This is a genomic window from Paraburkholderia edwinii (genome assembly GCF_019428685.1).
Taxonomy (GTDB): domain Bacteria; phylum Pseudomonadota; class Gammaproteobacteria; order Burkholderiales; family Burkholderiaceae; genus Paraburkholderia; species Paraburkholderia edwinii.
Map to the genome: position 1 here is coordinate 3620792 of NZ_CP080095.1, position 115343 is coordinate 3736134.

98 protein-coding genes and 1 pseudogene (1 of these 99 cut by a window edge) are annotated in these 115343 nt (G+C 59.7%); 39 read left to right on the top strand and 60 right to left on the bottom strand.

The annotated features are described in order from the left end of the window. Window positions 1-1429, top strand: the 3' portion of a protein-coding gene (locus KZJ38_RS15990; RefSeq protein WP_219797094.1) for an FdhF/YdeP family oxidoreductase. It extends 890 nt beyond the left edge of the window; 1429 of the gene's 2319 nt are visible here — the last part of the coding sequence; its start codon lies off the left edge, out of view; the stop codon is at window positions 1427-1429. A gap of 66 nt (window positions 1430-1495) precedes the next feature. On the opposite strand, the gene KZJ38_RS15995 is transcribed toward KZJ38_RS15990, so the two are convergent. From KZJ38_RS15995 to KZJ38_RS16010, 4 genes are all read right to left on the bottom strand, one after another. Then, the gene (locus KZJ38_RS15995; protein WP_219797096.1) at window positions 1496-2401 is read right to left on the bottom strand and encodes an AEC family transporter; all 906 of its coding nucleotides are present in this window, start codon (window positions 2399-2401) and stop codon (window positions 1496-1498) included. Beyond that, on the bottom strand, window positions 2398-3183 hold the full coding sequence (locus KZJ38_RS16000; RefSeq protein ID WP_219797098.1) for an HAD family hydrolase: 786 nt from the start codon (window positions 3181-3183) through the stop codon (window positions 2398-2400). The genes KZJ38_RS15995 and KZJ38_RS16000 overlap by 4 nt, the downstream gene beginning before the upstream one ends. Beyond that, the gene (locus KZJ38_RS16005) at window positions 3176-4309 is read right to left on the bottom strand and encodes an FAD-dependent oxidoreductase (RefSeq protein WP_219797100.1); all 1134 of its coding nucleotides are present in this window, start codon (window positions 4307-4309) and stop codon (window positions 3176-3178) included. The genes KZJ38_RS16000 and KZJ38_RS16005 overlap by 8 nt, the downstream gene beginning before the upstream one ends. 338 nt (window positions 4310-4647) lie before the next feature. Next, entirely contained in the window at window positions 4648-5079 is a 432-nt protein-coding gene (locus tag KZJ38_RS16010; protein ID WP_219797102.1) for an HPF/RaiA family ribosome-associated protein, read from the bottom strand. A gap of 337 nt (window positions 5080-5416) precedes the next feature. On the opposite strand from KZJ38_RS16010, the gene KZJ38_RS16015 reads away from it, so the two are divergent. From KZJ38_RS16015 to KZJ38_RS16035, 5 genes are all read left to right on the top strand, one after another. Further along, a complete protein-coding gene (locus KZJ38_RS16015) occupies window positions 5417-5563 on the top strand; it encodes a DUF3563 family protein (RefSeq protein WP_219797104.1) in 147 nt (48 codons plus the stop codon). 79 nt (window positions 5564-5642) lie between these two features. Further along, entirely contained in the window at window positions 5643-5942 is a 300-nt protein-coding gene (locus KZJ38_RS16020) for a hypothetical protein (RefSeq protein ID WP_219797105.1), read from the top strand. Between the two features lie 20 nt (window positions 5943-5962). After that, on the top strand, window positions 5963-6280 hold the full coding sequence (locus KZJ38_RS16025) for a LysR family transcriptional regulator (RefSeq protein ID WP_219797107.1): 318 nt from the start codon (window positions 5963-5965) through the stop codon (window positions 6278-6280). Window positions 6281-6727: 447 nt separating this feature from the next. Then, window positions 6728-8623: a PAS domain S-box protein gene (locus KZJ38_RS16030; protein WP_219797109.1), complete on the top strand. Its 1896-nt coding sequence runs from the start codon at window positions 6728-6730 to the stop codon at window positions 8621-8623. Between the two features lie 173 nt (window positions 8624-8796). After that, entirely contained in the window at window positions 8797-9474 is a 678-nt protein-coding gene (locus tag KZJ38_RS16035) for a response regulator transcription factor (protein WP_219797111.1), read from the top strand. Between the two features lie 83 nt (window positions 9475-9557). Here the strand turns inward: KZJ38_RS16035 and KZJ38_RS16040 are convergent, their stop codons facing one another. The 3 genes from KZJ38_RS16040 to KZJ38_RS16050 all read right to left on the bottom strand — a co-directional run bounded on the left by KZJ38_RS16040 (window position 9558) and on the right by KZJ38_RS16050 (window position 11242). Next, the gene (locus KZJ38_RS16040) at window positions 9558-9953 is read right to left on the bottom strand and encodes a response regulator transcription factor (protein ID WP_246641496.1); all 396 of its coding nucleotides are present in this window, start codon (window positions 9951-9953) and stop codon (window positions 9558-9560) included. Between the two features lie 442 nt (window positions 9954-10395). Next, window positions 10396-10749 carry a BON domain-containing protein gene (locus KZJ38_RS16045; protein ID WP_219797112.1) on the bottom strand — a complete coding sequence of 118 codons (354 nt, stop codon included), beginning with the start codon at window positions 10747-10749 and terminating at the stop codon, window positions 10396-10398. Window positions 10750-10858: 109 nt separating this feature from the next. Then, window positions 10859-11242, bottom strand: a complete 384-nt coding sequence (locus KZJ38_RS16050; protein ID WP_246641497.1) for a DUF3331 domain-containing protein — start codon at window positions 11240-11242, stop codon at window positions 10859-10861. A 1617-nt stretch (window positions 11243-12859) separates the two neighbouring features. Here KZJ38_RS16050 and KZJ38_RS16055 point away from each other — a divergent pair. The 3 genes from KZJ38_RS16055 (at window position 12860) to KZJ38_RS16065 (ending at window position 14826) form a co-directional block, all read left to right on the top strand. Further along, window positions 12860-13936 (top strand): integrase domain-containing protein, encoded by a 1077-nt coding sequence (locus KZJ38_RS16055; protein ID WP_246641498.1) that lies wholly within the window; start codon window positions 12860-12862, stop codon window positions 13934-13936. Between the two features lie 21 nt (window positions 13937-13957). After that, window positions 13958-14329 carry a hypothetical protein gene (locus tag KZJ38_RS16060; protein ID WP_219797116.1) on the top strand — a complete coding sequence of 124 codons (372 nt, stop codon included), beginning with the start codon at window positions 13958-13960 and terminating at the stop codon, window positions 14327-14329. A 194-nt stretch (window positions 14330-14523) separates the two neighbouring features. Then, window positions 14524-14826 carry a hypothetical protein gene (locus tag KZJ38_RS16065; protein ID WP_219797117.1) on the top strand — a complete coding sequence of 101 codons (303 nt, stop codon included), beginning with the start codon at window positions 14524-14526 and terminating at the stop codon, window positions 14824-14826. 663 nt (window positions 14827-15489) lie between these two features. On the opposite strand, the gene KZJ38_RS16070 is transcribed toward KZJ38_RS16065, so the two are convergent. Further along, window positions 15490-16098, bottom strand: a complete 609-nt coding sequence (locus KZJ38_RS16070) for a hypothetical protein (protein WP_246641499.1) — start codon at window positions 16096-16098, stop codon at window positions 15490-15492. Window positions 16099-16222: 124 nt separating this feature from the next. Between KZJ38_RS16070 and KZJ38_RS16075 the strand changes: the two genes are divergently transcribed. Next, a complete protein-coding gene (locus tag KZJ38_RS16075; RefSeq protein WP_246641500.1) occupies window positions 16223-16444 on the top strand; it encodes a hypothetical protein in 222 nt (73 codons plus the stop codon). Between the two features lie 209 nt (window positions 16445-16653). On the opposite strand, the gene KZJ38_RS16080 is transcribed toward KZJ38_RS16075, so the two are convergent. Further along, window positions 16654-17130, bottom strand: a complete 477-nt coding sequence (locus KZJ38_RS16080) for a hypothetical protein (protein ID WP_219797119.1) — start codon at window positions 17128-17130, stop codon at window positions 16654-16656. Window positions 17131-18992: 1862 nt separating this feature from the next. On the opposite strand from KZJ38_RS16080, the gene KZJ38_RS16085 reads away from it, so the two are divergent. Next, complete coding sequence (locus KZJ38_RS16085) at window positions 18993-19568, top strand: hypothetical protein (protein ID WP_219797120.1); 576 nt, start codon at window positions 18993-18995, stop codon at window positions 19566-19568. Window positions 19569-20085: 517 nt separating this feature from the next. Here the strand turns inward: KZJ38_RS16085 and KZJ38_RS16090 are convergent. Next, window positions 20086-21510 carry an O-antigen ligase family protein gene (locus tag KZJ38_RS16090; protein WP_219797122.1) on the bottom strand — a complete coding sequence of 475 codons (1425 nt, stop codon included), beginning with the start codon at window positions 21508-21510 and terminating at the stop codon, window positions 20086-20088. A gap of 236 nt (window positions 21511-21746) precedes the next feature. Here KZJ38_RS16090 and KZJ38_RS16095 point away from each other — a divergent pair, with 236 nt between their 5' ends. Genes KZJ38_RS16095 through KZJ38_RS16110 form a run of 4 tightly spaced genes read left to right on the top strand, consistent with a single transcriptional unit; the run spans window position 21747 to window position 26935 of the window. After that, complete coding sequence (locus KZJ38_RS16095) at window positions 21747-22715, top strand: glycosyltransferase family 2 protein (RefSeq protein ID WP_219797124.1); 969 nt, start codon at window positions 21747-21749, stop codon at window positions 22713-22715. Then, window positions 22708-23097, top strand: a complete 390-nt coding sequence (locus KZJ38_RS16100; RefSeq protein ID WP_219797126.1) for a GtrA family protein — start codon at window positions 22708-22710, stop codon at window positions 23095-23097. The genes KZJ38_RS16095 and KZJ38_RS16100 overlap by 8 nt, the downstream gene beginning before the upstream one ends. 3 nt (window positions 23098-23100) lie before the next feature. Continuing rightward, a complete protein-coding gene (locus tag KZJ38_RS16105; RefSeq protein WP_219797128.1) occupies window positions 23101-24993 on the top strand; it encodes a hypothetical protein in 1893 nt (630 codons plus the stop codon). A gap of 49 nt (window positions 24994-25042) precedes the next feature. After that, window positions 25043-26935: a hypothetical protein gene (locus KZJ38_RS16110; RefSeq protein ID WP_219797129.1), complete on the top strand. Its 1893-nt coding sequence runs from the start codon at window positions 25043-25045 to the stop codon at window positions 26933-26935. 67 nt (window positions 26936-27002) lie between these two features. Here KZJ38_RS16110 and KZJ38_RS16115 read toward each other — a convergent pair whose 3' ends face one another. The 3 genes from KZJ38_RS16115 to KZJ38_RS16125 all read right to left on the bottom strand — a co-directional run bounded on the left by KZJ38_RS16115 (window position 27003) and on the right by KZJ38_RS16125 (window position 30070). Further along, window positions 27003-28241, bottom strand: coding sequence for an O-antigen ligase family protein (locus tag KZJ38_RS16115; RefSeq protein WP_219797131.1), 1239 nt, complete (start codon window positions 28239-28241; stop codon window positions 27003-27005). 85 nt (window positions 28242-28326) lie between these two features. After that, complete coding sequence (locus KZJ38_RS16120) at window positions 28327-29223, bottom strand: glycosyltransferase family 2 protein (RefSeq protein ID WP_219797133.1); 897 nt, start codon at window positions 29221-29223, stop codon at window positions 28327-28329. 64 nt (window positions 29224-29287) lie between these two features. Then, window positions 29288-30070, bottom strand: a complete 783-nt coding sequence (locus KZJ38_RS16125) for a glycosyltransferase family 2 protein (RefSeq protein ID WP_219800385.1) — start codon at window positions 30068-30070, stop codon at window positions 29288-29290. A gap of 237 nt (window positions 30071-30307) precedes the next feature. Here KZJ38_RS16125 and waaC point away from each other — a divergent pair, with 237 nt between their 5' ends. Beyond that, on the top strand, window positions 30308-31333 hold the full coding sequence (waaC, locus tag KZJ38_RS16130; protein WP_219797135.1) for a lipopolysaccharide heptosyltransferase I: 1026 nt from the start codon (window positions 30308-30310) through the stop codon (window positions 31331-31333). Window positions 31334-31426: 93 nt separating this feature from the next. Here waaC and KZJ38_RS16135 read toward each other — a convergent pair whose 3' ends face one another. Beyond that, window positions 31427-33064, bottom strand: coding sequence for a methyl-accepting chemotaxis protein (locus KZJ38_RS16135; RefSeq protein WP_219797136.1), 1638 nt, complete (start codon window positions 33062-33064; stop codon window positions 31427-31429). Between the two features lie 203 nt (window positions 33065-33267). Here KZJ38_RS16135 and KZJ38_RS16140 point away from each other — a divergent pair, with 203 nt between their 5' ends. Then, complete coding sequence (locus KZJ38_RS16140; RefSeq protein ID WP_219797138.1) at window positions 33268-34380, top strand: MraY family glycosyltransferase; 1113 nt, start codon at window positions 33268-33270, stop codon at window positions 34378-34380. 58 nt (window positions 34381-34438) lie between these two features. On the opposite strand, the gene KZJ38_RS16145 is transcribed toward KZJ38_RS16140, so the two are convergent. Genes KZJ38_RS16145 through KZJ38_RS16175 form a run of 7 tightly spaced genes read right to left on the bottom strand, consistent with a single transcriptional unit; the run spans window position 34439 to window position 42637 of the window. Continuing rightward, window positions 34439-36325, bottom strand: coding sequence for a polysaccharide biosynthesis protein (locus KZJ38_RS16145; RefSeq protein ID WP_219797140.1), 1887 nt, complete (start codon window positions 36323-36325; stop codon window positions 34439-34441). Continuing rightward, window positions 36322-37356, bottom strand: a complete 1035-nt coding sequence (locus KZJ38_RS16150; protein ID WP_219800386.1) for an MraY family glycosyltransferase — start codon at window positions 37354-37356, stop codon at window positions 36322-36324. Before KZJ38_RS16150 ends, KZJ38_RS16145 begins: the two co-directional genes overlap by 4 nt. Then, window positions 37349-38326 carry a UDP-glucose 4-epimerase family protein gene (locus tag KZJ38_RS16155; protein WP_219797142.1) on the bottom strand — a complete coding sequence of 326 codons (978 nt, stop codon included), beginning with the start codon at window positions 38324-38326 and terminating at the stop codon, window positions 37349-37351. The genes KZJ38_RS16150 and KZJ38_RS16155 overlap by 8 nt, the downstream gene beginning before the upstream one ends. Before the next feature lie 38 nt (window positions 38327-38364). Continuing rightward, complete coding sequence (gene fcl, locus KZJ38_RS16160; RefSeq protein WP_219797143.1) at window positions 38365-39294, bottom strand: GDP-L-fucose synthase; 930 nt, start codon at window positions 39292-39294, stop codon at window positions 38365-38367. Between the two features lie 8 nt (window positions 39295-39302). Next, the gene (gene gmd / locus KZJ38_RS16165) at window positions 39303-40418 is read right to left on the bottom strand and encodes a GDP-mannose 4,6-dehydratase (protein WP_219797145.1); all 1116 of its coding nucleotides are present in this window, start codon (window positions 40416-40418) and stop codon (window positions 39303-39305) included. Between the two features lie 42 nt (window positions 40419-40460). Further along, a complete protein-coding gene (locus KZJ38_RS16170; RefSeq protein WP_219797147.1) occupies window positions 40461-41483 on the bottom strand; it encodes a GDP-mannose 4,6-dehydratase in 1023 nt (340 codons plus the stop codon). Beyond that, window positions 41480-42637: a glycosyltransferase family 4 protein gene (locus KZJ38_RS16175; protein WP_219797149.1), complete on the bottom strand. Its 1158-nt coding sequence runs from the start codon at window positions 42635-42637 to the stop codon at window positions 41480-41482. The genes KZJ38_RS16170 and KZJ38_RS16175 overlap by 4 nt, the downstream gene beginning before the upstream one ends. Window positions 42638-43415: 778 nt before the next feature. On the opposite strand from KZJ38_RS16175, the gene KZJ38_RS16180 reads away from it, so the two are divergent. The 8 genes from KZJ38_RS16180 (at window position 43416) to KZJ38_RS16215 (ending at window position 53889) form a co-directional block, all read left to right on the top strand. Next, window positions 43416-44831 (top strand): mannose-1-phosphate guanylyltransferase/mannose-6-phosphate isomerase, encoded by a 1416-nt coding sequence (locus KZJ38_RS16180; protein WP_219797151.1) that lies wholly within the window; start codon window positions 43416-43418, stop codon window positions 44829-44831. An 83-nt stretch (window positions 44832-44914) separates the two neighbouring features. Continuing rightward, complete coding sequence (locus KZJ38_RS16185; RefSeq protein WP_219797153.1) at window positions 44915-45739, top strand: ABC transporter permease; 825 nt, start codon at window positions 44915-44917, stop codon at window positions 45737-45739. Continuing rightward, on the top strand, window positions 45729-47210 hold the full coding sequence (locus KZJ38_RS16190) for an ABC transporter ATP-binding protein (protein WP_219797154.1): 1482 nt from the start codon (window positions 45729-45731) through the stop codon (window positions 47208-47210). Before KZJ38_RS16185 ends, KZJ38_RS16190 begins: the two co-directional genes overlap by 11 nt. Window positions 47211-47369: 159 nt before the next feature. Continuing rightward, the gene (locus KZJ38_RS16195; protein ID WP_219797156.1) at window positions 47370-48203 is read left to right on the top strand and encodes a class I SAM-dependent methyltransferase; all 834 of its coding nucleotides are present in this window, start codon (window positions 47370-47372) and stop codon (window positions 48201-48203) included. Window positions 48204-48325: 122 nt separating this feature from the next. After that, on the top strand, window positions 48326-49504 hold the full coding sequence (locus KZJ38_RS16200; RefSeq protein WP_219797158.1) for a class I SAM-dependent methyltransferase: 1179 nt from the start codon (window positions 48326-48328) through the stop codon (window positions 49502-49504). After that, window positions 49501-51147 carry a glycosyltransferase family 4 protein gene (locus KZJ38_RS16205; RefSeq protein ID WP_246641501.1) on the top strand — a complete coding sequence of 549 codons (1647 nt, stop codon included), beginning with the start codon at window positions 49501-49503 and terminating at the stop codon, window positions 51145-51147. Before KZJ38_RS16200 ends, KZJ38_RS16205 begins: the two co-directional genes overlap by 4 nt. After that, a complete protein-coding gene (locus KZJ38_RS16210; RefSeq protein WP_219797159.1) occupies window positions 51144-52001 on the top strand; it encodes a glycosyltransferase family 2 protein in 858 nt (285 codons plus the stop codon). The genes KZJ38_RS16205 and KZJ38_RS16210 overlap by 4 nt, the downstream gene beginning before the upstream one ends. 43 nt (window positions 52002-52044) lie before the next feature. Next, on the top strand, window positions 52045-53889 hold the full coding sequence (locus KZJ38_RS16215; protein WP_219797161.1) for a hypothetical protein: 1845 nt from the start codon (window positions 52045-52047) through the stop codon (window positions 53887-53889). Window positions 53890-53905: 16 nt separating this feature from the next. Here the strand turns inward: KZJ38_RS16215 and KZJ38_RS16220 are convergent, their stop codons facing one another. Continuing rightward, window positions 53906-55354: a hypothetical protein gene (locus tag KZJ38_RS16220; protein WP_219797162.1), complete on the bottom strand. Its 1449-nt coding sequence runs from the start codon at window positions 55352-55354 to the stop codon at window positions 53906-53908. Window positions 55355-55533: 179 nt separating this feature from the next. Here KZJ38_RS16220 and KZJ38_RS16225 point away from each other — a divergent pair, with 179 nt between their 5' ends. Further along, a complete protein-coding gene (locus tag KZJ38_RS16225; RefSeq protein WP_219797164.1) occupies window positions 55534-56283 on the top strand; it encodes a class I SAM-dependent methyltransferase in 750 nt (249 codons plus the stop codon). Window positions 56284-56503: 220 nt separating this feature from the next. Here KZJ38_RS16225 and KZJ38_RS16230 read toward each other — a convergent pair whose 3' ends face one another. The 7 genes from KZJ38_RS16230 to rfbG all read right to left on the bottom strand — a co-directional run bounded on the left by KZJ38_RS16230 (window position 56504) and on the right by rfbG (window position 64243). Beyond that, window positions 56504-57784 carry a hypothetical protein gene (locus tag KZJ38_RS16230; protein WP_219797166.1) on the bottom strand — a complete coding sequence of 427 codons (1281 nt, stop codon included), beginning with the start codon at window positions 57782-57784 and terminating at the stop codon, window positions 56504-56506. A gap of 174 nt (window positions 57785-57958) precedes the next feature. Next, on the bottom strand, window positions 57959-59296 hold the full coding sequence (locus KZJ38_RS16235) for an NAD(P)/FAD-dependent oxidoreductase (RefSeq protein ID WP_219797168.1): 1338 nt from the start codon (window positions 59294-59296) through the stop codon (window positions 57959-57961). Between the two features lie 27 nt (window positions 59297-59323). Beyond that, window positions 59324-60367 carry a lysylphosphatidylglycerol synthase transmembrane domain-containing protein gene (locus tag KZJ38_RS16240; RefSeq protein ID WP_219797170.1) on the bottom strand — a complete coding sequence of 348 codons (1044 nt, stop codon included), beginning with the start codon at window positions 60365-60367 and terminating at the stop codon, window positions 59324-59326. After that, window positions 60367-61143: a glucose-1-phosphate cytidylyltransferase gene (gene rfbF, locus KZJ38_RS16245; protein ID WP_219797172.1), complete on the bottom strand. Its 777-nt coding sequence runs from the start codon at window positions 61141-61143 to the stop codon at window positions 60367-60369. The genes KZJ38_RS16240 and rfbF overlap by 1 nt, the downstream gene beginning before the upstream one ends. Before the next feature lie 16 nt (window positions 61144-61159). Then, window positions 61160-62146, bottom strand: coding sequence for a glycosyltransferase family 2 protein (locus tag KZJ38_RS16250; RefSeq protein ID WP_246641502.1), 987 nt, complete (start codon window positions 62144-62146; stop codon window positions 61160-61162). Between the two features lie 4 nt (window positions 62147-62150). After that, window positions 62151-63062 carry an NAD-dependent epimerase/dehydratase family protein gene (locus tag KZJ38_RS16255; protein WP_219797174.1) on the bottom strand — a complete coding sequence of 304 codons (912 nt, stop codon included), beginning with the start codon at window positions 63060-63062 and terminating at the stop codon, window positions 62151-62153. Next, window positions 63059-64243, bottom strand: a complete 1185-nt coding sequence (gene rfbG / locus KZJ38_RS16260) for a CDP-glucose 4,6-dehydratase (protein WP_219797175.1) — start codon at window positions 64241-64243, stop codon at window positions 63059-63061. Before rfbG ends, KZJ38_RS16255 begins: the two co-directional genes overlap by 4 nt. Before the next feature lie 330 nt (window positions 64244-64573). Here rfbG and fcl (KZJ38_RS16265) point away from each other — a divergent pair, with 330 nt between their 5' ends. From fcl (KZJ38_RS16265) to KZJ38_RS16275, 3 genes are read left to right on the top strand one after another with little or no spacing between them, the layout of a single operon-like run. Beyond that, a complete protein-coding gene (fcl, locus tag KZJ38_RS16265) occupies window positions 64574-65557 on the top strand; it encodes a GDP-L-fucose synthase (protein WP_219797177.1) in 984 nt (327 codons plus the stop codon). A 5-nt stretch (window positions 65558-65562) separates the two neighbouring features. Continuing rightward, window positions 65563-66312: a glycosyltransferase family 2 protein gene (locus KZJ38_RS16270; RefSeq protein ID WP_219797179.1), complete on the top strand. Its 750-nt coding sequence runs from the start codon at window positions 65563-65565 to the stop codon at window positions 66310-66312. Between the two features lies 1 nt (window position 66313). Beyond that, entirely contained in the window at window positions 66314-67426 is a 1113-nt protein-coding gene (locus KZJ38_RS16275; protein ID WP_219797180.1) for a glycosyltransferase family 4 protein, read from the top strand. A 22-nt stretch (window positions 67427-67448) separates the two neighbouring features. Here the strand turns inward: KZJ38_RS16275 and rfbD are convergent, their stop codons facing one another. The 4 genes from rfbD to rfbB are packed head-to-tail and all read right to left on the bottom strand — an operon-like array spanning window position 67449 to window position 70863. Next, window positions 67449-68348, bottom strand: coding sequence for a dTDP-4-dehydrorhamnose reductase (gene rfbD, locus KZJ38_RS16280; RefSeq protein ID WP_219797182.1), 900 nt, complete (start codon window positions 68346-68348; stop codon window positions 67449-67451). 8 nt (window positions 68349-68356) lie between these two features. Beyond that, a complete protein-coding gene (gene rfbC / locus KZJ38_RS16285) occupies window positions 68357-68908 on the bottom strand; it encodes a dTDP-4-dehydrorhamnose 3,5-epimerase (protein ID WP_219797184.1) in 552 nt (183 codons plus the stop codon). Next, window positions 68893-69786 carry a glucose-1-phosphate thymidylyltransferase RfbA gene (gene rfbA / locus KZJ38_RS16290; protein WP_219797186.1) on the bottom strand — a complete coding sequence of 298 codons (894 nt, stop codon included), beginning with the start codon at window positions 69784-69786 and terminating at the stop codon, window positions 68893-68895. Before rfbA ends, rfbC begins: the two co-directional genes overlap by 16 nt. A 12-nt stretch (window positions 69787-69798) precedes the next feature. After that, entirely contained in the window at window positions 69799-70863 is a 1065-nt protein-coding gene (gene rfbB, locus KZJ38_RS16295; protein ID WP_219797187.1) for a dTDP-glucose 4,6-dehydratase, read from the bottom strand. Window positions 70864-71142: 279 nt separating this feature from the next. On the opposite strand from rfbB, the gene KZJ38_RS16300 reads away from it, so the two are divergent. After that, window positions 71143-71997, top strand: coding sequence for a symmetrical bis(5'-nucleosyl)-tetraphosphatase (locus tag KZJ38_RS16300; protein WP_219797189.1), 855 nt, complete (start codon window positions 71143-71145; stop codon window positions 71995-71997). 67 nt (window positions 71998-72064) lie between these two features. Here KZJ38_RS16300 and KZJ38_RS16305 read toward each other — a convergent pair whose 3' ends face one another. From KZJ38_RS16305 to KZJ38_RS16345, 9 genes are all read right to left on the bottom strand, one after another. Further along, complete coding sequence (locus KZJ38_RS16305; protein ID WP_219797191.1) at window positions 72065-72691, bottom strand: phosphatase PAP2 family protein; 627 nt, start codon at window positions 72689-72691, stop codon at window positions 72065-72067. A gap of 137 nt (window positions 72692-72828) precedes the next feature. Beyond that, the gene (locus tag KZJ38_RS16310; RefSeq protein ID WP_219797193.1) at window positions 72829-73677 is read right to left on the bottom strand and encodes a lysophospholipid acyltransferase family protein; all 849 of its coding nucleotides are present in this window, start codon (window positions 73675-73677) and stop codon (window positions 72829-72831) included. A gap of 33 nt (window positions 73678-73710) precedes the next feature. Beyond that, window positions 73711-74988, bottom strand: a complete 1278-nt coding sequence (locus tag KZJ38_RS16315; RefSeq protein WP_219797194.1) for a dihydroorotase — start codon at window positions 74986-74988, stop codon at window positions 73711-73713. Window positions 74989-75127: 139 nt separating this feature from the next. Continuing rightward, window positions 75128-76171, bottom strand: coding sequence for an aspartate carbamoyltransferase catalytic subunit (locus tag KZJ38_RS16320; RefSeq protein WP_219797196.1), 1044 nt, complete (start codon window positions 76169-76171; stop codon window positions 75128-75130). A 59-nt stretch (window positions 76172-76230) separates the two neighbouring features. Then, entirely contained in the window at window positions 76231-76776 is a 546-nt protein-coding gene (gene pyrR, locus KZJ38_RS16325) for a bifunctional pyr operon transcriptional regulator/uracil phosphoribosyltransferase PyrR (RefSeq protein WP_219797197.1), read from the bottom strand. Next, the gene (gene ruvX / locus KZJ38_RS16330) at window positions 76769-77251 is read right to left on the bottom strand and encodes a Holliday junction resolvase RuvX (protein ID WP_219797199.1); all 483 of its coding nucleotides are present in this window, start codon (window positions 77249-77251) and stop codon (window positions 76769-76771) included. The genes pyrR and ruvX overlap by 8 nt, the downstream gene beginning before the upstream one ends. Continuing rightward, the gene (locus tag KZJ38_RS16335) at window positions 77248-77826 is read right to left on the bottom strand and encodes a YqgE/AlgH family protein (protein WP_219797201.1); all 579 of its coding nucleotides are present in this window, start codon (window positions 77824-77826) and stop codon (window positions 77248-77250) included. The genes ruvX and KZJ38_RS16335 overlap by 4 nt, the downstream gene beginning before the upstream one ends. 276 nt (window positions 77827-78102) lie before the next feature. Further along, complete coding sequence (locus tag KZJ38_RS16340; RefSeq protein WP_219797202.1) at window positions 78103-79662, bottom strand: FimL-related protein; 1560 nt, start codon at window positions 79660-79662, stop codon at window positions 78103-78105. Window positions 79663-80086: 424 nt separating this feature from the next. Then, window positions 80087-80257, bottom strand: a complete 171-nt coding sequence (locus KZJ38_RS16345; RefSeq protein ID WP_075156409.1) for a rubredoxin — start codon at window positions 80255-80257, stop codon at window positions 80087-80089. A 253-nt stretch (window positions 80258-80510) separates the two neighbouring features. Between KZJ38_RS16345 and KZJ38_RS16350 the strand changes: the two genes are divergently transcribed. Beyond that, window positions 80511-81371 (top strand): hydroxymethylpyrimidine/phosphomethylpyrimidine kinase, encoded by an 861-nt coding sequence (locus KZJ38_RS16350; RefSeq protein ID WP_219797204.1) that lies wholly within the window; start codon window positions 80511-80513, stop codon window positions 81369-81371. Window positions 81372-81577: 206 nt separating this feature from the next. Here the strand turns inward: KZJ38_RS16350 and groL are convergent, their stop codons facing one another. The 5 genes from groL to KZJ38_RS16375 form a co-directional block, all read right to left on the bottom strand. Continuing rightward, window positions 81578-83218 carry a chaperonin GroEL gene (groL, locus tag KZJ38_RS16355; RefSeq protein WP_219797205.1) on the bottom strand — a complete coding sequence of 547 codons (1641 nt, stop codon included), beginning with the start codon at window positions 83216-83218 and terminating at the stop codon, window positions 81578-81580. A gap of 45 nt (window positions 83219-83263) precedes the next feature. After that, window positions 83264-83554 (bottom strand): co-chaperone GroES, encoded by a 291-nt coding sequence (groES, locus tag KZJ38_RS16360; protein WP_219797207.1) that lies wholly within the window; start codon window positions 83552-83554, stop codon window positions 83264-83266. Between the two features lie 659 nt (window positions 83555-84213). Continuing rightward, the gene (locus KZJ38_RS16365; RefSeq protein WP_219797209.1) at window positions 84214-84945 is read right to left on the bottom strand and encodes a sulfotransferase domain-containing protein; all 732 of its coding nucleotides are present in this window, start codon (window positions 84943-84945) and stop codon (window positions 84214-84216) included. 711 nt (window positions 84946-85656) lie between these two features. Then, entirely contained in the window at window positions 85657-85908 is a 252-nt protein-coding gene (locus KZJ38_RS16370) for a DUF1488 family protein (protein ID WP_219800390.1), read from the bottom strand. A 362-nt stretch (window positions 85909-86270) separates the two neighbouring features. Further along, on the bottom strand, window positions 86271-86588 hold the full coding sequence (locus tag KZJ38_RS16375) for a hypothetical protein (RefSeq protein WP_219797211.1): 318 nt from the start codon (window positions 86586-86588) through the stop codon (window positions 86271-86273). Window positions 86589-87388: 800 nt separating this feature from the next. On the opposite strand from KZJ38_RS16375, the gene KZJ38_RS16380 reads away from it, so the two are divergent. The 3 genes from KZJ38_RS16380 (at window position 87389) to KZJ38_RS16390 (ending at window position 90583) form a co-directional block, all read left to right on the top strand. Then, the gene (locus KZJ38_RS16380; RefSeq protein ID WP_219797213.1) at window positions 87389-87694 is read left to right on the top strand and encodes a hypothetical protein; all 306 of its coding nucleotides are present in this window, start codon (window positions 87389-87391) and stop codon (window positions 87692-87694) included. 473 nt (window positions 87695-88167) lie between these two features. Next, window positions 88168-89295: an AI-2E family transporter gene (locus tag KZJ38_RS16385; RefSeq protein WP_219797214.1), complete on the top strand. Its 1128-nt coding sequence runs from the start codon at window positions 88168-88170 to the stop codon at window positions 89293-89295. A gap of 289 nt (window positions 89296-89584) precedes the next feature. Beyond that, entirely contained in the window at window positions 89585-90583 is a 999-nt protein-coding gene (locus tag KZJ38_RS16390) for a S1 family peptidase (protein ID WP_219797216.1), read from the top strand. A gap of 739 nt (window positions 90584-91322) precedes the next feature. Here KZJ38_RS16390 and KZJ38_RS16395 read toward each other — a convergent pair. From KZJ38_RS16395 to KZJ38_RS16415, 5 genes and pseudogenes are all read right to left on the bottom strand, one after another. Beyond that, window positions 91323-91583 (bottom strand): hypothetical protein, encoded by a 261-nt coding sequence (locus KZJ38_RS16395; RefSeq protein ID WP_219797218.1) that lies wholly within the window; start codon window positions 91581-91583, stop codon window positions 91323-91325. A 434-nt stretch (window positions 91584-92017) separates the two neighbouring features. Beyond that, the gene (locus KZJ38_RS16400; protein WP_219797220.1) at window positions 92018-92305 is read right to left on the bottom strand and encodes a PRC-barrel domain-containing protein; all 288 of its coding nucleotides are present in this window, start codon (window positions 92303-92305) and stop codon (window positions 92018-92020) included. Window positions 92306-92316: 11 nt separating this feature from the next. Further along, window positions 92317-92989 (bottom strand): annotated as a pseudogene (locus KZJ38_RS16405) (SPFH domain-containing protein). A gap of 540 nt (window positions 92990-93529) precedes the next feature. Continuing rightward, complete coding sequence (locus tag KZJ38_RS16410; RefSeq protein WP_219797221.1) at window positions 93530-93790, bottom strand: hypothetical protein; 261 nt, start codon at window positions 93788-93790, stop codon at window positions 93530-93532. Between the two features lie 999 nt (window positions 93791-94789). Continuing rightward, window positions 94790-94993 (bottom strand): cold-shock protein, encoded by a 204-nt coding sequence (locus KZJ38_RS16415; RefSeq protein ID WP_219797223.1) that lies wholly within the window; start codon window positions 94991-94993, stop codon window positions 94790-94792. A gap of 871 nt (window positions 94994-95864) precedes the next feature. Between KZJ38_RS16415 and KZJ38_RS16420 the strand changes: the two genes are divergently transcribed. After that, a complete protein-coding gene (locus tag KZJ38_RS16420; RefSeq protein ID WP_219797225.1) occupies window positions 95865-104468 on the top strand; it encodes a glycoside hydrolase family 94 protein in 8604 nt (2867 codons plus the stop codon). Between the two features lie 138 nt (window positions 104469-104606). Here the strand turns inward: KZJ38_RS16420 and KZJ38_RS16425 are convergent, their stop codons facing one another. The 7 genes from KZJ38_RS16425 to KZJ38_RS16450 all read right to left on the bottom strand — a co-directional run bounded on the left by KZJ38_RS16425 (window position 104607) and on the right by KZJ38_RS16450 (window position 109261). Further along, the gene (locus KZJ38_RS16425; protein WP_219797227.1) at window positions 104607-104786 is read right to left on the bottom strand and encodes a cold-shock protein; all 180 of its coding nucleotides are present in this window, start codon (window positions 104784-104786) and stop codon (window positions 104607-104609) included. 323 nt (window positions 104787-105109) lie between these two features. Then, window positions 105110-105829, bottom strand: a complete 720-nt coding sequence (locus tag KZJ38_RS16430) for a YrzE family protein (protein WP_219797228.1) — start codon at window positions 105827-105829, stop codon at window positions 105110-105112. A gap of 102 nt (window positions 105830-105931) precedes the next feature. Then, window positions 105932-106162, bottom strand: a complete 231-nt coding sequence (locus KZJ38_RS36565) for a divalent metal cation transporter (RefSeq protein WP_246641504.1) — start codon at window positions 106160-106162, stop codon at window positions 105932-105934. Window positions 106163-106167: 5 nt separating this feature from the next. Next, entirely contained in the window at window positions 106168-107226 is a 1059-nt protein-coding gene (locus KZJ38_RS16435; RefSeq protein ID WP_246641505.1) for an Nramp family divalent metal transporter, read from the bottom strand. A gap of 46 nt (window positions 107227-107272) precedes the next feature. Further along, a complete protein-coding gene (locus tag KZJ38_RS16440; protein ID WP_219797230.1) occupies window positions 107273-107524 on the bottom strand; it encodes a hypothetical protein in 252 nt (83 codons plus the stop codon). Window positions 107525-107768: 244 nt separating this feature from the next. Further along, window positions 107769-108263 carry a YciE/YciF ferroxidase family protein gene (locus tag KZJ38_RS16445; RefSeq protein ID WP_219797232.1) on the bottom strand — a complete coding sequence of 165 codons (495 nt, stop codon included), beginning with the start codon at window positions 108261-108263 and terminating at the stop codon, window positions 107769-107771. A 113-nt stretch (window positions 108264-108376) separates the two neighbouring features. Continuing rightward, the gene (locus tag KZJ38_RS16450; RefSeq protein WP_219797234.1) at window positions 108377-109261 is read right to left on the bottom strand and encodes a manganese catalase family protein; all 885 of its coding nucleotides are present in this window, start codon (window positions 109259-109261) and stop codon (window positions 108377-108379) included. An 848-nt stretch (window positions 109262-110109) separates the two neighbouring features. On the opposite strand from KZJ38_RS16450, the gene KZJ38_RS16455 reads away from it, so the two are divergent. Further along, entirely contained in the window at window positions 110110-110343 is a 234-nt protein-coding gene (locus KZJ38_RS16455; RefSeq protein WP_246641506.1) for a transposase, read from the top strand. 171 nt (window positions 110344-110514) lie between these two features. Here KZJ38_RS16455 and KZJ38_RS16460 read toward each other — a convergent pair whose 3' ends face one another. After that, on the bottom strand, window positions 110515-110994 hold the full coding sequence (locus tag KZJ38_RS16460) for a type II toxin-antitoxin system HicB family antitoxin (RefSeq protein WP_219797236.1): 480 nt from the start codon (window positions 110992-110994) through the stop codon (window positions 110515-110517). 295 nt (window positions 110995-111289) lie between these two features. Here KZJ38_RS16460 and KZJ38_RS16465 point away from each other — a divergent pair, with 295 nt between their 5' ends. The 3 genes from KZJ38_RS16465 (at window position 111290) to KZJ38_RS16475 (ending at window position 113368) form a co-directional block, all read left to right on the top strand. Continuing rightward, the gene (locus tag KZJ38_RS16465) at window positions 111290-111610 is read left to right on the top strand and encodes a hypothetical protein (RefSeq protein ID WP_219797238.1); all 321 of its coding nucleotides are present in this window, start codon (window positions 111290-111292) and stop codon (window positions 111608-111610) included. Between the two features lie 1355 nt (window positions 111611-112965). Continuing rightward, the gene (locus KZJ38_RS16470; RefSeq protein ID WP_219797240.1) at window positions 112966-113172 is read left to right on the top strand and encodes a hypothetical protein; all 207 of its coding nucleotides are present in this window, start codon (window positions 112966-112968) and stop codon (window positions 113170-113172) included. 28 nt (window positions 113173-113200) lie between these two features. After that, window positions 113201-113368, top strand: a complete 168-nt coding sequence (locus KZJ38_RS16475; RefSeq protein ID WP_219797241.1) for a CBS domain-containing protein — start codon at window positions 113201-113203, stop codon at window positions 113366-113368. The last annotated feature ends 1975 nt before the right edge of the window (window positions 113369-115343 follow it).

Consider the following 115343-nt stretch of genomic DNA (forward strand, 5'->3'; position numbering starts at 1 on the left):
CGAAGCCGACGATGAAGCGCTTGCGCACGACCAGCCGCGCAAGATCGACGTCGACTTTATTCGTGGCCATACGGCGGGTTTCGAACAGCTTGTCGACGACTTGCGCGCCACGAGCTGGGAAGCCATCGAGCATGCATCCGGCCTGCGGCGCTCGGACCTGACCGCCGTCGCGAACGTCTATATGGAAGCGGAGAACGTGATCCTCGTCTACGGCATGGGGCTCACGCAGCATCATCGCGGCACCGAAAACGTGCAGCAGATGGCGAACCTCGCGCTGATGCGCGGCAATATCGGCCGGCCCGGAGCGGGCCTGTGCCCCGTGCGCGGCCATTCGAATGTGCAGGGCAACCGCACGGTCGGCATCACCGAAAAGCCGGCCAAAGAATGGCTCGATCGCATCGAGCAGGCGTTCGGCTTCAAGCCCTCGCCGCAGCATGGACGCGACACCGTCGCGACGCTCGAAGCCATGCTTTCCGGCGACTGCAAGGTGTTCGTCGCGCTCGGCGGCAATTTCGCGGCGGCGATTCCCGACTGGCCGCGCCTGCAGGAGGCGATGCGCAAGCTCGATCTCACCGTCCATATTTCGACAAAGCTTAACCGCAGCCACCTCGTGCATGCGAAGGAGGCGCTGATTCTGCCGTGTCTCGGGCGCACCGAAGTCGACATTCAGGAGACCGGACCGCAATCGATCACCGTCGAAGATTCGATGTCGATGGTGCATGCGTCGGCCGGCATCAACGAGCCGGCGTCCGACCACTTGAAAAGCGAACCGGCGATCGTGGCGGGCATCGCACGCGCGACACTAGGCGACCAGTCGAAAGTGCCGTGGGAAGAACTGGTCGCCGACTACGACCGTATTCGCGATGTGATCGAAGAAGTGTTCCCCGCATTCGAGGCCTATAACGCACGCATTCGCGTGCCGGGCGGCTTTCATCTGGGGTCGACCGCACGCGAGCGGATCTGGGCGACGGCAAGCGGCAAGGCGAATTTCGCCGTATTCGAAGGCCTCGACGAAGATCCGTGGCATGGCGACGACGAAGGCTTGTGGCTCACCACGATGCGCAGCCACGATCAGTACAACACGACGCTCTATTCGTTGTCGGACCGCTATCGCGGCGTGTTCGGCCAGCGTGCCGTCGTGTTCGTCAACTCGCAGGAAATCAGAAAGCGCAATCTGCATCCTGGCGACCTGGTGGATCTCGTTGCGCTGTCGAACGACGGCATCGAGCGCGTCGTGCGCAATATGAAGGTGGTCGAGTATCAGCTGCCCGACGGTTGCTGCGGCGCGTACTATCCGGAGGCCAATCCGCTGGTGCCGCTTTATGCCTACGACAAGCGCAGCCGCACGCCGTCGTACAAGTCGGTGCCGGTGAAGATGGTGAAATCGGCGCGCAATATCGTGTCGGGGGCGTGGGCGCCGCAGTCCTGAACCTGTTGTGGGAATAACGCACGCGCATCGCGATGCCTCTCAGGGCCGCAATGCGCGTGTGTGCGGTTATAACAACCCCGGAAACAGATGGAACGTCGCATACAGCACCGTAAAGCTGACCAATGCCGAAACAGGCAGAAACGTCGCGAGAAAATCCGCATCGAGCTTGCGTTGCTGCGCGAAGATCAGCGTGAGGAAACTCGGCGGCAAACAGCTCGAAAGCAGAATCACCGCACGCGACGCCGCCGACGGCTCGAACAGCAGCACGAACGCAAGCGCGATCAGATATCCGAGCACGATCTTCGCGAAGGTCAGCGCAAGCGACATCGCGAGATACTCCTTGCGGAACGTAAAGCGCAAGCCGAGTATGCCGAGCACCGCGGGCAGGATCAGATAGCCGGCCGCATTGAGCACGGAGCCGATCGCCGCGTTCAGATGCACGCCGGACACGTTCAGCGCGAGGCCCGCGATCACCGCCATCGGAATCGGCCCGAGCAGAAAGTCGCGAATCAGCTTGCCCGACAGCTTCCCTTCCCCGCCGTACAGACACGCCACGAGATAGGTGACCGTGAACAGCAGCAACGCGTGCACGATGTCGAACACGAAGAACTGCGGCAACAGCTTCGTGCCGAACAGCGACAGCACGAGCGCAAGCCCGATGCTGCCGCCCTCGAGCGTGCCGAACGCGATCACCGCCGCGCCCGCCGTTTGCCGCTTGACGCCGAAAAAGCGTGCGGCAATCGCCGCGATGGCGAGCAGAGCGCCGACCACGAACAGGTTTGCCGCCGGCAACAGCATCACGTCTTTCGACAGATGCAGCTGACTCATCGCCGCGATGATGACCGCCGGCAGCAACACCCACGAGATCAGCGACGACAACGCCGACACCGCTTTCTCGCCCGCGACTTGCAGCCTCTGGCTGCCGAAGCCGGCCGCGAAGCACATCAACGAAACAACAAATTGGGCAGTCATGGGTTCCTCGCGCGCAGTTCGTAGCGGATGCCACCGATGCACAAGCCCGGCAGCGCATTGCCGTAGACGCGCGCGGCAAGCCACTCGGCGCGCAATTGCGCGAGTACGCTGCATACGCCGTATCCGGCCGGTTCGTCGGCGATATGGCCGCCCTTTTCAGCGACGCATTGCTTGACCGCCTGCTTGCCGTTCGCCACGGTATGCGGCACGACGCCGGGCGAGCGCATCATGCCGAGGTCGTTTTCACCGTCGCCGAAGAAGTGGACCACGGCGTCGTCGGGCAACAGCGGCAGCAGGTTCGACTTGTCGATGCCGTCGGGCACGACGTCGAGTCCGCCGTCACCGTCCGGATAGGCGAACACATTGAGCCGCAGGTGATGGCGCGCGACAAACTCGTCGATCACACGTTTTGCGGCCAGCGATTCGCTGCCGAACTTCTTCGACCAGATCGAGCGCTTCGGTTCATCGCAATACGGCGGCAAGGCGAGCTCGCCGACGTGTTCGATAAAGAACTGCAGGTCGGTGCCTTCGGAGAACACATATTCGCGGCCCGTGTGCGGAATCACGATATGCCCGCCGTTCTCGCAGCAATACATCCACGGCTCGAGACCGAGGCCCGCGCAGACGTCCGTCAGGACGTCGTAGCTCTTGCCGGATGCGATAAACACCTTGGCGCCATCCTGCTGCATGCGGCGCAGCTGTTCGACGAGCCGCGCGGGCGCCGGCAATCCGGGCATATCGATCGTGCCATCGCGATCGAGGCCGATAAAGAGTTTAGACATGGCTCACCTCGCTCATAAAGCGCATTTCAGCGGCGGCGTGAAGCAGATGCGTACGCACGCCGACCAGCGGTTCCGCATGCATCGGCACGTGCTCGGGTTCGATCAGCGCGAGCGCGCTTTCCGATGCGTTGATCGCCAGCGACAGCTTGGTCGGCAACACGCAGACCACGCCATCGGCGATGCGCTCGACGAACGCGCCGTTCGGCCGCTTGCCGACGCCAAGCTCCGCGCTTTCGGTCTTTTGCGCGAGATACAGCGTGCGCTCGCACGCTGTCGCATGAAGACCCGGCAGCACCGACTTCAGTGCATTCAGTTGCGCGTGCAACCGGTTTGCATTGACGGTGGACGGCTTGCCGTTTTCGAGCACCGGGTCCGTGCCGTGTGTGTACAGCAGCACGGGCGAGCCGTTCGCTTCGTACTGCGGCGCGATAAACATCTGCGCATCGGGTACGACAATGCTCGAATCGGGCACGGGGCCGCGCATCGCGAGCACCTGGCAGGCGCGCGTCTGCACGGGCACGTCCTTGCGCACGTACGGCAGCATGCCGACCAGCTCCGGGGTGCCGGCGCCCGCGCACATCACGATATGGTTCGTGTCGATCGTGCTGTCGTCCACGCGCATCCGGTAGCCGCTGCCCCATTCGTCGATCGAATCGATCGAGCCGAACTTGAGGCTGTTGCGATTGCGCTGCACGAGCTTCGCGAGCATTTCGCGGCCGTCGAACATCATGTGCGGGAAGCGGTAGATATGCGCGAGGCGGTTCCCTTCGAGAATCGGCGGGCAGGTCGTGACCGATGCATACGGCAGTTCGCACAGCGTCCACATCTTGATCCACGCGCTCGGATCGCCGACGAAGCCGACATACGAGTCGGTCGAACGCACATTGATGCGCAGGCGCCGCACGAGTTCGCGCCACTTCGGATACGCCTCGTGCAACTGGTCGATCAGGTCGCGCTCGGTATAGAAATGGCCTCGATGGATATAGAACTGCGAGCGCAGCGTCTGGCCGTCGCCGACACGCGGCTGGCGGTCGATGCAGCATGCGTTCAGTCCGTGTCCAAGCGCCTGATCGAGAAGAACGAGGCCTTGAATTCCTGCTCCGATAATCACGCAATCGTATTTCACAGTAGTTCCCCTTTCGATGGGGCCAAGGGCCTTGGGTATACGCCGCGGTGAACGACAGTGGGTGCGTGTCCGCCGCGAATACGCCGACGTAAGGCCCCGGCAGTGACAATGCTGTTGCCGGTTTCACCCGAAGCCGGCATTGACGACGTCGACGAACGCATCGTAGAGGCCGACAATGATTTGAAAATGAGGACTGCGTGGCCGGGGGTAACGACTGCTGCTCGAAGAAAACAAAAAGGGCGATGCAGCGTTCGCTGCATCGCCCTCAAACGGCGTGTTTCAGGTCTGTCTAAGCTATCTGCCTGAGCTATGCCTAAGCTTCGCTTCAACCTCGCATGTCAGGTGAAGCTCATGCAGATCGGTACGGCAGGCACGCTCGGCTCCTTCGGCGCCGGTTCTTTGTCGCCAGGTCCGTTATCCGGAGGTCCGTTCTTTTTTCTGAGCGAAGCGATATCGATGCGCCGTTTCAGGCGCTTTAGCGTATTGCCCGCTGCGCACGCGGATACGCGGTTCACGAGCGCGAACAGATTGCGGTCGCGCCCTTGCGCAAGCGCCGCGGTCGATCCGCCGATGCCGACCTTCACGAGGCAATGCATTGCATGTCCGCCGCCGCGCGGTCCGTCGACATCTTCGAGATGCACGCTCACGTGCGAGATGCGCCGTGCGATACGCGCGAAGGTTTCCCTGATCCGCTTGTGCACATGCTCGCGAAGCGCGTCCGATTCGCGACGCGACAATTGAAGGCCTGAGGTCTGAATGCTGATTTCCATGGTGTCGTCTCCTTCGAGATCACATTAGCTGGCAGTCACCAATCTACGGTGACGCGTGTGCGGCGAACAGTCGAATTTTTCTGATGGACGGTTCGGTTGATTCGAAGTGACACGCCATCAGCCACAGGAAACACTTCATACACGCGCGCCTGCTCACATCGATCGCGACGCTCACTTTCGCCTCATTCTCGATCTCTACGATGCATGCCATCGACGGGCCACGCCTCATCCAGCCTTAACGGACAGGGCAAATCCATCGGTTCATGAGCACGTCGACCGGATCGCGGCTGCAGTTCCACCAGGCCGCGAGCGTTTCACGAGTGATTGGAGAGACATCATGTTTGCGTATTTCCTCGAAAAGCTGGGCCAATGGATCGAACGCGCTGAAGAGCAGCGCCGTCACGACTATCTCGCTCAGGCAAGCGACCTCGCCGACGTCGAGCAGCGCATGCGCCGCATCGAACGTAACGGCTATTCGTTCTGAACCACGCGCGGGCTTTCCCATCGACACATGGCCCGCGCCATGCGACCCATCAGACCCTCCGGGTTACCAGGAGATCGCCATGAAATTCGAACCGCTTTCACACTGCCCCGAGCAAGCCGACGCGGCGGTACTGCGCGTCAACTTCGGCCTGCGTCCGCGTGTCTCGACAATCGATAAACGGGCCGATATCACGCGTTCGGCGGCTACCGCAGCGCCGGGCTTCCTTGCGCGCATGCGTGCCGCTCTCGCGCGTCTTCTCAAACGCGCTCGGGACACTGATGCGCACGGCCATGATTGCCGTTGCGACGTCGAAGCGCGTTTGCTCGAACTCGAGACGAGCAAACTAAACGCGCAGATCCTCGGCAATCTGCGCGACTAGTACCGTTGCGGAGTCAAGCGATGAACTTCAAACACCTGTACTACTTCTGGATGGCCGCCCGCACCGGCGGCATGATCCGCGCGGGACAGCGGATTCATATCACGCCGCAAACGCTAAGCGGGCAGATCAAGGTGCTCGAAGCGCGCCTCGGTTGCCAGCTGTTCGAGCGTGCCGGGCGCAATGTGCAGCTCACCGAAGCAGGCCACGTCGCAGCGGGCTATGCAGAAGAAATCTTTCTACTCGGCGAAGAACTTGAAGGCGCACTGAAAAACTACGCGAAAGCGAGCAGAAACGACGACATGCGTGCACGCAGCGTTGCAACGGCGCGAGCCGATTGATCGCGATACTCATAGCAGCCCGTCCTTTTCTCCATACCCATACGCTTCCTGCCCTATCTCCCGCAATACTCCCGTGCTCAACGCTTGCGCACGCGCTAAACTGAACGCCACTGCGCCCGCTCCGCGACGTTCATCGACACGTGCCGTCAAAACCGCCGCAGTCCATTCCGACCCCCGCGCTTTCCACAGACGATTTCCTTACAGAATCGCACGGTTTTTCGTTTTCGACGGAATAGCTTTCCGCTTCGATATATGCGAAGCGCGTGCGCGGGTAAGATCAGATTGACCGCCTGTCTTGAACCGGCACGTCGCCCGACGAGACACGGCGGCCTCGCGACCACGCGCGCTGACCATGCGCCGCAGTCGCCCCGGGTCGCCTTAGATCAGTAACGACCCGCTCCTGCATGCATCGACGATCGAGTGACTTTGTGACCTTGTCCGGAAGCCATGACCTCGCTCTTTGAAGCGACACCACGCAACAGCCGTTGGCGGGATGCATGGGTGCGCTGGATGCGCGCCGATCTCGCCCATCCGTCCGATGCGCTGCGCCGGCTCGTGTTCGGCTGGGGCGGCGGATTCGTTGCACTCGGCGTGCTCGGTTGGGTGTGCTACAAATTTGGACTCAATCCGATTGCCGCCGAATCGATCTTTCTGATTGCGGTGGTGCTGATTTCACTGGTGGGCAGCTACGTGATGTCGATCGGGCTCTCCGTCATGGCGGTGCTCTGTATCGACTACTTTTTTATCCCGCCGGTCCTCACCTTCGAAATTCAATACAAACAGGACGTACCCGCTTTAGTGACGTTTCTGATCGCGGCATTCGCGACCACCGGCCTCGTGCGGCACGCGCGCTCGCTCGGCGCGACGCAGCTCGAGCAGGCACGCCTGCTCGATCTCACGCACGACACGATTATCGTGCGCGACATGGATGGGGCAATCCTGTTCTGGAATTACGGCGCCGAGGAGATGTACGGCTGGAAGAAGCGTGACGCCATCGGCGAGTGCATTCATCTGCTGCTCAAGACGCGCTTTCCGACATCGCTCGAGGAAGTGACCGCGACCGTCCTGCGCACGGGGCGCTGGGATGGCGAACTGATTCACACGCGGCGCGACGGCACCGTTCTGGTGATTGCAAGCCGCTGGTCGCTACAGCGCAATGGCGGCGGGCGCCCCGACGCGATACTCGAGACCGGCAACGACATCACGGCGCGCAAACAGGCCGAGGAAGCGTTGCGGCGCAGCCAGGCGACCTATCTGGCCGAAGCGCAGCGCTTAAGCCGCACGGGCAGCTTCGGCTGGAACGTCTGGAGCGGCGAGGTGCTCTGGTCTGAGCAGACGTTCCGGATTTTCGAGTTCGACCCGGGCATCGTGCCAACCCTCGAACTCGTGATGCAACGCGTGCATGTCGACGATGTCGAGCGGTTTCGCGACACGATCGGCCGAGCGTCGACGCACAAGCATGATTTCGACTTCGAGTTTCGTCTGGTGATGCCCGACGGCGCCGTGAAATACCTGCATGTGGTCGCGCATGTGATGAAAGACGAGCCCGAGCGGCTTCATTACGCCGGCGCGGTCATGGATGTGACGCAAGCGCGGCAAGCGGAGCAACAATTGCATCACGCGCAAGCGGAACTCGCGCGCGTGACGCGGGTGACGACGCTAGGCGAGCTATCCGCGTCGATCGCGCACGAAGTCGGGCAGCCGCTCGCGGCAATCGTCACGAACGGCGAAGCCTGCCTGCGCTGGCTCGACCATCGCACGCCGCAGCCCGACGAGGTGCGCGCGGGCGTCACGCGCATGATCGGCGAAGGACGGCGCGCCACTGAAATCGTGCGGCGCATTCGCACGCTCGCGAAGAAAGATACCGGGCAGAAGGTGCCGCTCGAACTCAACGATGTGGTCAACGACGTCGTCTCACTGACGCAGCGCGAAGTGCTGAGCCACCAGGTGCCGTTACGCGTGCGGCTTGCGCCGCTGCTGCCGCCGGTGCTCGGCGATCGCGTTCAGCTGCAGCAGGTGCTGATCAATCTCGTGATGAATGGGATTCAGTCGATGGAAGGCGTTACCGAATGGTCACGCGAGCTGTCGATCGAGACGACGCTGACGCCCGCGGGCGACGTGCAGCTTGCGGTGCGCGATTGCGGCACTGGGATAGACCCTAGGCATGCGGAACGCCTGTTCGATGCATTCTTCAGTACGAAGGCGCATGGCATGGGCATGGGCCTGTCGATCTGCCGGTCGATCATCGATGCGCACGGCGGCAGGATCTCGGCTTTCAATAACGAAATGCATGGAGCGACATTCGAGTGCATCCTGCCCCCGCTTGCAAAAAAAGCCGCATAACGAGGTGCAGTTTGGGCGCAAAGGCGCTCCGACAGGAATAATTTTTCCGCTGTATCGCTTTATCAGCAAAAGCGAAACAACTAGTATCTATACTGCATGCAAACTTGACATCGATAAAACCGGCAGCGGCTAACGGGACGCGTTAGGGTCTCCCGCTGCAGTTGGAGGGACACATGAATTCCCAGCAGTGGATTTCAGCTTCGACTGGAGTGACGGCGCAGGCGGCGCCTTCAGTGGTCTATGTGGTCGACGACGACGAAGCGATGCGCACCGCGCTGGGCGCGTTGCTGCGCTCGGTCGGCCTGCGCGTGGAAACCTTCGCCTCCTCGCGCGCGTTTCTCGATTACCCCAAGTCCGAGGCGCCGAGTTGTCTTGTGCTCGATGTCCGGTTACGCGGCGAAAGCGGCCTCGCGTTCCAGGAGGAAGCCGCCAAATGCGATATGCGCATTCCGATTGTCTTTATGACGGGGCATGGCGATATCGCGATGTCGGTCAAGGCAATGAAGGCCGGCGCACTCGACTTCTTTACCAAACCCTTTCGCGATCAGGACATGCTCGATGCGGTCGCGCATGCGCTTGCGCAGGACGCGAAACGCATCGACGCCGAGCACGCCGTTGCATCGGTACGCTCGTGCTACAACACGCTGACGCCGCGCGAACAGCAGGTCATGGAGTATGTGGTGGTCGGGCTCATGAACAAGCAGATCGCCGCGGAAATGAAGCTCTCCGAAATCACCGTGAAGATTCACCGCGGCCAGGTGATGAAGAAGATGGAGGCGCGCTCGGTGGCCGATCTCGTCAGGAAGGCGGAAGCGATCGGCATCGGCACGCATGGTGAACGCGCATCGTGACGCGCGCGTCACGTCACCCGACGTACGGCTGCGGCTTGGGCTGACGTGCGAAGCGAATCGCTGCCATGCCGCGCGCCAACGAGTTACGGATTACCGAGCGCGGTGGTCAACCAATGCGCGATCACATTCGCGTCGACAGGTTTTTCAAGCAGCGCCAACGCGCCTTGCGCCTGGGTCTGCGCATGCAGAACGGCAGTCGGAAATGCGGTAATGAAAATGGTCGGCGGCGCGCAGCCCTGTTTTAACAGGCAATCGTGCAGTTCAATGCCCGACATTCCGGGCATACGAATGTCGGAAATCAGAAACGAAGTTTGATTCACCCGGCCGGAATTGAGGTATGCCTCTGCGGACGCAAAATCGTTGACGTCCCAACCAAATGAACGGATCAGGCTTACGGTGGCAAGACGCACCGCGTCGTCGTCATCGACTATGCTAACAATATGGGACGTATCCACGCGGCGGACCCTGAGTTTCGACACTAACTCCGCAAATTTACGGATCCAGGCCGTGCCTTTTTCTCTTTGCTTTCAAGAGAATAGATTGCGGGATGCGGCCCGCAAATCATACAAACGTATAGCAGAACCGCCCATTGGCGGGGGTACATCGATGACTCGCGTCATGCAGTCGACCTCCGGCGCGAAGCAGCGGTCAACATTATTCAAATTGCATAATCCGGCAAAGCGGCATTCACACGCTTATTCACCCGCTTTATGCGCGGACCGAATTCGATCGCGAATTCCATCAATTAATTCGCGCCCACCTGCGTGTCTGTCGTAAATAAGAATCACAGCGATTTTGCGCCATTGAATGGGCAATCACGCCGCAGCGGATACGACAGATAAAACACGCTGCAAGACCGGCCGCCGGCTCTGCCGAAACAGCGCTTGTCGACAGAAGCCGCCGGCTGGATTCAACTCAGGATCAGTTGCCTGCTTCGTGCATGGTCAGGTTGTTTTTCACAGCCTTCACGCCCGTCACGCCTTGCGCGACGGTCGCGGCTTGCGCGATCTGCGACTGATCCTGGACCGTGCCATCGAGGGTAACCGTGCCGCCCCGCGCCACGATGCGGATATCGGACGACTCGATCTTGTGCGTCGTCAGTGCATGCCGCACCTGCCCTTCCAGCTTGTGATCGGCATGCCACTTCTGTTTATGGGTCGGCTTCGCCGCGGGCGCGGACGCCGCGGTGTCATCCTGCGCATGCGCGGCCTGGAAACCGAACGACAACATCAGGGCAAAACTGGTACCGACCAACATCTTCAACGGCTTATTCACGTGAACCTCCATCGTTGCCAAGGGTGATTAGTTTTCCGGGCGCCGACGGCGCCCGTTTCTTTGCTGCTGACTTTCTTCGTTGACTTCTTTTCTTCAACCCGCTTCGTTTTCAACCTGTGGCTTCAACTTCAAGCTCTGACTCTCCGGCTTCCTCGCCGATCGGCGCGACAAGCACGCATGCGGCGAGCATCATCGAGCCGGCGTTGGCCGGCGCAAGCCGATAGTGCGATGGACGATAGACCACATCCCCTCGCCGGATCTGCTGTCCGCTTAGTGCACAATAGCCGTCGATCGATGCTCGCGCAACGCGCCACACCTGGTCGCCGTAATGGCACGAGGTCGGATCGCCCCACGTGACAATGGCCGTCCTGCTGGTCGGCCGCTCGAGCACCCGGATGTGCGCTCCCCGTTCGCCTGACGCGCAGGCAACCGCCGCAACGCGCCTTCGCGCGCTGCGGCGGGCGGAAATCCGGTTGCCTGCTGCCGAGGCCATGCCATGGCTCGATGATCGATCTTCCGTACACGATAGTGAATCGAGCAGACACAACGTCTGCGACCACGGATCGGTCCGGCTCGGTTTCGCGTGCATCGAGCAGTCCCCCATCGTCGCTCGTGGAGGTCCTCGCGCGCTGCAATCCGCGAAGGCCACTTCAATCAGGCGGTCCCGCTACATTAGCGCGATATCCGGACACGAACCATTCCACTTACGTGTTACATCGCGCTACACGAAAGTTGAGCGGGATGATACAAAGGTTTAGCCAGATGTCGCAGTCGCGCTATACAGTCCGTCGCGGCGCCACAACTGGCTTGCCCGTTAGCAAAATACACGCTGCAACGGTCATGAACAGGTGTCCTCCGGCGCGCCGACGAACATCGCGTGCCGGCGCCGTCCGCATCGTGTAACCGAAGTCGACGGTCGGGCATAACGCGTAACTTCAGTTCGGTACGGCTACGACCACGACCTCTCGCACAATGGCCGGCTACCAGTTCCGCGAGGCGCTCTCTGAGGCGTCGCTCACGCGCGGCGATGTACGCCGCGTCGTGCATTTTTCGACAGCCCCGGTCCAGCGAGTCACCACACCATTCTGGGGCGATCAATGAACGAGAGCCCACCTCGGCAGACAGACTGGTCGTCAACTACGAAGAAACAGGCCCTTCACCGGTTCGCAAGCAGTAACTGCAACTGCTGGTAGCACCAGTGGTATGAATATGGTCTAATACGCCGCAGTGGTCGAAAGCTTGAACACCGTGCGCTCACGTTACGAGCATCGAAAATTAAACCCGATTTTTCGGGTAAGGGCTTCTTTTTCTTAAAAGTTGGCTTCCTGCTGTCCGTCGGCCATCGTACCGGCTGGACATATCTGTTGGACACCGCGTTCGCGGCTCAGATTTCTGTGGTCTACCTTATGCCAGCTTCTGGCATACAGTTTCGTCGTTTCCCGAAATGAGTCGCCGATGCGTGCGCCGATCGGCAATCCATCTGGTCGACAGGCCCACCCAGACGGGCCGCAGCGCACCTCGACTCTCCCTCTCTCTTTGCATCTCAACCTTCTTCCCTGACACGCAACCGGTTGTCCAGGCGTTTCTTCTGGCGACACACCGGTCAGTCGTCGACACTCTCCTGTTGCTTTCACCAGCAAATCAGCGCGTAACCTGATTCTGCGTTCTTTCCCGCCCTACTTCCTTTCGCCCGGCGCGTCCAACACGTGCTGCACGCCGCTTCCTGCTCTTTTCAATGTCGCTCCAGTCCTACCTTATCCATCTCGTCAACTCTTCTGTGACGTGCAGACGTCAGTTCAACTATCGGGTCGGGTGTCGCGCCTGACACGCCAGCCCGTCATTAGCTCAGTGATTCATCACATGTCCATTTGCCAGAACCGGTCAGCCCGAGGCGCTATCCCTAGCGGATCCCTAGCTCAACGCATTCCACGTCGAGGGCTAACCATTATCTGTAAAACCGTACGCCGCCCTCCCCGCGGCAATACGGATACGCATGTGCGGAGCATCGCACCGACGCACGAGACACGAGCGTGCACTGGGGAAACTCAGGAAGTCCGAGAAACGGGCATGTGGGCGTTCCGACCGCCCACCGCACTACGGGAAAACCAGAATGAGCGTAATGACGCAGGCAGTCCACAAGGCGGCAGTCAGCAGCAAACGGGCGGGCGGGAGCCTTGCCACACAACGAAACCGCCGACTTGATTCAGCGGGCCTGTTGCGATTTGCCCGCGAGATAGGCGAGCTGTACCCGTCGCTGGAAGACGTCCCCGAATGGGTAATCCATTTATATGCGCAATACTGCGCCGCGCAGGGGAAGGCGCCCGGTACCCTCGCGAACATCTTCTCCGCCATACGTGTTCTCAATGCCGTCGCAACGAAAAACGTCCACCCCGCCCCGACAAATAGAAGCCTGGGTATTGACCGCCGGGAGCGCAAGGGCAGGAAGCGGGCGCTGACAGAAGCTGAGATTGCACTCTTTCTTGAGCGAGCAAGATCGAGCGACGATGGCATCGTGCACATCGTCGGAATCGCCCGCGTTCTCGGCCTGAGGCGCAAGGAGGCATTGATGTGCGCCTACGACCTGCCAATGTGGCTTGAAGCGCTTGCGCGAGGAGATACGACGGTGCGCGTCATGAGAGGTGCCAAGAATGGACGGCCAAGACAAGTACGAATCATCCAGGCCCGGCGCGAGCAGACTCAACAGATCATAACTTCCGCATTGGCGTATGCAGAAGAGCACAACTTTCGCCTCATCCACGGAAAGAACACAACCCTGGAAGGCTCCATGGGCCGGCTGACGTTTCTTATTCAACGACTCGGAATGTCAGGCGAGAAAAGCTTTCACGCACTGCGCTATACCTATGCGCTTGAGAGCGCTAACGAGTTGCTGGAAAGTGGCACGTCACCTTATGAAACGCTGGTTCAACTTAGCGAGTGTTTAGGACACGGTCGTAGCAGGACTCAGATGATTCTTAACCACTACTGCCAGCCGATCAGGGACCGGTTTGAAGGATGTCCTGCTCTTGCCAGAAAAGACAATAAATTGCGACCAGCGCCGCCCCGTCCTCCGAGATCAATAGCACGACTGGATGCAAAGTCGCTTCACGCGACGCTAAGCGGATATCCGATCGGAAAGGCAACGGACCAGCCGGCGAATCGGCATCCTGACGAACATTCGCACTCTTAACAAAGCGAAAACAATATAAAAATGGAAACGTCATCTCTCAGAAGCCAGTTTCTGGATGCTCTCGATAGAAGCGGGTTTAACGATATGGTTCGCGATCGTGCGCTCGCCGCATGGTTCATCCTCGAAGCGATTCTTGCCGGACATCAGTGCGCCGCGGAAACATTGAAGACGATCCCGGCTGAATGCCTGTCCTGTCTCGCATACCGCCTTCCCAAAGACGATATCGAAACCATGCTGATTGACCTGGCAGCCATACGGGTAGTGCTTCTGCAAGCAGGCCACACACCTGCCTCTATCTCGGGGCTTCAGGTAACAGTAAGAAGGCGCCGGATCGAAAACACATCGAGTGGCAAATACCGCTATGTTAAGACCCTTGACGACCGGATACGTTGATCTCGAATTGCATGTTCGCATCGGCACGCGGTAACTTCATACACGGGTAGTTGCGTGGTCCCCGCACGGGCAAAGTGTTGTTGACGCACGCGCAAATGCCGGTACAGCGCGCCACGTTCGAGCAGAGCCGAGCGCAAAGCCGGATCGACGCACACTGTCTCGTGGGAAGCACGCCTAGCCCCTCAACCGTAAACATGCTGGGCAGCGACAGCGAATGGATGAAGCGTATCTTCGTCGCATCCTGCTTCAGCGGTGAGGTGCGAATGACGCTCCACCCATCGTTCGTCTCGAGAATAAGTGTATCGCGCTCGTCGCCGCGCCTGACTCGGCCGGCCCAGTGCTTTGTTTCAATCAAAAACTCCGAAAGGCGTAACCGCCCGATGATCCCGATGATCCACTTCAGCAGTCGGGAGCGTTTCACCCGGTGCGTGATTAAGGACGATGCCGTCAAAAATGCGGTGGTCGTCACCGCAAAGTCGCGCGAGGCACCGACGTAGCCCAGCCAACACCAGCGTCTCCCCATGCGCGCCCCGCATTTCGGATGGCACAGGTTCCGCGGCGTCAGCGTCAGACGCACATAGTTGCGCAGTCCGCTCGCGGAAACAGACCGAAAAAAGCCATGGCGCCGGCCATTGGCCCTATGATCGTCATGCTGGTTCTCCTTTCTGGTTAACGTAAAACCAGCCTACCGGCCCGAACGCAAAGTCAAGAAACCCTGACAAGCTCTGCGGCGCGCTAAGGAAAACCGAACCCCACCGCGGTGGGCAGATATCCTTCGCCCGGCGTTCTAGAGGTCATCGGCTGAGAGTTGTCCCAGTTTATTTGCCGAGTCGCGCGTTTAGGGGCGAAAAGCCGCACAAGATTGCGCGGCTTTTGCGCTCGACCACAGCTCGCAGTCAGGCGACATGGCACTGCACCTGCAGCCAACCGCAGAGACGGGATGTTTTCTTTTTCGTTTCCCATAGCGTATCTGCGTTGGCTCACGATCACTGACCCGTCCGAGCTCCTGATGTCATGAACTCGGACACCCGGCCACTGACTAACAGTAACAGGATGTCGCGGACGCGATGACCATCATGACATTTTCGCTTCGCTTATTAATTTACGATGTTAAAACGCAATGGATATATGTCGAAGATGTCTGATCAGTGTCGACGACGTTACGGCAGGATGGAAAGCCCCGGCGGTAGTCCCGAAAACGGCTGCCCCTCTGACACGGCGAGAGACACCATTCGGGTCGAGGTCCCAAGTGCCCGTGCAGTTTTTCTGAGATCCCCTCGTTGCTCGTAGAGTGTCTCCATTACCTTCTCTCGCGTTAACAGTGGGATGTCAATGCCGGAGGCCAGGTGGCCGGTCCTAGCGGACGAATCGCCAGCGCCCGCACCGACTGCATAGATTTTTAGCTCGTCAAGCAGAGCATATTTGCCGATCCAACGCACGAATAAACGCAAATGCGTGATGCGGTCGGTGAGTTCTTGGCCGTCTACGCCTTCCGACAACCAGCGGCCTATCAGATAGTGGAGGTGCTTGCTCCGGAAGTTCCAGGGCGTCTGTGGAGCGAAGCCGCCTGCACGGAGGACCTGGAAACCATGAAGCAGAATTGCGACCCGACGGCACTGCTTTTCGTTGGAAATGAGAAAGGTGGCCCCAGTGCGCGGATCAAATCCTTTCCCGATACGTGACCGGACAAGCTTGCGGAACTCGGTCTTGAACGCGCGCGGTAGACTGCTACAGGTAATGACATAACGATAATCGTGGACAGCGTGCATCTCGACTTTCCTTGTGTGAATGGGTGAGCGGCCGGCGCGTCGCGTCGGCCCGTCGTGAGCGCTGTTTATCAGGCCGCGCGTGCCATCGAACAGGAACCGGCTGATCCGACTAGACGCGGGCAGCATGCATCAGACGACGATCTTCGAGATGAACGTTGAAAGCTACCGCCATCGCACAGCCAGCGATAAGCAGAGCAGCCGGCTGCCGACAATCATCCGGCGACAACCATCACGAAGGAGCGAATGGAATGAACGCGCCCCACCCGCGAACGTGAGCGAAGGAAAAATGGACCTTCATATCGAGCAGAGGTATGTTGGTGCATTAACCAAGCCTTTATCACAGTAAATATCCAGGCGAAGCACAAAACAAAAGGCCGCATCCGAAGATGCGGCCTCGATGATCTGACCGGATTACCGGCCCAGAAAAGAACTTCTGCTATCGCGGTAAACGAACATACCGACGCTCGCGACCCTTGCCGGCATTGCGGTCCATCAGTGCACCGATTGCAGCCATGGCGAACGTGACGCCAAGCACAAAAAAACTGACATCCATGCTCAATCTCCCTTCCTCATGGAAAGCATGCCCCGAACAAAAGTTATCACAACAGCAATGACCAGGCTGATCTCCAGCCTCAGGTTTTCCCGTGTCCAGACATCGGTGGCATACCATAGCCCCGCCGCGCCCAGAAATGCAGAAGCGCACATTGCGTGACAGAACCTGCCGAACTGCTGCCTCTGATCGTCCGTCGGATCCAGAAACGGCCGCAAAATCCGGCCTAGCATGCTGACCGGTTTCGCTGGCGTCAATGTCCTGCCAATCGTGAAGTATCCCTCGGGCTGCCGGTCCAGCTGCACGATGTTTCCGTCAACTAGCGCGGATGCTGCGGCACTTGCTTCCACGCGACTCAGAATGAACATCGCGGTCACCAGTTTTGCCGAGGGATAGACATGCCCCTTATCACGCGCAAGATTCGCCCGGTCAGTAATCGTCAGTCCCGACGGATATTCGACCACTACATCGACAAATTCCATTCGTCCTCCTACCGGTGTTCAGGGTCGTTGCCAGCACTTGCACCGCGCCAGTCGCTGACTTCGGTGAATGCGTGACCGACAATCCTGGCGTCGGTTGCAGCATCCGCGTGGCGGGGCCCGGAGTCGAGCACGCTAAGAAGTTTCCGCATTACTTCCCTCATAAAAAGAAAAAGCGAGGTGCCCTTACGGGACACCTCGCCAGATGTGGACGGCCTATACGTCTAGCCGCGGTCGATCAAAAAATCGGACGTCGCGCCTTGCGAAGCCTGATCAACTCGGAAAAGTCGCTGAACACTGCGAGCATGGGAAGCGCATTTGCGTTTTCCGCACTCACTCGTGGGCACCCGACTCAGTTTTCAGGAAACGGAACGGTCCAGCGCCTGTCCGAACAGGAACCTCTTAGACAGACATCAGACGCGTCATATCGGCGCGGGTGACGACCGGATCATGCGAAATTGGAGATGAGATAACCGCCTTACATCGCCGATCTCGGAAGTCCAGCGTGGTTACTGATTCATGGATGACCTCACAAAAGGATGCTGCGCGACGAGCCCGCAGGCTGTGCAGCGCTCGATGTTTGACAAAACCGGCGAACGCCGGCAACGGGAACGGGTCAATCGGGAAGACACTTATCGTGCACGTCCACTGCGACGTAAGGTGCAGCGGGCTATGGATAGCTGATCGTCCTACCGCACACTTGGGAATCGGCGAGTATGGTCGCGCGGCGATATACAGGGCTGCTGAAGCCGGTCTATTCCATCAGGAAATCGCCTGCCCTGCGAAGCTTCCGCGCCGCAACACCGCCAATGACGAGGGATGTCGCGGCAATCGTGTCACCGGCGGCACGGAATAGACGGATGTACCGTCGGCTGTGGACAAATCCATTGCGGATTTCTGGGCGTGCCAACGCCCAGACACGCTCGATCGATGCGCCAGTGGCGCGGGGAAGACAAGGCCAGTATATGGTTCCATGTCGGGACCAAATACCCGAAACATCGACAAATCGCTATAGCTTTCGCCCTGTCATGTGGCTGTGCAGGGCTCGCCGCTCCGCGCGGTGCGTTTTTTACCATGTTGTCTGGCTCAACTACAACCGCCGCCGTGTCGCCAGACACCCTGTGTACCGGGCACTCGATCTGGCACAGAACCAAGCGATCGAGCCATCAGTCGGCCCTTTTTAGCAAGTCGAGAGCTAATGGCGGGTGTCGTCCAGTGTCGATCGGCACGCTAGAGCGCGTTTAAACCGATTCACGCGTTTCACACCTTAGACGTGCTTGCACAGCTCCTATGGACCTCAACATATCACGCAAAATCAATAACTTATCTTCAAATCCGTGTCAGACTATCCCAAAAAAGCAACCTGATCCGGATCAGGTTGCTCTGAGCAACAATGTTGATCGCGCAAGCTGATATTCATGTCGGCTTTCCTCAAAACGCTATCAAACGGCTAGCGAGAAGCACGGTATCAGCACAAATCCTGCCTGCTAACCACGTGAATTGGCGCTAGTACTCTAATACTCGTCAGCAACGACGACTATCAGGCCTGCTTTCCTGCTGAGGGATCCCCTCAAGATTCCGTATCGGCCAGGCATGGTGCGGCCGGAAAGTGCCGTCAACCGGTTGACGGCCTTAACCCAAAATGACGCGTAAAAACGCATAGCTTTTGAGGACGAACTCGAAACGCTTATATGCTAAAAACTAACTTCGCTCTGCCCTTCAACACAAACCGACCCTGGATGTCCGATCGCATGTTTAAACAGTCGTATGGTGTCCGGATGTGCCCCGAGTGCCATCAGCCGATTGACACTACTGTGAGTTCCTTGAGAAGCGCGCGTGGTGTATATCGTGGAGTTGCTTCCGCATTGACGGACGAGGCGTTAAACGCGGAATCCGCAACCAGGCTGCACAAAGAAATGCTTGAGAGAAAAGCTCATCCCACTGAGCTTGGCGAATTTTACCGAATAGCGTTAGCGCGCCAGCTTTGGGGTTCTCAGAAAAAACTGGCTCACGCCCTTCATGTATCTGCCGCGTCCGTGTCACGCGCGATATCGGCCGCAAATTTGCCGCGGCCGGTGCTAGACCTTTTTCTGGAAGCCGGGATGCCGAGCGCGCGGATGGCTCGCGCATTGGCGAAGCTAGTCGAATCCAAAGGTGCTGCCGCAATCGTGTCAAATGCCAACAAGCTATTGCATTTGCGCCTCACGCCCGATGAGATTTTCACCAGGCTGTGCGCGGGACATACCGCCCTGGAAAAATTTCCAACGACGTCAGTGGAGGTCATCACCGGATCGAGAGGACCTCGCCATTTACGAATTGACTCACCTGACATGGATCTTCTGATCACCTCATTGCCGAATATCCGGGCGATGGTCGAAGCGTGTTTGAGTCTAGAGGTCTCCCAGCTTCGCCGTCGCAAGCGATCGAATATTGTCCGGTAGAGTGCAACATCGGCCACACAACTACTGGCCAGCGATTGTGCAGTCGCCGATAACAAATGGCTGTTTTCGCGCTAATTATTGGCACATGCGGAATTCAGCCGTCAACCGGTTGACGGCCTCCCGGTCAGGCCACCCCTTATAAATCAACTGGTTACAAGGTCACACGTGTGTAAGGTGTGAATTCGACCCGCCCCAGTCTCATCCCACACTTTCGACAGGTTGGCTTGAATCTAACAAGCCAGCCGCCACCAGGTCGCATAGCCGCCTCATGCTCTTTGTGCTTATCGGCGACGGGGTGCCGCGGATGTGGGTGTCGTGGGCGCGATTGCAATAAGGCCTGACATTCATTTTAGAAACAACGAACGGGCCGACCTGTGGCAATGCAAGTCGCACCTTTCCCGGACCACCTGAAAGCTTTCGAGAAAATGCCCGTCACAAAGCAGTACATGGCCTATTCATGAAGTCATGAAGCAAAGGCGGGTCAGACGAAACCGTCATCAGGTCTGTCCGCGCCGCCTTACCGGTACTGTCCGCTCGCTGGTGGCGACCACACGTCGCGTATGTCCGGGGCCGAACGCCACCCAAGTGCCCGGCGGTGCGCAAACTCGCTGGATAGGGATTCGCACTGGCCGAGCAGCCAGCCGCAACATGCCCAGAACATCAACACAGTCGACTGCCACATGAAGTCGTCCGTCATATTTTTCGCGAGCATGCCGAACAGAAGCGCCAGCCCTGCCCGGCACAGCATCGGGCGCGTGACGCGCAACGCGTAGAAGCGCCGGCCGATGCTCGCGAACAGCACGAGCTGCAGCGCGAGACCGATCACACCGGTTTGCAAAAGCGTGTTCAGAAACAGGTTATGCGCGTGCGTCTTTACGTTCTCGTCAAGCCTGTATAGCGCAGCGGGAACGAGGCGCCCATAGGCAAGCGCGGGCAGCGGTTTGCCAAAGCCGACGCCGAGCCACGGATGCTGATGCACTTGGCCTGCATAGAATGCCCAGATTTTCGGACGCGTGTCGTGGGACGTCGCCACGTCGATGCCGCCCAGATGGTCCAGGCGTTCGAACAGATTCGGCGGCACTCCGGTGTTTACAACGCGCTTCGATTCGGCAGACGAAGACGCATGGGCAGGTCCCTGCATCACACCCGCGCCGCTGCCTTGAGCGATCGCTGCCGGCACGAGCGCCGTCAAGCGTACCCGGTTGCTCAGCAGCGTCGCGCAAGCGATGGCCATCAGCAGCGCGCCGAGCATCAGATACGCGCGGCGCCGCGATTCCCGCGCGCCGCCCGCGCGCGGCCACAGCAACACGATGCAGACGACCGCCAGCGCGATCCAGAAGAAGCGGTTCAGCGTCGCCGCGCCGATCACGATACAAAAGAGAATACCGACGACACCGAGCAGCCGCGTCTTGCGCACCGCCGCCTTCGCGGCGAATACGGAAATCGCCATGAGCGCGACCGTGCTCGTGTGGCCGACGCGCGCGTAGAAGTGCAGCAGGCCCGGTTTCGGTGCAGCGGGATCGAGAAAATGAAAGCCGACGACACTCGCGACCGCCAGCGCGCCGCACGCGAGCCACGACGCGGCCTGCATGCGCCGCTGATGCACGGCCTCGCGCCCGAGCAGCCAGAACGCGAAAAAGCACACGCCCGGATAGGCGATTTCGTCGAGCCACGCATGCAGGGTGGCTTGCGGGTCGACACTCCAGACGGTGGACAGCAGCGCCCATCCGGCCCACAGGCCGAGCGGTAGCAACAGGGGAAAGCGGATCTCGCCCGGCGCGTGCACGAGCGATTGAACAACGAGAAAGACGGTGATCGCGACCACGACACCGATCGCGGCGAATTTGATCGCCATCATATGATCGAACATCACGACGAACAGAAGCACGGCGCAAAAAGCCGATAGCACTTCCCCGGCCCACGATCTAAGTCTCAGGTTCACGGTAAATTTTTCCTCGGACAGGTGGGCCGGGGACGATATTACGTGATATGCGCGACGAATGTGTGTCGTGCATACCGAAATCGCCTGACACGTGCGGTCAGAATGACGCGATTTCGTGTGCGCACGGACTCATGAGAAAATGACGCCCGCTTGCACGCCGTGCTCCTTTTTAGCGAAGCGGAAGCCGCCGCGGTTTGTCCGAAGGCGCTGCGTCTGCCGCCGACGTCAATCACTCAATGAAAAATATTTCCGCGGCCCATGTCGCCGTTCTGATCCCTTGCTACAACGAAGAAGCGACGATCGAGGCCGTCGTGCGGGACTTCGCAGCGCAGTTGCCCGGCGCCCGTATCTATGTGTTCGACAATAATTCGTCGGACCTTACGGTCGAGCGCGCGTCGAAGGCCGGCGCGATCGTGCGGCGCGTGGCCTACCAGGGTAAAGGCAACGTCGTGCGGCGCATGTTCGCCGATGTCGAAGCGCACGTGTATGTGCTCGTCGACGGCGACGATACCTACGAAGCCGCCGACGCGCCTGCGTTTATCGACCGGCTGATCGACGAAGACCTCGATATGGTGGTCGGCGCGCGCGTTTCCGATGAAGAACTCGCGTACCGGCGCGGCCATCGCTTCGGCAATGTGCTGCTCACGCGTTTCGCGGCGCGCATTTTCGGCAATTCGTTTTCCGACATGCTGTCCGGGTACCGGATTTTCTCGCGCCGCTTCGTGAAGTCGTTTCCCGCGCATTCGACCGGCTTCGAGATCGAGACTGAACTCGCCGTGCATGCGCTCGAATTGCGCATGCCGGTCGCCGAAATCAGCACCGCTTACCGGTCACGGCCCGAGGGCTCGGCGAGCAAACTCAATACGTATCGCGACGGCATTCGCATTCTGTTGATGATTCTGCGTCTGTTCAAAATCGAAAAACCCTTGCTGTTCTTTTCGATCGGATTCGCCGTGTGCGCGCTTGCGTCGATCCTGCTTGCGGTGCCGGTCTTCGAAACCTACGTCGAAACCGGGCTCGTGCCGCGGCTGCCGACCGCCCTGCTGTGTGCCGCGCTGATGCTGTTCGGTACCTTGCTGCTCGTCTGCGGGCTCGTGCTCGATACCGTCACACGCGGGCGCGCGGAGGCAAAGCGATTTGCGTATCTGAGCGTGCCCGCTCCATCGAACGCGCTCCGGCAACCGGCGTCGTTACTGAATGAATAGTCAGCTCTTGCGGTTCGTCATCGTCGGCACGGTGGGGTTCGTGGTCGATGCTTCGGTGCTTTATCTGTGTCTGCATCTGGGCGCCGGGTATTACCTCGGGCGGGCGGTGTCGTTTCTGGCCGCCGTCTATACGACGTGGCAGTTGAACCGGCGCTTTACGTTCACGCCCGTGAAAGACGGTTCGATCTGGCGTGAAGGTGGCCGCTATCTGCTGGCGATGTGCGGCGGCGGGCTCGTCAACTACGGCGCGTATTGCGCGGCGATCGCGGTACTGCCGAAAAATGCGCTATTGCCATTGTTCGGGGTGGCGGCAGGTTCGCTCGCAGGGCTGGTTTTCAATTTTCTGGTGGCCCGGCATTGGGTCTATAAACCGGGGCATTAAAAGATGTCGACTGCTTCGAAGCCCCAGCCTTCACGTCATGCATCCGGATGGTTTGCGCGCCTGCGGGCAATCGATCTGAACAACGCGAGCGCACTACGGCGTGCGCGCATTATTGTGCCGGTGCTGTTCGGGTTGTATTCGTTGTGGCTCGGCGCCGACGCAAACTGGGATCTGTACAACTATCACATGTACAACCCGTTCGCGTGGCTGCACGGGAAGCTGCTGCTCGATATGGCGCCCGCCGGCGTGCAGTCGTACTTCAACCCGCTGCTCGACTCGTTGTTCTATCACGCGAACACGCATCTGCCGTCGCGCGTGGTCGGCTTTTGCCTCGGTGCGCTGCATGGGTTGAGCTTCGTCTTCATTCTGTCGATCGCGCAAAGCGTTCTGTCGTCCTTGCCTGACGAGGATCGATACCGCGTCCCGCTGCTGCTTGCGCTGGCTGGTTGCCTCACCGCCAATTTTCTCTCCGGGCTCGGCAACTCGATGGGCGACGACACGACCGCCCTCTTCAGTCTCGCGGCGTTGGCGGTGCTGCTGTCGAACTGGGACCGGCTTGGCGTGTGGGCCGGGCGTGCGGTGGCCGTGTGCGTTGGCGCCGGCGTGCTCGTCGGGCTCGGCGTGGGCCTGAAGCTAACCAATGCGGTCTACGCTGTGGCAATGTGCACGGCGCTGCTGTTCTATCCAGCACGAGGCATCGTCAGGCTGCGCATAGCGTTTCTGTTTGGCGTGGGCGTGCTGGTGGGCTTCGCGGCAACCGGCGGCTACTGGCTGTTCCACATGTGGAAGACGTTCGGCAATCCGCTCTATCCGCAGTTTGGCGCGTACTTTCCGACTCCGTTCGCACAGCCCGACGTGATGGGCGACCCGCGCTGGCGGCCGCATGGATGGTTCGAGACGGTGCTGTGGCCGTTTATCTTTACCGCGAACTCGCAGCGCGTCGGCGAAACGCCAATCCGGCAGATCATCTGGCCGATCGCGTACGTGCTGTTCTGGGTGTGGCTGGGTGTGTCCGGAATGCGGTGGCTTAGGCACCGCGGCCGTGAGGAGGCCTCGACCACCGCGATCGAGCCGCGTGCGCGCTTTGTCGTCGCGTTCGTGGCGCTCGGATACTTCGTCTGGATGGAAGGCTTCAGCATTTATCGCTACATCGTGGTGGCCGAGGTGCTGGTGCCGCTCGTCGTGTGGCTGCTCGTGCAGCAGCTGCTGCCGTACCGGCCGGCACGCAAGCTCGCAAGTTGGCTTCTGGTGGTGGCGAGCGCCGTGGTTGTCACGGGCGGCGCGCGCACCTGGGGGCACGAAGGCTGGTCCGATCCGCTCTGGCATGCGGAACTGCCCTCCATTGCCGAGCCACAACGAACGACGGTGGTGCTCTCGTCGACCCGCGGGTCTTCATGGACGTGGCTCGCGACGCTGTTCCCGGACCAGATCGCCTTCATGCAGGTCGATAGCAGTTTTCCGGGAACGCCGGCGTTTTACGACCGCATGCGCGAAGTGGCAAGGCAGCGCGGCGGCCCGATCTACGCGATCGTGTACGGCGAGCGCAACTGGCGAATCGATAACGTCGCGGACGCGAACCGGCTGGTCGACAGCATTGGGCTGACGGGCAGCGAAAGCGGCTGCAATGCGCTGCGTTGGGCGGTGAAGCGTCTGCATTTGCATGCGTCCGTCGGAGCGGCTACGGGTGCGGGCAAACAATGCCAGTTGGGCCTGCGCGCGGACGATGTCAAAGACGTCGCGGCGGAGAATGCTGCGTCTGTCGAACGCGCGATACCGATCTACGAGCGCAACGGCTTCATTCTGGACCCATCGACCTGCACATCGTATCGCTCGGGAATCGGCAAGGGCGTCCTGATCTATCAATGGTGCCGTGTGTCGTTGCACGATGGGCGCTGATCGTTTCGCCCTTCCTGTTTTTAGTCCCTTCCTGGATCCTTGAACCCTTATGCCGAACACGGCCAATGCATCGAAACCGCGCTTGCCGCACCGTGCCGCCCGATGGTTCGCGCGCTTGCGCGACATCGACCTGAACACCGCTGAGGCATGGCGCCGCGCACGCATCGCGATGCCCGTTCTATTCGGTCTTTATTCGCTGTGGCTTGGGCAGGACCGCAACTGGGACCAGCTGAACTATCACATCTACAACGCGTTCGCGCTGCTCAACGACAAGCTGTCGATCGACCTTGCGCCTGCCGGCATGCAGACGTACTTCAATCCGCTGCTCGACGTCGTTCCATGGCTGCTCTACAAGCACCTGCCGGCGCCGTTGGTCGGCTTCGCGTTCGGTGTGATGCACGGCCTTGCGTTCGTGCTTGTGCTCGAGATCGCGCGCAACGTGTTAAGCAGCCTGTCGTCGGACGAGCGCTACCGGACGCCGCTGTTGCTTGCGATTGCAGGCTGCCTGACGGCCAATTTCCTTGTCGGCATCGGCAATACGATGGGCGACAACACCACCGCATTGCTCGTGCTGGCCTCCGTAGCGCTGATCCTGAACCGCTGGCAGCAACTCACCGCCCTCTCGGCTCGCACCTTCGCGTATGCGTTTGTGGCGGGCCTGCTCGTGGGCTGCGCCGCCGGGCTCAAACTGACCAACGCGGTTTACACGATCGCGGTCTGCGCCGCGTGCCTGACTTTGCCCGGCAGCGCGATCGTGAGACTGCGCACGGCGTTCATCGTCGGGCTCGGGATACTCGCGGGCACTGCCGCGACCGCCGGATACTGGTTCATGAAGATGTGGAGCGTGTTCCACAACCCGGTGTTTCCGCAGTTCAGCAATATCTTTCCGAATGAGCTCGTTTACCCGATGGCCGTCGCGGATTGGCGCTGGTTTCCGACCAGCTGGGTCGAAGCGCTGTTCTGGCCGTTTATTTTTTCGTGGAATTCGCACCGCGTAAATGAACTCAACGTTCATCAGATTATCTGGGCGCTGCTCTATGCAAGCCTGATCGTTTGGGCGCCGGTTGCAGCATGGCGCGTTTTGCGCGCGCGCAAAGCGACAGACGCCCCGTCTTCCGGCATCGATGCGAAGCAGGCGTTTGTACTGGTCTTCATTAGCGTCGGCTACATCGTCTGGGTGAAGATGTTCAGCATCTACCGTTACACGGTGGCCATGGAAATGCTGACGCCGCTGGCGTTATACGTCGTGCTGACCGACCTGCTGCCGAAACGGCGAGGCAAACGTGTTGCACGTATTGCGATCGTTGTGGCGACGCTGGTCGTCGTATTGGGCGGCGCGCCAACGTTCGGCCATGAAAAGTGGGCCTGGCGCGCATTTCGCGCCGAAGTACCAACGCTCGCCGATCCCGCGCGTACGACGATCGTGATTGTCGGCGGGTCGTCCGGTTGGGGCTGGCTCGCATCGTTTTATCCGGCGAACGTCGCGTTTGCCAAAGTGGAGCCGAACTTCGCCGCCACGCCGGCCTACGACGAAAAGTTGAAGGCGATGATCGAGCAACGCGGCGGCCCTGCATTCGTCGTGACGAAAGGCTATGAAAACTGGCGCATTGCGAACGTCGCGAAGGTGGAGTCGATCGTGCGCGGTCTCGGCCTGATGGACTCGCCCGGCGGATGCGCCCGGGTGCACTGGACGGTCGAGCGGCTGCGCCTGCATGCGTCGGTTATCGACAACGCCGATGGAACGTGCCGCCTCGGCCTGCGCGCCGACGACAAGCGCGATATGGCGACCGAGAACATGGCCGAAGCCTCGCGCATCAACGAACAGTTAAAGGCGCACGGCATGTCGCTACTGTCGCTGCAATGCGAGCGCCATGATGCGCGTTTCGGCGACGGGGCGATGGCTTACCAGTTGTGCCCGCTCGATACGCGTTTCAAACGCTAACGAATGCGTGCGGCCTTCGGGCGCGCACTTCGGGGCAGAGCATCGGCAAGCCCTGCCCGTCCGGATCTCACACGGCTCGCGGCGTGGCGTTTCCGCCCTGACTGCTGGTCAAACGCTCATCTTTTGTCGCTGCCCGGCTACGGTAACCGCAGCCGAGCAGAATGCCTGAAAGCAGCACCAGCATATGCCCTTCGGTAAAGTCGAGCAGCATCGAGTTCGCCAGACAGCCGATCGCGAAGGCGGCAAGCCAGGCAAGCAACAGATGACGTGAACGCCGCTCGAGCGAAGCCGCGTCGCGCGCGATCTGCACCAGCAGATTGACGAAGAGCGCGATGCCTAGCCCGCCCAGCTGCACCCCCAGCAACAGATATTCGTTGTGCGGGTTATGTGTCGGCAGGCCTTCCGCGCCGGTCTTGCCGGCAGTCAGTTTCGTGAACTCCGTGCCGAGGCCCGCTGTGCCGTATCCGAAAACCGGGCGCTGCTTGATCAGTTCCAGGCTCTTGCGATACCACTCGAGACGCAAACCCGACGAGGTCACGGCATCGGTCTGGCGGTATTCGCGCACTTCCGAGGCCACCTGCAGCAGACGGCCGCTCGGCACCGAACAGGCTACAATCAGCGTCACCCCCGCCACCGCGACGAGCGCGGCTCCGCACAGCACCGGATGCAGGCGCAGCTGGCTGCGATTAACGAACGACAATCGCACTGCGACGACAAGCAAAAAGATCAGCGCAACGATCTGCGCGGTACGCCCCTGAAGCATGACAAGCACATTGACGAATGCGAGTGCGGCAACCGCTGCCAGAAAAAGGCGCCAACGCGGGCTACGCGCCGCGAACGCAAAATCGGCAGCCTGGTAGAACAGCAGCGCGCTGAGCATGCCGCCGGAAATGCGGTTCTTGAACACCCATGCGCGCGTATCCGGCTCAAGCGGATTATGCGCGGGGCCGAGCGCGGTCAGGCCGATGTAGTTGGTCGTGGAAAGCACCGCGACCACGGCGAGCGTCGCGAACAGGCTGCGGCACACAATGGCCTGCCAATTGGCGTCGGCGTCTTCGAATGCGATAACGGCGAACGGCAGGATCAATAGCTTCAGATATTTACCGAGCCAGGACCAGGCTTCCTGATGCGGCGCCACCGTGTAACCGACGCCCACGACCAGCGCGCCGAACAGCAGCAACGCGGAAAGCGCCGAGCGGTGACGAAGCACCGACGGCAAATTGCGCCAAAACTCGGGAGCGCTAAGCAGCACGAGCACAAAAAGCGCACAGGCGATGTTGGTCACCGCTGTCGATAGAGGCACCATGCAAAGGGCGACGACCGCGCAACAACGCGCCGCCGTGATCCGGTGAGACGGATTTTTTCGGATGTCCTGCATCGATACTTGCAATTCATTGCTCCACTAAAGACGGTGTGTCGATCACATCCGCCGGCTGATTCGGTTCAAGAACGTGCTCCGCTTGATGGAGCCCGCGTTCGGCACGCGTGGTGCCCTGCGCAAGGCGGGCGATCACGCGGTCCTGATTCTGTTTCTCCCGGTCTCGCGCTTCGTGGGGGTGCCACAGATGGAGCACCTCCGTCGCGTAGAATCCGTTCTTTCGCGCGACGCCCGCATTGTGCAGGCGAACCACGAGATCCGCATCTTCATGTCCCCAGCCCGTGAACGTTTCGTCGAAGCCGTTGATCGCTTCGAGATCCGAACGCCACGCGGCCAGATTGCAGGTCTTGATGCCGCGCCAGACGAAACCCTTGACACGGCGTTGAGCGATATCGGGCACCCGTGTGAACAACGGCAGCAACTTGTTGATCTGCCCGGCCGCGCGCTGACGCCACCAGAACCCCGCCGACAGCTGGTAAATGGGCAGGCGCCGCGCGAGCGCCGCTTCAGTCAGCTTCTGGCCAAGCAAGATACGGCTGCCGGTGACGACGGTACGCGGCGCCGCCAGCGCGCGGTGCCGCGCGATGAAATCGCGTTGCGGCACACAATCGCCATCGAGGAAGATCACATACTGCCCGCGCGCGCGCGCAATGCCCTTGTTGCGGCTGGCTGCCGCGCGAAAGCCTTCGTCCGCTTGCCAGACATGGGTAACGGGCACCGGGGCCCGTAGCGCCATGTGCTCGATCATGTCGCGCGTCGGCGCGCCGGAGCCGTCGTCGGCGATCACGATCTCGAAGTTGCGATCGGTCTGCGCGAAGCATCCGTCAAGCACCAGCTGCAGCGCATCGGGACGATTGTAGGTCGTGATGACGACCGTCATCAGGTCGGTGCTCTTTATTATCTGTGTCATTTTTCATTTCTTCTAATTATGCTGATTGGTTGTAGATTGCTTTTGCAATTAACCCGTCAATTCTTTACTTGTTTTTGCCGGCCCCCGCCAGCATTAACTTCAGGTAGCGATAATAGCTGCCTTCCGCATTGGAAATCGCGATTATAAGGCCGGCCCGACCGTCCAGAAACCCTCGCTTAAGCAGGTAACTGCGCACGAAAGTCCAGAAGCCATGCGCCATCGCGCACCCCAGTCCGCCATGCGAGCCTCTCTCGAACCGTTGGCGCGCACCGGCGCTCGAATAAGCGTTGAGCTTATGCAAAACGGTTTCGAAGTCGTCGTAGGAGTAATGCAGCAACTTGCCCGTGAGATTGGCCGCGGGCGATTCGAATATGAGCCGCTCGTGCACGAGATCATCGGAAAAGCGCGCGGCGCCGCGTTTGAAAAGCCGCGGCACCCAATCCGGATACCAGCCGCTATGCCGCATCCAGTGGCCGCAAAAATTCGACAGGCGATCGAGCGCATAGACCTCCGCGCGTGGCGCATCGATTGCGGCGCGAATCGAGGCGGCCAGTTCAGGCGTGACGACTTCGTCTGTGTCGATGGACAGGATCCAGTCGGTCGACAGAGCGGCGACAGCCCGGTTCTTTTGCGGACCGAAACCCGGCCACTCGCGCTCGACGATCACCCGCGCGCCGTGCGCCCCGGCGATGGCCGCCGTGCCGTCGGTGCTGCCGCCGTCGATCACGACGATCTCATCGGCAAAGGCGACGGCTTCAAGGCATTGCGCAAGCCGCGTCGCGCTATTGAGCGCGATCAGCGCAACGCCCAGGCTTGGCCGGGGCGAAGGACGCAACTGTTCGGGCATTGCTCGGCTCTCGATGCAAAAGGAAAGCGAGTATACCGTTGCCTTACTAAAGAAAGATGAGCCAGCGCGGGGCGTGTATTCCTTTCGCGACACCCGGCAATCTGCGTCACGCTGGCTCGTCAAGTTCCGCCGCTGCTAAAATGCCGGATTTGCCGAACCCATTTCCATCCCCATTTCGACGCTTTTAATGACGGATTTGATACCGGGCGGGCTCGAAACATTATCTGTGGGCAATCCATGAAGCGAATCCTTGTCATCAAAGTCACGTCGCTGGGCGACGTCATTCAGGCGCAACCCGTCGTTGCCGACCTGAAGCGCGCTTTTCCCGGCGTGGTAGTCGACTGGGCATGCGATGAAGTGTTCGCGGATGTCGCGCTCTGGAATGCAGGCGTCGACCGCGTGCATTGCGCGCCGCTGCGCCGCTTTAAAAAGGCGCGCCGCTGGGCCGATTTCAAGGCGATTTTTGCGTCGATATCCGATTTGCGCGCGCACCGCTACGACGCGGTGATGGACATTCACGGCGTCTATAAAAGCGCAATCATTGCGTTTCTCACGCGCTCGGCGCGGCGCTACGGCTATCACTCGAAGAATCTAGGAGAACAGGGCGCGGCGTTTGCCTATACGGACCGCTTCGTGCCGCGGCAGGACGTCAATGCGTGGCAAGGCATGCGCGACACGGTAGCCGATGCGCTCGGCTATCGCGCCGACAGTCCGGCCGTGTACAACCTGCGGATTCCTCAGCCGGCTCAACCGATCGTCGATACGGGCGGCGTGCCGATCGCCTTGCTGTTTCACGCGACGTCGAAGGACGACAAGAAATGGCCCACCGACCGCTGGGTCGCGGTGGCAAAGGAACTGCACCAGCGCGGGTTCCATGTGGCTTTGCCTTGGGGTTCGCCTAGCGAGCGTGAAGAAGCGCTGAAGATTATCGAGCAGGCGCCGCAAGCGCACTTGCTGCCGCAGTTGAGCGTGACCGCCATCGCACAGCTGATCGACGCGTCGGCGCTTGTCGTCGGCGTCGATACCGGCTTCGCCCATCTCGCGCACGCGCTCGGCAAACGCACGGTCATGATCTTCACCGTGACGTCGTCGGTCCACTCGGGCAATCAGGCGCCCTATCGCTCCACGTCGATCGGCGGCGATGGCGTGGTGCCGACGGTCGCGGAGGTCGTCGAGGCGATCGACTATGTGCACAGCAGCCCGCCGGCAGATGGCGGCGAAGTCGGCAGCCCGGCGCGCATGGAGTCTGCGGTTCGCAGCTAAGCCGTTGCGCTGTTGCCGACATTGCCGCTGTTGCATTAGCGAACGCGAACGAACCCGTTGAAGGTTTGATCCCTCCCCGGGCACGCGTCCCGGTTAGATAGCCATCGCGGCGACAGGCATCGGCAAATGTGCTGCCGCGTCGCGAACAGGCGCGTTGTCATGAGGTCCGAACTCGCCGCCACCACTGCCGAGCCGGAATACGGCGACCGCTTGCTTCAAGGCATCCGTCTGCTCCTCCAGCGATTTCGCGGCCGCAGCGGCCTCTTCAACGAGCGCCGCGTTGTTCTGCGTGACCTGATCGATCTGCGCGATCTCGTGATTGACCTGCTCGATGCGCGTTCGCTGTGCATCGGCCGCCGCTTCGAGCTCGCCCATAATGCCGGTCATCCGTTCGACGGCTAGGCGCGCATCCGACATCGTGCCGCCTGCTTCGCCGACTAGCGAAGCGCCCAGTTCGACCTGCGTCGCCGACTGACCCAGCAAATCCTTGATCTCCTTCGCCGCGGTCGCGGAGCGCTGCGCGAGACTGCGGACCTCGGCGGCCACCACCGAGAAGCCACGCCCTTCTTCACCGGCACGCGCCGCTTCGACCGCTGCGTTCAACGCGAGAATATTCGTCTGGAACGCGATGCCTTCGATCACCCCGGTGATCTCGGTGACCTTGCGCGACGAGCTCGTAATGCCGCTCATCGTATCGATCACGCGATTCACCACATCCGCGCCGCGGCTCACGGTCTGCAGTGCGCCTTGCGCGAGACGGTTCGCTTCCTTGGCGTTTTCGGCGTTCTGGCGCACCGTCGAGGACATCTGCTCGATGCTCGCCGCCGTGCGCTCAAGCGCGGCGGCCTGCTGGCCCGTGCGGTTCGACAGATCGAGATTGCCGGCCGCGATTTCCGTGACGCTATGCGCAATCGCATTGCTGCCGCCGCGCACGTCGGAAACCGTACCGGCGAGCCCGTCGCGCATCTGCGCCAGCGCCGCGAGCAGTTGGCCCATTTCGTTGCGCGAATGACTTTGCACGCCAACCGTCAGATCGCCAGCGGCGATGCTGCGGAAATGCGCGATCGTCCGCTCGATCGGCCGCACGAATGCGATCGACATCGCGATACGCGCGAGCACACCGATCACAATCGCCGCCAGCCCGACGCCGCCGAATGCGATCGCCGAGATACGGAATTGCCGGGCGGCCGCGTCCGCATCGCGACGCTGGTTATCGGCCTGATACCGCTGCAACGCATCGATCGCTTTCGCGTACGGCGCGTAATAGCGGTCCGCGGTTTCGCCTTGAATCGTGCGGAACGTATTGAAGTCGTTATCGACGAGCGCCTTGTATTCAGGCTCGAGCGCCTCGGAAACGAGCGCAGCACGCGCCTTCGCGGCTGTCTGCGCAAGCGCGCGTTCCTCGTCGCTGCCGAATGAGCCTTCCGCATACAGACGGAAGTCGTTGTTCGAATCGGCGAGCAGCTTGTGGGCGGCATTGAGCATTGCTTCGGTCGCCTTGCCCACGCTAAAGAGCGTTTCGTAACTGCCCAGCGCGAGCCGCACCTGGAGCAGCTTTTCGGAGCTCGCATTCAACGACGCGAGCGACGCCGATCCGCGCTGCGCGTCGCGCAGACCGTCGTTGGTCGCCTTCAGCGAACCGTAACCGACACCGATCACGGTCAGCAGCAGCGCGACGAACAGCACGATAATAAAAGTCAGTCCCCCGCGGATGGTGATGTGTTTAAGCATGTAGTCTCCGGAACATGATCGCGGATGGGTGCTGAGTTCTCCGCACTCGTCATATCGGCAGCGGCGCCCTGCCGGCGGATAGGGACAATCCATGAGACGACGGCAGCCGGTAGGCGCGATGCAGGATGCGTCATGGATCATTTGTATAATCGTGCGTTTTGTATTCGGGCCGCCCTTGCCGGTCCACTGTCCGGCCTCCTCTCATGCTTAGCTTCGCGCTCGGTTTCATCGTTTCTCTGCTGATTACGCTGCTGATCGTCCGCTACGCGCATCTGCATGAACGCTTCTCGCTCGACACCGATCTGTCGGGTGCCCAGAAATTCCACGTGAACCCTGTACCGCGTGTCGGTGGGATTGGAATACTGCTGGGTCTGGTTGCGTCGGCCGTGCAGTTGCAGCACGCGTATCCGGCCGTGTCCAACGGCATTCTGTTTCTCGTTGCATGCGGGCTGCCCGCCTTCGGCGCCGGATTGATTGAAGACCTGACCAAGCGCGTCTCGCCGCTGACGCGACTGATCTGCACGATGGCCGCCGCGGCGCTCGCCTACTTCCTGCTCCATATCGCGGTCACGCGCATCAGCGTGCCGCCGCTAGATTTTCTGCTGACCTACGCAGCCATCTCGTGCGGCGTGACGGTCATCGCAGTCGCCGCGCTCGCCAATGCGATCAACATCATCGATGGCTTCAACGGGCTCGCCTCGATGGTCGCGTTCATGATGTTCGCGTCGCTCGGCTATGTCGCGTTCCAGGTTCACGACCCGGTCGTGCTGTCGGCGTCGCTGATCATGATGGGCGCGGTGATGGGCTTCTTTATCTGGAACTTCCCGGCGGGGCTGATTTTTCTTGGCGACGGCGGCGCGTATTTCGTCGGGTTTATGCTCGGCGAGCTGTCGATCATGCTGGTGATGCGCAATCGCGATGTGTCGGCGTGGTATCCAGTGCTGCTGTTTATGTATCCGATCTTTGAGACGTGCTTCTCGATCTATCGGAAGAAGTTTATTCGCGGGATATCACCTGGCATTCCCGATGGCGTGCATCTTCATATGCTCGTTTATAAGCGGCTGATGCGGTGGGCGGTGGGGGTGAAGACGGCGCGGGAGCTGACGCAGCGCAATTCGCTGACGTCGCCGTACTTATGGCTGCTGTGCCTGATCGCGGTGATTCCGGCCACGCTGTTCTGGCGGAACACGCTGCATCTGTTCTGCTTCGTTGTGGTGTTTGCGGCGACTTATGTGTGGCTTTATGTGAGTATTGTGCGGTTCAAGTCGCCGCGGTGGATGGTGGTGCGCAAGGGACACAAAGGCTCACAGCGGTAGTCCCGCGCGGCCGCGCGCCCGGCATTCGCGGCCGGCCGCGCGTCGCGCAGAAACGAACCTAGTACAGCGCCGCCTTCGGTCCTTGCGGCACGGTCGATTGAACCACCGGCGCAGTAGCCGGCTGATACTCCGGCACCCACCGGCGCAAATCGCGGCGCACCTCATCGTCGGTCGGCACGCGGCGTTGCTGGAGCCACGGCAAAAGCTCGTCGACGAGATCGCCCGACACTTCTCTGGCACGCGCAATCCGCAGCTTCGGGTGCGGCGTTCGCACCGTCGTCTCTTCGTCCGCGAGCAATTCCTCGTAGAGCTTTTCGCCGGGCCGCAACCCCGTGTACACGATCCTGATCTGCTCTTCGTTGAATCCATAGAGCCCGATCAGATCGCGCGCCAGGTCCGCAATCCGCACCGGCTTGCCCATATCGAGGATAAAAATCTCGCCGCCACGCCCCATGCTCGACGCCTGCAGAACGAGCTGCGACGCCTCCGGAATTGTCATGAAGAAGCGCGTGATTTCCGGATGCGTAACGGTCAGCGGTCCGCCGCGCGCAATCTGATCCTGAAACTTCGGAATCACACTGCCTGCGCTGCCGAGCACGTTGCCGAAGCGCACCGTCTCGAATCGCGTACGGCGGCTGCCCTGCTGCAACGCCGAGCACACCATTTCCGCGAGGCGCTTGGTCGCGCCCATCACGTTGGTCGGGTTCACCGCCTTGTCGGTCGAGATCAGAACGAAGTGGGCCACGTCGCGACGCATCGCCGCGCGCGCGACACGGTACGTGCCCAGAACGTTGTTGCGCACCGCCTGCCACGAGTTGATCTCTTCCATCAGCGGCACATGCTTGTACGCAGCCGCATGGAAAACGATGTGCGGCGTGTAGCGCGCCATCACCTGATCGAGTAGCAACGCATCTTTGACATCGCCGATGACCGGAATGACCGCCGTTTCCGGAAACTTGTCGCGCAGTTCCTCGTTGAGCTGATAGACCGCAAACTCGGAAACGTCATAAGCAATCAGTTGCGCGGGACGGAAGCGCAGCATCTGCCGGCACAGCTCCGATCCGATCGAGCCACCCGCGCCCGTCACCATGACCACGCGACTTTTCAGCAGGTCTTCGACGTGCGCCGTATCGATCATCACGGACTCGCGCCCGAGCAGATCTTCGAGATCGATTTGACGGACACGCGACAGGAACGGCTGCCCTTGCGTCAGCGGAGTCAGTGCGGGCAAGACCATGGCCTTTACGCCCGCGCGCACGCACAGCGAGGCAATACGGCGGTGCGCTTCGACCGGCGCCGACGGAACGGCGATGATCACGTGCTCGACCTTGAGTCCCGAGGCGACCTTCTGCAAATCTCCGATCGAACCGAGCACGCGGCAGCCATAGAGTTCGCGGCCGTACTTGGTCTGGTCGTCGTCGAGGATACCGACGAGACGCCACTCACCCGAGCGCTTCAGTTCGCGGATCAGACTCGCCGCGGCGCTTCCCGCACCGATGACGAGCACGGGTCGCCCTTGCCCGACGAGGCCGCCGTAGCGGTAGAACTCTTTGGCCGCGCGATACAGCGCGCGCGAACCACCCATGATCAGAAACAGGAACAGCGGCGAAATGAGCAGCACCGACCGGGGAATGACCGGGTAAGGCTGCAGCAGAACCGAGCCGATCATCACCACCAGCGCACCGACCGATACCGCCTTCCCGATGCGCAACAGGTCCGGCAGACTCGCGAACACCCACATGCCGCGGTACAGACCGTAACTGCGAAACAGCACGGCATACACCACGAGCACCCACATCATCGCCTCGAGCCCGCCGTGAGCGAACTGCTCGGGAACGGGCCCATTGAAGCGAATGATGTACGCGAGCGTCCAGGCGAGAACGACCGCCCACAAGTCGAACACAAAGGCACTAACAGACAGCCAACGGGCTTTCACTTTGATCATTTGCGCGAGACCTCAGGTTGCCCAACGTTCGACATATGATGGCGCCAGCGCCGATCGACCCACGCGCCGGCCACAACCAGAACCACAGCCCAACACCCAATGACGAACCACTGATACGAAGCGGACAACTGCAGCGCGACTAAAGCGAGGACTATGCCAACCGCCATCAGCGCATACCAGAGCCGTGCTGTCAACGCATGACCCATGCCGGATTGAACCATTCTCTGATAGTAATGTTCGCGATGCGCCTGCCAGAATTTCTCTCCCCGCGACAAGCGCTTGAGCAGCGTCACGGACGCATCGCAAATGAATGGCGCAAACACCATTGCCGGCAACCATGCCGGCCACACTGCATTTCGCCATCCCCAGTAGCCCAGCGCACCTGCGAGAAACCCTAAGGGTATGGACCCGACATCGCCGAGAAATATTCGTGCTGGATAAAAATTGAAAATCAGGAAGCCCGCGGCGGCGCCGGCCACCGCTGCGGCGGCAAGCGCCAGCATCGGATCGGCGTGTTGCGAGAGCAACGCGGCAAGCGCGTAGCCGCCAAAGCCGAACAGGGCCATGCCTCCCGCGAGTCCGTCGCTACCGTCCATAAAGTTGTAAAGATTGACCAGCCATACGAGCACAAAACCCACGCCGAGCAGGACCCACACGGGTGCGTCTGCCGGATACGAAACAATCAGAATCGCCACTGCGGCCACGTGTCCGCCAAAGCGAATTCGCGCAGGCAGCCCGCGGCGATCGTCGATCTGCGACATCACTGCGAGCAACACCGCGAGGCAAGCAATAAGCCAGAGCGCCGGCGCCGCGACCGCGATCAGGATCACCGCGACCGGTACGACGCCCCACCCGCCGACGCGCGGCGTCGGGCGCGTATGCAACGAACGCGCGTTAGGGATGTCCATGGCGAGGCGCCACGCGAGACCCGTTGCAAGCAGCGTCTTGAGAATCGCCGCGCAGGCGCAGAGCGCCACGATCGCGCATATCAGGACGGCCAGCGGCAGCCCGTGGTGCAGTCCTTCAAGCATCGCGTGCATGACTGTTCTCCGCGCGATACCACGCCGCCGTCTCCGTGAGCCCCTGCTCCAACGTAAAGGGCGGCTTCCATCCAAGCACCTCCTGGATGTGGCGAGTGTCGAGCCGCAACTCGCCGATCAGTCGATCCACTTGCGCGGACTTCCCGGTCAGGCGTCCCGCCAGGCGCAACCATGACGGCGGCACCGGCAGCAGCCAGGCACGTGCGTCCATCGGCTTCGCAAGCAGCCGCGCCAACTCCGCGACCGTCGGGTCGTAGCCATCGGTCACGTGGAAGATCTGGCCAGCCGCGCGAGGATCGATGGCGCATTGGATCAGTGCATGCACGAGGTTACCGATATAGACCATGCTGCGTCGCGCACGCACCGAACCCAACGGAAGGGGTATGCCGGCCGCGATCGCTCGCATCAGGCTGAAAAAATTCGCACGCACGCCCGACCCATAGACCAGCGGCGGACGCACGACCACCACCTCCAAGCCGCTCTCACGGCCATAGTCCAACAGCGCACGCTCGGCTTCGAGCTTGGATACGCCATACGGATCTTGCGGCGCGGGCGTATCGGACTCGCGCAGCGGCGCTCCGCGACTGGCTTCCGCGATCGCCTTGACACTGCTGACATAAACGAAGCGTCGCGCGCCAGCCGCTCTGGCCGCCTTCGCGAGGCGCAGCGAACCGTTCACGTTCGTCGCGCGATACGCCGCGAGCGGATCGGCTGACGTATCGTGCATCACGTGCACGCGCGCCGCGAGGTGAATCACAACGTCACATCGGATCTCGTCGCGCCACAACTGATCGATATTCGCGAAATCGTCCGATTGCAGCAGCCATTCGCGCACGCCGGTTCCCACTGTTCCCGCGCGTCGCACGAGACCCGTGACATCATGCCCGTCTTTTAGAAGCGCGCTCGATAGCGCCTTGCCGACAAAGCCGTTTGCACCGGAAACAAGAACTGACAGAGTCATCGACGTCGCCCGAGGCGGCTCGTGTCCGCCAAAACGTATTACGCCGCTGACTTGAGGAAGTCGGCATAGGCCAGTGCGATGCCGTCACGCAGCGACGTCTTCGCTTCCCACCCGAGGTCTTTCATCCGGCCCACGTTCAACAGCTTGCGCGGCGTGCCGTCCGGTTTGCTCGAATCGAACACGATTTCGCCATTGAACCCAACCACATTCATGATGGTTTCCGCGAGTTCGCGAATCGTGACGTCCGTGCCCGTGCCGATGTTGAACAGACCTTCGCCGATGTCCTTTTCCATCAGGAACACGCAGCCCTCGGCGAGATCGTCGACATAGAGAAACTCGCGCATCGGCTTGCCGGAGCCCCATACGGTCAGGTCCTTCGCACCACCGGCTTTCGCCTCGTGCGCCTTGCGGATCAGCGCCGGCAGCACGTGACTGTTCTTCAGGTCGTAGTTGTCGTTCGGGCCGTACAGATTGGTCGGCATCACGGAAACGTAGCGCCGGCCGTACTGGCGGTTGTAGCTCTCGCACATCTTCACGCCCGCGATTTTCGCAATCGCATAGGGCTCGTTTGTTGGCTCAAGCGGCCCCGTCAGCAGATACTCTTCCTTGATCGGCTGAGGGCAGTCGCGAGGATAAATGCAGCTCGAACCGAGGAAGCACAAACGATCGACACCAGCCTTATGCGCGCTGTGGATGACGTTCGTTTCGACCGCAAGATTCTCGAAGATAAAGTCCGCGCCATACGCGTTGTTGGCGTAGATACCGCCGACCTTTGCCGCGGCAACGAACACGTATTCGGGGCGCTCGGCCTCGAAGAAGTCGCGTACCGCCGCCTGGTCCAGCAGATCGAGTTCCTCGCGCGTACGGGTCACGAGGTTGGTGTAGCCCTTCTTCTGCAGCAGGCGATGTAACGCCGACCCCACCATTCCCCGATGCCCGGCAACGTATATTTTTGCGTTCTTGTTCAAGCTGAGCCTCACTCGCGCCCGACCGAAACGTTAAAGCCTTTGCTTTTGAGCAGCGCATGCTGGCGCGCCTTGTCGAGGTCGTTTGCCACCATCTCTTCGACCATTTCGTCGAGCGTGATTTTCGGCACCCAGCCGAGCCGCTGTTTCGCCTTGCCCGGATCGCCAAGCAACGTCTCCACTTCCGACGGACGGAAGTAACGCGGATCGATCTTCACGATCACGTCGCCGACCTTGACGCCCGGCGCGTCGTCGCCATCGATTGCGGCCACGCGCCCTTGCTCGTTCACGCCCGAACCTTCCCACGCGAGCGTCACGCCGAGGCGTTTGGCGGCCTTCTCGATAAACGCGCGCACGCTGTATTGCACGCCCGTTGCAATGACGAAGTCTTCCGCCTGATCCTGCTGCAGCATCAGCCACTGCATCTCGACGTAGTCTTTTGCATGACCCCAGTCACGCAACGCGCTCAGATTACCCATGAACAGGCATTGCTCGAGGCCTTGCGAGATGTTCGCCAGACCGCGCGTGATCTTTCGCGTGACAAACGTCTCGCCGCGCCGTGCCGATTCGTGGTTGAACAGAATGCCGTTACACGCATACAAGCCGTATGCCTCGCGGTAGTTCACTGTAATCCAGTACGCATAGAGTTTAGCGACCGCATAAGGCGAACGCGGATAAAAAGGCGTGGTTTCCTTTTGCGGCGTTTCCTGAACCAGCCCATAAAGCTCCGACGTGCTCGCCTGATAAAAGCGCGTTTTCTTTTCGAGGCCGAGGAAACGAATGCCTTCGAGCAACCGGAGCGCGCCGATCGCGTCGACATCGGCCGTGTACTCAGGCGACTCGAAGCTGACCGCGACGTGCGACTGCGCGCCGAGGTTGTACACCTCGTCGGGCTGCACTTCCTGCAGGATACGAATCAGATTGGAAGTGTCGGTCAAGTCACCGTAATGCAACTTTAACCGTGCATGCTGTGCATGCGGATCTTCATAGATGTGATCGATACGCTCGGTATTGAACAGCGATGCACGGCGTTTGATGCCGTGCACTTCATAGCCTTTGGACAACAGAAACTCGGCCAGATACGAACCGTCCTGGCCGGTGATACCGGTAATTAGAGCCTTTTTCATCGTCACTTAATCCGCGTAGCAAACCCGTCAAGATAGATATTTTTACTCGTCGCGTCCAGCCCTGCGACTGAGCCTTTCCAGTTGTGCATCAACCATTTTTCCGACCATCTCTTCGAAGCTGATAGCCGGCTCCCAGTTGAGTACCTTGCGAGCTTTCGATGGATCTGCCAGGGTCTGCCCCGTTTCCAGCGGACGGACCAAAGCGGGATCGCTAATAACGTGGTCTTTCCAGTCTAGTCCCACGCGCCCGTATGCGACGTGGCACAGATCGCGCAGCGTATGCAGCTGCCCGGTTCCAACCACGAAATCGCCGGGCTTCTCCTGCTGCAACATGACCCACATTGCCCTGACGAAATCGCTTGCGTGGCCCCAGTCCCGCGCGACTTCGAGATTGCCGAGCGCCAGCTTGCCGTTCGCGACGATCGGCTGACCACGCTCGTTGCGGTCGCGGGAATTGACGATGCCCAACGACGCACAAGCTGCGCCATAGGCTATCTTTTGCGTCACGAAGTGTAAAGGGCGGCGCTCGCTCTCGTGATTGAACAGGATTCCGCTTGAAATGAACATGCCATAGCTGTCGCGGCAAATGCGCGCCATCTGATGCGCGTAGACCTTTGCGGCCGCATACGGATTCAGCGGTTGAAACGCCGTGTTTTCGTTTTGCGGAATCACTTCCGCGTGGCCGAACATCTCCGACGACGACGCGTGATAGATCCGCGCCTTGGGCAGGCCGTGCCGCACCGCCTCGAACAGACGGATCGCACCGAGCCCGTTGATGATGAGCGTCTCGGCGGAACGCGACCACGATTCACCGGGGCGCGACTGCGAAGCGAGGTTGTAGATTTCGTCAGGCTTCGCTTCTTGCAGCGCATTGGCGATATCGATGCCTTCCGACATATCGCCGAACAGCACGGTGATGCGGTCGGCGAGGTGGCTCGAGTTATTCGGTCTGATCCAGCTTTCGCGCCGGGTAAAGCCATAGACCTTGTATCCGCGGTCGAGCAGAAACTCGGCGAGGAACGATCCGTCCTGCCCGGTGATGCCGGTAATCAACGCAGTCTTCATCTCATCACGCTCCGCTTAGGCGAGGCCAGGGCCTCTTCGTAGATACCAAGCAGATCTTCCGCACTGCGCCGCCATTCAAAACGCCCAGATTGCTTCAGACTTGCCGCTCTCCGCTCATTCCGCTCGTTCTGATCCTGAGACAGACGCAACATCGCATGCGCCCACGCCTCAGGGTCTTTAGGATCGAGAAGAATGGCGGCGTCTCCTGCCACCTCGGGAATTGAACTCGTAGTAGATGTGATCGTGGGCGCTCCCATTTGCATTCCTTCGAGCACCGGCAGACCAAACCCTTCGAACAGCGAAGGGTAAAGACTTGCATAACAGTTGCGATACAGCCAGACAAGTTCCTCGTCGGACACATAGCCGGTCATGATGACTTTTTGCTCAATACCGAGTTCGGCCAGGTATTTCGTGAAGTCCTCCATCAGCCAGCCTTTGCCGCCGGCGAGCACGAGCGGCATCGGCGTACCACCGAGCGCCAGATAACGTGCATAGGCGGCGGCCAGGCGGCGCTGGTTCTTGCGCGGCTCGATCGTGCCGACGTTGAGCCAGAAACCGCCTTCGGCCACGCCTTCCAGCGTCTTCGGGCGCTTGCCCGGATCGGACATATCAGTGAAGCGCGAGCACGGATAGACCACGCGCATACGCTCTTCAGGAAAATGCGGAAACACGCTCAGATAGTGATCGCGCGACGCTTTTGAAATCGCAATGATCCAGTCTGCCGCAACAGCCGATCGGAATACGCCTTCGAAACAGCCGAGCCGGTTTGCCTCGGTGGTCCACGTCGGGTCGATCGTAAACCCCATATCGTAGAACGTATAGACCAGACGGGTCGTGGAGAACTGCACCGGGGACCAGAAGTTATTCGAATGGACAATATCCGGCGAACCGAGCGAGGCTTCGGTGTCGGTTTTCGTCCAGAATGCGCGCGCGGTTTCGCGGGTTAAGTGGCGCGGGCCATATTCGACGTGAGGACCCGAATATGGATTGAGCACCGGCATACGCGCGTCGAAATAGAAATCACCAAAGCTTGGGTAAAGGTGGTACGTGTGTTCTGGAGCGATACCTATCATCGCAGTTGCTATGGCGTGGGCGAAGTAACCACATCCCGCCTTGCCTGAACCTGTCTGAGAAATATCGAAGCCTATGCGCATAAATTACTTCCCACGCTCGGGACACAAGTAAGAGAAACCGACGGGATTGCTTCCGGGCATATTGTTCTTATGGATTGCCGGCCAATTCGCTCGAGCGCATCCAAACTATCCGACGCAGAGCAGGCATTTGCTTATGCGTGAATAGTGGCAAAAGATGCAAGTATTTGAAACACAGAGAGCGAAGTTTCTTCACTTACAATTTCACATGAAGACATCGCAGCGAGATAGTGACATGAAGCGGCCCGGAAAGATGTTGTTATTTGTAAATCGAATTATGCCGGTTCACTGAAAGGCCCAGTGTCAAGCATTGTCAATGCCCTGTGGCCGTAAGCTTACCGGTAGCTACGTCTGCGCCCCGTATCTTACCGTACGTTTTTTGGCGTGCAGTACATTCTTCTGCTGTTTTCGCGTCCACGACGCGAAAGAGGCGACGAGTGTCACAGACGTTTGACAAAGCCGGGATAACGTCCACATCTCACTTGTCGGATAGGGCCCGCCGCAGCCAGAAGCCGAAAATTGCCCGCCAACTGACACCTTGGTATACTTTCAGCTTCCCGCCAAGGGCCGCTCCTGGCAATAACGCTATCGAATCCAACGCCTTCCCGTTCGCGTTGCCATTGACCCATTAATCTCGCGGCCCACTACAAGCCATGCGCTAACGTACAGGCGCGCTGGCTGGACTGTATTGCAACGGGGCTGCTATATTCTGCGGCCAGCAGAAGCTTGCGCCCTGCACGCTGTATGCAGCGACGCTTGAAAAAGACACTAAGGGAAGGCTATGCAGTTGATTACGACAATCCTTTGTGGTGGCGCCGGCTCGAGACTGTGGCCTGTCTCCCGGGAACTCCATCCCAAACCGTTCATCCGCCTTGCGGACGGGCAGAGCCTGCTTCAAAAGGCGTTCTTGCGCGGCGCCCAATTGCCGGGTGTCGCTGAAATCCTGACGGTTACGAATCGCGATCTGCTTTTCAAAACCCAGGACGAATTCCGTGAAGTCAACACAAACGACCTGCCTACGTCGTTCGTGCTCGAGCCTTGTGGACGCAACACCGCTGCAGCCATCGCAACGGCCGTATTGCAAGTGATCAAGCGTTATGGTCCGGATGCGCTGATGCTGGTGCTCGCGGCCGACCACCTGATCGCCGATCAGGCCGCATTCGAAGCCGCGGTCGCGAAAGCGAGCCAACTCGCGGCGGCGGGGAAGCTGGTTACCTTCGGTATCGAACCTACCGCCCCCGAAACCGGATACGGCTATATCGAGGCGAAGGGCAATGAAGTTCTGCGATTCGTTGAAAAGCCCTCACTTGAGAAGGCTCAGGAATATCTCGCATCTGGCCGCTTCCTCTGGAACTCGGGCATTTTCTGCTTTACCGCGGGCACGATGCTGAAGCAGATGGAACTGCATTGCCCCGAGGTCTTCGCTGCAAGCGCTGCTTGCGCGGAGTTGTCCCGCGAAGCTCAGGGCAATGGCTTTACGCAACTCGAACTCGATAACAAGTCCTTCCAGGCCGTGCCGGATGTGTCGATCGACTATGCGGTGATGGAAAAGTCGGATCGCATCGCGGTCGTCCCGTGCAGCATCGGGTGGACCGACATTGGCTCGTGGACTGCACTAGGCAATCTTTCGCCGGCTGATGAAAGCGGGAACCGCATCCTCGGCGATGCGCTCACGTACGGCACGCGCAACTGCATCATCCAGAGTACGGATCGCTTGGTCGGCGCCGTCGGTGTCGAGGATCTCATCGTCATCGATACGCCCGACGCCGTACTGGTTGCGAAAAAGTCGAGCGCGCAGGACGTCAAGCACATTTATGCGCAGCTGAAGGCCACCGGGCACGAGGCACACAAGATCCATCGAACCGTGCACCGCCCCTGGGGCACTTACACGGTGCTCGAGGAAGGCAACGGGTTCAAGATCAAGCGCATCGAAGTGAAGCCTGGCGCGAGCCTCAGCCTTCAGATGCACCACCATCGCAGCGAGCACTGGATTGTCGTGCGCGGCATGGCGAAGGTGGTGAATGGCGATGCCGAGCTCTTCGTCAATACGAACGAGTCGACCTACATTCCGGCCGGACATAAGCACCGGCTCGAGAACCCAGGCATCTTGAGCCTCGTGATGATCGAAGTGCAGAGCGGCGCCTATCTCGGGGAAGACGATATCGTCCGCTTCGACGATATCTACGGGCGCGCCTGACTGGTCCGCCACAGGGCGTTCACCGCAGAGCGTTGGCTACAAAGCGCTATTTGTGTAACTCATCAGGACAGGCAATCTGGTCGATGTCTACTTTTCATCCTGCGACGCCGACTGCCATGCTCAAGGGCCTGCTGCGGCATCACGAGCTTCTTCGCGAGCTGGTCAAACGCGACTTCATCGGCCGATACAAAGGCTCGATGCTGGGCGTCGTCTGGTCCCTGTTCAACCCGTTGCTAATGCTGGCAATTTATACGTTCGTCTTCAGCGTGGCGTTCAAGGCGCGCTGGGGCGGACATAGCGATGAGAGCAAGATTGCGTTCGCGATCGTGCTGTTCTCCGGGATCATCGTCCACAGCTTTTTTGCGGAGTGCCTGAACCGCGCGCCGGCGCTTATCACAAGCCATGCTAACTATGTGAAGAAGGTGGTCTTTCCACTGGAGATCCTTCCGTGGATGGCGCTGTTCTCGGCCTTGCTGCACTTTATGGTCAGCTTCTGCGTGCTGCTCGCCTTCTGCCTGGGGTCTGGCGTGAGCATTCACCTTGGCATCCTGCTTGTTCCGCTCGCCCTGCTTCCGCTCATTCTGATTGTAATGGGCATGTCGTGGATTCTCGCGTCTCTTGGCGTTTACCTGCGTGATCTTTCGCAAGTGATCGGCATGCTCGCCACCATTTCGCTGTTCCTCGCGCCCGTGTTTTATCCGATCGAGCAGTTGCCGCCGGCCTACCGCTCGATCCTCGTCTGGAATCCGATCACCCTTCCCGTGCTTCAACTTCGCGACCTGATGTTGTGGGGCAAGCCGTTTCAATGGCAACCGTGGGCACTGAGCCTGGTCGTAGGCGCTCTGATTTTCCAGGCTGGGTACTGGTGGTTCCAGAAATCACGTCGAGGGTTCGCCGATGTCGTTTGAGGATACCGTCATCGAGGTCCGTAACCTCAGCAAGCGTTACGAGATCTATAAAACGCCGCGCGACCGACTGAAGCAGCTTATTTTGCCGCGTCTGCATCGCACCGCCAATCAGATCGGCACGGCGTTGCATATCACGCAACCCAAGCCCGTGCAGCACTATTTCCGGGAGTTCTGGGCGCTGCGCGATGTGTCGTTTCAGGTTCGGCGCGGCGAGACAATCGGTGTAATTGGCCGCAATGGGAGCGGCAAAAGTACCCTGCTGCAGATTCTTGCGGGGACGCTGGCGCCGACGAATGGGGAAGTCCGCGTGAATGGGCGCGTGGCTGCCTTGCTCGAGCTTGGCAGCGGCTTCAATCCGGAATTCAGTGGACGCGAGAACGTCTACCTGAACGGACGCATTCTGGGTCTTTCGCAACGCGAGATTGAAGAGCGCTACGACCAGATTGTCGAGTTCGCCGATATTGGCGACTTCATCGAACAGCCGGTCATGACGTACTCGAGCGGGATGTTCGTGCGGCTCGCGTTTGCAGTTCAGGCGCATATCGATGCGTCGATCGTGATCATCGATGAAGCGTTGGCGGTCGGCGATGTGTTCTTCCGCAAGAAGTGCTATACACGCCTCGAGCAACTTCGCGATGCCGGCGCTGCGATCCTGCTTGTTTCACATTCGATGCCGGATATCGAACAGTACTGCGAGCGAGCAGTTTTGCTCGATCACGGCACGTGCCGTTTTATCGGGCCGTCGACCGAGGCCGCCAAACACTACTACCTTCTGCATCAGACGGACGGTCGCGCTTCGATTGGCGAAGCGGCTCGCCCCGCAGCTTTGCCGAAGGACGCTGCTTCTGAGCCGACAAGCACGTCGGAGCGCCCCTCGTCAGATGCGTTTATCGATCTAAGCACTAAATCGCAGGTCAGCAACGGGTCCGCTCATTGCGTTGGCGTCGCGCTGTGTAATAAGGCTGGCGAACCGACTAACACCTTCCGTCAGGGTGACGTCGCCGTGTTTTACTACGAGTTCGAACTGACCGAAGACATCGGCGTTCCGATCTGCGGCCTCGTCATACAGAGCGAACGCGGAACGCTCGTACACGGCAAAAACAGCTGGCAATCGATCAACGACGTTCCCGCGAGTCTTGGCGCCGGTTCAAGAGTGCTATGCAAGCAAGAAGTAAAACTGGCGATCGGGCCGGGGGAATACGTTTTCGAGGTAGGTCTCGCTTCGATTACGCATGAGATATGGGCGGCACGCGATTCGATGTCGCACGATGAGATGTCCGCCAGGCATTCCCGCAATTGCCATGTACCTAACGCCGGATCGTTTTCGGTGGGGCTTGCAATGGACCATGGCGTGGCAAAGTTGACGCATCACGGCGTAGCCGACCTGCCCGGCGATATTTCCGTTTCAGTTGAGGCCAGCCCTAATCCTGCCGGCTCGACTCAAGGCCTCGTCTCGAGCACGAACCGGTAGGATCGATTCGCGCCGGCGAACGGTGTGCAACACGCGAACTATAAGAATCAGTTTAATCAAGACGTAAAGCGGCCACTGCGCATTCCAGGTGAAATTTCGTAGGTTGCTCGGCGAATACATCGTTGCAGCAGCCACTTATTCGCAGTTTGGGAGTTCAACATGCAAACCAGGATCCTGCTCAAGGACCAACTATTGCGCGGCTACGACGCTGTGTGCGGCCTCTACCCACACGTTCCCCCGCTCAGCCATTGGAGGGCGTTCGAGCACGCCGCGTATCAGCATTGCCATCTCGACGGACGCGTTCTGGACCTCGGTTGCGGAGACGGCCGTTACTTCCGCCTGATCTGGCCGCATGCGAGTCAAGTGGTCGGAGTCGACATGGAGCCGGAAGTCGCCGCACTCGGAAAGCAAAGCGGTGTTTACCAGCGCGTTCATGTCGCGCCCGCTCACCAGGTGCCCGAGCCCGACGGCACTTTCGATCATGTCTTCGCGAACTGCTCCCTCGAGCACATGGACCACCTGGACGCCGTGCTGGGCGAGATCCATCGCTGCCTGACGCCGGGCGGCACGCTGGTCTGCAGCGTCGTCACGAACCGGTTTGTCGAATGGGCGCTTCTCGGGAATCTCGTCGCTATAGCCGGGTACCAAGAAACCGCCGCGGCACTGCAAAAGGACTTTCTCGATTATCATCACCTCGCCAATCCGCTAACCACCGAGCAGTGGACAGCGAGCTTTGCGCGTGCCGGTCTTGTGGCAGAAGAGCATTTTCCAATTATTCCCAAGATCAACAGCGGCATCTTCCTGCTAATGGATAGCCTCTGGCACGTTAAAAGAAAGAGCGGCGGGGAAATGGGCGACGTGATTTACCCCTTCCTATCGGCCAACCAAAACTTCCCTAACGCTTTCCGGAAGGTCTTTTCTGGCCTGCTAGACATGGAGACAGATTGGCACGACACGTGTGGTGCCGTGTTTGTCGTACGCAAACCCCGGTGAGGAACATGCGAACCTGTTGGTGCGGAAATGCCAGTTTTCGACCGTTCGGCGATCAATACGGCGAATGCAATGCTTGCGGAACGCTCGTCTATCTCGAAGAGACTCCGCCTGAGCGTCTACTTGTGCAGGACGACGACGCCGACTTTTACGGCAAGAACTACTGGCTCGAGCGCCAACGGGATCACGGCACCGCGGACATTTTCACGCGCGCAAGAAACGATTTGACGGAACGCAACCTTTACTGGCTCAAAGCGCTGCTAAAGTACCGCCTTCCGCCGGCGAAAGTTCTTGAACTCGGATGTTCGCATGGCAGTTTTGTTGCGCTGATGCGGCACGCAGGGTTCGACGCATCCGGTGTCGAGATGAGCCCATGGGTCGTCGAGTTTGGGCAACAGACATTCGGCGTTCCGGTATCTATCGGCCCGGTAGAAACGCTGGACATGCCGGCTGGGAGCGTTGATGTTCTTGTCGCGATGGATGTGCTCGAGCATCTGCCCGACCCGGCAAAGACAATGGCGCGTTGCCTCGAGCTCCTCAAGCCCGACGGCCTGTTGCTCATTCAGACTCCGCAATTCAAGGACGGTAGCCAGTACGAGACTCTCGTCAAGGAAGGCGATCGGTTTCTTGAAATGCTGATTCCAGAAGAACACATCTATCTGTTCAGCCAGAAATCGGTTGCACAGTTTTTCGGGCAATTGGGCGCTTCGTATCTTGCATTCGAGCGAGCCATTTTTGACCACTATGACATGTTCTTGGTGGTCAGCAAGAATCCGCTGCAGACACATTCTCGTGAGGATGGAGAAGCCGCATTGCAGGCGAGTCCGAGCGGTCGAATCGCGACAGCGCTGCTCGATCTGCGGGAACGTGAACTGGATTCACTCGCTGACCGCATCGCTCGCGGGGAGCAGATCGAAACGCTCACGAGATTGGTGCACGAGTCCGAGTCGGATCGTGCGGCTCGAGGAGAGCAGATCGCGACGCTGACCGACATGGTGAAGCTTGCTCATGCGCAGATGTCTGAGCGCGATATCCAGTTGCAGGTACGGCAGGCGGAACTGGCTTCGCGCGATAGACAGCTTGCTGCTCGCGACACGCAATTAGCTGCTCGCGACACGCAATTAGCTGCTCGCGAGAGCCAACTTGCCGAGCAACACAAGCAGGTTGAGGAAAAAGAACGGGAGATCTCCTCTCTCCTCAGTGATGTGCGAGGTTTGTTTCGCCATCCGGCTTTCCGATGGATCGCCAAATTGGGCCGCTGGCGCGAAGCAGAAAAACTCGAAAAACGGATTGAAGAACCATGAGCAAAGCCCTATTCCGGGTTGCAGTAGATTTGACGCCTGTTCTACCGGGCGGTGAAAACGGCGGCGCGAAAATCTTCGTGCTCGACTTGCTGCGCCAGTTAGCAGAGATGCAACCGCAAACAAAGTTCATCCTGCTTACGCAGGCGGCATCGCATGACGAACTGGCCACGCTCGATCGACCCAATGTAGAGCGCAAAATGGTTATCGGCCCCGTCGCCGCAAACTCCGCGCGCCCACGGCTAAAGCAACTAGCATCGCGCGTTGGCCCGCATATTCCGGGCCGCGTGAGGCGAGTCGTAAGTCGAATCGGTTATCGCTTGAACGCCAGGCTTAAGCGCCGTGGCGCGGGAGCAATATTGCGCACCCTCGGTGTGGATCTGCTCTTTTGTCCATTTACCGCTCCCACCTACTTCGAGCCTGGCATTCCAACCGTTTGTACGATCTACGATCTGCAGTACAAGACGTATCCGGAATTCTTTGCACCTGAGGATGTAGCCCATCGTGCGCAAACGTTTATCGACGCATCGAAGCGAGCCACCGCGCTTGCGGCTATCTCCGACTATTCCCGGCAATCTGCTATCGAGCACGGTGAACTCGACCCTTCGCGCATTCGAACCATTTACTTGCGCATGGCTCGACGGATTGCTCCCAATACGGACCAAAGCACCCAAGTGCTCGACCGTCTTGGGCTCACGGCGCATCGGTATCTCGTCTATCCCGCTAACTTCTGGAAGCATAAGAATCACGAGATGCTGCTGACGGCGTTGGGTATTGCCGTCAATAAGGGCTTGGCAAGCAATATCAAGCTCGTGTGCACCGGCGCGCCTGGAGCGCGGCAGGAATGGCTGATGAACGCCGCACGTGACATGAATCTCCATGACCGCATCGTTTTTCCGGGTTACTTACCAAACTCGGAACTTGCGACCCTGATTTCCCACTGCCGTGGTGTGGTCTTCCCGTCGCTTTATGAAGGTTTCGGGTTGCCTGTTATTGAGGCAATGACGGCCGGTGTACCTGTAGCATGCAGCAACACGACGTCACTACCGGAAGTAGCAGCTGACGCGGCAATCCTTTTCGATCCACGTGTTCCGGACCAAATCGCGGACGCGATGCTAGCGCTCGTCAACGATGAAGCACTCCGTACTCGGCTCGCCGAAGCTGGACGAAATCGCGCAGACGAGTTCGCAGATTCCCAGCGTATGGCCAATGAATATTGGGAGCTGTTCCAACATGCGATAGCCGGTTCCAGGGATGAGAACCTGATTACCGGCGTGGCCGTTGACGGTTGGGTCGGCGATCGCCTCAAAATCCAAGTTGCGCCTCTGCAGGAAACGGGTAGCCTGGAGATCGAGTTGATGGCGCCGGATTGGGTGCCTCAGCGATCGATCTCTATCCAGGTGCTTCGTGATGGAAAGGCTGATGGGGCGCCGATCAAGCTAAAACGGGCAGCAACGAGGATTGTGTCATTGCCAATGAGTCAGTCCGGCGGGTACTGCGAATTGCAGTTTTCTCCGACGTTTGTCCCTGCGCGCTGCGGATTCGGCGATGATCAACGCGAGCTTTCAGCAATGTTGAAACGATGCAGTATCCTCGCTGGCAATTCCATACGCATCCAGTTGTATCCGGAGAAGACCTCTGCATGAAAGTCAGTATCGTCACCCCCTCGTATAACCAAGGACAATTCATCGAACGCACGTTGCAGAGCGTCGCGATCCAGAGAGGCGCGGAAATCGAGCATGTCGTTTTCGATGGCGGCAGCAAAGACACTACTGTCGAGGTCCTTAAGGCATTCACGCCTCCTGTCCGATGGATCTCCAAGAAGGACAACGGCCAAACGGATGCTGTTAACAAGGGCATTCGCGCGACCGACGGCGAGATTATTGGTTGGCTCAACTCCGACGACATCTACTATCCAGGTGCGGTCGAGCGGGTTGTGACATTTTTCGAACAGAATCCGGACGTCGATGTCGTCTACGGACTTGCGGACCACATCGACCTGGAAGACGTCGCGTTCGAAGAATACCCGACCGAATCCTGGAATTTTGATCGGTTGAAAGAAACATGCTTCATCTGCCAGCCCGCTCTTTTTCTGCGCAGGCGCGTGGTTGAACAACATGGATTGCTGGACGAGTCACTGCACTTCTGCATGGACTACGCGTACTGGTTGCGGCTCGGCAAAGCGGGCGTGCGGTTCGCCCTTCTTCCTGAGAAATTAGCTGGCTCCCGGCTGTATGCGGACAATAAAACGCTTGGGTCGCGCGTGAAAGTTCATGTCGAGATCAATGACATGTTCTCGAAACTGTTTGGACAAGTACCGGATAGATGGTTGTTCAACTATGCGCATGCGAAGGTGCAACAGAATCCGCAGCATCGTAGCGGAGGGCGATTATTTGCAGCGAAAGTTGGCATCATCGCCATGTCTTCCGCGGTCAAATGGAACCGGCGCATCTCTGGGCCGATGCTCAAACTGATTTGGGGATGGCTCTTTAAACGATGATTGTGCTTGCTCCAGTGACGATCATGCAGACATCGACATCGCATTGAAACAGTTTCAGCAGTATTCACGCTTCACATCGGTCCCAACAATAATGGTCGCTTGGTCCTCTTACATATTTGGTCATCCGGTAGCGTTGTTGGCGCTTGCGGCGAAACTTGCCGGCATCACGTTTTGGAGTGCCGTTGTCGCGCGGCGAATTCCTGATCGGCTCACGTCGTGGCTGCAAGCTTGGCTCGGTGTTCAAGCGCTCGAAATATGCGCCCTTTTATTGCTTTCCGCCTTCAGTGCGCTGTCGCGAACGTCAGTGTGGGTGTGCATTTTGGCCCTCCTTGGATCAGGACTAATCGCGTACGCCGGGTGGGGTCACAAATTTGGACGACCATCCCTGAAGTCGGTCGGATGGTTCGCGCTCCTGGCGCTACCGTTAATTTTGTGGGCATTGCGATGCGTGATCATCCCCGACTTCACGAACGATGCGCAAGCTTATGGAACGGTGCGAATCGCTCTATGGATGAATTACAGATCGGTGTTCGTCCACATGCCAACGGAGATGGTCAACATCTTCGCCGACGAATGGAATGGTGAACTCAACGGACTGGTATACGCATTCGCGACCGGAAATATTCAAGGCTCGGTCATGGGTAACGCCGAGATCCTTATCCTTGCGACGATCGCGTCAATCTGGGCTGCACGCCGTTTTGGAGCAGGCGAGACGGGGTCGGCGCTTGTTGGCTTGCTGATGGCGACTTCGCCAGCTTTCGTAGGATTGGCAGCCGTAACAAAAGGCGACCTGTTGGCCTGCGTCGGGACAATGTTGGCTGTTGGTATGCTTGAGCGGCCCACGGCCAAATCCATTTGCTTCGCGGCAATCTGGTTTGCTCTCGCTGCTGGATCAAAAATAGCGGTCCTTCCCGGCGCCGCCATCATCCTGGGTTTTGTTCTCATCACGCGAGCCCGGCTGTTTTACGATCGGCGTCCACTCGCGATGCTTATCGCTGCAGGTGTGCCATCGGCTCTATTCATGGGCAGATTTGTGGCGAACACCATAAGCTACGGACACCCGTTTGTGCGAGTGAATGCTGAGGCCGCCGAGCCCGGCATAAATACGCTGATTGGCAACATGGCTTTGATCGGCGAGAGGTTTGTCGGTTTCTTTCCCGTATCGCCGATCGGGATCATGTACAGCACATCGCTCGCGGCTGGACTCGGAGTGTGCGGTTGGATCGCTGCCTTCGGAGCTGCGTCGGGACGGTTGCGTCTGCCCGGCACACATACCATGCTTGCATTGCTGTGCTCGGTATCCGTCGGAGCGACAGCGTTCTTGATCCCGCCGCGGCTTTGGGGGTTTCGCTACTTTCTGCCGTTCATTGCGCCACTTGCAGTAGCGGCGCTCGTCGCAGCTACGCAAGCAGCTGACATGCTTCCGAGGACATTCCGATCTCTGGCGATTGTCGTGGCAATAGGCGCGGCAGTCTTCGACTACGCCATGTGCTTCACCCCTGGGGATATCAGCAGCCCGCAGGACTTTAGGCACGCCATGAATGCGTCGATCAGAAAATCGCCCCTTGAACGCGCAATGATCCAATTTCCGACGTTAGTGGACGAGGCGAATCCCTATGCGCTCGGGTTAGATTCAGGAACGCCAAAAAAGATAGCCATTCTCAATGAAATCAGCTCGATGATCTTGGTTTTTCAGGGCTCAGGGGGTCAGAATCGGCTGTATCTAGCGGATACGACTGACGGGCTTAGATCAACCGCCTTGTCGCACCGCGTAGATTACGTCGTGCTCGCGCGCAGTCCAAACGGCTCCAAGCTCCATCCATTCGACATTCCCGGTTACAAATGGATTTGGAGCGGCAATGCATATGACATCGCGGCGCGCCGATGATCCGCGGAGCCAAAGTCTACGGTTCCGACCGGATGATCCAGATAGGCATAGGTGCTAGATACTGCGGCCGATAGTCGCTGCGAAGCGCGAAGACATCACTAAGCGCGGATTCCTGACTGACGTGATTCGATACGAAAAATGGCCGCATCAGTTCGCCTACTGATGCAGCCATTCCGATAACCAACACGACGGTCATCGCGAGCGAGATCGATCTTGACCCCTCGAGCACGGCCGGCACACAAAGGATTGATAAAACCGCCAATGCGGCCGTTACGCCGCGAATTGTGAGATCGTTCCCGAGCCCGACTTTAATAAATGGCATCAAGAAGAGGACAAGAGATGCGGCGATGAGATACGACCTATACTGTGGCCGCGACAGAGCCAGAACTATAAGCGGCGCAGCGATCTCCACCACAATAAACAACAAGTATGAGCGCGTGCTATAGCAATAGCCGGTCGGGGCACCACATGGGTAGTTCCATATAAATCCGTGTGGAATGTCGGTGGTACCAGCGGTCAAGTAGGCGAGGATTGGAAGACAAATTAGTGGGAATGCGGCCCATGTGCGCCAGTTCAGCGCGATCTCACGTAAGCCATGACTTCCAATGAGAAGCGCATAGAAGGGTATAAGTCCCAGCGCGGAAAGGGGCGACCAAAGCAGGCAGGCGGCCATCGCCACCCCCAAGACAGGAAGTACTGTGCAGCGGCCGGTCTGGCCGATGATCAGGGCAATCATGATCCATGCAGGCAATGCATGCTGCGGCACCCAAAAGAGGGAAACAGTGTTGGATGCATACTCAATCCAACTAGACCACCACTCGACGTGAAACCTCGGCCCTATTTGAATATGAGTGATTGCAGTGCCGATAATATCGGCTCCGCCATACAGGATAAAAATGATTGGGAAGACGAAAGCGGATCTACGGGTGTGAAAAAGTGCCGACACCAATTTGAAGAAGACCGTCACCCCTATCAACGACCATATCGACAGAAACAGATTTTGCGCATGCAATCCCGTAATCTTGAGAGCTAACGCGGGCATGATGTACCACGCTAAATAATAGCGTAAAACTTCAGGAGCAGGGCCTTGCGAATTGGTTATTGGAGGCCATTTTTTTGTCGCCAGTTCATTCAGAATAGCATAGTGCTTGATCCAGTCATCACCTTGAAATAATGGGCCGCCAGCACCTCCAAGCCACAACCACAACGCCGCGACCGCGACATAATAAAGGAAAAATTTGGCATCGCCCGTTCGGATGGACCACGAGGTATTCCAAACTGTGCTAACGATCGCGTAAAGAAGGATGCAGCATGCGGGGATCGCTATTTCGAAGCGAATAAAGGAAATAAAGAATACTAATACGGGTAAAAGCAAATATAAGATCGCAATTGCTTCTGATGGGGTACTCGCTTCTCGAAATGAAGGCCTTTTCCACCCGGAAACGGTCACGATACTTGGTTTCATTTTTTCGGTTTTAGCGTTGCAATACTATTTGAAGAATTCGTCAGATCAGCAGATGCTGCATTGTACCTGCGCCGAGCAGCTTGACATCGTACTGGCAATATGCGGGAAACAATGCTAGGTTGTGTCCCTGCAGCAGGTCGCCGGAACACTAGATGCTTATCTTTTGTAGAGGCTTTCTTATGCAATTGGCACAGCAAGAGTTGGATAGAATCGTCAAGGAGCCTTTCTCCGCTGGACGCTCTGCAGGACGCTTGATTTTCGACTTTGGTGTCATGGCGTCGACGCTAAAGCAGGATCAGCTCGAGTACCCAATTCTTGACTTCGGCGCCGGAACCGCTTGGGTTTCCGAGTTTTGCGCGCGCATGGGTCTAAAAACCGTGTCGTTTGATATTCACGGAGATCTAGAGGCGTGCGTCGCGAGTCGCATCAAGAGCGACCGCCGTATCGACCCAGGCTTGATGAGTTTCGTTCACGGCGACGGCCATGCTATGCCATTCGGCGCCGACGAATTCGGACACCTCCTCTGTTACGACACTTTGCATCATATGCACAGCTATCCGGGTGTCTTCGGCGAATTTTTCCGGGTACTGCGTAGCGGAGGGCGAGCCATCTTCGTGGAGCCTGGCGCACGGCACAGTCAATCCCCCGAAACCATCGCGTTCGTCGAACAGATGAAAAAGCACGACCCCGCGTGGATCGAACGAGACGTGGTTCTTGAAGAAATTGATGATGTGGCAAGAGCGGCGGGATTTGTGAATGGCCTAACAATCGTACCTATGCCACACCCTCTGGCGCTCCAAACCTACACACTACAAGCATGGTTGAGCTTCCGGTCTGGCGACGAGATCGAGCGCCTGCGGTTAACTGACCAACTCGCCGCCCTGAACTACTCGGACCGCGTCATTTTTTACGTTGACAAAACGGATTGACGTCCATCATTTGGCCGCCCCGGCCAATGACTCGATCTAGCCTCACCTCGGGAAGCCGCCGGTAAGTATCGGTCCATCGCGCGAGGTGCGCAAAAGCGGTCTACGCGCATGATCGGACGCCAGTAATTCGGCGGTTTGCAATAACACCAGATCGATCATGCGCACCTGAGTCGCGCGAAGTGAATGGCATGACTAAAGAACTCTGCCGGCATTTTTCGCATCACCGAAGGCACGCTGTTTCAACGACGACGTACTCGGTTGTCTTGCCATATTTCCTCTCGCATTTCGCGTCAATCTCCGGAGTGCGCCTCACCATCGCGTAAGTTGCGTCTACCGTGGGATCTGCTCCGTAAATCCATGTCGTCTGCTTCTCAGAAAAAGGTTGCTGGAACGCAGTCGTCGAAATTGCAAAGTTGATCATCGGAGGTAGCGCCTCGTCAGCCGACACTGTATTCCCCGGCTTGAAGCCGGGAAGCTCAAACTGTGCGACATGGTTCGCGTAGGCAATGGCACGGATCACGGGACTTACAGGCGTCTCGAATAGCGCCAAGACGTGAAACGACGCCAGCCCGGCAAGAACCGGCGCAACAAGCCATCCGAACGTCCAATGTCCCGGCTTGCGTCCCCCAACGAGCCGGATCGCGCTTAGTGTAGCGAGCGAGACGACGACGAACATGTGCTTCTTAACCGCGTAGGCTGAACCCGCATGGCCCAAATGAAGCGCACCGTACTGGAGCAACGCGAGCAAAACCGTCGCAATGCCCGCGCAGCCAAGCACAGTATCCACTCGATCGCGCGCCCTCCATAGCATCATGCAGCCGATGGCGCCGCAAGCCACGATGACTGGAAATACGTAGGAATACCCAAATTTTAGATAGCCGTCATTCTCCGCAGCCATTCGCATCGCACGGAACGACGGGTGAAATGCCAAGATCGCCACGGCCCCCGCCAGCAACGCCAGCAACGTGGCCAGGATACCGAACGGAAAGCGGTGAGTCGCTCGCCACGCCATGATCCCGGACCAAGCGATACAGGTGAGGCCGCAGGCGAGGATTTGCAGGGCAATCAGCGCGTGAATATACATCGCCGATGCGCCAATGAAGAACACCATTAGCGCCCGCTTCCACTCGCTTCTCAGATGGCACAGCATAAGCAGAGTCGCGAGGAGCACGACATCGCCGACGATCTGTGAGTAGAAGTAGTTGACCCGCACCTCCCACCCTATAAGCGAGTGAGTGCGAGCCAGCAGCACGAAGGCTATCGCGGCCAGCGCAACTTTTATCGGAGAATCCTTGCCGAGGAGCTCCAGCAAAAGTACATAGCACACATACACCGACACAACGGTGACCATCACAATCGCTACCAGCCCGGACCCACTGATCTTGCCGACAATTGCGCCCACCCAATGCGCGCCGTCTGGATAGACATCCATGATCCCCATCTGAGCTTCGGGGCGACGCATGCCGTGCTTCATCAATTCATCGACCAGCATGAAGTGCATGACATAGTCGCCACTCAATTCGAAGAAGCGCCCAAAGTGGCTGAGGAGCAAAGCGCAGCAAATTACGCTAGTAACGGCATAGAGAAATCGCTTGTGTATCATTTGCCGGCCGGAGAGCATACGGCGATAGCGTAGTCGCCAACCAGCAGAGTCGCGCGACGCAGCCTGCCCGATTCACGATATACGGTAACTGTCGCCCAGCTCGCCATTAATCATCTCCGCAACCTCCTCACCTTCCCGAATCGCATAGTTCGTCCCGCGATCCTCCGGATAAATCTGCGCCATCGTCGATATCAACGCATTGGAGAACGGAGTCTTCCGCCCCGGCACATACGAGGAGTAGTCCTTCTCCGTCACAGGCTGCGCATAGTCAGCACGCCACAGCCGGAACTCCTTGATCCACGACCGCTGCATTTCCGGGAACATGCGCTTCAGATGCTCAAGCGCGTAGGACAAGTATTTCTCATCGTCGTACTTCCACACAGGGTCCGCAGTCGCGATATAGCGCGACAGGAAGACGATATGGTTGCCTGCGTAGTTAGCGGGAGGATCGAAGTTCGTGTGCTCAATGACGCCGACGAACGGGAAGCCCGGGTCATTAACATTGAGCCAATAGGTATCCGACAAGCTCCGGTCCATTTCAAGAACCAGGCACATATTCCCCAGATAGTTCACGCGACGAAGCGACTTGGTCCAATCACCATTTGCAACCGGATCAAGAATATTGGCGATCACTGGAAACGCCGGCGTGAACAGATATTGACGGCCAACGACGTCTTCGCCATCAAGCTGCAGCGCTTCAATTTGGCCATTGGTCGCCTTGGCGCCGCGGACGCCCGTGTTATACCGAACTTCCCCACCGAGCTTGACGATTTCCTTCGACATCGCCTCCGCGAGCCGGCCAAATCCGCCGCGGAAATAGGCCAACTGCTCGCCACCGCTCTTATCGCGCGTGCTACCGCGCAAGACAAGTTTCTTCCAAAACCAGACAGCGTTGATCGCCTCGGCGAACACGGAGAATTTGGCATCAATCAACGGCTGCCAAACAACCCGGTAAACCGTTTTCCCGCAAAGCGGTTCGAGCCACTCACGAATCGTCAAGTGCTCGATGCTTCGCCAGTCTTTGATCTTCCGCACCTTGAACACAAGAAGACCCAGACGAATTCGATCAATCAACGACAATGGCGTGAACTTGAGCAGATCGAGCGGTGTCGACAACCGCCACATCTTTCCGCTGAAGTACATGCCTGTGCGCGAAGGCAGCGTCACAATCTCGCCCTCAAGACCAAGCTCCTTCACCAGTCGCGGAACATACTCGTCGTTGTTAAACCAATGATGATAGAACTTCTCGATCGTCACGCCATCGCGAAACTGAAACGTCCCTGCGAGGCCGCCTGGAGTGGCGTCCTTCTCAACAATCAATACCTTCCGGCCCGCTCGACTAAGAGCAAGTCCGGCAGTCAGGCCCGTAAAGCCGGCGCCCACAATCACGACGTCATATTGCTGATTCATCAAATTATCCGGTTCTTTAATCGGTATCTATTTGCGCGAGCCAGCGGAGAACAGCTTGGGATTCGCGAGGATCGCGATGCCGCCGGCAATCGTCGTTGGCAGCCAGAGAGACAGGTGCGCGAGCACAGCAAATGTGGCCGCCTGACCTTCGGTGCCCCCTAGTGCGCGCACTGCCGCGAACGCCGCAAGATGGAATGGACCTACATAGCCCGGCGACGAAGGTACTAACGTCGACAACGTGGCAACGGCCATCACGGTCAGTGCGGACGAATAGCCTGCGGGGATATCCAGTCCCTGGAAAATCGACCAGAACAAGCCTGCTTCTCCGGCCCATACGATCGCCGACAGCAGCAGTACTCGGCCCAACGTTCTCGCTTTTCCCATCATCCCCAGTTGTTCGACCAGTGACGCGGCAACCGCCAGTAGCTTTTCAACAAATTGAAGACGCGTATTGCTAAAGCGTCGCCCTAAGTAACCTAGCAACGAGACGATCAGTCGATTCCAGAAGACAACGACAATCAGCGCAACTGTCCCGCAGATCGCGATAGCCAATACGGTTGTGCCGACCCATTCGGGTAATCGCATGGGCGAAAAAACAAGTCCGAGCCCAAGAGCAAGCAACAGGGTCAACAAGTCGATCAGCCGCTCAAATACAAGGCTGGCGGTCGCGGTGACGCGCGTGACACCAATGGCAGCCGGGAAGACGAGAGCACGCACAAGATCGCCAGCACGCAGCGGCAGCACGTTATTCAGCGTAATGGATCCCAGAAACGGCGAAATGCATTGCCGCGTCCGGACCTGCGACCCCGCTGCGCGCAGCATGACCGCCCAGCGCTCGATGCGTACGCTGTAGTCGATCGCAAGGGAAAGCAATCCCATTGCCAGAAAATGCCATCGCATCTGGACAAGGGCGCTCTTCAAGGCCTCTACGTCTACCCGCCGAAACACGAGAACGAGGCACACGATCGAAATCGCTATGCCGACGACTTGGCGAAGCCACGATTTCCACGCCCCGGCACGCTTCGGACCCATGCTTGCAGACTCAACTACTGATTCTTTCTCTTCGTTCATTACCGCGTCCACGCTGCCCAGGGCGCTCGTCCAGCGTCCCAAAGCTGCTCGAGATGTCGCTTGTCACGCAGCGTGTCGCAAGGCTGCCAGAAACCGCTGTGAGTGTAAGCGGCCAATTGGCCGTCTCGTGCGAGGTTCTTGAGGGGATCCTGTTCCCAAGGCATCGAATCGCCGGACACATAGTCGATAGCCGGCGGCTCCACGATAAAGAATCCACCATTGATCCAGCCGATCTCGTCGCTCGGCTTTTCCTCAAAACTCAATACGTCGTTGTTCGCCGCCAGATTCAAAACGCCAAAACGTCCCGGGGGCTGCACGGCCGCAACGGTCACAAGGCGCCCCTGCTTTTTGTGAAACGCAATCTCGGCCGTCAAATCAATATCTGACAGACCGTCGCCGTACGTAAGACAGAAAGTCTCATTGCCGACGTACGGTGCAACGCGTTTCAAACGGCCACCGGTCATCGTCTCGGCACCGGTATCGACGAGCGTTACCTTCCAGTCCTCAGATTGCGTATTGAGAATTTCGTGAGCGCCTGTCTTGAGGTCGATTGAGAGATCCGCCGTATGTCGATAGTAATTGAAAAAGAACTCTTTAATTACGTAGCCCTTGTACCCAAGGCAGATCACAAACTCTTTGATCCCGTGATGTGCGTAGCTCTTCATGATGTGCCACAACAACGGTCGGCCACCGATTTCGACCATCGGCTTCGGCTTGTAATCCGACTCCTCCGCGATGCGCGTACCAAGCCCACCAGCAAGTATCACTGCTTTCATTGTGTCCTCAAGATTCTCAAAGTTTGATGTCTGCGGGCTCGAGATTTAACGTATCTTCGGCAATGGCCACCGGTTCCGCGCGCAAGATGAGATAGATACGCAGCAGATACTCGCCCAGGATGCCCAAAAGCAGAGACTGAAACCCGATGCCAAACAGCACAAGGATGTGGATGCTCGCCAGTCCGCGCGGAAGCTCGGGATGGAACGCGCGTAGGAATATGTAGTAAATCGCCCCAAGCGCGGACAAACCGAGCAGAAACAGCCCACCATACGTTGCGAGCCTGAGCGGCAACACAGAATGGTTGAACACCCCTACGAGTCCCAGCCTGATCAGTTGCCCGACGCCAAACTTGCTGGAGCCAGCGACACGCGCGGCTCTCTCGTACGGCACGCCGATCTGCCTGAATCCCATACCGGCGATCAAACCTCTAAGGTAAGGGTTCGACGACTTGTAACGCTGCAAAGCGTCAATGACCTTCCGATCGACGAGTCGAAAATCCCCCGCATCTCGCGGGATCGGATGATCGCTGAGCTTGTCCATCACCCAGTAGCCAACCTTTCGAAACGCATTGATCAAAGGTCCTTCAGGACGCTTTTCTCTTACACCATAGACGACGTGATATCCCTCTTTCCAGAGAGCGAAGAACTTTTCTAGTAATTCAGGAGGATCTTGCAGATCGGCATCAATCTGCATCACGGCATCGCCGCGCGCGTGCATGTAGTTCGCAAGAATCGATCGTTGAAAACCGACGTTCTTTGAAAACCGGATGGCTCGGACCCGCGGGTCCGAATTGGCCAACTGTGCCAACTTCTCCCACGTCGAATCGGTCGAATGGTTATCTGTAAACAGGAATTCCAACCTGCAACGGTTGACCATCGTCTCGGCTAGCCGCGCGAGACGTGCATACAGTGCGTCGAGGTTATCGGCCTCGTTCAGCACCGGCACTGAAATGGAAATAAGTGGGAGGTCTCGCCCAGAGTCCATCGGATTGAAGGTTTTCATATGGTCAGTTGAGCACCAGCCTTTCAAGTGCTCCAGTTATCCCCTGTTCGAGCGAATAAGCCGCTCGCCATCCGGTCGCTCGCTGGATGCGGCCGGGATCGCCCACCACCATCGGCAAATCATCCGGGCGGAGAGGTAACGCGCCAAATCGCAATAGCGATTCGTCCACTCGTAGAACGCGAGCAACCGTGCGCGCGAATTCAGCTACGGGCGTTCCAATACCCGTCGACACGTTATAGGCCCCCGTCGCCATGCGACCGTCGATCAATGCCTGCGCTGCCAGAACGAGAGCATCACAAGCGTCATCCACGTAAACGAAATCTCGCACCTGAGTGCCCAGCGATAGATCCACGGACTCACGCCGCGCGAGCTTCGATGCCAAAGAGGGCAATAACCGATGCGCAGCTTCATTGGCGCCGTAAATGTTGAAAGCCCGAAGCAGTGCCACCGGCAATTGGTGCTGAACGCCGGTAGCCAGTGCAACCAACCCGCCTGCCGCCTTCGTCGCACCATAAATACGTTGCGTCTCGAGCGCCATGCTCTCGTCGAGCATTGTGACTGCTTGAGCGGCGTACTCGGCGCTGCTGCCCATTAGCACCACGGCCTTAGCTCCATGTGCTTTTGCAGCGGTGACCACGTCGACGGGAAGCAGCGTGTTCACGCGGACCAGTTCGGAAAGGTCGCGGTCGGAAGGATGCACACCAGCAGCGGCGAGGTGATAGACAATCGTCACGCCGTGCCTGGACATCACGCCGTTAAACTCAGACAGGTCCAGGCGCGGCACGACGACGTTTTCGACGCCGTCTATCGGACATGGGCGACGGCCAATCGCGACAACCTCGACGCCCGACCCGATCAGCTTGCGCGCGACGTTGGTGCCGATGAAACCAGCTCCGCCAGTCAACAACACCTTCACGCAGACTCTCCTCGCAATCCGGCTCGCCATGCGTCGAGTTGGTTCAGGCACAGCTCACGCGCGCTATGCTCGCGTGCATAAAAAGCTCTGTACCACGATGCGGTTTCTTGAACGACGCGCTCCGTGTCCCATGGAGTCGTCCAGCCCAACGCATTGCGCGCCAACGAGCTGTCGAGCGCCAACGCAACCGCCTCGGGAAGGGGGTTGTCCTGGTAATTGAGGGTCGGTCTTTGCCAATGCTTTGACAGTATCTCAAGCACTTCCCGCACGCTAAACGAACGGGTATCGTGAGGCCCCAGGTTCCATGCACGAGAAAAGCTTGCACGATCGCGCTCGAGGCCTGCAAGCAACATCAGGTATCCCTGAACCAATGCAAGCACATGTTGCCAGGGACGCGTCGCGTCGGGATAACGAAGCGTCATCGAACCGTCGCTGACTACTGCTCGGACAAAATCGGGAATCAAGCGGTCCTCGGACCAGTCACCGCCACCGATAATGTTGCCCCCGCGTGCGGTCGCAATTCCCAACGGATGATCAGGGTTCGAGCCATACGAAAGGCGATAACTGTCGATCACCATCTCCGCCGCTGCCTTCGAGGCGCTGTACGGATCTTTGCCGCCCAAGGGATCGTTTTCCCGGTACGACCATTCCCACTCGTTGTTCTTGTAGACCTTATCCGTCGTCACGCATACGACAGAGCGGCAGCTCGCAACCTCACGCGCTGCCTCCAGCACATGCGCGGTGCCCATTACATTGGCGGCGAAGGTCGCCACCGGCTCGCGATACGAGCGGCGAACCAAAGGTTGTGCAGCGAGATGCAACACCACTTCAGGTTGGAATTGGGCAAAGCATCGCTTCACAGCAGCCAGATCACCGATATCTCCCTCTGTGCCCGCGATGTCGTTGGACAAACCCGCTTCGATATAGAGCGATGGTGTCGTTTCGGGCGGAAGCGAAAAACCGGCAACATCAGCACCGAGCGACTTCAACCATAAGCACGCCCAGCTACCGGTAAATCCGGTATGTCCAGTTACCAGGATTCGCCTTCCTGAAAGCACACTCTCAAACGCCAGCAAGTTTGACCCACTCAAATGGTTTCTCCCTACACACGAGTTCAGCAGATTCGCGTTGTTTAAATAATCGTGATCCACGTGCCCTGCGATAGCGTCGACCGCCACCATGGCGCAATGCGTGAGCGGCGACCGCGTGAAAATCCAGCAGCGATCGCACCGTATGTGAAAACGCTTGAAATGTGCGCAGTATACCTGCGCGTGCAAGTGACCCCAGCATTTTACCCGTACGGCGCCAGCGTCCAAATCAGGTGACGTTACTATGACCAATCAGAATTGGGCCTATCAGGGAAATGTTACAATTATGTCTTTGATTCGGCGCCCGCATCTGGCTCGTTGTCCGGCCCGTCCCGGCTTTCCGGACCGGATTTTGCTCGATGCAATAAGCAATGAAACGCCGCGCAATCCCGATGCCCGACAAAGAAGCTGTACGCTCGAACAATGAACCCATCCCCCCTCACCCATTCATCAAAGATTTACGTCAGCGGCCACGGCGGAATGGTCGGGTCAGCGCTCGTGCGCCGCTTGCAACGGGGCGGTTACACCAACATTTTGACGGCCACGCGCGCCGAGCTTGATCTCACCGATCAAATGGCGGTGCACCGCTTCATGAAGCAGGAGAAACCCGAATACATCTTTCTCGCGGCTGCCAAAGTCGGCGGCATCTACGCGAACAACACGTATCCGGGTGAATTCATCTTCCAGAATCTCGCCATCCAGAACAACGTAATCCACTCGGCCTACGAGGCCGGCGTCCAACGGCTGCTGTTTCTCGGCTCGTCATGCATCTACCCGCGCCAGTGCCCGCAACCGATCCGCGAGGACTATCTGCTGACCGGTCCGCTTGAACCGACCAATCAGCCGTACGCAATCGCGAAGATCGCCGGCATCGAACTTTGCGATTCGTACAACCGTCAGTACGGCACGCGGTACGCCAGTGCGATGCCGACCAACCTCTACGGTCCGAACGACAACTACGATCTCGCCACCAGTCACGTGTTGCCGGCACTGATTCGTAAGGCTCACGAAGCGAAGCTGCGCGAGGACCCGGAACTCGTCGTGTGGGGCACAGGCACGCCGCGTCGCGAGTTTCTGCATGTCGACGACATGGCCGATGCTTGCGTGTTCCTCATGGAGTCCGGCGTCAACTCCGGCCTCTTCAATATCGGCATGGGCACCGACGTCACGATCCGCGAACTGGCGGAAACCGTCGTCTACGTGGTCGGCTTCGAGGGCAAACTCACGTTCGATACGAGCAAGCCGGACGGAACACCTCGCAAGCTGCTGTCGGTCGACAAGGTAAAGTCGCTGGGCTGGCAGGCGAAAACGCCACTTGCCGAAGGCATCCGGCTTACGTATCAAAGCTTCCTGAACGGCGAAACACGCGGCGAAACACGCAGCCAAACACGCGTGGAAAAACGGTAAGCACCATGACCGAACGGAAACCCCTCGTCACCGTCGTCGTCCCGTCCTTCAACCAGGGACGCTATCTGGACGAAGCGCTGCAATCGATCGCAGCGCAAAAAGTCGCAACCGAAATCTTCGTGATGGACGGCGGCTCAACCGACGAGTCGCTCTCCATCATCCACAAATGGGAGTCGCGTCTGGCCGGCTGGCGCAGCCACAAGGACGACGGCCAGGCAGCCGCCATCAACGAAGGCATCGCCCGCGGCAGCGCGCCCTACGTCTGCTGGCTCAATAGCGACGACCTGTTCCTTCCGGGCGGCCTGGACAAGCTCGTCGACGCGATGGAGCGTCACGCCGCATGGCCCGCGGCCTACGGCAAGGCATGGCACCTTGACGACAAAAGCGGCCGGCGCACGGCCGCATGGGTCGAGCCGTTCAGCGTGCGCCGCATGGCCGTGCGTTGCACGATCACGCAGCCCGCATCGATCATCCGTCGCACCGCGTGGACGGCCGTCGACGGGCTCGACGTCTCGCTGAAGATGGCCCTCGACTACGACCTCTGGTGGCGTCTCTATCGCCACGGCGGCCCGCTCGGTTTTGTCGACGACGAAGTCGCGATCAACCGTAACCACGACGAGACGAAGACCCGCATCCACCGCCGCCTCCACTACAAGGAAGCCATGGAGACGGTGCGACGCCATCACGGGCATGTCCCGCTCAAATGGTGGCTGGCCCAACCCTATGCCGTCTGGTGGAAGACCCTGATCCGATAGCATGCGCGTTCTTCATTTTTTCAAAACCTATAAGCCCGATACGATGGGCGGCGTGGAACAACTGATCGGGGAAATCTGCAGCGGCTCGGCAGCGCGGGGCGTGCCGAGCGATGTGCTAACCGTCAGCCGGAACACGACGACCGTCGACCTCGGCGATCACCTGCACTATCGCGCGCGGCTCGACTTCCAGATCGCGTCGTCGTCGTTCTCGCTCGCGTCGCTGTCTCGCCTGAAAGAGCTGTCCGCGCAGGCCGACGTCATCCACTATCACTTTCCGTGGCCGTTCATGGACATGGCGCACTTTCTGACGCGCATGGACAAGCCCACGGTGGTCACGTATCACTCGGACATCGTTCGACAGAAAAACCTGCTGCGCTTCTACCGGCCATTGATGATGCGTTTTCTCGGCAGCGTGACGCGCATTGTCGCGACCTCGCCGAACTACGTTCAGACAAGCCCGGTTTTGCAGCACTTCGCGGACAAGGTGGAAGTGATTCCGATCGGGTTGAACGAGCAGGCTTACCCGGCGGCAAGTGAAGCAAAGCTCGCGGAATGGCGCGGGCGTGTCGGCTCGAAGTTTCTGCTGTTCGTCGGCATGCTGCGCTACTACAAGGGGCTTCACGTGCTGCTCGACGCACTGAAGGGCTCCGACTACGACGTCGTCATTCTGGGCGGCGGGCCGCTCGAAGCCGAGCTCAAGGCGCAGGCCGAATCGCTCTCGCTGCGGCATGTGCGTTTCGTCGGCGCGCTGCCCGACGAAGACAAATTCGCGCTGCTCACGCTGTGTCATAGCCTCGTTTTTCCGTCGCATCTGCGCTCGGAAGCGTTCGGCATCTCGCTGCTCGAAGGCGCGATGTACGGCAAGCCGCTTATCTCGTGCGAGATCGGCACCGGCACGTCGTACGTCAATGTCGCGAACGAAACAGGTCTCGTCGTGCCGCCGGAAAATCCCGCCGCGTTGCGCGAGGCCATCGACCGCATCTGGAATGACGAGGCGCTGGCGCAAAGGCTGGGCGCCGGTGCGCGGGCGCGCTTCCGCGAGATGTTTACCGCCGACAAGATGGCGGATGCGTATGTCGATCTGTATCGGCGTGTCGCGGCTGAACGCCGCTGAAACTGAAACCGCTTCGATCGGCTCAGGCTGTCTCGAGGCAAAGCGCGAGTGCGTCGCGCCAGTCCGGCGCACGCAGGCCGAAGATCGCCGCGAACTTGTCGTTCGATAGCCGCGAGTTCGTCGGACGCTTGGCGGGAACGGGATACTCGGACGCCGCAATCGGTGTGACTTTCGGCTTCGCGTCGAGCCGCGCAAGCTCGAAAATCGCTTCCGCAAAACCGCACCACGATGTCGAGCCCGATGCGGTCAGGTGGTATGTGCCGGATCGCTCAGTCCACCATTGCCGCGGATCCTCGGCACCGAATCCTTGCGCGACAACCTGCGCCGTCATCGACGCAATGGTTGCGCACCAGGTCGGCGCGCCGTACTGGTCCGCGACAATGCGCAGTTCGGGCCGCTCCGCCGCGAGGCGCAGCATGGTCAGCAGAAAGTTCTTGCCGCGCCGGCCGTAGACCCAACTCGTGCGTAACACGAGATGCGCGCCGCCCACTTCCTCGATCGCGCGTTCCCCCGCCAGCTTGCTTTTGCCGTATTCGTTCTGCGGATTCGTCGCATCGTCTTCGACGTAGGCACCTTCTTTTGCGCCGTCGAACACATAGTCCGTCGAGTAGTGAATAAGCGGCGCGCCAAGCGCCTTCGCTTCCTCCGCCAGCACGCCCGGCGCGATTGCGTTGATCCGGTGTGCGCCCTCCGGATCGGACTCGGCTTGATCCACCGCTGTGTACGCGGCGGGATTCACGATAAGCGCGGGCTTCACGTCGCGCACAACCGATCGAATCTGATCGGGGTTGGCGAGATCGAGTGCGTGACGATCGACTGCGACCAGCGTGCCCAGACCCTGCAGCGATCGCAGCAGCGAATAACCAACCTGCCCGTTCGTGCCCGTCACAAGAATCGTTCGATGCGTCGTCGAATCAGTCATGGCAGGCCTCAGGCGTACAGATCCGCTTCGCTCAGGCTCTTGCCGGCCTTATCCTTCTCCGCCATCACCGGCTCGCCTTCGATCGGCCATTGAATTCCCACACCCGGATCATTCCAGCGCAAGCACCGCTCATGTTCGGGATACCAATAATCGGTCGTCTTGTAGAGAAAGTCCGCCGTCTCCGACAGCACCAGAAACCCATGCGCAAACCCGGCCGGCACCCACAACTGCCGATGGTTCTCCGCACTCAGATGCAGGCCCATCCACTTGCCGAAATTCGGCGAACGTTTGCGCATATCGACGACAACATCGAACACTTCGCCCGCCACTACGCGCACCAGCTTTCCCTGCGCATGCTCGATCTGATAGTGCATGCCGCGCAGCACGCCTTTCGCCGAGCGCGAGTGGTTGTCCTGAACAAAGCGGGCCTCGACGCCCACCTTCTCCACAAACTCGCGCTCATTGAAACTTTCGAGAAAAAACCCGCGCGCGTCACCGAACACCTTCGGCTCGATGAGCTTGACCTCAGGCAGCGCAGTCGCCGTCACCGTAATTGCCATACCACCTTGTCCGTCAGAATGTTTTTCAGGTAACGCCCGTAGTCGTTCTTCGCCAGCGGCTCGGCCAGCTTCAACACCTGTTCCGCGTCGATCCAGCCGTACCGGTACGCGATCTCTTCCGGGCACGCCACCACGAGGCCCTGGCGTTTCTGCAAGGTCGCGATAAACGTGGCCGCATCGATCAGCGAATCGTGCGTGCCCGTATCGAGCCACGCAAAGCCGCGCCCCATGATCTCGACCTGCAGCTTGCCCGCTTGCAGATAGCGCGTATTGACGTCGGTAATCTCGTACTCGCCGCGCGCCGATGGCTTGATCCCGGCGGCGATATCGCACACATCCGGGTCGTAGAAATAAAGCCCCGTCACCGCATACGACGAACGCGGTTCCGCCGGCTTTTCCTCGATCGACACCGCGCGCATCTTGTCGTCGAACTCGACCACGCCATAACGCTGCGGATCGTTCACGTGATACGCGAACACGGTCGCACAATCGGTGCGGTCATTCGCTTCGCGCAGTTGCCGCGCGAGATCGTGGCCATGAAAAATGTTGTCGCCGAGAATCAGCGCACACGGATCGCCGGCGATAAACTCGCGGCCGATCACGAACGCCTGCGCGAGCCCATCCGGCGACGGCTGCACCGCGTATTGCAGCGACATCCCCCAGCGGCTGCCGTCGCCGAGCATCGCTTCAAAGCGCGGCGTGTCCTGCGGCGTCGAGATGATCAGCACCTCGCGTATGCCGGCCAGCATCAATGTGGACAGCGGATAGTAGATCATCGGCTTGTCGTACACCGGCAGCAGTTGCTTTGAGATCGCATGCGTGATCGGGTACAGCCGCGTACCCGAACCGCCCGCGAGAATGATTCCCTTGCGTGCCATTCGCCTTCCTTTTTATACGCTGCCCGCGTAGTGCGTTTCCATCCAGTGACGATAACTGCCGCTCGTGACACCGGCAATCCACTCCGGATGCTCGAGATACCAGAGCACGGTTTTGCGGATGCCCGTATCGAACGTCTCGGCGGGACGCCAGCCGAGTTCGCGCTCGATCAGCGTCGCGTCGATCGCATATCGGCGATCGTGGCCCGGCCGGTCCTTCACGAATTCGATCTGCGCCGCGTACGACGCACCCCACGCCGACGGCCGCAACGCGTCGAGCGTACGGCACAGCGTATGCACGACGTCAATATTCGCCTGCTCGTTCCATCCGCCGATGTTGTATGTCCCGCCCGGCACGCCTCGTTGCAGCACGGTGCGAATCGCCGCGCAATGATCGGTGACGTAGAGCCAGTCGCGCACGTTCTTGCCGTCGCCATACACGGGCAGCTTCTTGCCGGCGAGCGCGTTGATGATCGTGAGCGGAATCAGCTTCTCGGGAAACTGATACGGACCGTAGTTGTTCGAGCAGTTCGTAGTAAGCGTCGGAAGACCGTATGTGTGGTGGTACGCGCGTACGAAATGATCGGAGGCCGCCTTGCTCGCCGAATACGGGCTGTTCGGCGCGTACGGCGTTTGCTCGTTGAAAGCCGGATCGGTCGGGTTGAGCGAACCGAACACTTCGTCGGTCGAGACATGCAGGAAGCGGAACGCGGCTTTCTCGTCGCCGGCAAGTCCGCTCCAGTACGCGCGCGCGGCTTCGAGCAGCGTGAAGGTACCGACCACGTTCGTTTGCACGAACTCATCGGGCGCGTTGATCGACCGGTCGACGTGACTCTCCGCCGCGAAATGCAGAATCGCGCGCGGCCGATGGGCGCCGAACAGCGCGTCGATTGCCGCGCGGTCGCAGATATCGGCCTGACAGAAAATATGCCGTGCATCGCCCGACAGCGGCGCAAGCGTTTCTGCGTTGCCCGCGTACGTCAGCTTGTCGACGTTGACGATCGGCTCGTCGCTTTCGCGCAGCCAGTCCAGCACGAAATTGGCGCCGATAAAGCCCGCCCCGCCGGTCACGATGATCATGCTATTTCCTCTTTATCACGGCACGCGCTGTTCAATAAATGGAACGCGCGGCACGCGGGTCTGCTTCCCGACGACGTGTCTGGCTGTGGCGCTATTTATATCGCTGACCACTGAGCCGCCTATTTAGCGGTCGAATTGGCCAACTTCATGCATCGGCTTATAGCGCCCCCGTAAAACCAGCTATTATGTCACGCGATATTGTGCAGTCGACGCCGATGCCCGAACGATCGTGCCGCCGGTTGTTTTATCACTGCCGGGACGCTCACCAACACACTCGAAATGACCACTTCCACGAGGCCCGCTCCCCTCGCCTTCGGCGACCTGCAAGGCTGCCATAACGAATTCCGGCGCCTGCTCGCGAAAGCCGCGCCGTCGGACGACACGCCGCTGTGGTTCGCGGGCGACATCGTCAACCGCGGTCCCGGCTCGCTCGCAACACTGCGCGAACTGATCGCGCTCGGCGACCGCGCGGTCACCGTGCTCGGCAATCACGACCTGCATCTGCTGTCGGTCTCGGCAGGCATCCGCAAGTCGAAGAAAGGCGACACGCTCGATGACATCCTGTCGGCGCCCGATGCAAAAGACCTGCTCGACTGGGTCCGCCATCGTCCGATCGCGCATTTCGACGAAGGCATGCTGCTCGTGCATGCCGGCGTGCCGCCGCAATGGGACACGACGCTTACGCTCGAACTCGCGGACGAACTGCAGCGCGCGCTGCGCGGGCCGAACTGGAAAGAAACGCTCGCAGGCCTCTACGGCAACGAGCCGAACCGCTGGAAGCCGAGCCTCAAGGGCATCGACCGTCTGCGCGTGACCTGCACCGCGCTCACGCGCATGCGCTTTTGCAACGCGGACGGCGCAATGGATTTCACGTCGAGCGGCGGCCTCGGTTCGGCGCCGTCGGGCTTTATGCCGTGGTTCGATGTGCCGTCGCGGCGCACGGCCGACGTCACGGTCGTATTCGGCCATTGGGCCGCGCTCGGCCTGCTGGTACGCGACAACGTGATCGGGCTCGATTCGGGCTGCGTGTGGGGCAACCAGCTTTCCGCGGTAAGGCTTACGCGCGAACCGGCAGGACGCACGGTGACGCAGATGGATTGCTCAGGCTGTCGCGCTTCCGCTGACGTCGAATAAGCATCGGACCGACGCGAATCGACGTCTCGAAAACGCGCGAAACCACGCGAAAACATACGAATACGCGCTACAGCTTTTGCTTCATCTCATCGACGAGGTTCGGAAAAAACTTCGCGCATACCCCCGGCGAATACTGTTCGATCATCTGCTGAATCGGCGCATGCCGCCCATATGCGACAGACGCCACCAGCAACAGTCCCAACGCCGCATAGCGCGGCTTGACGAGCCTCACGCCCGAGTGCACAAAGTTGCGCACGAACAGCACCGCCAGCGTGCCGCCGACCACCCAACCCGCAATCACTTCGGTAACCGAATGCGCGTCGTCGAATACGCGTGCAACGGCGGTCAATACACCGATCAGCAGTCCGAGCATCACGCCATAGCGCGCGCGGACGCCTGCGCACCGGCACAACAGCGCCATTGCGACAGTCCAGACCGTGGTCGATAGCGTGGTATGTCCGCTGATCACGCGGAAATTCAGCGACGGAATTTCAATGCCGCAACCCGCATAGAGAATCTTCGTCGCGCCGACCGCCGCCATGCCGATGCCCAGCAGCACGATCCAGCGCGCGGCTTGCCGGCGCGCCGTGAACCACAGCCAGATCGCACAGACGAGCGCGATCGGCAGCGTGAATGCCGCATCGCCAATGCTGGCAAAAAAATTCCAGAGGAAGAAATCGGGATCGTTAAGCATCGAAGCAGTGTACTCGACCGGGGGGCGCGGCTATCTCAATCTGTACGATGAGACACGGGTGGTGGCGAGACGTTCGTTCTCGCAACCGCGCTCCATGCACGTAGATATTGCCGCGCGCGATCTTGACGAAGACGCTTTTACTGCGCGAGCGGCCCGTTAGGGGTCGGCGTATCGCCGGGATGCGGCAGGTCGTCGTTCGCTGCCTGTGGCTGTGAGGGCTGCATGCGCGCCGCCTCGCGCGCACGCGAGCCCCCCGGCCGCAGACGCTCAAGCGCTCCTTCCACCGCGGCCTGCGCCTCGGCCGCCAGCACGCGCCGTTCCGCGCCCGGCGCAAGCGGATCGCAAACGTAGACGTGCGCCGTCAACGGCGCGCCGCACAGCAGCGCATGCATCGATTCGCCGAGCGACATATCGTCGATGTACGACGGCGCCGTCGACTGGTTACCGTGCGCGTCTTCGTAGTAAATGCAGATCGGCTGCACCGGTCGCGATGCGGACACGGCCGCCTGAAACAGGTTCGCATGGAACGGCAGCAGTTCGCGCCCGTCGCTCGTCGTTCCTTCGGGGAACACACAGATCGCATCGCCGGCAATCAGATGCCCGGCGAGCTCGTGCATGATCCGCTTCGCGTCGCTGCGCTTCTCGCGTTGCAGGAACACCGTATCGAGCTTGAACGCGAGCCAGCCCACCACGGGCCACTTGCGTACTTCCGCCTTCGAGACGAAACGTGTCGGCCGCCACGCGTTGATCACATAGATGTCGATCCACGAAATATGGTTGCTGACGACCAGCGCGCCTTCGTCCATCCGCGCTTCGTCGTTGTGCACGACGAGGCGCATGCCCGCGAGCTGCAGGAAGCGCCGCGACCATGCGCGGTTCAGTTCGAAGCGCTGGTGCGGCGTGACGCGCGAAAAGCGTGTGGCGACCACCCACATGCCATACAGCAGGTGAATAACGAGTCGTGTCTTGCGGAGCGCGAGCTTCATCGTGAGTGTTCCGTGCGCAGCTTCGGATTGGTGTTAGCGCTGTTCGAACGCAACCTGTCCGGACACGACGGTTGCCCGTACGCGCGCCGGCAGTTCGTAACCGAGAAACGGTGTGTTATGCCCCTGGCTCTTCAGCGCGCGCGGTTCGATGCGCCAGTGCCCATTGCGCTCGAAGACGCACAGGTCCGCAACCGCGCCCGTTTCGATGCGGCCCGCGGCGAGTTTCAATACGCCGGCCGGCGCCGCGGTGATGCAGTTGAGCGCCTTCACGAGCGGCACACCTGTTTCGTCGGCCCACTTGACTGTCAGCGACAGCAGCAGCTCGAGGCCGGTCGCGCCCGGCGTCGCTTCGGCAAACGGCAGCAGCTTTTCGTCGTCGTCGACGGGCGTGTGGTCCGAGCAGATCGCATCGATCGTGCCGTCGACGAGGCCCGCGCGAATCGCCTCGCGATCGCGCTGCGAGCGCAGCGGCGGATCGAGACGGAACTGCGCGTCGAAGTAACCGATATCGACGTCGATCAGATGCACGTGGTTGATCGTCACATCGCAGGTAACCGGTAAACCTTCGGCTTTGGCCGCGCGCATCAGCGCGATGCCGGCCGCCGACGACAGATGCGACAGATGCACGCGCGCGCCCGTCACGCGCACGAGCTCGAAGATCGTATGCAGCGCGATCGTTTCCGCCGACACCGGCACGCCGGACAAACCGAGCCGCGACGCCAGCGGACCGCTCGCGGCGACGCCGCCCTGCGCGAGATATGCGTCCTGCGGGCGCAGCCACACAGTAAAGCCGTATGTGCTCGCATACTGCAGCGCGCGCAGCAGCACCTGCGTGTCGACGACCGGCACATCGGCCTGCGAAAAGCCGATGCAGCCCGCTTCCGTCAGTTCGACCATCTCGGTGATCACCTGCCCCTTGAGGCCGACGGTCAGCGCGCCGAGCGGATACACATGCGCCTGGTTCAGATTGCGCGCGCGAAACTTCAGCATTTCGACAAGGCCCGGTTCGTCGAGCACCGGGTCCGTGTCAGGCGGGCACACGAGCGTCGTCACGCCGCCCGCGAGCGCGGCGGCCATTTCGGATTCGAGCGTCGCCTTGTGCTCATAGCCCGGTTCGCGCAGGCGCGCGGCCAGGTCGACGAGACCGGGCGCGACGATCAGGCCGCGCGCGTCGATCGTCTTCGCCGCGTGAAATTCTTCCGGTGCGCGGCCGAGCGCGACGATCTTGCCGGCCGCGATAAACACGTCCTGCTGCTGTTCGGTGCCCGCTACCGGATCGATCAGCGTGCCGCCCTGAATGTGAATCTTCATGGTGCTGCCTTCTTGTGCGTGACTTGTGTGTTGTCTTTGGCGATGCTCGTGTTCGACGTTCGATGCTTGGTGCGGTGTTGCCCGATGGTTGCGCGTGCAAGCAGTTGTTGCAGCCGGTGGCCGCAGCCGCGCACCGCCCTCAGTCGTGGTTTCCGGCGACGATGCCCATCACCGCCATCCGCACCGCGATGCCGAACGTCACCTGATTCAGAATGACCGATTGCGGCCCATCCGCAACCTGCGAGTCGATCTCGACGCCGCGATTCATCGGCCCCGGGTGCATCACGATTGCATCGGGCTTCGCGAGCGCGAGACGCTCGGGCGTCAAGCCCCAGCTCTTGAAGTACTCCTGCGCCGAAGGCAGCAGCGCGCCGCTCATGCGCTCGTTCTGCAGACGCAGCATGATGATCACGTCGACGTCCTTGAGGCCTTCGTCGAGGTTGTGGAACACGCGCACGCCCATCTGCTCGAGCCCGCCCGGCAGCAGCGTGCGCGGGCCGATCGCGCGCACCTCGGGCACACCAAGTGTGGTCAGCGCGTGAATGTCGGAGCGCGCGACGCGCGAATGCAGAATGTCGCCCACAATCGCCACGCGCAGATTCGTGAAATCGCGCTTGTAATGGCGGATCGTGTACATGTCGAGCAGGCCTTGCGTCGGGTGCGCATGGCGCCCGTCGCCGGCGTTGATCACGTGCACGTGCGGCGCGCAATGCTCGGCGATCAGATACGGCGCGCCGCTCGATGCATGCCGCACGACAAACATATCCGCATGCATCGCGGACAGGTTGTTGATCGTGTCGAGCAGCGATTCGCCCTTGCTTGTCGACGATGCGTTGATGTTCAGATTGATCACATCGGCCGACAGGCGCTTCGCCGCAATCTCGAACGTGGTGCGCGTGCGCGTCGAGTTCTCGAAGAACAGATTGAATACCGACTTGCCGCGCAGCAGCGGCACCTTCTTCACCTCGCGGTCCGTGACGCTGACGAACTGCTCGGCCGTATCGAGAATGTGTGTGACGATCGCGCGCGGCAGGCCTTCGATCGTCAGCAGATGCTTGAGCTCGCCGTTCTTCGTGAGCTGCGGATTACCCTTCAGGAAACCGTAGCGAAAGTGCCGCGCTTCGGCGGCGCGCTGCGTTGAATCCTGGGTCGGATTTTGGGAGACCGGGTTAGGCTTGTTCATCGTGGTCCTGAATCGAACGTCGTCGCGCGTGCATGTATATGCTGCAGTAGGGTCTGCGCTCAGTCCGCGCGCGCTTCGGTATGAAACGTGAAATGCTGCGCCTCGGCTTCGCCATGGCGCGCGAGCACGAGCATCGCATCGGCCGGCACATCGACCGTGCCACCGACAAAAGTCGCCGCCACCGGCAGCTCGCGTCCGCCGCGGTCGGCGAGCACCGCAAGCTCGACCGCCGCGGGCCGGCCGTAGTCGTACAGTTCGTTGAGCGCCGCGCGAATCGTGCGGCCCGTGTACAGCACGTCGTCGACCAGCAGAATGCGATGCTTGTTCACATCGAAGGGCAATGACGTCGGGCTCGCCTGCGTATGCAAGCCCTTTTTCGCATAGTCGTCGCGATGCAGCGCGACGTTGACCACGCCGAAGTCCGGCACGTTCAGATCGCGCGCAAGCCGCTCGGCCAGCCACGCGCCGCCGCTATAAATGCCGGCGAGCACCGCACCGCCGGGCTCGTCGGGACGCAGAAACGCATCGCGATAAGCCGCGCGGATCTGTTCGAGGACGGCGCGATAAAGCCGCTCCGCATCGATAGCGCTTGTGTTGTCACTCATTGCCTGTTTCGCCGTCTGGGTTGCCGGGCGATTCGCTGCGTGGTTCGCCGCGCATGCCGGTTTCTTCGAAGTACTGTTGAAGGATGATGCAGGCGGCTTCGGCATCGAGCAGATCGGCGCGCGCGGTACCGCTGCGCACGCTGGCTTCCGCCTGCACCGACGAGTAGCGCTCGTCCACCCAGCTAACCGGCAGATTGAAGCGGCCGTTCAGCTGATTGCCGAAGCGCTTGGCCTGCTGGGTCATGGCGTGGGGCGTGCCGTCGGGATGCATCGGCAGGCCGACGACGAGCGCATCGGGCCGCCACTCGCCGATCAGCTTGCCGAGTTCGGCAAAGCGATAGTCGCGATTGCGGTTCTGCACGACCACGAGCGGCCGCGCGCTTTTCGTCAGGGAATTGCCGACAGCGACGCCGATGCGTTTCTCGCCATAATCGAACGCAAGCAGCGTCGCTTCACGTCCGGGCGCACCGGTCATGCGTGACCCGCTTCGCCGGAGAGCATCGACAGCGTCACACCGAGCAGCGCGAGCGCCGCTTCGAGTCGGTCTTCGGCGGGCACGTCGAAGACGATCTTCGGGTCGGCCTCGACCGTGAGCCAGCCGTTCTTCGAGATTTCTTCCTCGAGCTGGCCCGCGCCCCAGCCGGCATGGCCGAGTGTGAGCAGGAAGCGCTCGGGTCCCTTGCCGTTCGCGACCGCTTCGAGCACGTCTTTCGATGTGGTCATTTCGAGGCCGCCGGGCACTTGCATCGACGATGTGTACGAACTGCCCTGCCCCGCGTCATGCAGCACGAAGCCGCGCTCGGTTTGCACCGGGCCGCCGAAGTAGACGGGGACATGCAGCAGGGGTTCGATTTCGAGCTTCAGATCGATGCGATTGAAGAGCGCTTCAAGGTCGATATCGGTCGGCCGGTTGATGACAAGGCCGAGTGCGCCGCGCTCGCTGTGATCGCAAAGATAGACCACCGTTCCTGAAAAAGTCGGATCTGCCATGTTGGGCATGGCGATCAGGAACTGGTTGGTGAGATTGATGCGATCGGAACTCTTGGACATAGGTCAAATTCTAGCAAAGACGAGTGGAAGTGCAGACCGCATGTGCACCGCGCGTCATGCGACGCGCAACGCGTTCGGCCGCGCCCCACGGACGGCGGATCATAGCTGCACTCTAACACGCACTTACGGCTCGCCAACCGGGCCCGGCAGCGCGCCACACGCGATGTGCGCGGTAGTTCACGTTGGGTTCGTGCTCGGTCCTCGCCCGATGCAGGTTGGTTTCGCGCTTAGTGGCGACTTGGTTCCCACTCGGTTCCGACTCAGTTCGGCCTCATTTCACGTCGGCGTACTGCCCAGTTCGATCGCGCGGGTCAAGGCCACGAGCGCGGTGCTTCCCGTAGTGCCCCCCGCCGTGCTCGCTTGCGGCGGCGCAACACCTGCCGCGATCTGGTGCAGCATTGCACGTAGTGCAAGCGCGGCCTGCTCGAGCACCGCAGCGTCGGGCGCTTCGATATGCGCCGGCGTTCGGCCCTCGGGCATCGCCGCCGCGGCATGCGCACGCCGGCGCCACGCGAGACCGAGCGCGTCGGACAGCAACGCGACATGGCCGAGCCCGAGCGCGCTCGCCGATGCACCGAGCCGGTACGCAGCGTCCCCCGCTTGCAATGCCTCGCTCGAGTCGGCCTTTTGCGGGTTATCGGCAGCGCGCGCGTGTTCCGAGAGAGCCGCGATCGACGCATCGGCAGTTTGTAGAAAATCTTCGTATGCGTTGGCGTGGAGCGTGAGCGGGCCGAGGTCGCGGGTAAGCGCGTCTGATGAGGTGGGCCGATGCCCGGGCTGAGCCGCCGGCGCTTCCGCCGTCCCCGCGACTTCGGCAGCGCCTGCTTCCCACAGCGCCTCCGAGGCCAGCGTGCTTGCCACGTGCCACACCACGGTCAGCCCGTAGTCGCGCAGCAGTTCGACGGGTTCGGTATCTTCGGCGGCCGCGCCGAAGAGCGCATAGTCGCGCCACAACAACGCGAGCGTCGCGCGCACGAGCGAACGCGGCGCATATTCGATGCCGCGCGCCTGGTCGGCGAGCGCGAGGTTGCACCGCGCGAAGAAGCGCCGCGCATCGGCGTCGCCTGATAAGTGACCGCTCACGCGCAGCGCGCGGGCGCAACCGGCGGCAAGCCGCCAGAAATCGTACGGATCGGGGCCGGCGAGTTGGGCCATGCAGGTTTCGAGTTCATCGAGCGCCGCCTCGACCACCAGCGTCGCCGCTGACATCGTGCCCTCACCGGTTTGCGCGCGCAGAACCGGCAGCAACGCCTGCTCGTAGCGGGCGCGCAGATGCGCAAGCCGTTGCGCAGGCTGGGCATGCAAGGTTGCGGGCGGGACCGGCCGGCCCGCAAGCGCGATATCTTCGAAATTGACCTTGAACCCCGGCGTGTGCTGCGCAATCAGAGCCGACAGCGAACGATAGTGCGCGTAAAGCGACGGCGAACACGCGAGCTCCCGCAGATTGCGCCGGCCAAGCGCCGCCGCGAAGGCGTGCAGTGCCGAACCGAAGACTTCGCGCACCGGGTTTTCCACGGGATGGGCGCGGGCCGTATGGGCGGCGGGGTGGCCGGAAGGCGTCGAATGGTCTGCTGCGTGGCGTTGGCCTTGACCATGGTCGGCTGCGTCGAAGGCGAGCGGCGATACGAGGACCAGCGCGTCCGCGAAACGATGGGCCGCGAACCATCCCGCTTCGCGAAGCGCGTGCGCGGCATGCAGAACATGCAACGCGGCGTCGCGATGCCCATCGTGTGCGGAAATCGCTTCGGCGAGCGCGCGTTCGGCCCCGCGCACGGCGCCGCCGCGGGGATTAGGCAAGGCTTCGAGGGTACTGCCGGGAGCGGATGAAGGTGTCATGGGCACGTGTGCAGAAACGCCGACAGACCGAAACCGACGCTAGAACCGGGATGACGACTAGCCGTGGCGCGCCGGGTATGACCGGTAGCGGGTACAACCAGGCGCAACCGGGTACAACCAGGCACACCCGACAGGCCACCGCGTGCGCCCTGACATCGCGCTGCCGCTATGCCTGCATCGCGTCGACCGTCACATGCGCGCACGGCGCGCGGTTCCATTGAGGCACGCCACGCATCCCCATACGCCCGCCACAATGCGCAAATATCGAGCATCCATTAAGGCGCCGAGCGTGGAAAAATAGGGGAACCGGCGCGAAATCAGGTCGTGAAAAAGCGTAAAGACCAACGCGAAAACAAGCCCCGGCATCAGGCGCAAAGGCGCGCAAAAAGCGCAAAGCCGGTCGCAGAACCGACCGGCGGTCCGGTCAGATCTGGACCATTTCGAAGTCTTCCTTGCGCGCCCCGCACTCGGGGCAGGTCCAGTTGATCGGCACATCCTCCCAGCGCGTACCCGGCGCGATACCTTCGTCCGGCAAGCCGGCTTCTTCCTCGTAGATCCAGCCGCAGATCAGGCACATCCAGCTTCTATATTCCATTCTTTTGCGCGTCGAAAAGTCCGTTAAAACGGGAGCCATGATGGTACCGTGTTGCCGCCCCCATGCCTAGCAGAAGGAACCAACGATCCTGCGCTGCAGCAAACCTGTCATACGGCGTACCGAGGTGCCCCCGTGTGAAAAACCGCCTCGCCGCAGGAGAAAGCCGCATAATTGAGCCGGCCCGCGCATTTGCGTCCTCATCTGCGTCCCCGTTGCCCCACTTATCCGCATCACTTATTTCGCGCCACTTTTCATGCCCAGCGACACCCCTCCGATCGTTCTGACCTTCGGCCTTTCCGACCCCACCGGCGCCTCCGGGCTGCAAGCGGACCTGATGACGCTCGCCAGCATGGGCTGCCACGGCGTCACGGTCCTCACCGGTTATACCGTGCGCGACTCGGCGAGTTGCGACGAAGTGACCGCGCTGGACCCGGAGACCGTCGCAACACAGGCGCGCATGCTGCTCGAAGACATGCCGATCGCCGCCTTCAAGGTCGGCGCGGCCACCCGCGCCGAAGTGGTGAGCGCAATTGCCGAAGTGGTCGCCGACTATGACGACGTCCCGCTGATTCTCGCGCCCGATTTCACGCTCGATGACGAACATGTGCTCGCCGCCGACGAATTGCGCGAAGCGATAGCCGATCTGCTCGCACCGCAAACCACGCTGCTCGTCGCCGACCACGCGGCACTGCTCGCACTCGCGCAGCCGGACGGCGACGCGGAGGCGCCGACGCTCGACGCAGCCGTCTCGCATCTGCTGTCACAAGGTTGTGAATACATTCTGTCGATGGAGACGGGCACGCACCGGCTCGTCAATACGCTTTACTGCGAGGAAGGCCAGTTGCGGCAGGACTTGTGGGATCGCGGTGCTCAACGCGTGACCGGTATCACCGATACGCTCGGCGCGGCGATCGCGGCATTGCTGGCGAATGGCCAGGAACCGGCGGAAGCGGTGCGCGAGGCGCAGGAGTATATGTTCCAGGCGATGCTGAACGCGTTTCGGCCCGGGATGGGCGCGTACTTGCCCGACCGGTTTTTCTGGGCAAGGGAAACCGACGAAGATGCGCCCACTGCGAGCGGGAAGAGCGACGCGCCGGGAGAGGCGCGGCATTGATTGGACATAGGCCGCACGTTTTTGACGCGGCCTGTCCGAGTCCGAATTGTCGGTTAGCAGTCAACGCGCGATCCGCACACGCATAAAAAAACCCGCACCGTGATTGCTCAACTTCCCGGGGTCAGTTCAAACGCTGCGGGTTTTCTTTTTGAGCGGGAACGCGCCTCTCAACGCGCCCCGAACATGTGCTTCGACTTGACGTCGAATTACATGTCCATGCCCATGCCGCCCATGCCGCCGGGCATACCGCCAGGCATCGGAGCGTCTTCCTTCGGCAGTTCGCACACGGCTGCGTCCGTGGTCAACAGCAGGCCAGCGACCGAAGCTGCGTTTTGCAGCGCCGTGCGCGTCACCTTCGTCGGGTCCACCACGCCGGCTTCGACCATGTCGACATACTCGCCGGTCGCTGCGTTGTAGCCGTAGTTGCCCTTGCCGCCGGCAACCGCTGCCACCACGACGCTCGCTTCTTCGCCGCCGTTCGTGACGATCTGGCGCAGCGGCTCTTCCATCGCGCGCAGCACGATCTTGATACCTGCGTCCTGATCGGCGTTGTCGCCCTTCACGCCCGAGATAGCCGCGCGAGCGCGGATCAGCGCAACGCCGCCGCCGGCCACGATGCCTTCTTCAACGGCTGCGCGCGTAGCGTGCAGTGCGTCTTCGACACGTGCCTTCTTTTCCTTCATTTCGACTTCGGTCGCAGCGCCAACCTTGATCACTGCCACGCCGCCGGCCAGCTTGGCCACGCGCTCCTGCAGCTTTTCACGATCGTAGTCCGACGTCGCTTCTTCGATCTGTGCGCGCACTTGCTTCACGCGCCCTTCGATGCTGCCAGCTTCGCCAGCGCCGTCGATGATCGTCGTGTTTTCCTTGCCCACTTCGATGCGCTTCGCCTGGCCCAGTTCGGCCAGCGTAGCCTTCTCGAGCGACAGACCCGTTTCTTCAGCGATGACCTGGCCACCGGTCAGGATCGCGATGTCTTCGAGCATTGCCTTGCGACGGTCGCCGAAGCCCGGCGCCTTGACGGCAACGGTCTTCAGAATGCCGCGGATGTTGTTGACGACGAGCGTAGCGAGCGCTTCGCCTTCGACATCTTCAGCGATGATCAGCAGCGGGCGGCCAGCCTTTGCGACTTGCTCGAGTACCGGCAGCAGATCGCGGATGTTCGAGACTTTCTTGTCGTGCAGCAGAACGAACGGGTTGTCCAGAACGGCGACTTGCTTGTCCGGGTTGTTGATGAAGTACGGCGACAGGTAGCCGCGGTCGAACTGCATACCTTCGACGACGTCGAGTTCGTCTTGCAGCGACTTGCCGTCTTCGACGGTAATCACGCCTTCCTTGCCGACCTTGTCCATTGCTTCAGCGATACGATCGCCGATCGACGAATCGCTGTTCGCCGAGATCGCGCCGACTTGCGCGATTTCCTTGTTCGTCGTGCACGGCTTGCTGATCTTGCGCAGTTCTTCGATTGCGGCCGTGACAGCTTTGTCGATACCACGCTTCAGATCCATCGGGTTCATGCCCGACGCGACGTACTTCATGCCTTCGCGAACGATCGACTGTGCGAGCACGGTAGCCGTGGTGGTACCGTCGCCGGCGTTGTCGCTGGTCTTGGAAGCGACTTCCTTGACCATTTGCGCGCCCATGTTCTGGAGCTTGTCTTTCAGTTCGATTTCCTTCGCGACCGAGACACCGTCCTTGGTGACGGTCGGGCCGCCGAAGCTGCGCTCGAGCACGACGTTGCGGCCCTTCGGACCCAGCGTGACCTTCACTGCGTTGGCGAGAATGTTCACGCCTTCGACCATCTTCGAGCGGGCGGAATCGCCGAATACGACGTCTTTAGCTGCCATCTTCTAACTCCTTGAATGCTTTTGAATGAACTGGGGACGTTGAACTTACTTGTTCACCACAGCCATGATGTCTTCTTCGCGCATCACCAGCAGTTCCTGACCATCGACCTTGACGGTCTGGCCAGCGTACTTGCCGAACAAGACGCGGTCGCCGACCTTCACATCGAGCTGGATCAGGCTGCCCTTGTCGTCACGCTTGCCCGGGCCGACGGCCAGAATTTCGCCTTGATCCGGCTTTTCCGCTGCGGCGTCGGGGATCACGATGCCCGAAGCAGTCTTGGTTTCCTGGTCAAGACGCTTGACGATCACGCGATCATGCAAAGGACGAAGGTTCATACATACTCCTCTCTTGGTTGAGACTGAAGAACGCTGAGGACAAACCCGGCCGGAGAGCCCGGCCGGAGAAATTGTTAGCACTCGGGTGCGACGAGTGCTAATTATATGGAGGGGCAGTGACAAATTCAAGAAGCGACATGACGCTTAATCAGCCCCGGCGCGACGCTCATGGCGAGATTCACCTGGCTTTGAACCTGGGCGCTCATTTTTAACTCGAGCAGTCTCGAATTCCTATCAACGCTCAAAATTTCTGACGAAACAACGACATAGCAGGCTCAAACTGAGGTGCACGGCCCCGCTGACGAGGCACGGCTCTGCTCATTCGCAAGGCCATGTCAAAGTCGCGATGTGCAATGATCGCCCCCTCCCAGGGAAAACCCGCACTCCAATTGTGCGCGTCGACTTCGTCGCGAGGCGCTGTACTTCGGGGATGGCAAACCATCGAGGTAGCTCATTTGCCTACGTCGGAACGGGCATCCGAGAGCAATTTTTGCGCGAAATCCGTAATTGCCTGCAAGTATTCCGAAGGCGAAGGCAGACGCGTTAAATCATGCGCCGTAGCGCGCGACTCTGACGCCCGCATATGGCCACCACCTGATTAGGAAGACCGTGCAGAGTTTCGTCCGCAAGTGGGAGGCGAATTGGCATACCTGAATTCTTTAATCCGCCAGATCGTATCCGGCCGACACGAGAAGAGTCCCGTATTGTGCGTTGAAGTTCTTCGTCACACCAGACGTAAAGTAATTTCGCCAGTCTCCGGCGATTCCTTTGCGCTCGTGAGAATCACGATTTTCCTCTCCGGGCTTTCGTCCACCAGTCGCATTCTCGAAGCGATTATCGTGAACAATTTCTCGCAGCCGTTCTGTGCCTATAGACAGCCCACATTGCTGGATGAACACTTGCTCGAGAATTTCGAAGTCGTTCTGAAGCAGATCTTCATAGCGAACGATATTTTCCCCGGACTTCACCCACGACTCCTGGATTCGCGCGGATGACGGAAGCCATTCTTCCATCAACATCAACAGACCGCTTCCGATGTCGCTTGCTTCCAGTCGCTCACGCCATTCCGCAAGGCTCTTGTCAATTACTGCATGACTGTATCGAATGCTAAAGTAGGCGGAAACTAAAGTGTCCCTTAGGTCCCGGATGACAACGAATTTCTTCGAACCGGTGGGAAGGGGTACTGATTCAAATTGCTCTTTGGTCACGTAAACCGTCGGGTAGATAGCGCCAGCGACAATTGGCTCGATGAGGAATTGCTTTTCGAATAATTGAGGCGCAACAATCCGATCCAGGGCGATATCGCGAAGGATGCGATGTAACCATTGTGATCCGGCTTTCCAGTGGGTTACATGGAAAATGGTCGGCTCTTGATTGTGAACGTTGTTCATATTGCTAACCTACGGAAGGGAAGAGTGGGATGCGAACTCAGGGAACTATTCTTCGGAAACTGATACGTTTCCCGCCGAACCGGCAATTTTAGGTGTTTGAGTTTAGCAGATTGTTCAAATAACTCCCGCAGTCATTATATCGGGCGCAAATTCCGAATTCAGGTAATCGGATTGTTCGCGACGAGGCCAATCTTTGCTTGGCTGATCCCGCAACGACGGGACTGCTCCGAACTCTGCGGGAAAGCGGAATCTCGATCTGCGACCGGTTTGCGAAAGAATGCAGATCAGCAACGGACTGCTACTGTTTTAGCTCAAGCTCAGCAGGCAGCATCACAATGGGCAGGTCAACGAACGCCGGCTGGCAGCGCACACGACGGCATAACTCGGCCCGGTCCGTTTCGCGCCCAGATTCTCGGAGTCGTCGTCAACGAGGAGGACGGTTGATCATTTAGTATCGCAAAATACAATGCAGTGACCTGAATTGCCCATATAGGGCTGGACGTGTCGCGCCCCAGCAATCCACAAGTAGAAGGTGGCAACGTCCGTTAAAACCCGGGAACGCAGCATAACCAGGTCGATGTGGGCCGGCGACAGCAGGCCCTGCTCGCATTCGCTCGCGTGTGTCAAACATCGTTCTCGATGCGCCACCGGACGGGACGGCAGTGCGATGACATGTTATGCAGCGCTCGTTTTCCAGCACATCCCGCTCATTCATGAGATTGTGTATCTGTTCTGGGGGCCACCCTTATAAGCGATTCTGGCGAGTCCCACAATTCGGTCGCGGTGGCGGTCGAAGGTCGCGAGCAACGAGGACTCGTCAGAATGCGTGTCGGGATTCAGTTTCGTCAGCAGCGTATCGTCGACGAGAAAGGCAATCTCGCGAGCATTGTCGTAGCCCCAGAAGCACACACATCGTCTGGACGCATCGTAGATGCGACTGGGATTAGGAAAATTGAGCACCATGCTGGCTTTTTCCATCTACTCACCAAGACAGATATATCGCCACTTGCTCGCGTTGACATCGATACGGGCGTCCATGTCGAGCCGCTTCCGCGCTCGCTCGTTTTCCGCCTTATCTCGTGCAGAGACACGCTCCCTCTGCTCGATGAAGTAGTCGCCTTGCCTGACCGGCGAGGTTGCATACACTTTGGTTTGCTTTGGCATGCGAGTTCCAGTTATATATGCGTGCCTCACTGTCGGCACGCCACGTCACTTCCATGACCTCAACAAGCACGCTAGTCAAATTGGCTTGATACGTTTGTCATGCTCGGTGACGAGGTATTCCTGAGAATACCGAACGTGCCGCGGTGACTCGACTCGCGGATCTACCGTCTCGGCCCTTTCATTCCTTCGGCTTCCATGGCCGCGTTCCGCTCCTCGCTTGCCTCAATGGGTTCCATTGCCTCGTCGACAGAAGCTGTCGCGCGTTCCCTGGCTGACCTGGTTACATTGATAGCCGCACCGGCTTCTGCGTCTTCGACGCCCGGAGGCTCCAGCATGTCATCGAGCATGGCCTCCAACTCCGGCGTGCCCCATGGCTCGCCCCGCTGTCTTTTCCTCTTTATGTAATGCCTCAGCTCTGCGTCGTGCTCGGGAGTCAGTGGAAGACCACGAAAGGTGGATTGGGGAGTGGCTTCGATCATGACAGTGCTCCTATGATTGCTCTTTTCAGTGTAGTCCTAATGTCGACAGGAAGCGCGAATTATCGTTTCGTGCGTCGACCAACGCTTCCATCTCCGCCTACTACGGTACGACAAGTGGACCTTGAGCGTACTGCGGCGCCGTGGCGCGCGCGCAGCATGTCATCAGTGCTTGTAGTGCCGCAATGAAGAGGCGTTACGCGAAGCGATGCACACGTGAAGCTTGATGTCTCCGAACTGCATCCGGGCGAATTGCCCAACGGAATGCATGGTGCGTCCGAGGTAAACGCTGTCCCTGACGCAAGACTGTGTCTAATGTCGCCAGCTATTCGCGAAATTGTCCTACGGCAGCAATTGGGTGCAGGCCGATCTGTGATTGCGTCCATCACCATATTGTCTTTAGAGGCTTCCGATATAAGTGTGCCAATCGACGAAAACAACCTTGTACATCTACTGCGCGCGACTGGAGTATGTCGCGATTTGCTCACATGGCAGTCACATGCACGCAAGTTGAATTGCCCCACGGCCCGAGAGCCAGTGAGGCCCGCGTCCCTTTGATAGGGTCGACCGAAATAGCTTGACGCTTTGCGGGGCACAGCGTAGTTTTTGTAACTGAAGCCTTCAAGAAGCGCGATTGCTGCTCATCATCGACCGCAGGCAGACAGCGGTATTCATCGTTCTCTCTCCCTCCTTGATCCTTTATCCCGCGTCGATGTCTGGGCGCATACACTCCGTTATTCGCAGGGGATCTGAATGGACACCGGAACGGTTAGGTGGATCCCGCTAAGCCAGAGGGGATCGCGATGAACAAGCCGTACATCAATGTGGAAGGTATCTTCGAGCTGTTTGGCATGACTGCCGAAGAATCCCTAAGCCAGCCAGTTGCAACTGATCCCTTGCATTGGCTGGCCGAGTTTCTTGCGCGCGAGCACACTACGATGAATGCCAGCGACTGGAACGGTCTTGTCAGCGTGGGCGCGTTGCTCTGGCAGTCTCAGCGTGCACGGGACGGGACGGGACGCAGAGAATGCGTTGACACTGCAGCGGGTGCGCCAGCGGACAGTCGGCGTGGTCGCTGGCGCCCGTTCACGGGGCAGAGGAACGGCTGAAATCTTTTGCCAGGCTTGGGCGCCACAACGACCTTAGTATCGCCGAATGAATGCCTTTCGCGCTTCGAGCACCGACACAGTCTGATTCATCAACTACGACACTGCTCGATGGCTGGCGTTCAAACAGTGGCCGCGTAGCAAGTGTATCGGGAACGCGCATTGCGCTCGACAGGAGCGAGCGCCTGCCAATGGCATCTATTGCAGCACGCTGACTGGTTCCAGAGTCTACGGCATATGAATCGCCAAGGTTGGGGCGGGCGAATTGCGTATTGTGCATGTGGGCGAATCAGCTGCATGGTTTCCTCGCACATCTTTTCGCCGTCCCGTCGTCGAACGCCCCCGCGCATCCTCGTACCCGGGCGCTTTAACGATGCATCAGCATATTGACCCACTGCTCATCCGTACGTTACGGGCAACGATACGGGTGAGAGTGGCAGGCATAACACGTCGGCGTCGAACGCACGGGTAACCATATGCGTAATCTGAAGAGCTTCTATATTTTGCTGTTCGTGGTGTCGCTTGCACTTGTCTGGATTCTCCTGCCGTTTTTCAGTGCGATATTCTGGGGCACAATCCTCGCCGTTCTCTTTCAGCCGCTTCAGCGAAGACTCACAGTGAAATTCGGCAATCGCCCGAATACAGCGGCGCTGACGACGCTCGCATTGTGCGTGTTGATCGTCATTCTGCCGGTGGGACTACTGGTTGGTACGCTGGCGCAGGAAGCGACATTCGCCTACAACCAAATCAAGACGGGTCAATGGGACTTCGGCCTGTATTTCCAGAAGGCCATGCACGCTCTTCCGTCTTTCGTACAGCGGTGGCTGGGTGACGTCGGACTGGGCGACGTTGCCGGTTTGCAGGCGAAGTTGGCCGATGGTGCGGCAATAATCAGTCAGTTCATGGCAGCACAGGCAGTCGCGATCGGGCAAAACACACTACGGTTTGCAATTGGTTTTGGCGTCATGCTGTACCTGGTCTTCTTCCTGTTGCGCGATGGCATCGCGATTTCGCGACGCATTCGCGAGGCAGTGCCGCTGGAAGAGATGCACAAGCGCAAGCTTCTCAGCCGGTTTGCCACAGTGGTCCGGGCGACTGTCAAGGGCAATGTCGCCGTGGCTGTTGTACAGGGACTGCTCGGCGGTCTGGCCTTCTTCGTACTGGGCATCAAGGGCGCTCTGCTTTGGGGCACTCTGATGGCATTCCTCTCGCTGCTACCGGCCATCGGCTCCGCGCTTGTATGGGTCCCCGTTGCGGTCTATTTCCTTCTCGCAGGCCCACTGTGGAAGGCCATCGTGCTGACTATCTTTTGCACGCTGGTCATGGGGGCTGTCGACAACATACTACGCCCGGTTCTCGTGCGCAAAGACACCCGGTTACCGGATTGGGTAGTGCTGATCTCGACTCTCGGAGGGGTGTCCGTCTTTGGAATCAATGGGTTCGTGATCGGTCCGCTCATAGCGGCTCTTTTTGTCTCTTGCTGGGACATTTCAGTAATCGAGGGCAGCGACGAGAGAACGATTCCAGAACGGGTGAAACGATTGGAGGGCAAAGCCGACGTCGCTTTGCAGGCCTTGGCCGAGACGAGCATCCGGAAGCCATAAGCGAAGCCCGCAGATACGGGCGGATCGGGCAGCACCGCGTCCCATGCGATGCCACCTTCAATGCTTACCGACGCGGCACAGTGAAGTTCGCATTGTCGAACCCCTAGGTATGAAACGCGTGCCTCTTGTCGCTGCACCCCAATCGTCGATGGACGCGCGATCGTGGAGCGTCAGTGTTAGGCGCTGCAGAACAACGACCTAAGCCGGGGTCTGCGCGACCAGTGCGCTGCACGCACATAAGACCGTCTTTCAACTCCGGTCTGATGCTACAAAGGTGGAGGTAATCAGGATGCCGATTGAAATTGACCAGATCGAGCTATATTGCAGCCCAAACGGCGACAAATGGCTTTTTTGCAACGGTGCGAGTTCCTTGCCAGTGGTTCGGCACATACCCAATGCCGCCTCGGGTGGCGCTGCGTCGGACTTGCCTGTCGCGGCGTTCCTTTCAGCAGGCCAGTCTGGACAATGGGGACCACAGCACAGCGCGCTGCGGGAATTTCTTGACCAAACCATGTCCGGGGCTGCGCCAGGAGACCTCGCGCGCAGGCCCGCAGTTGAGGCGCTCCTGCTCACCGCCGCCCGAGTACGAACGTTCAGCCAACTGGGCCACCTGACGAATGCAAGCGGCTTCTTTTTTGCACGTCAGGATCACCTCTTTCTTGTCACGAGCCGTCACGTACTTGCCGACGTACCAAGCAGGCATTTCCCGGATCGCATCGAGGTTGAACTTCACGTCGATCGCGACAACCTCGGCGCTTCGACGTGGTTCACCCTTCCCTTGTACGCGGCGGGCGCAGCCCTCTGGCGTCAGGCGATGGATACCGGCGGCGAGATCGACGTCGCGGTCCTCGAAATTCGCAAAGACCGGTTGCCGCCAACGGCAGTTTTCGAAGCGTTCGGCCCCGAACACCTTCCGTCGTTCGATCACGTGACACCCATCGGCGCTTCCGTGCTGATTGTCGGATTTCCGCTAGGCTTTCACGACTCGCTGCATCATCTGCCCGTGGTAAGACAAGGCGTCATAGCTTCCGCGTTCGGCCTGCGTTTCCAAGGCAAAGGCTGCTTCATCACGGACGCGCGAACGCACCGCGGCACGAGCGGCGCACCTGTCGTTATGAGCAACGCGTCGATGGACGTAAGCGACGCGGCATCGGCCCTTCCATGGGTGCTCCTGGGGGTTCATTCGTCGACAATCGACATGGGAGTGCGCGATCTGCACGTCGACGAGTCCCTGGGCCTCAACAGCGCCTGGTACGCCGACGTTCTGCTGAACCTGACAGGCGATTAGCTTGCCTGCGTCACACCTTTGCCCCGCTAGCGGACCGGAATTCCTGCCGCTTGCACCAATTTAGCATCAACGACATCGGCGATCTGCCTGCAACCATTCGTATGGTGCAATCGGGTGGACTTTTAACGCAAATGTCAAAACAGCCCGCTTCGAAGCCGCCATATCGGTTCAGTCAATGTTAGTTGTCTCGGCAAACCGTCCATCGACTGCCGGTTCAGTGTTCGCGACATCTTTCCACGACGAATCAGGCCATGAGCGCAGAGCATCGCATTGCTTACGCGCGCACTAGTGTTTTGGTGTCGGTTGCTTGCGTGGCCCACAGTATCCGAAAATCGCAGGCGCGTGCAACGCCACACCACGGTTGAATGCTGATGTCTAGTTTTACCGTCCGGCCGCCACGCTTTCGAAACCACTGTACATCTGGCGCGATAGGTATATAGTCGTGGCTGATACGTAGCGATTGCGCACACACGAAAATGACCTCCTGCACGAGCAGGTTGTCTGGCGGTCTCCCCGCCTGATGAGAAGCCGGCAAGCGCCGGCTTTTTTTCTATTCCCCCGCGATTCCAACTGCTTTGCTGTCGCATCAGGGGCGCGGTCAAAAGATCCAGATGTTGTCCTGACCACCTTCTCCGACTGTTATCACATCGAGTGGAACCGCGACTGTGTTGAAGTGGCGTCGCTCCAGCAGCTTTCGGCACCAGTCATCCCCCTTGAGCGACGAGAGGGTTGAGAGAACTCACTTCAATCGCGAGCCGTTGGTATCGATTGAAGCTCCCAAAAGGACGTCAATCGCTGCTTGCCCGGCAACTTCCGCAACCAGGTAGGCCCAGCGCCTGGTAAAGGGCCCATGGCGAAGCTGGATTGCGTTCCCACTTTCGCCGATGATGGCGAAGTTGGCACCACCTTTAATTTGCATTGTCACCTCGTACATGTCCTTCGCGGAAGGAGTCAATGTGACATGAATCTCAAACTCTCTATAGGGAATCATTCGATACATCGCCAAACTCCGCTGGTTAAAAACTAAGCACAATCAAGGCCCGCTTGCGGCACTCTGTAACGTTCAAAGCGTAGACGAATTTTCCAGCTGCGCCATCGCAGGTTTGCAACTGCGTCGAAACGTCGTCCAGCCATTCCGAGCGCCTATAGTTATTCCCGTCCGATTCTGGTTTTGCCGCGCCTGTTGACATCGTGTTGATCTATCCCACTGTGCTCGGCGCCGGCCTCAGTGCCTTCGATTGCCATGACACCGCTCCACCGCTCGCCTGCTCCTGCGCCTTCTGTTTCTGCCTGTGGCGTGCTGCACGGCGTCATCGTGCGACCTACCCGCATAGTTCAGGGTCATTTCGCTTACTCCTTCAGAGCTGGTCTTTACAAAGTGACACGTGCCCGGTGCTTCCGGGATTCACGTTAAGTCGCTCCGTGCAAAGCGAGTTATCGCACTTGGCACCCCAAATGTGAGACGGGTCTACGGGTATCGAGGAGGGCTGTCACCTGCTGTCGCGTGAGATCAACGTGGATGCGTATCGCCACCGCCGTGCGCACAACCGAGTACGGCGAAATCAGCACGCGCCGCCCGTTGGCCCAGTCGCTCGCTTTGACGACCAGATAGCGGACACCCCACGCTTCATCATCAAAATAAAGCTGTTCAACATGCCCCATTTCGCCATCGTTCGGGGCCACGGTGCATCCCTTCAGACTGTCGATATTTCGCAGCATCATTCGATACTCCACTATGCTGCCGTCTTCAGCGGCGTCTGTGACCCGCCCGCCACGCCTTGCGCAGCAATGGCCAGCGCGGGCGGCGGATTCAGGCTATCGACCATCGAACTCGGAATCAGGATGGTCGCACCGCGCTCTCGGGTGCTTCGTAAATGATATTCATCGCGCGCAATTGCAGCGCCCCTGAGTGGTTTTCATAAACCTGGGCAACTTCGAAGAACTTCGCGGCAATGTCCGCTTCGGCGGAACCTAGGATCACACGAGCCTGCTTTTCGCGTTCGGCCTGAGCCTGCCTGAACATCGCGTCGTGCAAGGCAACCGGTATCGCAACGTGCTAAACGAACCTCAACGCCCCAGTCCTCTGTCTTGCCTCCTATTTCTTCACGCAGGCGAGTATCGGCGGCCCGACGACCCGAGAGAAGCGAAACCGGCATCGGGCAGCCGATTATCTCGCGCAACGACGTCTGCTCGACACGGTCGATCGCTTCCGCGCCCCCTGCCGCTGTGGAGTTTTCCGACACGCAGAATGACAAACTTTTGCCACACACCGGCGACTTTCACCGACAAAACCACGAAGATGGAAACAACAAAAATGGGGGCCGCCAGATCGACGTTGACCCATGGACCGACTGCGCCTGCAATCAGCGCGATTGCGATGGAAAGAGAATGTGTGATGGGATTCATGGTCTATGCCTCGATACCCCAAGTCGCGCTCATCGCGCATACACACCGGAGGTTCGCTCGCGCAACACCGCCCCAGGTAGTGCTAGAACAGATGTTCGCGCGCCGTGGTCCAGCTTGGGCGCTGCCGGTGTAAAAGTCGGTACAGTGGCGAACGGCTTTCGTGACGTTCCTCACGTGGTATCACGAGAGGATGAATCAACGGCATGCTGTGCGCGCATTTCGGCAGCGCCATTGGCAATCGGACAGTTACGCAGAAGGCCGTGCGGACAAGTGATCGGCAGACCCGGGCTTCTCACGGCAACGCGAAGGCTCGTCTCAAGAAACGAAACGCGGGTGAGCGACCGCATGCCGCTGCGTGCACGAAGGTGCTGAAGCCAGGAGAGCGCGATGACTGAACGGACCTTTCGCATCATAGATCGCGAATTCAGAATCTCCGTTATTGCTCCAGCTCGAACCCAATGCAGCAGCCTTCACTGTTCGCTGCCGCAGCCATTCCCGCCCTCCCCGAGCAAGCGACTTGCGCGACGCACGTTCGTTGAATCAGGTATGCGTCTCAGGGCGCATGCTGAACACGGGCGTTTTAATCCAGGAGTCGATAACCGACTGTAACTGCACCCACATTTTCTCGTTCAGATCAAATTCTTCGCCAACGCGCCCGCTGCCGTCTTCGCACAAGTGGCAATAGACAACTTCATTGCCTGCCCAGTGCGCTGTGATGGAATCGCTCAAGTCTGCAGTTGTGCCGAGTGGAACATCGCGTAACAATTTCGCTATGCTTGATTTAAACTCGTTCATGTTCATGGTCAGTCTCCGAAATATAGCCATCCTCAGCATAACCCGGACCCAGGTCCCAAATTGGTGGGCGACAGGGGAGAATCATGGGTCCGGCGAGGGTATGCAGGTACGCATAAATCCGTGAGGAGATAATGAACAAGAGCGATTTAGTCGCTTTGCCATCGCATTCGGCCCATGATCGCCTAGGGGACTTGCTCCTTCAATTTACGAATGTTGAATTGAGATTACTCATCGCCAGCTATGCACCAATCCGGGCTGAACGCTACGATGCATGACGAGACGCACCGGACATGTATGTGCTTACGATCGCCCAGCAACGTCACAGCCTGACTGTCACTGAGAACCGGATCATTCGGGCGGAACTCAGCATTAGTACGATGCGCGACATGATTCAGACATCGCTCTGGGTGGCGCCGACACGCGACCGATGCAGGACGTGCTCGCGATGGCAGAGCAGGCGCTTGGCGACCCTTCCGAGATCAGGAAGTTCTTGATTGAAAGCATTAAGGGAAAGGAGCGGGACCTCGCCAGGATCATTGGATCCTGGAACTAACGCTGCCTGTACTCGGTTGAAGATCCCCACAGGACGTCAATCGCTGCTTGCCCGATGATCTCCGCGACCAAGCGTCCTATCTCAGCGCGTGTACGTTGCATCAAACAAGGAAGCACCCTTTACCATATCCATGCAAGGCGATCGCAAAGACGCAAAATCAGGAGAACCTTCCCTCCAGCAACCATCGCATACTAGGGCGAAAGTCCGTCGCATGCGCCCTGTGCATAAGCTTCCTGTCAGTTGTATATTTGTACGTCCTAATGATCTTGGGTCTGCGTTCAGTCTTTGCGGCTCGGGAGGATTACTCTATGCCTGCCACTCACGCTTCTGCTTTACACAGGCAGCTCGCAGCTGATTCCATAAGGAGGCCGGCAAAGATGAGGCATCGACGATGTGAGGTAACCCGAAGAAATCGCAGCTGCTGATGCCTGCAAGTGCGGGCACCAGCCGGCTTACAGTGGCTTGATATTTGATGCATGTAGTCCTTTTGGGCCACGTTTCGTTTCGTAGCTAACCTTCTGGTTCTCGGCAAGGGTCTTGAAACCTTCGCCGCTCACTTCGGAGAAATGCGCGAACAGATCTTCGCCACCTGCGTCGGGGGTAATGAACCCAAATCCTTTGCTATCGTTAAACCACTTTACAGTACCGGTGTCCATAAACATTCCTTGAAAGGGAGAGTGTCCGAAGAGTCAAGGAGTGAGAGGACAGCGGATACCGCTGACGCAGCGAACCACTGACGAGCAGCGTGCGATCGACCTTCTTGAGCTTCGGATTCCACAATACGCTGGTGACAGCAACCAGGCAAGAAGAATGCATATGAGCGGTTCATCCTGTTCGTTGTGTTCGCGCATGCCGTGCCTTGATGTATATCGTTGCACTGCATTTCACGCCACATCTGACACCCGCCCTGGCCGGGTCGCGTGCTCTGCCTGCTACCGGTCGGGCTTGCGAAAATAGATGGAGACGGAACCGGCAAATGCGCGCAGAATGGATTACAAGGCGGCCGCTCCCGCGGTCCAAGTAATTGGAGAAACATCATGGCAAAGGGCCAACTGCGCGGCAATCGTGAGGCGAAAAAGCCTAAACAGCCCAAAAAGGTACCGTCTCCTGCGGCGGATCTGTCCTGGCCGACAGCCCCGAAGACTGCCAGCTCACCAGCAAAGAAAAAGTAACCAACACCGAGGACGCAGCCTCGGGGTCTGCACCTCCTGAAATCTCTCTTCCCCGCGCATCGCCTGTACTAGTGCAATACGGGTCGACCTAGGGCCAGCCCATTTCCTCCTGGTTACTGGATCTATCGCGCGACACGCGCGTCGTGCCGCACGCGAGAGCAATGGTCGGGCATACGCCGTTTTCGTCGGTTGCGAGGCTGCACGGGCGGTTGTACCGGAGTTCGTCATACCGGCAATCCGTGCTCGCGCCCTCGGATCATCGTAACGATGACGACCAGCACACCTTTTAACAGCATCGCCCGCGAGGCCTTTTGCCCCGTCCGATCGAGTCACCTAACCGCAGAAAAAGGGCTCTGTGAACACATTGCTTCAGTACGCGGTGCGATTTCGATCGCGCTCGCCGCCGTGGACGGACACCGCGCCAGTGCGTGACGAACTATTTGGCGTCGAGCGTCTTGAGCAGCACGCGCAGAGCCTCGCCGCCTCCCAACCGGTAACGAATAAACCACCCGTCGTACTGGCTCTGCACATGCGGCTCAACGACAACGCCGCAGTCCTGCTCGCAGCTTACCGCGCGAGTGCCGCAGAACTGGAGAGTGGCCGGGGCGTGGAGCCTGCAGCCGAATGGCTGCTCGACAACTATCACCTCGTCGAAGAACAGATTCGCGAGATTCGCGAAGACCTCCCGCCAGGCTACTACCGTCAGTTGCCGAAGCTCGCCGCGGGTCCGTTCGCCGGCTATCCGCGCGTATTCGGTCTTGCTTGGGCGTTCGTAGCCCATACCGACAGTCACTTCGACCCGCAGGTGCTGCGCCGTTTTATCGACGCCTACCAACGGATCCAGCCGCTGACGATCGGCGAATTGTGGGCGGTGGCGATCACGCTGCGCATCGTGCTGATCGAGAACCTGCGACGTCTCGCCGACCAGATGACCGCGGGCCGCACCGCGCATGCGGATGCCGACGCGCTCACTGACCGTCTGCTCGAATCGGGCAACGCGCGTACCGCACTGGAAGCGGATATCGCTTCACGTTCATCGGGCGCGTTGTCGGAGCCGTTTGCCGCGCAACTCGCTAAACGGCTGCGTGATCAGGATCCACGTACCACGCCGGCGCTGGGCTGGCTGGAAGAGCGGCTGAAGTGCCAGGGTCTTTCCGTCGATGAGGTCGTGCAGCACGCGCAGCAACACCAGGGCGCATCGAACGTCACGGTGCGCAATGTGATTACCAGCATTCGCCTGATTTCCGACATCGACTGGACAGAACTGTTCGAGAGTATGAGCCTTGTCGACGCGCGCCTGCGCGAAGGCAGCACGTTCGGCACGATGGATTTCCCGACGCGCAATCTCTACCGCAGCGCGATCGAGCAACTGGCGCGCGGTTCATCCGTGAATGAACTCGACGTGGCCGATCTCGCGCTGCAGTCGGCGCAAGCGGCGATTGCAGCAGCGGGCGATATGGAACGTGCGGGACGTGCCGGGGAGCCTGGCTATCATCTGATCGCCGAGGGCCGGCGCGCGCTCGAGTCTGCATTGAATTTTCGACCGCCGCCGCGTTTGAGAATCACGCGATTCAGTGTCCATCTCGGCATCGGCGGCTACGTCGGCACAATCCTGGCGGCTGCCACGATGCTCGTGGCGCTGACCTTGTGGGTAGTGTGGACGCTGTGGACGACACCACCGCAAGGCACCGACGCGTGGTTACTCGCGTTGTTTGCCGCATGCGCATTCCTGCCTGCTACGGAGGTCGCGACCGCGCTCGCTAATCGCGCGGTGACATGGGGTTTCGGCGCAGTCACGTTACCCGGGCTCGAACTGACGGCGGGCGTGCCGTCATCGCTGCGCACGCTGGTCGCCGTGCCGACGCTTCTGAGCAGCGAGGCCGAGTTACGCGAGCAGATCGAACGTCTCGAGGTGCACCATCTCGCGGGCGGTGGCGGCGACCTGTCGTTCGCGTTGCTGGCCGACGGGCTAGACGCTGATGAGGAAGTGCTGCCAGGCGATGCGCCTCTGCTCGCCGTCGCTGTCGACGCCATCGACGCACTGAACCGTCGGCACGGACAGGGCCCCGGGGGCAGCCGTTTCCTGTTGCTGCACCGCCGTCGCGTGTACAACGCGAGCGAGAACAAATGGATGGGCTGGGAACGCAAACGCGGCAAGTTGCACGAACTCAACCGGTTGCTGCGCGGCGCGACCGATACGAATTTTGTGCCCGTCGCGGGGCGCGCACCGCAGGTGCCGTCAGGGGTACGCTACGTCATCACACTCGATGCCGACACGCGTCTGCCGCGCGATGCCGCGCTGCGCCTGATCGGCAAGATGGCGCATCCGCTGAACCGGCCGCAATTCAGCGAAACCAAGCAGCGGGTGGTTAACGGCTATGCGATCCTGCAACCGCGCGTAACGCCATCGCTGCCCGTTGGCCAGGAAGGGTCGCTCTATCAGCGTGTGTTCTCCGGTCCAGGCGGGATGGACCCGTATGCGGCGGCCGTATCCGACGTCTATCAGGACCTCTTTGGCGAGGGTTCGTTTACCGGTAAAGGCATCTACGACGTCGATGCATTCGAAGCGACGTTGCGCGGGCGCGTGCCGGAAAACGCACTGCTCAGTCACGATCTGTTCGAAGGCATTTTTGCGCGCGCGGGCCTTGCATCCGATGTCGAGGTAGTCGAGGAAGTGCCGTCGCGTTACGACGTCACGTCAAAACGCCAGCATCGCTGGACGCGCGGCGACTGGCAGTTGCTGCCGTGGATCGTCGGGCATCGGGGCTGTGGCCAGACAGCGATGCCGTCCATCGGCCGCTTCAAGATGCTCGACAATCTGCGCCGCTCGCTACTCGCCCCCACGATGGTCGCTGCGTTCGCGCTGTGCTGGTTGATGCCGGTCCGCGCCGGTTTCGCGGGAATCCTGGCGTTGTCAGGCGCGCTCGCCGTTCCCGCGTTTCTGCCGACACTATTCGCGATCCTGCCGCGACGTGCAGGGATTCGCCTGCGCAATCACTTTCGCGTCCTCGCTGCCGACGTGCGGCTTGCTGCGCTGCAAATCGTTTTATCGGCCGCATTCGTTGCCGATCACGCATGGCGCATGGGTGATGCGATCGTCCGGACGCTGGTGCGCCTGTTCGTCACACATCGCCGCCTGCTCGAGTGGACGACGGCGGCCCAGTCGAAGGCCAGCCCGCGCCTGGATCTGAGCGGCTTTTATCGGCAGATGAGCGGCGGTATCACGCTCGCAGTCGCGTTGTGCGCCAGTGCGCTCGCCGTTGAGCCGGCACATTGGCCGCTCGTGCTGCCGTTTGCGTTGCTGTGGCTGGCCGCACCGGCGCTTGCATTGTGGTCGAGCCGTTCGCCAGCGGTTGCGGGGCGATTTGCGATGTCCGACGAGGACGCTCAGGGCCTGCGCCTGATCGCGCGGCGCACCTGGCGCTTCTTCGAGACCTTTGTTACGCCGCTCGAAAACATGCTGCCACCCGATAATTTTCAGGAAGACCCGAAGCCGGTCGTCGCGCAGCGCACCTCGCCGACCAACCTCGGGCTGTATCTGCTCTCGGCGGTCGTCGCGCGAGATTTCGGCTGGGCGGGGACGGTGGAAACCGTCGATCGAATTGAAGCCGCATTTGTCTCGATGCAGAAACTTCCGCGTTTCAGGGGCCATTTCTACAACTGGTACGACACGCGGGACCTGCGGGCCCTCGCGCCCGTGTATGTGTCGTCAGTCGATAGCGGCAATCTCGCCGGCCATCTGATCGCGCTCGCCAACGCGTGCGAGGAGTGGCTGCAAGCGCCGCTTGCGTCGGCTGCCAGATCCGGAATACGCGACAACCTGCAACTCGCGCGCGAGGCGGTCGACTCGCTGCCAGCGGCAAACGCGGAGCATGGCAAACAGCTCGTCGAAATTTTCGAGGAAATCGATGCGCACCTGCGTGGCCCGCAGATGCTTGACTCGTTGTCGCCGTCGCTGATCCGGCTAACGAAGAAAGCCGGGCAGACGACGCGCGCGATCATGCCGGCCAGCGGCGATGACAGTTACGCGGATCTGATGTTCTGGATCGAAGCCTTGCATCGCAGTGTGAGCGAACACAGTCGCGACCGGCAGCAACTTGGCGCCGTGCCACAGCTTTTGCAAGCACGTCTGCGCTCGATTGCCGACACGTCGCGCGAGATGGCGCTCGGCATGGACTTCGCGTTTCTGCTCGATCCGGATCGCAAGCTGCTGTCGATCGGCTATTCGCAGGCGGATAAGAGCCTCGATACGAGCTGCTACGACCTGCTTGCGTCCGAAGCGCGGCTAGCGAGCCTGTTTGCCATCGCCAAGGCAGACGTGACGACGCGACACTGGTTTCGCCTGGGTCGCGCCGCGACGCCGGTCGGCAAGGGTTCCGCACTGATTTCGTGGTCGGGGTCGATGTTCGAGTATCTGATGCCGTCGCTGGTGATGCGTGCGCCGGTCGGCAGTCTGCTTGAACAGACCAGCCGGCTGGTCGTAGAACGGCAGATCTCGTATGCACGGTCGCTCGGCATGCCATGGGGCATCTCGGAGTCCGCGTATCAGGCCCGCGACATCGAGTTCAACTATCAGTATTCGAACTTTGGCGTACCCGGCCTCGGCCTGAAACGCGGCCTCTCCGAAAACAGGGTCATCGCACCTTATGCGACGGGTCTGGCGACCATGGTCGCCCCGCGGGCCGCCCTCGAAAACTACACGCAACTCGCGAAACTGGGCGCATTGGGCCGCTACGGCTTTTACGAAGCGCTCGATTTCACCCGTACACGCCTGCCCGACGCGCAGCACTTCGCGATCGTCCGCAGTTTCATGGCTCACCATCAGGGCATGACGATCGTTGCAATCGCAAACACCTTGCTCGATGCAGTGATGCGAGTGCGCTTTCATCGCGAGCCGATGATCCAGGCGAGCGAACTGCTGCTGCAGGAACGCATGCCGCGCGACGTGGCCGTGGCGCATCCTCGCGCGGAGGAAGTGAATACGTCCGCTGTGGACACCTATGCGATGCCGCCGACGCTGCGGCGCATCGCCCACACGACGGCGGCCAGCGGGCCGCCAATTACGCATCTGCTGTCCAATGGACGGTATGTGGTGATGCTCACCGCCACCGGCGCCGGTTACAGCCGCTGGCGTGAACTCGCAATCACGCGCTGGCGAGAAGACGCCACCCGCGATCACTGGGGCTCGTTCATCTACCTGCGCGATACGCTGGACACCCAGGTGTGGTCTGCGAGCGCGCAACCGTGCGCGACGGAAGCCGAATACGGCGAAGTCGTGTTCGGCGAAGATCATGCGGAGTTTACGCGTCGCGACGGATCGCTGACCACGACGATGGACGTGCTGGTTTCTGGCGAAGCGGACGGCGAAGTTCGGCGTGTCTCGCTCGCGAACAGCGGGCGCAGCACGCGTGAGATCGAACTGACCTCATACATCGAACTTACACTGGCTACGCCGGCTGCCGACAACGCGCATCCGGCGTTTTCGCGAATGTTCGTGCAGACGGAGCATCTTGCCGAATTCGAAGCGCTGGTGGCGACGCGGCGTCCGCGCTCGCATGACGAGGCTCAGGTCTGGGTCGCGCATTTCGCCGTGGTCGAGGGCGAGATTGTCGCCGAACCTCAGTACGAAACGGATCGGCTACGCTTTCTGGGCCGCGGGGGAAATACCCGCATGGCCGCATCGACCGTCTGCAACCGTCCGCTCTCCAATACCACGGGTACGGTGCTCGATCCGGTCTTCTCGCTGCGCTATCGCGTGCAGGTACCGCCCGGCAAGGTGGTGCGCGTCACGTTCTGGACCGTGGTGGCCGGATCGCGCACGCAGTTGCTCGATCTCATCGACCAGCATCACGACCGCAACGCGTTCGATCGCGCCAAAACCCTCGCGTGGACGCAAGCTCAGGTGCAATTACGCTACCTCGACGTGGAGGTCGACGAGGCTGCGGACTTTCAGCGGCTCGCGGCGCCGATCCTGTATGCCGACCCGCGCTTCAGGGCGACGCCCGAGGCCATCGTGCGCGGCGCCGGCCCTCAATCGGCGTTGTGGCCGCACGGGATTTCGGGGGACCTGCCGATCGTGCTGCTGCGCATCGGCGATGTCGAAGATATCGCGCAGGTCCGGCAGCTATTGAAGGCACACGAATACTGGCGCATGAAGCGGCTGGCGGTCGATCTCGTGATCGTCAACGAACGGGCTTCGTCGTATATCCAGGAGTTGCAGGGGGCGATTGAAACTGCGGTGCGCAGCAGTCAGTCGCGACCACGCTTCGACGGCGAACTCGCGCAGGGTTCGATCTACGTGCTGCGTGCCGACCTGATGAGCACCGAGACCAGGGCGCTGCTGCTATCGGCCGCGCGTATTGCGCTGCTGGCGCGCCGCGGCGCCATCGCTGCCCAGCTTGGTTACCTGACGCAAATGCCGGCACGCTCACCCGCGCCTCGCCGGCAAAAAACACCGTGGTTATCGCCCCGGCAGGAGCCTCCTGATGCGTCCGCGGGGCCGACGCTCACCGCGGGCCTTGAGTTTTTTAATGGCTTGGGCGGCTTTGCCCGCAACGGCCATGAATACGTGACAGTGCTCGCTGCGCAGTCCAGCACACCGGCACCATGGATCAATGTGGTTGCCAACAGCGGTTTCGGCTTCCAGGTCGCTGCGGAAGGCACCGGTTATACGTGGGCCGAAAACAGCCGCGAAAATCAGCTCACACCATGGTCGAACGATCCCGTCGAAGACCCTGCTGGCGAAGCCATTTACGTGCGCGATGAAAGCACCGGCGACGTATGGACGCCCACTGCACAGCCGATTCGCGACGGCGGCGTGTACGTCGCGCGTCACGGGTACGGCTACAGCCGCTTCGAGCACGACGCGAACGGCATTGCACTCGGCTTGCTGCAATACGTGCCGCGGGCTGATCCGTTGAAGATTACCCGGCTGACATTACGCAATCTGTCCGGTCGCAGACGGCGGCTATCGGTTACGGCGTGGCTCGAATGGGTCCTCGGTACCTCGCGAGGCGCATCGGCACCGTTCGTCATGACGGAAATCGACTCGCTCACGGGGGCGATGCTGGCGCGTAATCCCTGGAATACCGCATTCGGTACGCGTATCGCATTCGCCGACCTGAGCGGCCGGCAAACGGCGTGGACGGCGAATCGCACGGAGTTCCTCGGCCGCCACGGCGACGCGGCCGCGCCTGCCGCATTGACTGGCAATGCGCCGCTGTCCGGCACGACCGGTGCGGGGCTCGACCCATGCGCCGCACTGCAAACTTTCGTCGAGCTGGGACCACACGAGACGTTCGAAGTGGTCGCGTTCGTCGGCCAATGCGCAAGCGTCGCCGATGCGCGGGCGCTGATCGAACGTTATCGCGCCGCAGACCTCGACGCAGTGCTTGCCGACGTGAAACGCCATTGGCAGAACGTGCTGGGCGCAATCCAGGTGAAGACGCCAGATCGGGCGATGGACCTGATGCTCAACGGCTGGCTGCTGTATCAGACGCTCGCCTGCCGCATCGAAGCACGCTCGGCGTTCTATCAGGCAAGCGGCGCATACGGGTTTCGCGACCAGTTGCAGGACATGATGGCGCTGACGCACGTGCGGCCCGACGAAACGCGGCGGCACCTGCTGCGTGCCGCGTCGCGGCAATTCGTCGAAGGCGACTTCCAGCATTGGTGGCTGCCACACTCGGGACAAGGTGTGCGCACGCGGATTTCCGACGACCGCCTGTGGCTCGCCTACGCGGCGGCGACGTATATCGGCTGCACAGGCGATCGCGCGGTGCTGGACGAGATCGTGCCTTTCCTCGACGGTCCGCTGCTGCAACCCGGCGAGCACGACACTTTCTTCCAGCCCATGCTAGCCGAGGACTCGGCTTCACTATTCGAACATTGCGCGCGTGGTCTCGATCAATGTATCGAATTGACTGGGGCGCACTGTTTGCCGCTCATGGGCACCGGTGACTGGAACGACGGGATGAACCGCGTCGGCGCAAACGGCAAGGGAGAAAGCGTCTGGCTCGGCTGGCTGCTGTTGCGCACGATTGAGCTGTTCGCGCCGTTTGCCCAATCCCACGATCCGGCACGCGGAGAGCGCTGGCGCGCACATGAGGTGTCGGTGCGCGACGCACTGGAGGGTAACGCATGGGATGGCGAATGGTACCGCCGTGCAACTTTTGACGACGGCAGCTGGCTCGGATCGAACACCAACGACGAATGCCGGATCGATTCGATTGCCCAGTCGTGGGCCGTACTGTCAGGCGCAGCCGATCCAGAGCGCGCGAAGCTTGCGATGGCCGCGCTGGACAAGCACCTGATCCGTCAGGATGAGAGGATTGCGTTGCTGTTCACGCCGCCGTTCGATAAGTCGTTGCGTGATCCCGGCTATATCAAGAGCTACCCGCCGGGGCTGCGCGAGAACGGCGGCCAGTATAGCCATGCGGCGATGTGGGCGATCTTCGCGTTCACGAAACTGCACGACGGCAACCGGGCCGCCCGTTTGTTTTCGCTGCTCAATCCGATCAATCACGCGCGTACGCCGATCGAGACCGAACGCTACAAGGTCGAGCCCTACGTGGTCGCGGCCGATGTCTACTCGGTCGCGCCACATGTCGGGCGCGGCGGTTGGACGTGGTACACAGGGTCGGCCGGATGGATGTACCGGGCGGGGGTCGAGGGCATTCTGGGGATTCGCAGGAAAGGAGATTTTCTGGTGGTGAATCCGTGTATTCCAGATTCGTGGCCAGGCTTTGAAGCGACGGTCTATGTGCATTCAACGCGCTACGACATTCGCGTGGAGTCAGCCCCGGGGCCTCGCGCGATGCATAGTGTGCTTGACAGTGAAGCTGTCGATTGCAGCGACGATGGTGTGTACGTGCCGCTTGATGCCCGCTCGCATAGGCTGTCGATTTCGTTGTGCACGGGTGTGGCCGAGAAAATGAACTCGCCCGAGCCAGCCGTGTGAGGTCCACGGAAGCCATTCGCACGATGGGTGATACGGGCCGCTCCGAAGAGACAAAGCCCGGCGAGGAGGTCGCTGAAACCCGATCTCCGTCGCCGGAGACCGCGCCCTTCAACTTTACAGCGGCTGAATGTTAGCCGCCTACAGACCCTTCGGCCCCTGCTTCGTTTCGAAGCTCACCTTCTGATTTTCGGCCAGCGTCCTAAAGCCATCGCCCGTAATTTCTGAGAAGTGAGCGAACAGGTCGTCGCCGCCCTTGTCCGGGGTGATGAAGCCAAAGCCTTTGCTGCCGCTGAACCATTTGACGGTACCGGTATCCATAAAAAACCCTTGAGAAAAATACGTAGATTTGCTCGATTAAAGCGCTCACGAAGCGTCAAGGAGGGAGCGGACAACGAATACCGCTGGGGAGCGATCAATTGATGAACAGCAATCGGACTTCTTGAACTTCCAAAGGCAGACTACCTGCCGCGTAGCGCCAGCGCGTTCGTCATCCTCGGCGACGGACACTCGTTAGGAAGCGGACGAAGGGTTCGCCGGGCTGGGATCTTCACCCCTGCGGCGTCGGGATAGCAGAGCCCGCCGCATTTACCACCCGGCCGAGTTATCGAACGGCTATCCCGGGCAGGCTTGCCAAGACTCGCTCAAGGGACGGTACGGCCGGGAATCGCTCCATGGGTTGCATCGCGTCGAAGCGGCAGGTTACCCGTCGATGGGCCGGCAGCCTCTTCGAACGGAGGCTGGTGACGAAAGCCCGCATGTCCCGAAACGATCGCGATAATTGCACCCACGATCAGGGCCGCAAACGAGAACCATGACGCGCGCGCCACATTGCGTGCGGCGGTGTCGGCCGCCTGGCGGACTTCAGCTTGCGCCTGTGGGCTGGACGCTTCCGATGTGGCAGAAGCAATTGCACCTTGGACCCGTTGCGTCAATGCGCTTGCCATCGATCCGTCGGCTCCGGATCTGTCCATCGTTGCGCCGACGGTCACCCCGGTCGACGCTACATTTCCAGCGACGTTCACCGCGCTGCCAAGCAGGGACGACGCTCCGTAGATGACCATCAGAATCATGACCGCCCAGGCAAGCAGCCCATGCAGCCATCCGAGTACGGGTGCACATCGACCCGCGAAGTAGGAACCGACAAAAACGGCGATCACCGTCATAACGATCAGGTACGCTCCCGAGGAGAAGCCGAAACCCTGCAACGGATTGAGCCGGGAAAGCGGTGCAAGCGCCGACATGCCAATCGCTGCGCCAAGCACGCTCAGGATCAGGTATGCGACAAGCGAGAGAATCACGCCTGCGAATACGGAGCCCCACGAGACGCGTGGTAGCCCACTTTGGGTGGTCAAAAGTTTCATGGATATGCCTGCCTGGTTTGAGGTCCGAAATATATTGAACGCAGCGTTTTCCGCGTTCTACCATAGCGAGCGCAACCGCCATACCCAATCCGCGGAGCCAATCTACCGCAGGGCGGTATCGGCCAGCAGCTTTACGTTAAGGGCCACGATCACCCCTGTCACAAGCCAGGCGAGCGTCTTGACCCAGGTGCGAATGACAAATACACCCATTTGCCGTTTGTCGGAGACGAACCGTACCAGTGGGATTACTGCAAACGGCAACTGCATGGAAAGGATTACCTGGCTTAACAGAAGCAGGTGCGCCGTGCCCTTGTCGCCGTAGATCGCCGTCACCACGACTACCGGTACGATCGCGATGCCACGGGTTGGGTGAGGAGGTGCCTCGACCAGGCCGGAATGCGCAGCTTCAGAAAGCCTTCCATGACGATTTGACCGGCAAGCGTTGCCGTGACCGTGGAATTCAATCCGGAGGCGAGCAGCGCAAGCGCGAACAACGTCGATGCAACGCCAATACCGAGCCGCGGCGACAGCAGTCGAAACGCTTCGCTAATTTCGGCCACATTGGTGTAGCCGGCCTTGTGAAAGGTCGACGCGGCAACGATCAGGATCGCCGCGTTAATAAAGCGCGCGAGCATCAACGCGATGGTGCTGTCGACGGTCGCCCAGCGTATCGCGTTGCGGCGCCCCGCTTCGGTTTCGGGTAGGCTCTGGTCTGCACGATCGACGAGTGCAGATACATTGTGCGGCATGACAGTCGCACCGATGATGCCGATGGCCAGGTAAAGCATTTCGGGGTTCGTGACGATTTCAGGCGACGGCACGAAGCCGCGCAGCACGGCAGCAACCGGAGGTGCGGCAGCTACGATCTGGAATGTGAAGCACAGGGCAATGACAAGCAGCAATGTGATGACGAATGCTTCAAGAAAGCGAAAACCCCGGCTCATGAGGACCAGCAAAAGAAAGGCGTCGAGCGCGGTAATGATCGCACCGGCTGTCAATGGAATGCCGAACAGTAGCCGCAGCGCGATCGCCGTGCCGATGACCTCCGCCAGATCGCACGCAATAATCGCTGCCTCGCGCGCGACCCATAATCCTAGATTGACGGGTCTCGAATAGTGCGCCCGGCACGCCCGCGCGAGGTCGCGCCCCGTCGCAACGCCGAGCCGTACCGACAGCGCCTGCAGCAAGATCGCCATCAGGTTCGATACCAGTATGACCGCAAACAGCGTATAGCCGAAGCGAGAACCGCCGGCGATATCCGTCGCCCAGTTGCCTGGATCCATGTAGCCGACAGAAATCAGGTAACCCGGGCTCGCAAACGGAAGAAAGCGCCCGACCCACGGACCTCGCCCTGGCACCCCAATAGACCAGTGCACCTCCGGCAAACTGCGGTCCATTGTCCATTGCCCGAATCCGGCGGAGCTGGACCCGGGGGCCCCGATCTCATCCTGCTGGCCCCTGCTGTTTAGCCTTGCACGCACTGAAGCCGACGTTCCAGCCCTGGACATATTGTGTGTCATAGTTAAAACGTGTCGCGTCCCTCACGAGCTTGAACTTTGGATCGCCCGCGGCGAAGTATCCGCTTTGGCAGCCATCCTTGTAGCCCTCGACATACGCGGGCGACCGGCCTTCTTTCCGCAACTGTGCGGTCGCTGGGTCCGGGTCGGTCTGACAGCCCAACAACGCCGTCGACATCAAGACTCCAGACAAAACCAGATGTCGCCGCTTCATGATGGCCCCCATCGATTCAGGACAATGATCGGCTGAGGCCAGCGTTAGCCCTCAGCCGGCTGTTGCTCACGTCCACCCGCCGATGGAAAACATGAGCGCAACCGTCCACACCAGCACCTGATAAGCAAGCATCCATTCTTTTTTCATGATGCGTTCCTGAAAACGCGCGCTATCCGGCCCCGGTGACGCGCGCCCGCACCGGTGCAGCTCACTTACCTAGCGCTTCGGCTGCAGCCTCCTCCTCAGCGAGGAGAGACAGCTTCTCGTCGGTCGCCTTTTCTTCCTTCAACGTCTGCAGCAGCAAGGTGACCGCATGCGTTTCTCCGAGCTGTTTCGCGAGCGCGATGATTGCACCATAGGCGGCAATCTCGTAATGCTCCACCTTTTGTGCGGCGCCAATCAGTCCGGCATCGAGGACCGGCCCACGCTCGACGCCATCGATGAGCTCCTGACCTTCCTCGACCAGCCCTTCCATCGCGACGCATTTGACCCGTTTGAGTCGGATCTCGCAAGATTCAACAACCTGGTCCAGCCGCTCGATCTGGCCTCGCGTTTCGTCCAAGTGAGTCAGAAAGGCCGCGCTCAGATCGGGATTTGTGGCCGCGCGGGCAAGCTTCGGCAGTGACTTTGTCATCTGCTTCTCCGCGCTGTATATGTCGGATAGCGAATGGATGAACAGATCGCTAATAGTCTTGATGGTCATGGCTGACTCCGTGAACTGAAAAATCGATATGTGATGCAGATACTGGTCCGATTTGTCGCCAACCCTGGGCCGGTCGACAATCGCCTCAGTGTCGAAAACAGCTTTGCGTCCGGTCACTTCAGGTCATCGGAAACTGCCTCTGCACTTCCGAGTTCCGCGCCGGTCATCGGGTCACTGTCCTGATCCGACTGAAGACGCGCCGTCATGGCCGACAGTGATGCTTCCTCTTTGGCATCGAGGTTGACCCAGGCGTTACCGTCCCCGCCATCCACCGCGGGTTCGCCATCCTTCATCACGAGCCCGGTGCCGCTGTTCCAGGGCGCTCCAACCACCTCACCGCCGTGCGACATCTTGAAGTAGGTACTCGCGAATTCGGGCATCGGTGCCAGCTTGCCCGACGGGAAATTGGGCGATATCGCATACAGCGCTTTTTCGAACGATTTCTGGTGCGAAACTTCGCGCGTCATCAGAAAGCCCAGCGCATCGCGGATACCCGGATCGTCTGTGACGTTGATCAGTCGCTCATAGAGAATTTTCGCGCGAGCCTCTGCCGCGATGTTCGAGCGCAGATCGGCGGTCGGCTCACCGATCGTGTCGATGTAGGCGGCCGTCCACGGCACGCCTCCTGAATTGGTCAACGCGGGGCCACCACCGTGCAGGAGCTGGGTGACGTGGCTATCGTTGCCGGCGGCATTCAGCTTTCGGTACAGCTCTGCCTGCTCGTCCACCGCTTCGGCGAGCTCGCCTTTCGCGCCGCGGTTGAGCATCGCCACGATCGAGCCGATGATTTCCAGGTGACTGAGCTCCTCCGTCGCGATGTCGTAAAGCATGTCCTTGCGGCCCGGATCTTCCTCGGCTACCGCCTGGGTGAAGTAGCGCATCGCGGCGGCAAGCTCGCCCTGCGGACCGCCGAACTGCTCGAGCATCAGATTTGCGAGACCGGGATTGGTCGTGCCTACTCGCACCGTGTACTGCAGCAGCCTGTTGTGCATGAACATGAGAGTCTCCGTTTCAGTGAATGCCAGCAACACAGCGCATGGGGTATGCCTGCGAGGACGCGGTCTACCACTAAATCAGGCATGCCACGCACGTTGAGGATGCGTCACAAGGCGCGCAAACGGTCATGTCCTCATAGCAACAGCAAGACAGGCATGGATCGAGGCGATTCAGACGAACCGAAGCATGGTCATCAGCGCAAACGCCCACGAAGTTATTTTTTTGAAGAAGCTGACGGGCGTGGCAGCAACACGATGCCAGCGACATATGGTGGTAATGCTATCGCAGCAAAATATTCTCGGTGTACTCTGCAGAACTGATGAAAGGAGAATCTCCATATCCGTTTTCTGGACAGGCCGAGCACGCCTGAAATGGGCGCATTTGCATCGGGCGTGCTGTTTCTACATTGTTTGCCGGTAACGCCTGAGTGTCCCTGCCTGACTCACCTCGGGTCGAAATGAGGTGACCAGTCCTTAACCGTCCGCGCAAATCTGGATTTCACCAGTCTGAATTCGTGAGGGGCGCAATCAACGACGCGTTCGGCGCTTTCGTGGTTTCGGCGATGTCACGCTGCAATCCAGAAATTGCTGCCTCCCCTTCGCGACTGATGCGACTCGCCCTCGTGCGGCTCCGATCGCGGCATGTGTACCGCTAGCCACATGCTTAGGAAAAGATTTTTCTTCGTCCATGGATTCTTCGTGACGGGTCGCCTCTGGAACCAAAGCTTGTTGAAATGGTTGAATGACCCGTCGACGCGACGAAGGTATGCGGTCATTTAACGACGCCCTTCCGATGAAGGGCAGAAGGTCTGAAGCCAGGTGTCCGCGTGGACACATGCACTCAGACCTTGATGACAGAGAAATCGGACCTGCGAAGCAGACTGGTGGTTGGGGAACGACGGGATGGTCGGCGGGAATTTGACGAAGACGCGGTGCGCGACCTGGTGACACTGAGTCTGAGGCCCGGCGTATCGGTCGCGCGCACGGCCATGGATCACGACGTCAATCCCAACCAGTTGCGCTGGTGGATTACATGCGATGCAGCAACAGGTTGCGCGCGCGTCTGGAGATCCTGGCCCTTCTGAGCCGATGGTGATCGACGATGCCGCGCGACGTTGCGAGCGCGGCGCATTAAAATTCCTAACAGTTTGGGCGCGTGCGTGCAGCACGTGATCATGCACAATCTGCGCCGCCTTGAGGGGCGCCGACGGATTGTGCGACAACCGGTTGAAGCCGCACCAATATCGCACATTGATCTAGTTTTCTGGTGGTGCCGTGCCGTGGATGGCGTCCGTCACGAAACTTCGTTGAGAAACCGGCAGGCAGGACAATTGGCCTTCGTACCGGGCCGCAAGTTCGTGTGCAACGGCCAGCGTGATAAACGCGGAGCGCGTCATGTGACGTTCTCTGGCTACCAGATCGACCTGCTGCAGCAGAGTGTCGAGCAGGTTGACCTGAATGCCAACGGCTTGCGAGGTAACCCGTGCAAGATTGATGTCGACAAACATCCAGATTCCTTCCCCGTCGTCCATCTCGTGCGCCTGCAACTCTGACGTACTGCACGTCGGAGCGGGTATGAGCTGTTCGCTACGGTCATACATCAGTTCGACGGCCTGCTTCGCCTCGGTCTTTAATTCGTACATTGACTCACCGTGCGCAACGGCACGGGGGAAATCGGGGAAACTGGCGCGAAAGCTGGTGTCGCCTGTGCGGTGTACATAAAGCGGATATTGCATGATTTGCTCCACGCGAGCTGCGGGCTGACTGGCATTCAATGTGTCAGAGCCTGCTCGCCTGAACCTTGCCATCGACGATATCCTGCCCGAATTGAATCGCGAGGTCGGTGGCATCACCCGCGCCGGACAGACTTGCTCTAGTCGCATGACGCCACACTTTGGCCTCGCCGGATTGAGTGGCGTCAATTCGCACGACGGACAAGAACTGACGCGAACCTTTGGTATACGCGTCGGATGCAGCGGGAACTGCTGACGAGTACGCAAATAGCCGTACCGTCTGCACTCGATGGTCGGCATGGTCGGGATGACGCGCTCCATAGCGGTGCTGACCGACATTGAACCGAATCCATCCAAGGGCAAAAAAAGCTTCCCACGGTTGCATCTGAACGACTTCACAATGCGCTTGGTGGCGCCACAAAGCAATCAAAATCAAAAGAAGGGACCGGCGGAACGTGATGCAATGCATCCGTATCCGCAAAGCCAAAGCAGACATGCCTTCAGAAATAACGATATAACACCCGAACAGTTCAGCAACGCACGCCCGCTAGCGGCACTCCGTAACGTCCAAAGCATAGACGAATTTTCCAGCCATGCGATCGCACTTTTGCAGCTGTGACGGAACATCATCCTGCCACTCCCAGCGCCCACCGTTATGCCCCTCATGACTGTGGTAGTTCACGGGTCGTCCTTCGAGATGTGCACCACACTGTCGGGGCAACGAGTCTGAAAAATACGCGAGCGGCAGAGCGATGCTCTGGTGGTACAAGCAGAAGAACCAAATGACGTCAGCGACGCCATCGTCGTAAAGACCGGCACGCACGGGACTTTCCCTGCGCGCTCCATACCACCGCAAGGGTGTCTGCGTCGGGGACGCGAACTGCAACGCTGAAGTTGTTCAGGATCGTCGCCCAGCCGGGTCCGGCGAGTTGTATGCGCGCGAAGTCGAAACGCACACCCGGTGGGTCATTCAATCGCGTTGGAGTGCCCAGGGAAATCATCGAACACTCCCGTGTCGGGATAGCACCAGTTCCTATCCCTACCCCTGTAGTCTTTAGTGCAGGCGTCATCGTCGACTCGTGTGATTAATTGATCGTGCTGCGTCTCTGAAGATGTGACCGCTGCCTCGGTGCCCTCGACCGGCACGAGATCGCAAAACGTATTCGCTGCGACCGAGAGGTTTCGACGAGACATTACCGCATTTAAGGGCGGTTTTTCCGAGGTGCGAATGCGCCGTCATTCACTGCGGAAGACAGGATGCAGGTAGTTCTCTTTTACACCGCAAGACGCTCGATTTCGTCGAATAGCATGAGAAGTCGGGCCACACGGGTCCTGCCATCGGATAGCAGACGCTGGTGCGCGGAAAGTGAAACAATACGACGACGCCAGTACCGTAGTCCAAGCGGGCTGTCCGGCGCAAGAAGTGGAACCACATATTCAAGGTGCGCCAGTTCGTCTTCGAATTGAGTGTGCAGCATTTTGTTCCCCAGCAGCTATGTCGTGTCCGCAACGATTGTCGACTGACTGCGGTTGAATGTCTGCCCGCTACCGTACAAGTACCGTACAAAGTATGAGGTAGTACCCAACCCTCATGCGCATTTTTTGATGCCACACCACACAGGTCGACAAGCGGTACGACACCGTACAGACAAGCCGCCCGCTGCTCACTACGCTAAGTTCTCAAAGGTAGTTTCAGGGAACACCATGACTTACGCGATTTGGGGCATCTTGACAGCCATGATGTTGATTTTCTCGGTCTCCTTTTACCGGTATCGGAAAAGCGTAGCGCGAAAGCAGGAAATTCGCTGGTTGAGCGAGCACCACGTGCTCGACCGGCTGCGCGATAGACTCGGTTTGTAGTCATGCTTCGCGTACGCGCAGCGAACCCGGATAGCCCGGATCTGCACGGAGCGATTTCCGGAAGCACCGGGCACGTGTCACGTTGTAAAGACTGGCGCTGGAGGAGTGGACGAAATGACCCTGAACTACGCAGGCAGGTCGCACGATGAAGCCGTCGCAGCGCGACACAAGCAGAAACAGAAGGCGCAGGAACAGGCGGGCGGCGTCATGGCTATAGAAGGCATGGAGGCCGACGCCGAGCATAGTTGCGGCGAGCTATCCGATCAGGGCAAGCAGGTATGGCGAACTGGAAGCGGAATCGACGGCGGCGGGAAGGAGTGATGCGATCTTGTCAATTCGACGTTAGGCGATGTCGGCAGATATTCTTTTCTGCTTTGAGGACGATCCCGTTGAGGAAGCTGAACGGATCATGCGCGAGCGTCACGTGCAGCGGCTCGCCGCCTTGGAGCGAGCGGACCAGCACCTGCTCGGGATCATTGCGCTCACCGCGTTGAGTGGCGGCGGCTCCGAACGGTGACCTTACGAGCCCGCCTTCCACAAGACGTTCATTGATCACAGCGGGCGTCCGCATCACACTGAACTGATGCGTGTGACCTTAGCCCAGGGCACTAAGGCAGAAGCCATCATCATCGAAGCAAATTCCCGGCACGCTGCGCGCACACATCGGCAGGGCCATTGGCAATCGGGCGTTCACGCTGAAAGGCCGCGTGGGGCAAGTGATCGGCAGGACCCAGGCTTCTTACGGTAGTGCGAGGCCCGCTTCAAACAACGCAAGTGAGCAGCCGCGCTTTGGCCGTCCGTCGGCACGACCGGTTCCAGGCTGCTGCGCTCGCGTAGCAGCCGACGCAGGCGACATCTAGAGAAGCAGGGAACGCGACGGTCGGATACCTTGCCGGTGGCTCCGGTCAGGAACTAGGCCTCGGTAGCGAACAATGTGAGACGCTGAGGCATCGGGTGTGACGTCAGTTGACGGCGTACATCCGTAAAAGCGAACCTTGAACGCTGGAAGCTTCGCGCGGACCAACATCAATAGTGGTGACTTGAAATGACCGTTTTCTTCGCAGCAGCCTTGGAATGGGTCGTAACCCTTTTCGTGATTCTCTCTTGCGTAGTGGCAGCGGGGACTGCTGCGCTGATTCTCATTAGCTACATAACCAGCCAACATAACCCGCCAACGTAACCCGCGTCATTCCTGAACCGAAACGCGGGCATGGCGGAACAGGTCGACTGCGACAGAAGGTCCAGTACCTCGACTCAATCTGCACATGTCAGTACGGGTCAGTTTCGTTTTAAAGCTTGTTCGACGATTTCTCGAGATTATTTGTCGGAGCCCATATGCAGCCTTGCGATGCCTGCCGCGACCAAGTTGGAAAGCCATCCAGCGTACCGCCGCACGGCGATCTCGCCGTTTCGGGTGTCAGCGCGTTCGGGCCGCCCGGCAACATGGCGAAGGTCAGAAGAAGATGGAACTGCACGGTCTGCGGCAACTGGATGTACCAAAACACGGCGGAGGGAGACCCACCGAACGAATGGGCTATTGGCCAACGACCGGCAGACTAGCTGGAAAAATGACGGCCATGCACTCTGCGTAGCGCCCGCCGGTGATGGCCAGCAAACGCACGACTCGGGCGACACCGATTCGTTCGCTGACAAGGACGGCGCGATGTCCTGTACGAATTCATGGGCCATCGAGTGTTGTGACGAAAACTTGACTGAAACGAGTGCGGCCGTTCCGCACACATGGCGATGGAGAGCGACATGCCGCATGAGCTTAGAACTGCTCATGATCTAGTTGAGATCGTGTTAATAGCACCCAGCGGCAGACGTGTCCGTTAGTTATTCTTCTGAACTAGAGGAAAGGTCCGACTCGCTCGTATCCCCGAGCCGCCACCAGAGGCGAAGCATCCTGGTGATGTGCATGTCGGATGCTAGTCCTCCTCCCGCAATCAGGCGTAGGCGTTGACAGCACGCCGGGTTGTATCGGTGTCTTTGCCCAGTGGCAAACTGAACATTCGCCGGTATTCCTGCGTGAATTGCTGGACGCCTTCATAGTCCACGGAAAACGCCGCGCGGCTGGCTCCTTCCGTTCCGATGTCATCAGTCCGCAGCCCCGACCGGCCGCAACTGCTTTCCCCCTCTCACCTCAGCCTCAAGGCCGGCGAAAAACAAAAGCGCCAATGCTACTCCCCGTCTTGTATGCAATGCGGTGATCGCACTAATCCGACGCGAATCACGCGACTTGCGGTTGGCTGACCGAATAGCCGACATCAAAATGGGCAAATAGCCCTAACGCGTCGAGTTTCGGCCACCTGTCATTGGCGAGCGAGCGTCGCTTCATGGCCCATGAACAGCCGCTCGTACATCGGGTCGCAGCGTCCGGAGTCAGGCTACGGATTAGTGACATTACTGATCTAGGGGCGATCGCAGACCGCGCGCGAGCCAACGAAAATTCACTCCAACTAGTGTGCCCAGTTATCGCGCGTCAACGATCG

Coding starts and splice junctions, on each gene's coding strand:
- KZJ38_RS16205 (WP_246641501.1), top strand. CDS start 49,501: ATGAGCAAAGCCCTATTCCGGGTTGCAGTAGATTTGACGCCTGTTCTA.
- KZJ38_RS16475 (WP_219797241.1), top strand. CDS start 113,201: ATGTCGGCAGATATTCTTTTCTGCTTTGAGGACGATCCCGTTGAGGAA.
- rfbA (WP_219797186.1), bottom strand. CDS start 69,786: ATGGCACGCAAGGGAATCATTCTCGCGGGCGGTTCGGGTACGCGGCTG.
- KZJ38_RS16230 (WP_219797166.1), bottom strand. CDS start 57,784: ATGCACTTCATGCTGGTCGATGAATTGATGAAGCACGGCATGCGTCGC.
- KZJ38_RS16150 (WP_219800386.1), bottom strand. CDS start 37,356: ATGCTTGAAGGACTGCACCACGGGCTGCCGCTGGCCGTCCTGATATGC.
- KZJ38_RS16390 (WP_219797216.1), top strand. CDS start 89,585: ATGCCGATTGAAATTGACCAGATCGAGCTATATTGCAGCCCAAACGGC.
- KZJ38_RS16235 (WP_219797168.1), bottom strand. CDS start 59,296: ATGAATCAGCAATATGACGTCGTGATTGTGGGCGCCGGCTTTACGGGC.
- KZJ38_RS16050 (WP_246641497.1), bottom strand. CDS start 11,242: ATGGCCTCGGCAGCAGGCAACCGGATTTCCGCCCGCCGCAGCGCGCGA.
- KZJ38_RS16305 (WP_219797191.1), bottom strand. CDS start 72,691: ATGCTTAACGATCCCGATTTCTTCCTCTGGAATTTTTTTGCCAGCATT.
- rfbB (WP_219797187.1), bottom strand. CDS start 70,863: ATGATCATCGTGACCGGCGGGGCGGGCTTTATCGGCGCCAATTTCGTG.
- rfbC (WP_219797184.1), bottom strand. CDS start 68,908: ATGGCAATTACGGTGACGGCGACTGCGCTGCCTGAGGTCAAGCTCATC.
- KZJ38_RS16435 (WP_246641505.1), bottom strand. CDS start 107,226: ATGGACCGCAGTTTGCCGGAGGTGCACTGGTCTATTGGGGTGCCAGGG.
- KZJ38_RS16310 (WP_219797193.1), bottom strand. CDS start 73,677: ATGAAGCTCGCGCTCCGCAAGACACGACTCGTTATTCACCTGCTGTAT.
- KZJ38_RS16155 (WP_219797142.1), bottom strand. CDS start 38,326: ATGACTCTGTCAGTTCTTGTTTCCGGTGCAAACGGCTTTGTCGGCAAG.
- KZJ38_RS16460 (WP_219797236.1), bottom strand. CDS start 110,994: ATGCAATATCCGCTTTATGTACACCGCACAGGCGACACCAGCTTTCGC.
- KZJ38_RS16450 (WP_219797234.1), bottom strand. CDS start 109,261: ATGTTCATGCACAACAGGCTGCTGCAGTACACGGTGCGAGTAGGCACG.
- KZJ38_RS16320 (WP_219797196.1), bottom strand. CDS start 76,171: ATGAACAAGCCTAACCCGGTCTCCCAAAATCCGACCCAGGATTCAACG.
- KZJ38_RS16185 (WP_219797153.1), top strand. CDS start 44,915: ATGTCTACTTTTCATCCTGCGACGCCGACTGCCATGCTCAAGGGCCTG.
- KZJ38_RS16000 (WP_219797098.1), bottom strand. CDS start 3,183: ATGTCTAAACTCTTTATCGGCCTCGATCGCGATGGCACGATCGATATG.
- KZJ38_RS16095 (WP_219797124.1), top strand. CDS start 21,747: ATGAAAAATATTTCCGCGGCCCATGTCGCCGTTCTGATCCCTTGCTAC.
- KZJ38_RS16190 (WP_219797154.1), top strand. CDS start 45,729: ATGTCGTTTGAGGATACCGTCATCGAGGTCCGTAACCTCAGCAAGCGT.
- KZJ38_RS16440 (WP_219797230.1), bottom strand. CDS start 107,524: ATGTCGACGGCGTTGTTGGGCTGTCAGACCGACCCGGACCCAGCGACC.
- KZJ38_RS16240 (WP_219797170.1), bottom strand. CDS start 60,367: ATGAACGAAGAGAAAGAATCAGTAGTTGAGTCTGCAAGCATGGGTCCG.
- KZJ38_RS16115 (WP_219797131.1), bottom strand. CDS start 28,241: ATGGTGCCTCTATCGACAGCGGTGACCAACATCGCCTGTGCGCTTTTT.
- KZJ38_RS16065 (WP_219797117.1), top strand. CDS start 14,524: ATGCTGGGCAGCGACAGCGAATGGATGAAGCGTATCTTCGTCGCATCC.
- KZJ38_RS16080 (WP_219797119.1), bottom strand. CDS start 17,130: ATGGAATTTGTCGATGTAGTGGTCGAATATCCGTCGGGACTGACGATT.
- rfbD (WP_219797182.1), bottom strand. CDS start 68,348: ATGACTGATTCGACGACGCATCGAACGATTCTTGTGACGGGCACGAAC.
- KZJ38_RS16415 (WP_219797223.1), bottom strand. CDS start 94,993: ATGGACACCGGTACTGTAAAGTGGTTTAACGATAGCAAAGGATTTGGG.
- KZJ38_RS16135 (WP_219797136.1), bottom strand. CDS start 33,064: ATGCTTAAACACATCACCATCCGCGGGGGACTGACTTTTATTATCGTG.
- KZJ38_RS16225 (WP_219797164.1), top strand. CDS start 55,534: ATGCAATTGGCACAGCAAGAGTTGGATAGAATCGTCAAGGAGCCTTTC.
- KZJ38_RS16315 (WP_219797194.1), bottom strand. CDS start 74,988: ATGAAGATTCACATTCAGGGCGGCACGCTGATCGATCCGGTAGCGGGC.
- groL (WP_219797205.1), bottom strand. CDS start 83,218: ATGGCAGCTAAAGACGTCGTATTCGGCGATTCCGCCCGCTCGAAGATG.
- KZJ38_RS16020 (WP_219797105.1), top strand. CDS start 5,643: ATGAAATTCGAACCGCTTTCACACTGCCCCGAGCAAGCCGACGCGGCG.
- KZJ38_RS16410 (WP_219797221.1), bottom strand. CDS start 93,790: ATGAACATGAACGAGTTTAAATCAAGCATAGCGAAATTGTTACGCGAT.
- KZJ38_RS16470 (WP_219797240.1), top strand. CDS start 112,966: ATGACCCTGAACTACGCAGGCAGGTCGCACGATGAAGCCGTCGCAGCG.
- KZJ38_RS16345 (WP_075156409.1), bottom strand. CDS start 80,257: ATGGAATATAGAAGCTGGATGTGCCTGATCTGCGGCTGGATCTACGAG.
- gmd (WP_219797145.1), bottom strand. CDS start 40,418: ATGAAAAAGGCTCTAATTACCGGTATCACCGGCCAGGACGGTTCGTAT.
- KZJ38_RS16380 (WP_219797213.1), top strand. CDS start 87,389: ATGAACAAGCCGTACATCAATGTGGAAGGTATCTTCGAGCTGTTTGGC.
- KZJ38_RS16340 (WP_219797202.1), bottom strand. CDS start 79,662: ATGACACCTTCATCCGCTCCCGGCAGTACCCTCGAAGCCTTGCCTAAT.
- KZJ38_RS16025 (WP_219797107.1), top strand. CDS start 5,963: ATGAACTTCAAACACCTGTACTACTTCTGGATGGCCGCCCGCACCGGC.
- KZJ38_RS16445 (WP_219797232.1), bottom strand. CDS start 108,263: ATGACCATCAAGACTATTAGCGATCTGTTCATCCATTCGCTATCCGAC.
- KZJ38_RS16110 (WP_219797129.1), top strand. CDS start 25,043: ATGCCGAACACGGCCAATGCATCGAAACCGCGCTTGCCGCACCGTGCC.
- KZJ38_RS16010 (WP_219797102.1), bottom strand. CDS start 5,079: ATGGAAATCAGCATTCAGACCTCAGGCCTTCAATTGTCGCGTCGCGAA.
- KZJ38_RS16395 (WP_219797218.1), bottom strand. CDS start 91,583: ATGTATCGAATGATTCCCTATAGAGAGTTTGAGATTCATGTCACATTG.
- KZJ38_RS16275 (WP_219797180.1), top strand. CDS start 66,314: ATGCGCGTTCTTCATTTTTTCAAAACCTATAAGCCCGATACGATGGGC.
- fcl (WP_219797177.1), top strand. CDS start 64,574: ATGAACCCATCCCCCCTCACCCATTCATCAAAGATTTACGTCAGCGGC.
- KZJ38_RS16300 (WP_219797189.1), top strand. CDS start 71,143: ATGACCACTTCCACGAGGCCCGCTCCCCTCGCCTTCGGCGACCTGCAA.
- KZJ38_RS16125 (WP_219800385.1), bottom strand. CDS start 30,070: ATGCCCGAACAGTTGCGTCCTTCGCCCCGGCCAAGCCTGGGCGTTGCG.
- KZJ38_RS16075 (WP_246641500.1), top strand. CDS start 16,223: ATGCATCAGACGACGATCTTCGAGATGAACGTTGAAAGCTACCGCCAT.
- KZJ38_RS16270 (WP_219797179.1), top strand. CDS start 65,563: ATGACCGAACGGAAACCCCTCGTCACCGTCGTCGTCCCGTCCTTCAAC.
- KZJ38_RS16220 (WP_219797162.1), bottom strand. CDS start 55,354: ATGAAACCAAGTATCGTGACCGTTTCCGGGTGGAAAAGGCCTTCATTT.
- KZJ38_RS16385 (WP_219797214.1), top strand. CDS start 88,168: ATGCGTAATCTGAAGAGCTTCTATATTTTGCTGTTCGTGGTGTCGCTT.
- KZJ38_RS16170 (WP_219797147.1), bottom strand. CDS start 41,483: ATGAAGACTGCGTTGATTACCGGCATCACCGGGCAGGACGGATCGTTC.
- KZJ38_RS16105 (WP_219797128.1), top strand. CDS start 23,101: ATGTCGACTGCTTCGAAGCCCCAGCCTTCACGTCATGCATCCGGATGG.
- KZJ38_RS16120 (WP_219797133.1), bottom strand. CDS start 29,223: ATGACACAGATAATAAAGAGCACCGACCTGATGACGGTCGTCATCACG.
- KZJ38_RS16100 (WP_219797126.1), top strand. CDS start 22,708: ATGAATAGTCAGCTCTTGCGGTTCGTCATCGTCGGCACGGTGGGGTTC.
- KZJ38_RS16035 (WP_219797111.1), top strand. CDS start 8,797: ATGAATTCCCAGCAGTGGATTTCAGCTTCGACTGGAGTGACGGCGCAG.
- KZJ38_RS16430 (WP_219797228.1), bottom strand. CDS start 105,829: ATGAAACTTTTGACCACCCAAAGTGGGCTACCACGCGTCTCGTGGGGC.
- KZJ38_RS16180 (WP_219797151.1), top strand. CDS start 43,416: ATGCAGTTGATTACGACAATCCTTTGTGGTGGCGCCGGCTCGAGACTG.
- waaC (WP_219797135.1), top strand. CDS start 30,308: ATGAAGCGAATCCTTGTCATCAAAGTCACGTCGCTGGGCGACGTCATT.
- KZJ38_RS16060 (WP_219797116.1), top strand. CDS start 13,958: ATGGAAACGTCATCTCTCAGAAGCCAGTTTCTGGATGCTCTCGATAGA.
- KZJ38_RS16145 (WP_219797140.1), bottom strand. CDS start 36,325: ATGATCAAAGTGAAAGCCCGTTGGCTGTCTGTTAGTGCCTTTGTGTTC.
- KZJ38_RS16425 (WP_219797227.1), bottom strand. CDS start 104,786: ATGGATACCGGTACCGTCAAATGGTTCAGCGGCAGCAAAGGCTTTGGC.
- KZJ38_RS16140 (WP_219797138.1), top strand. CDS start 33,268: ATGCTTAGCTTCGCGCTCGGTTTCATCGTTTCTCTGCTGATTACGCTG.
- KZJ38_RS16465 (WP_219797238.1), top strand. CDS start 111,290: ATGGTCGGGATGACGCGCTCCATAGCGGTGCTGACCGACATTGAACCG.
- KZJ38_RS16250 (WP_246641502.1), bottom strand. CDS start 62,146: ATGAAAACCTTCAATCCGATGGACTCTGGGCGAGACCTCCCACTTATT.
- KZJ38_RS16335 (WP_219797201.1), bottom strand. CDS start 77,826: ATGTCCAAGAGTTCCGATCGCATCAATCTCACCAACCAGTTCCTGATC.
- KZJ38_RS16375 (WP_219797211.1), bottom strand. CDS start 86,588: ATGATCGAAGCCACTCCCCAATCCACCTTTCGTGGTCTTCCACTGACT.
- KZJ38_RS16210 (WP_219797159.1), top strand. CDS start 51,144: ATGAAAGTCAGTATCGTCACCCCCTCGTATAACCAAGGACAATTCATC.
- KZJ38_RS16030 (WP_219797109.1), top strand. CDS start 6,728: ATGACCTCGCTCTTTGAAGCGACACCACGCAACAGCCGTTGGCGGGAT.
- rfbG (WP_219797175.1), bottom strand. CDS start 64,243: ATGGTGGCGGTCGACGCTATCGCAGGGCACGTGGATCACGATTATTTA.
- ruvX (WP_219797199.1), bottom strand. CDS start 77,251: ATGACCGGTGCGCCCGGACGTGAAGCGACGCTGCTTGCGTTCGATTAT.
- pyrR (WP_219797197.1), bottom strand. CDS start 76,776: ATGAGTGACAACACAAGCGCTATCGATGCGGAGCGGCTTTATCGCGCC.
- KZJ38_RS16070 (WP_246641499.1), bottom strand. CDS start 16,098: ATGCACGCTGTCCACGATTATCGTTATGTCATTACCTGTAGCAGTCTA.
- rfbF (WP_219797172.1), bottom strand. CDS start 61,143: ATGAAAGCAGTGATACTTGCTGGTGGGCTTGGTACGCGCATCGCGGAG.
- KZJ38_RS16055 (WP_246641498.1), top strand. CDS start 12,860: ATGAGCGTAATGACGCAGGCAGTCCACAAGGCGGCAGTCAGCAGCAAA.
- KZJ38_RS16365 (WP_219797209.1), bottom strand. CDS start 84,945: ATGAACAACGTTCACAATCAAGAGCCGACCATTTTCCATGTAACCCAC.
- groES (WP_219797207.1), bottom strand. CDS start 83,554: ATGAACCTTCGTCCTTTGCATGATCGCGTGATCGTCAAGCGTCTTGAC.
- KZJ38_RS16015 (WP_219797104.1), top strand. CDS start 5,417: ATGTTTGCGTATTTCCTCGAAAAGCTGGGCCAATGGATCGAACGCGCT.
- KZJ38_RS16455 (WP_246641506.1), top strand. CDS start 110,110: ATGACAGAGAAATCGGACCTGCGAAGCAGACTGGTGGTTGGGGAACGA.
- KZJ38_RS16195 (WP_219797156.1), top strand. CDS start 47,370: ATGCAAACCAGGATCCTGCTCAAGGACCAACTATTGCGCGGCTACGAC.
- KZJ38_RS15995 (WP_219797096.1), bottom strand. CDS start 2,401: ATGACTGCCCAATTTGTTGTTTCGTTGATGTGCTTCGCGGCCGGCTTC.
- KZJ38_RS16400 (WP_219797220.1), bottom strand. CDS start 92,305: ATGATGCTGCGAAATATCGACAGTCTGAAGGGATGCACCGTGGCCCCG.
- KZJ38_RS16175 (WP_219797149.1), bottom strand. CDS start 42,637: ATGCGCATAGGCTTCGATATTTCTCAGACAGGTTCAGGCAAGGCGGGA.
- KZJ38_RS16350 (WP_219797204.1), top strand. CDS start 80,511: ATGCCCAGCGACACCCCTCCGATCGTTCTGACCTTCGGCCTTTCCGAC.
- KZJ38_RS16370 (WP_219800390.1), bottom strand. CDS start 85,908: ATGGTGCTCAATTTTCCTAATCCCAGTCGCATCTACGATGCGTCCAGA.